At 40.9% G+C, this 115,343-nt stretch carries 114 protein-coding genes and 1 pseudogene (2 of these 115 cut by a window edge); 43 read left to right on the top strand and 72 right to left on the bottom strand.

Annotated elements, in window-relative coordinates; translation table 11 throughout:
* The 5 genes from putA to PTT44_RS06005 all read left to right on the top strand — a co-directional run.
* Positions 1-1,529, top strand: partial view of a trifunctional transcriptional regulator/proline dehydrogenase/L-glutamate gamma-semialdehyde dehydrogenase gene (gene putA, locus PTT44_RS06025; protein ID WP_168159208.1) — the end only. The gene continues 2,227 nt to the left of window position 1, outside the view; only the last 1,529 of its 3,756 coding nucleotides appear in the window; its start codon lies off the left edge, out of view; its stop codon occupies positions 1,527-1,529.
* A gap of 267 nt (positions 1,530-1,796) precedes the next feature.
* Entirely contained in the window at positions 1,797-2,879 is a 1,083-nt protein-coding gene (trmA, locus tag PTT44_RS06020; protein WP_168159209.1) for a tRNA (uridine(54)-C5)-methyltransferase TrmA, read from the top strand.
* A 242-nt stretch (positions 2,880-3,121) separates the two neighbouring features.
* Positions 3,122-3,346 (top strand): hypothetical protein, encoded by a 225-nt coding sequence (locus PTT44_RS06015; protein WP_004984703.1) that lies wholly within the window; start codon positions 3,122-3,124, stop codon positions 3,344-3,346.
* Positions 3,347-3,554: 208 nt separating this feature from the next.
* Positions 3,555-3,803: a hypothetical protein gene (locus tag PTT44_RS06010; RefSeq protein ID WP_168159210.1), complete on the top strand. Its 249-nt coding sequence runs from the start codon at positions 3,555-3,557 to the stop codon at positions 3,801-3,803.
* Positions 3,804-4,005: 202 nt separating this feature from the next.
* The gene (locus tag PTT44_RS06005; RefSeq protein WP_159127504.1) at positions 4,006-4,545 is read left to right on the top strand and encodes a lecithin retinol acyltransferase family protein; all 540 of its coding nucleotides are present in this window, start codon (positions 4,006-4,008) and stop codon (positions 4,543-4,545) included.
* Here PTT44_RS06005 and PTT44_RS06000 read toward each other — a convergent pair.
* From PTT44_RS06000 to PTT44_RS05990, 3 genes are all read right to left on the bottom strand, one after another.
* Positions 4,539-5,000: an SRPBCC domain-containing protein gene (locus PTT44_RS06000; protein ID WP_004696977.1), complete on the bottom strand. Its 462-nt coding sequence runs from the start codon at positions 4,998-5,000 to the stop codon at positions 4,539-4,541. The two genes, PTT44_RS06005 and PTT44_RS06000, sit on opposite strands and share 7 nt — an antisense overlap.
* Positions 5,001-5,119: 119 nt before the next feature.
* Positions 5,120-6,031: a bestrophin family protein gene (locus PTT44_RS05995; RefSeq protein WP_168159211.1), complete on the bottom strand. Its 912-nt coding sequence runs from the start codon at positions 6,029-6,031 to the stop codon at positions 5,120-5,122.
* Between the two features lie 82 nt (positions 6,032-6,113).
* Entirely contained in the window at positions 6,114-7,832 is a 1,719-nt protein-coding gene (locus PTT44_RS05990; RefSeq protein ID WP_168159212.1) for a glutamine--tRNA ligase/YqeY domain fusion protein, read from the bottom strand.
* A gap of 235 nt (positions 7,833-8,067) precedes the next feature.
* Between PTT44_RS05990 and PTT44_RS05985 the strand changes: the two genes are divergently transcribed.
* The gene (locus PTT44_RS05985; protein ID WP_004696971.1) at positions 8,068-8,577 is read left to right on the top strand and encodes a peptidylprolyl isomerase; all 510 of its coding nucleotides are present in this window, start codon (positions 8,068-8,070) and stop codon (positions 8,575-8,577) included.
* Between the two features lie 89 nt (positions 8,578-8,666).
* Complete coding sequence (locus tag PTT44_RS05980) at positions 8,667-9,386, top strand: UDP-2,3-diacylglucosamine diphosphatase (protein ID WP_168159334.1); 720 nt, start codon at positions 8,667-8,669, stop codon at positions 9,384-9,386.
* A gap of 61 nt (positions 9,387-9,447) precedes the next feature.
* Here PTT44_RS05980 and PTT44_RS05975 read toward each other — a convergent pair whose 3' ends face one another.
* Positions 9,448-9,675: a hypothetical protein gene (locus PTT44_RS05975; protein ID WP_004696967.1), complete on the bottom strand. Its 228-nt coding sequence runs from the start codon at positions 9,673-9,675 to the stop codon at positions 9,448-9,450.
* 416 nt (positions 9,676-10,091) lie between these two features.
* Here PTT44_RS05975 and nfsB point away from each other — a divergent pair, with 416 nt between their 5' ends.
* Together nfsB and PTT44_RS05965 are read left to right on the top strand one after the other, a co-directional pair.
* A complete protein-coding gene (gene nfsB, locus PTT44_RS05970; RefSeq protein ID WP_125274350.1) occupies positions 10,092-10,745 on the top strand; it encodes an oxygen-insensitive NAD(P)H nitroreductase in 654 nt (217 codons plus the stop codon).
* Between the two features lie 100 nt (positions 10,746-10,845).
* Positions 10,846-11,079 (top strand): hypothetical protein, encoded by a 234-nt coding sequence (locus tag PTT44_RS05965; RefSeq protein ID WP_168159213.1) that lies wholly within the window; start codon positions 10,846-10,848, stop codon positions 11,077-11,079.
* Here PTT44_RS05965 and PTT44_RS05960 read toward each other — a convergent pair.
* The 4 genes from PTT44_RS05960 to PTT44_RS05945 form a co-directional block, all read right to left on the bottom strand.
* On the bottom strand, positions 11,039-11,896 hold the full coding sequence (locus PTT44_RS05960; RefSeq protein WP_168159214.1) for a DMT family transporter: 858 nt from the start codon (positions 11,894-11,896) through the stop codon (positions 11,039-11,041). The genes PTT44_RS05965 and PTT44_RS05960 overlap by 41 nt on opposite strands.
* Before the next feature lie 93 nt (positions 11,897-11,989).
* Positions 11,990-13,027, bottom strand: a complete 1,038-nt coding sequence (gene fba / locus PTT44_RS05955; RefSeq protein WP_004984718.1) for a class II fructose-bisphosphate aldolase — start codon at positions 13,025-13,027, stop codon at positions 11,990-11,992.
* Positions 13,028-13,148: 121 nt separating this feature from the next.
* A complete protein-coding gene (locus PTT44_RS05950) occupies positions 13,149-13,424 on the bottom strand; it encodes a hypothetical protein (protein WP_004696954.1) in 276 nt (91 codons plus the stop codon).
* Between the two features lie 149 nt (positions 13,425-13,573).
* Complete coding sequence (locus PTT44_RS05945) at positions 13,574-14,764, bottom strand: phosphoglycerate kinase (protein WP_058869696.1); 1,191 nt, start codon at positions 14,762-14,764, stop codon at positions 13,574-13,576.
* 137 nt (positions 14,765-14,901) lie between these two features.
* Here PTT44_RS05945 and PTT44_RS05940 point away from each other — a divergent pair, with 137 nt between their 5' ends.
* The 4 genes from PTT44_RS05940 to PTT44_RS05925 all read left to right on the top strand — a co-directional run bounded on the left by PTT44_RS05940 (position 14,902) and on the right by PTT44_RS05925 (position 18,636).
* Positions 14,902-15,288 (top strand): DUF2237 family protein, encoded by a 387-nt coding sequence (locus PTT44_RS05940; RefSeq protein WP_004984725.1) that lies wholly within the window; start codon positions 14,902-14,904, stop codon positions 15,286-15,288.
* Positions 15,285-15,878, top strand: coding sequence for a Maf family protein (locus PTT44_RS05935; RefSeq protein ID WP_058869697.1), 594 nt, complete (start codon positions 15,285-15,287; stop codon positions 15,876-15,878). Before PTT44_RS05940 ends, PTT44_RS05935 begins: the two co-directional genes overlap by 4 nt.
* Positions 15,879-16,144: 266 nt before the next feature.
* Positions 16,145-17,291, top strand: a protein-coding gene (locus PTT44_RS05930; protein ID WP_435781935.1) for an IS3 family transposase whose coding sequence is annotated in 2 segments (ribosomal slippage) — positions 16,145-16,393 and positions 16,395-17,291 — 1,146 coding nt in all. Because the reading frame shifts where the segments join, the coding sequence is not laid out codon by codon here.
* Between the two features lie 178 nt (positions 17,292-17,469).
* Positions 17,470-18,636 carry a ribosomal protein uL16 3-hydroxylase gene (locus PTT44_RS05925; protein WP_273795560.1) on the top strand — a complete coding sequence of 389 codons (1,167 nt, stop codon included), beginning with the start codon at positions 17,470-17,472 and terminating at the stop codon, positions 18,634-18,636.
* Between the two features lie 26 nt (positions 18,637-18,662).
* Here the strand turns inward: PTT44_RS05925 and PTT44_RS05920 are convergent, their stop codons facing one another.
* Positions 18,663-20,561, bottom strand: coding sequence for a sensor histidine kinase (locus tag PTT44_RS05920; protein ID WP_168159217.1), 1,899 nt, complete (start codon positions 20,559-20,561; stop codon positions 18,663-18,665).
* Positions 20,558-21,244 (bottom strand): LuxR C-terminal-related transcriptional regulator, encoded by a 687-nt coding sequence (locus tag PTT44_RS05915; RefSeq protein ID WP_148825979.1) that lies wholly within the window; start codon positions 21,242-21,244, stop codon positions 20,558-20,560. The genes PTT44_RS05920 and PTT44_RS05915 overlap by 4 nt, the downstream gene beginning before the upstream one ends.
* Positions 21,245-21,542: 298 nt before the next feature.
* On the opposite strand from PTT44_RS05915, the gene PTT44_RS05910 reads away from it, so the two are divergent.
* The gene (locus PTT44_RS05910; protein WP_168159218.1) at positions 21,543-23,213 is read left to right on the top strand and encodes an FMN-binding glutamate synthase family protein; all 1,671 of its coding nucleotides are present in this window, start codon (positions 21,543-21,545) and stop codon (positions 23,211-23,213) included.
* 58 nt (positions 23,214-23,271) lie between these two features.
* Here PTT44_RS05910 and PTT44_RS05905 read toward each other — a convergent pair whose 3' ends face one another.
* The 4 genes from PTT44_RS05905 to PTT44_RS05890 are packed head-to-tail and all read right to left on the bottom strand — an operon-like array spanning position 23,272 to position 26,980.
* Positions 23,272-24,303 carry an alpha/beta hydrolase gene (locus tag PTT44_RS05905; protein ID WP_004696940.1) on the bottom strand — a complete coding sequence of 344 codons (1,032 nt, stop codon included), beginning with the start codon at positions 24,301-24,303 and terminating at the stop codon, positions 23,272-23,274.
* Positions 24,303-25,415 (bottom strand): YdcF family protein, encoded by a 1,113-nt coding sequence (locus PTT44_RS05900; RefSeq protein ID WP_168159219.1) that lies wholly within the window; start codon positions 25,413-25,415, stop codon positions 24,303-24,305. The genes PTT44_RS05905 and PTT44_RS05900 overlap by 1 nt, the downstream gene beginning before the upstream one ends.
* Before the next feature lie 4 nt (positions 25,416-25,419).
* Complete coding sequence (gene murB, locus PTT44_RS05895; protein ID WP_168159220.1) at positions 25,420-26,457, bottom strand: UDP-N-acetylmuramate dehydrogenase; 1,038 nt, start codon at positions 26,455-26,457, stop codon at positions 25,420-25,422.
* Positions 26,458-26,470: 13 nt separating this feature from the next.
* Complete coding sequence (locus tag PTT44_RS05890) at positions 26,471-26,980, bottom strand: low molecular weight protein-tyrosine-phosphatase (protein ID WP_151835629.1); 510 nt, start codon at positions 26,978-26,980, stop codon at positions 26,471-26,473.
* 114 nt (positions 26,981-27,094) lie between these two features.
* Between PTT44_RS05890 and PTT44_RS05885 the strand changes: the two genes are divergently transcribed.
* The gene (locus PTT44_RS05885; protein WP_168159221.1) at positions 27,095-28,255 is read left to right on the top strand and encodes an iron-containing alcohol dehydrogenase; all 1,161 of its coding nucleotides are present in this window, start codon (positions 27,095-27,097) and stop codon (positions 28,253-28,255) included.
* A 52-nt stretch (positions 28,256-28,307) separates the two neighbouring features.
* Entirely contained in the window at positions 28,308-28,751 is a 444-nt protein-coding gene (locus PTT44_RS05880; RefSeq protein ID WP_168159222.1) for an acyl-CoA thioesterase, read from the top strand.
* Here PTT44_RS05880 and dnaX read toward each other — a convergent pair.
* The 6 genes from dnaX to PTT44_RS05850 all read right to left on the bottom strand — a co-directional run bounded on the left by dnaX (position 28,744) and on the right by PTT44_RS05850 (position 35,954).
* Positions 28,744-30,837, bottom strand: a complete 2,094-nt coding sequence (gene dnaX, locus PTT44_RS05875) for a DNA polymerase III subunit gamma/tau (RefSeq protein ID WP_168159223.1) — start codon at positions 30,835-30,837, stop codon at positions 28,744-28,746. The genes PTT44_RS05880 and dnaX overlap by 8 nt on opposite strands.
* A 61-nt stretch (positions 30,838-30,898) precedes the next feature.
* On the bottom strand, positions 30,899-31,627 hold the full coding sequence (locus tag PTT44_RS05870; protein WP_062032696.1) for a hypothetical protein: 729 nt from the start codon (positions 31,625-31,627) through the stop codon (positions 30,899-30,901).
* Between the two features lie 86 nt (positions 31,628-31,713).
* Positions 31,714-32,169 (bottom strand): copper resistance protein NlpE N-terminal domain-containing protein, encoded by a 456-nt coding sequence (locus tag PTT44_RS05865; RefSeq protein WP_168159224.1) that lies wholly within the window; start codon positions 32,167-32,169, stop codon positions 31,714-31,716.
* 71 nt (positions 32,170-32,240) lie between these two features.
* The gene (locus PTT44_RS05860; protein WP_273795562.1) at positions 32,241-33,485 is read right to left on the bottom strand and encodes a serine hydrolase domain-containing protein; all 1,245 of its coding nucleotides are present in this window, start codon (positions 33,483-33,485) and stop codon (positions 32,241-32,243) included.
* A 74-nt stretch (positions 33,486-33,559) separates the two neighbouring features.
* A complete protein-coding gene (locus tag PTT44_RS05855) occupies positions 33,560-34,414 on the bottom strand; it encodes a MaoC family dehydratase (RefSeq protein WP_168159226.1) in 855 nt (284 codons plus the stop codon).
* 148 nt (positions 34,415-34,562) lie between these two features.
* Entirely contained in the window at positions 34,563-35,954 is a 1,392-nt protein-coding gene (locus PTT44_RS05850) for a 3-oxoacyl-ACP reductase (RefSeq protein WP_168159227.1), read from the bottom strand.
* A 240-nt stretch (positions 35,955-36,194) separates the two neighbouring features.
* Between PTT44_RS05850 and PTT44_RS05845 the strand changes: the two genes are divergently transcribed.
* The gene (locus PTT44_RS05845) at positions 36,195-37,712 is read left to right on the top strand and encodes an acetyl-CoA C-acetyltransferase (protein WP_168159228.1); all 1,518 of its coding nucleotides are present in this window, start codon (positions 36,195-36,197) and stop codon (positions 37,710-37,712) included.
* A 129-nt stretch (positions 37,713-37,841) separates the two neighbouring features.
* On the opposite strand, the gene PTT44_RS05840 is transcribed toward PTT44_RS05845, so the two are convergent.
* Positions 37,842-38,957 (bottom strand): OmpW/AlkL family protein, encoded by a 1,116-nt coding sequence (locus tag PTT44_RS05840; protein WP_168159229.1) that lies wholly within the window; start codon positions 38,955-38,957, stop codon positions 37,842-37,844.
* A gap of 217 nt (positions 38,958-39,174) precedes the next feature.
* Entirely contained in the window at positions 39,175-39,600 is a 426-nt protein-coding gene (gene aceI / locus PTT44_RS05835; protein ID WP_168159230.1) for a chlorhexidine efflux PACE transporter AceI, read from the bottom strand.
* A gap of 99 nt (positions 39,601-39,699) precedes the next feature.
* Between aceI and PTT44_RS05830 the strand changes: the two genes are divergently transcribed.
* The 4 genes from PTT44_RS05830 (at position 39,700) to PTT44_RS05815 (ending at position 43,688) form a co-directional block, all read left to right on the top strand.
* Complete coding sequence (locus PTT44_RS05830) at positions 39,700-40,587, top strand: LysR family transcriptional regulator (protein ID WP_168159231.1); 888 nt, start codon at positions 39,700-39,702, stop codon at positions 40,585-40,587.
* A gap of 92 nt (positions 40,588-40,679) precedes the next feature.
* Positions 40,680-41,666, top strand: a complete 987-nt coding sequence (gene tal / locus PTT44_RS05825) for a transaldolase (protein ID WP_004984782.1) — start codon at positions 40,680-40,682, stop codon at positions 41,664-41,666.
* Positions 41,667-41,736: 70 nt separating this feature from the next.
* Positions 41,737-42,387 (top strand): leucine efflux protein LeuE, encoded by a 651-nt coding sequence (leuE, locus tag PTT44_RS05820; protein ID WP_168159232.1) that lies wholly within the window; start codon positions 41,737-41,739, stop codon positions 42,385-42,387.
* Between the two features lie 125 nt (positions 42,388-42,512).
* Positions 42,513-43,688 carry a benzoate/H(+) symporter BenE family transporter gene (locus PTT44_RS05815; protein WP_168159233.1) on the top strand — a complete coding sequence of 392 codons (1,176 nt, stop codon included), beginning with the start codon at positions 42,513-42,515 and terminating at the stop codon, positions 43,686-43,688.
* Between the two features lie 66 nt (positions 43,689-43,754).
* On the opposite strand, the gene PTT44_RS05810 is transcribed toward PTT44_RS05815, so the two are convergent.
* The 3 genes and pseudogenes from PTT44_RS05810 to PTT44_RS05800 all read right to left on the bottom strand — a co-directional run bounded on the left by PTT44_RS05810 (position 43,755) and on the right by PTT44_RS05800 (position 45,758).
* Complete coding sequence (locus PTT44_RS05810) at positions 43,755-44,312, bottom strand: TetR/AcrR family transcriptional regulator (RefSeq protein WP_168159234.1); 558 nt, start codon at positions 44,310-44,312, stop codon at positions 43,755-43,757.
* Positions 44,313-44,317: 5 nt separating this feature from the next.
* Entirely contained in the window at positions 44,318-44,662 is a 345-nt protein-coding gene (locus PTT44_RS05805) for a DMT family transporter (protein WP_168159235.1), read from the bottom strand.
* Positions 44,663-44,744: 82 nt separating this feature from the next.
* Positions 44,745-45,758, bottom strand: a pseudogene (locus PTT44_RS05800) (alpha/beta hydrolase).
* Between the two features lie 301 nt (positions 45,759-46,059).
* Here PTT44_RS05800 and PTT44_RS05795 point away from each other — a divergent pair.
* Positions 46,060-46,503 (top strand): universal stress protein, encoded by a 444-nt coding sequence (locus tag PTT44_RS05795; RefSeq protein ID WP_058869721.1) that lies wholly within the window; start codon positions 46,060-46,062, stop codon positions 46,501-46,503.
* Between the two features lie 85 nt (positions 46,504-46,588).
* Positions 46,589-47,032, top strand: coding sequence for a universal stress protein (locus tag PTT44_RS05790; RefSeq protein WP_004696899.1), 444 nt, complete (start codon positions 46,589-46,591; stop codon positions 47,030-47,032).
* Positions 47,033-47,102: 70 nt separating this feature from the next.
* Here PTT44_RS05790 and PTT44_RS05785 read toward each other — a convergent pair whose 3' ends face one another.
* Entirely contained in the window at positions 47,103-47,609 is a 507-nt protein-coding gene (locus PTT44_RS05785; protein WP_148825963.1) for a hypothetical protein, read from the bottom strand.
* Positions 47,610-47,891: 282 nt separating this feature from the next.
* Entirely contained in the window at positions 47,892-50,501 is a 2,610-nt protein-coding gene (pepN, locus tag PTT44_RS05780) for an aminopeptidase N (protein ID WP_168159237.1), read from the bottom strand.
* A gap of 423 nt (positions 50,502-50,924) precedes the next feature.
* Here pepN and PTT44_RS05775 point away from each other — a divergent pair, with 423 nt between their 5' ends.
* From PTT44_RS05775 to thiM, 3 genes are all read left to right on the top strand, one after another.
* Positions 50,925-51,182 (top strand): hypothetical protein, encoded by a 258-nt coding sequence (locus PTT44_RS05775; RefSeq protein ID WP_004696895.1) that lies wholly within the window; start codon positions 50,925-50,927, stop codon positions 51,180-51,182.
* A gap of 186 nt (positions 51,183-51,368) precedes the next feature.
* A complete protein-coding gene (locus PTT44_RS05770; RefSeq protein WP_168159238.1) occupies positions 51,369-52,526 on the top strand; it encodes a hypothetical protein in 1,158 nt (385 codons plus the stop codon).
* A gap of 11 nt (positions 52,527-52,537) precedes the next feature.
* Positions 52,538-53,413, top strand: a complete 876-nt coding sequence (gene thiM / locus PTT44_RS05765; RefSeq protein ID WP_168159239.1) for a hydroxyethylthiazole kinase — start codon at positions 52,538-52,540, stop codon at positions 53,411-53,413.
* 24 nt (positions 53,414-53,437) lie between these two features.
* On the opposite strand, the gene PTT44_RS05760 is transcribed toward thiM, so the two are convergent.
* The 3 genes from PTT44_RS05760 to PTT44_RS05750 form a co-directional block, all read right to left on the bottom strand.
* Positions 53,438-54,169, bottom strand: a complete 732-nt coding sequence (locus PTT44_RS05760; RefSeq protein WP_168159240.1) for a hypothetical protein — start codon at positions 54,167-54,169, stop codon at positions 53,438-53,440.
* A gap of 20 nt (positions 54,170-54,189) precedes the next feature.
* Positions 54,190-54,312 carry a hypothetical protein gene (locus PTT44_RS05755; RefSeq protein ID WP_260395213.1) on the bottom strand — a complete coding sequence of 41 codons (123 nt, stop codon included), beginning with the start codon at positions 54,310-54,312 and terminating at the stop codon, positions 54,190-54,192.
* A gap of 102 nt (positions 54,313-54,414) precedes the next feature.
* Complete coding sequence (locus PTT44_RS05750) at positions 54,415-55,941, bottom strand: TerC family protein (RefSeq protein WP_168159241.1); 1,527 nt, start codon at positions 55,939-55,941, stop codon at positions 54,415-54,417.
* 539 nt (positions 55,942-56,480) lie between these two features.
* Here PTT44_RS05750 and PTT44_RS05745 point away from each other — a divergent pair.
* Positions 56,481-56,798: a hypothetical protein gene (locus tag PTT44_RS05745; protein ID WP_058869726.1), complete on the top strand. Its 318-nt coding sequence runs from the start codon at positions 56,481-56,483 to the stop codon at positions 56,796-56,798.
* Between the two features lie 153 nt (positions 56,799-56,951).
* Positions 56,952-57,416 carry a MarR family winged helix-turn-helix transcriptional regulator gene (locus PTT44_RS05740; protein ID WP_004696885.1) on the top strand — a complete coding sequence of 155 codons (465 nt, stop codon included), beginning with the start codon at positions 56,952-56,954 and terminating at the stop codon, positions 57,414-57,416.
* A gap of 5 nt (positions 57,417-57,421) precedes the next feature.
* Here PTT44_RS05740 and PTT44_RS05735 read toward each other — a convergent pair whose 3' ends face one another.
* The 4 genes from PTT44_RS05735 to PTT44_RS05720 all read right to left on the bottom strand — a co-directional run bounded on the left by PTT44_RS05735 (position 57,422) and on the right by PTT44_RS05720 (position 63,113).
* Positions 57,422-58,084, bottom strand: a complete 663-nt coding sequence (locus tag PTT44_RS05735; protein ID WP_168159242.1) for an SOS response-associated peptidase family protein — start codon at positions 58,082-58,084, stop codon at positions 57,422-57,424.
* A 259-nt stretch (positions 58,085-58,343) separates the two neighbouring features.
* A complete protein-coding gene (locus tag PTT44_RS05730; protein WP_168159243.1) occupies positions 58,344-60,506 on the bottom strand; it encodes a malate synthase G in 2,163 nt (720 codons plus the stop codon).
* Between the two features lie 362 nt (positions 60,507-60,868).
* A complete protein-coding gene (gene zapE / locus PTT44_RS05725; RefSeq protein WP_004696878.1) occupies positions 60,869-62,020 on the bottom strand; it encodes a cell division protein ZapE in 1,152 nt (383 codons plus the stop codon).
* 85 nt (positions 62,021-62,105) lie between these two features.
* The gene (locus PTT44_RS05720; RefSeq protein WP_168159244.1) at positions 62,106-63,113 is read right to left on the bottom strand and encodes an AraC family transcriptional regulator; all 1,008 of its coding nucleotides are present in this window, start codon (positions 63,111-63,113) and stop codon (positions 62,106-62,108) included.
* A 148-nt stretch (positions 63,114-63,261) separates the two neighbouring features.
* Here PTT44_RS05720 and PTT44_RS05715 point away from each other — a divergent pair, with 148 nt between their 5' ends.
* Both PTT44_RS05715 and PTT44_RS05710 read left to right on the top strand, forming a co-directional pair.
* A complete protein-coding gene (locus PTT44_RS05715; RefSeq protein WP_168159245.1) occupies positions 63,262-64,767 on the top strand; it encodes a flavin-containing monooxygenase in 1,506 nt (501 codons plus the stop codon).
* 45 nt (positions 64,768-64,812) lie between these two features.
* Positions 64,813-65,721, top strand: a complete 909-nt coding sequence (locus PTT44_RS05710; RefSeq protein ID WP_168159246.1) for a lysine exporter LysO family protein — start codon at positions 64,813-64,815, stop codon at positions 65,719-65,721.
* A 129-nt stretch (positions 65,722-65,850) separates the two neighbouring features.
* On the opposite strand, the gene pyrF is transcribed toward PTT44_RS05710, so the two are convergent.
* The 28 genes from pyrF to PTT44_RS05570 form a co-directional block, all read right to left on the bottom strand.
* On the bottom strand, positions 65,851-66,531 hold the full coding sequence (pyrF, locus tag PTT44_RS05705; protein ID WP_004984814.1) for an orotidine-5'-phosphate decarboxylase: 681 nt from the start codon (positions 66,529-66,531) through the stop codon (positions 65,851-65,853).
* Positions 66,532-66,770: 239 nt separating this feature from the next.
* Positions 66,771-67,136, bottom strand: coding sequence for a lipopolysaccharide assembly protein LapA domain-containing protein (locus PTT44_RS05700; RefSeq protein WP_004696867.1), 366 nt, complete (start codon positions 67,134-67,136; stop codon positions 66,771-66,773).
* Between the two features lie 17 nt (positions 67,137-67,153).
* Entirely contained in the window at positions 67,154-67,459 is a 306-nt protein-coding gene (locus PTT44_RS05695) for an integration host factor subunit beta (protein WP_004696865.1), read from the bottom strand.
* Between the two features lie 161 nt (positions 67,460-67,620).
* A complete protein-coding gene (gene rpsA, locus PTT44_RS05690) occupies positions 67,621-69,297 on the bottom strand; it encodes a 30S ribosomal protein S1 (protein WP_004696863.1) in 1,677 nt (558 codons plus the stop codon).
* A gap of 113 nt (positions 69,298-69,410) precedes the next feature.
* Positions 69,411-70,094, bottom strand: coding sequence for a (d)CMP kinase (gene cmk / locus PTT44_RS05685; protein WP_168159247.1), 684 nt, complete (start codon positions 70,092-70,094; stop codon positions 69,411-69,413).
* 17 nt (positions 70,095-70,111) lie between these two features.
* Positions 70,112-70,543 (bottom strand): SRPBCC family protein, encoded by a 432-nt coding sequence (locus tag PTT44_RS05680; protein ID WP_004696860.1) that lies wholly within the window; start codon positions 70,541-70,543, stop codon positions 70,112-70,114.
* Positions 70,544-70,618: 75 nt separating this feature from the next.
* Positions 70,619-71,119, bottom strand: a complete 501-nt coding sequence (tadA, locus tag PTT44_RS05675) for a tRNA adenosine(34) deaminase TadA (protein ID WP_005401161.1) — start codon at positions 71,117-71,119, stop codon at positions 70,619-70,621.
* Between the two features lie 5 nt (positions 71,120-71,124).
* Positions 71,125-72,246 carry an enoyl-CoA hydratase/isomerase family protein gene (locus tag PTT44_RS05670; RefSeq protein WP_058951874.1) on the bottom strand — a complete coding sequence of 374 codons (1,122 nt, stop codon included), beginning with the start codon at positions 72,244-72,246 and terminating at the stop codon, positions 71,125-71,127.
* Positions 72,243-72,956 carry a uracil-DNA glycosylase gene (ung, locus tag PTT44_RS05665; RefSeq protein WP_004696856.1) on the bottom strand — a complete coding sequence of 238 codons (714 nt, stop codon included), beginning with the start codon at positions 72,954-72,956 and terminating at the stop codon, positions 72,243-72,245. The genes PTT44_RS05670 and ung overlap by 4 nt, the downstream gene beginning before the upstream one ends.
* 41 nt (positions 72,957-72,997) lie before the next feature.
* Positions 72,998-73,594, bottom strand: a complete 597-nt coding sequence (locus tag PTT44_RS05660) for a 6-pyruvoyl trahydropterin synthase family protein (protein ID WP_168159248.1) — start codon at positions 73,592-73,594, stop codon at positions 72,998-73,000.
* A gap of 122 nt (positions 73,595-73,716) precedes the next feature.
* Positions 73,717-74,667 carry a type II secretion system minor pseudopilin GspK gene (gspK, locus tag PTT44_RS05655; RefSeq protein ID WP_168159249.1) on the bottom strand — a complete coding sequence of 317 codons (951 nt, stop codon included), beginning with the start codon at positions 74,665-74,667 and terminating at the stop codon, positions 73,717-73,719.
* Between the two features lie 78 nt (positions 74,668-74,745).
* A complete protein-coding gene (gene gspJ, locus PTT44_RS05650; RefSeq protein ID WP_004984837.1) occupies positions 74,746-75,366 on the bottom strand; it encodes a type II secretion system minor pseudopilin GspJ in 621 nt (206 codons plus the stop codon).
* Positions 75,363-75,764, bottom strand: a complete 402-nt coding sequence (gene gspI / locus PTT44_RS05645) for a type II secretion system minor pseudopilin GspI (protein WP_168159250.1) — start codon at positions 75,762-75,764, stop codon at positions 75,363-75,365. Before gspI ends, gspJ begins: the two co-directional genes overlap by 4 nt.
* Before the next feature lie 34 nt (positions 75,765-75,798).
* Positions 75,799-76,368, bottom strand: coding sequence for a type II secretion system protein (locus PTT44_RS05640; RefSeq protein WP_168159251.1), 570 nt, complete (start codon positions 76,366-76,368; stop codon positions 75,799-75,801).
* Positions 76,369-76,380: 12 nt separating this feature from the next.
* Positions 76,381-76,995 carry a TetR/AcrR family transcriptional regulator gene (locus PTT44_RS05635; RefSeq protein ID WP_004696845.1) on the bottom strand — a complete coding sequence of 205 codons (615 nt, stop codon included), beginning with the start codon at positions 76,993-76,995 and terminating at the stop codon, positions 76,381-76,383.
* A gap of 45 nt (positions 76,996-77,040) precedes the next feature.
* Positions 77,041-77,814, bottom strand: a complete 774-nt coding sequence (locus tag PTT44_RS05630) for a TatD family hydrolase (protein ID WP_168159252.1) — start codon at positions 77,812-77,814, stop codon at positions 77,041-77,043.
* Positions 77,815-77,840: 26 nt separating this feature from the next.
* The gene (locus PTT44_RS05625; protein WP_058869739.1) at positions 77,841-78,182 is read right to left on the bottom strand and encodes a PilZ domain-containing protein; all 342 of its coding nucleotides are present in this window, start codon (positions 78,180-78,182) and stop codon (positions 77,841-77,843) included.
* A 14-nt stretch (positions 78,183-78,196) separates the two neighbouring features.
* Entirely contained in the window at positions 78,197-79,180 is a 984-nt protein-coding gene (locus tag PTT44_RS05620; protein WP_168159253.1) for a DNA polymerase III subunit delta', read from the bottom strand.
* Between the two features lie 19 nt (positions 79,181-79,199).
* Positions 79,200-79,961 carry a 3-deoxy-manno-octulosonate cytidylyltransferase gene (gene kdsB / locus PTT44_RS05615; RefSeq protein ID WP_168159254.1) on the bottom strand — a complete coding sequence of 254 codons (762 nt, stop codon included), beginning with the start codon at positions 79,959-79,961 and terminating at the stop codon, positions 79,200-79,202.
* An 8-nt stretch (positions 79,962-79,969) separates the two neighbouring features.
* Complete coding sequence (gene lpxK, locus PTT44_RS05610) at positions 79,970-80,974, bottom strand: tetraacyldisaccharide 4'-kinase (RefSeq protein WP_168159255.1); 1,005 nt, start codon at positions 80,972-80,974, stop codon at positions 79,970-79,972.
* Positions 80,975-80,977: 3 nt separating this feature from the next.
* Positions 80,978-82,705, bottom strand: a complete 1,728-nt coding sequence (gene msbA, locus PTT44_RS05605; protein WP_168159256.1) for a lipid A export permease/ATP-binding protein MsbA — start codon at positions 82,703-82,705, stop codon at positions 80,978-80,980.
* Positions 82,705-83,127, bottom strand: a complete 423-nt coding sequence (locus PTT44_RS05600; protein ID WP_004696832.1) for an ExbD/TolR family protein — start codon at positions 83,125-83,127, stop codon at positions 82,705-82,707. The genes msbA and PTT44_RS05600 overlap by 1 nt, the downstream gene beginning before the upstream one ends.
* Before the next feature lie 8 nt (positions 83,128-83,135).
* Positions 83,136-83,789: a MotA/TolQ/ExbB proton channel family protein gene (locus PTT44_RS05595; RefSeq protein WP_005401149.1), complete on the bottom strand. Its 654-nt coding sequence runs from the start codon at positions 83,787-83,789 to the stop codon at positions 83,136-83,138.
* Between the two features lie 35 nt (positions 83,790-83,824).
* The gene (locus PTT44_RS05590; protein WP_004696828.1) at positions 83,825-84,712 is read right to left on the bottom strand and encodes a ParB/RepB/Spo0J family partition protein; all 888 of its coding nucleotides are present in this window, start codon (positions 84,710-84,712) and stop codon (positions 83,825-83,827) included.
* Positions 84,709-85,491 carry a ParA family protein gene (locus tag PTT44_RS05585; protein WP_004696827.1) on the bottom strand — a complete coding sequence of 261 codons (783 nt, stop codon included), beginning with the start codon at positions 85,489-85,491 and terminating at the stop codon, positions 84,709-84,711. Before PTT44_RS05585 ends, PTT44_RS05590 begins: the two co-directional genes overlap by 4 nt.
* Before the next feature lie 25 nt (positions 85,492-85,516).
* Complete coding sequence (gene rsmG, locus PTT44_RS05580; RefSeq protein WP_004984861.1) at positions 85,517-86,149, bottom strand: 16S rRNA (guanine(527)-N(7))-methyltransferase RsmG; 633 nt, start codon at positions 86,147-86,149, stop codon at positions 85,517-85,519.
* Between the two features lie 84 nt (positions 86,150-86,233).
* On the bottom strand, positions 86,234-86,923 hold the full coding sequence (murU, locus tag PTT44_RS05575) for an N-acetylmuramate alpha-1-phosphate uridylyltransferase MurU (protein ID WP_168159257.1): 690 nt from the start codon (positions 86,921-86,923) through the stop codon (positions 86,234-86,236).
* On the bottom strand, positions 86,920-87,936 hold the full coding sequence (locus PTT44_RS05570) for an aminoglycoside phosphotransferase family protein (protein WP_168159258.1): 1,017 nt from the start codon (positions 87,934-87,936) through the stop codon (positions 86,920-86,922). Before PTT44_RS05570 ends, murU begins: the two co-directional genes overlap by 4 nt.
* Positions 87,937-88,057: 121 nt before the next feature.
* Here PTT44_RS05570 and PTT44_RS05565 point away from each other — a divergent pair, with 121 nt between their 5' ends.
* Together PTT44_RS05565 and PTT44_RS05560 are read left to right on the top strand one after the other, a co-directional pair.
* Positions 88,058-90,517, top strand: a complete 2,460-nt coding sequence (locus PTT44_RS05565; RefSeq protein ID WP_168159259.1) for an LPS-assembly protein LptD — start codon at positions 88,058-88,060, stop codon at positions 90,515-90,517.
* Positions 90,517-91,821: a peptidylprolyl isomerase gene (locus PTT44_RS05560; protein ID WP_168159260.1), complete on the top strand. Its 1,305-nt coding sequence runs from the start codon at positions 90,517-90,519 to the stop codon at positions 91,819-91,821. Before PTT44_RS05565 ends, PTT44_RS05560 begins: the two co-directional genes overlap by 1 nt.
* A gap of 117 nt (positions 91,822-91,938) precedes the next feature.
* On the opposite strand, the gene hfq is transcribed toward PTT44_RS05560, so the two are convergent.
* The 4 genes from hfq to tsaE form a co-directional block, all read right to left on the bottom strand.
* The gene (gene hfq, locus PTT44_RS05555) at positions 91,939-92,454 is read right to left on the bottom strand and encodes an RNA chaperone Hfq (RefSeq protein ID WP_058951861.1); all 516 of its coding nucleotides are present in this window, start codon (positions 92,452-92,454) and stop codon (positions 91,939-91,941) included.
* A gap of 93 nt (positions 92,455-92,547) precedes the next feature.
* Positions 92,548-93,492 (bottom strand): tRNA (adenosine(37)-N6)-dimethylallyltransferase MiaA, encoded by a 945-nt coding sequence (miaA, locus tag PTT44_RS05550; protein ID WP_168159261.1) that lies wholly within the window; start codon positions 93,490-93,492, stop codon positions 92,548-92,550.
* Between the two features lie 6 nt (positions 93,493-93,498).
* Positions 93,499-95,439, bottom strand: coding sequence for a DNA mismatch repair endonuclease MutL (gene mutL, locus PTT44_RS05545; protein ID WP_168159262.1), 1,941 nt, complete (start codon positions 95,437-95,439; stop codon positions 93,499-93,501).
* Positions 95,432-95,908: a tRNA (adenosine(37)-N6)-threonylcarbamoyltransferase complex ATPase subunit type 1 TsaE gene (gene tsaE / locus PTT44_RS05540; RefSeq protein WP_026056383.1), complete on the bottom strand. Its 477-nt coding sequence runs from the start codon at positions 95,906-95,908 to the stop codon at positions 95,432-95,434. The genes mutL and tsaE overlap by 8 nt, the downstream gene beginning before the upstream one ends.
* Before the next feature lie 121 nt (positions 95,909-96,029).
* Between tsaE and PTT44_RS05535 the strand changes: the two genes are divergently transcribed.
* From PTT44_RS05535 to PTT44_RS05525, 3 genes are all read left to right on the top strand, one after another.
* Positions 96,030-96,944 carry a pseudouridine synthase gene (locus tag PTT44_RS05535; RefSeq protein WP_168159263.1) on the top strand — a complete coding sequence of 305 codons (915 nt, stop codon included), beginning with the start codon at positions 96,030-96,032 and terminating at the stop codon, positions 96,942-96,944.
* Positions 96,945-97,056: 112 nt separating this feature from the next.
* The gene (locus PTT44_RS05530) at positions 97,057-97,392 is read left to right on the top strand and encodes a type II toxin-antitoxin system RelB/DinJ family antitoxin (RefSeq protein ID WP_004696803.1); all 336 of its coding nucleotides are present in this window, start codon (positions 97,057-97,059) and stop codon (positions 97,390-97,392) included.
* Between the two features lie 93 nt (positions 97,393-97,485).
* Positions 97,486-97,926: a GNAT family N-acetyltransferase gene (locus PTT44_RS05525; protein WP_004696801.1), complete on the top strand. Its 441-nt coding sequence runs from the start codon at positions 97,486-97,488 to the stop codon at positions 97,924-97,926.
* 10 nt (positions 97,927-97,936) lie between these two features.
* On the opposite strand, the gene PTT44_RS05520 is transcribed toward PTT44_RS05525, so the two are convergent.
* A complete protein-coding gene (locus PTT44_RS05520; protein ID WP_168159264.1) occupies positions 97,937-98,671 on the bottom strand; it encodes a pseudouridine synthase in 735 nt (244 codons plus the stop codon).
* Positions 98,672-98,806: 135 nt separating this feature from the next.
* On the opposite strand from PTT44_RS05520, the gene PTT44_RS05515 reads away from it, so the two are divergent.
* Together PTT44_RS05515 and PTT44_RS05510 are read left to right on the top strand one after the other, a co-directional pair.
* The gene (locus tag PTT44_RS05515; protein WP_168159265.1) at positions 98,807-99,265 is read left to right on the top strand and encodes a DUF441 domain-containing protein; all 459 of its coding nucleotides are present in this window, start codon (positions 98,807-98,809) and stop codon (positions 99,263-99,265) included.
* Positions 99,266-99,500: 235 nt separating this feature from the next.
* Positions 99,501-100,721 (top strand): MFS transporter, encoded by a 1,221-nt coding sequence (locus tag PTT44_RS05510; RefSeq protein WP_168159266.1) that lies wholly within the window; start codon positions 99,501-99,503, stop codon positions 100,719-100,721.
* Positions 100,722-100,932: 211 nt separating this feature from the next.
* On the opposite strand, the gene PTT44_RS05505 is transcribed toward PTT44_RS05510, so the two are convergent.
* The 3 genes from PTT44_RS05505 to PTT44_RS05495 all read right to left on the bottom strand — a co-directional run bounded on the left by PTT44_RS05505 (position 100,933) and on the right by PTT44_RS05495 (position 105,826).
* A complete protein-coding gene (locus PTT44_RS05505; protein WP_168159267.1) occupies positions 100,933-101,916 on the bottom strand; it encodes an ion transporter in 984 nt (327 codons plus the stop codon).
* Positions 101,917-102,017: 101 nt separating this feature from the next.
* Positions 102,018-103,733, bottom strand: a complete 1,716-nt coding sequence (locus tag PTT44_RS05500) for an AAA family ATPase (RefSeq protein WP_126036834.1) — start codon at positions 103,731-103,733, stop codon at positions 102,018-102,020.
* Between the two features lie 128 nt (positions 103,734-103,861).
* Positions 103,862-105,826 (bottom strand): hypothetical protein, encoded by a 1,965-nt coding sequence (locus tag PTT44_RS05495; protein WP_168159268.1) that lies wholly within the window; start codon positions 105,824-105,826, stop codon positions 103,862-103,864.
* Between the two features lie 239 nt (positions 105,827-106,065).
* Here PTT44_RS05495 and mdh point away from each other — a divergent pair, with 239 nt between their 5' ends.
* Together mdh and PTT44_RS05485 are read left to right on the top strand one after the other, a co-directional pair.
* Entirely contained in the window at positions 106,066-107,277 is a 1,212-nt protein-coding gene (gene mdh, locus PTT44_RS05490) for an iron-dependent methanol dehydrogenase (protein WP_148825925.1), read from the top strand.
* A 192-nt stretch (positions 107,278-107,469) separates the two neighbouring features.
* The gene (locus tag PTT44_RS05485) at positions 107,470-108,441 is read left to right on the top strand and encodes an alpha/beta hydrolase (protein WP_168159269.1); all 972 of its coding nucleotides are present in this window, start codon (positions 107,470-107,472) and stop codon (positions 108,439-108,441) included.
* A gap of 28 nt (positions 108,442-108,469) precedes the next feature.
* Here the strand turns inward: PTT44_RS05485 and PTT44_RS05480 are convergent, their stop codons facing one another.
* Entirely contained in the window at positions 108,470-109,645 is a 1,176-nt protein-coding gene (locus PTT44_RS05480) for a helix-turn-helix domain-containing protein (RefSeq protein WP_010326873.1), read from the bottom strand.
* Between the two features lie 198 nt (positions 109,646-109,843).
* Here PTT44_RS05480 and exaC point away from each other — a divergent pair, with 198 nt between their 5' ends.
* From exaC to eutC, 4 genes are all read left to right on the top strand, one after another.
* Positions 109,844-111,355, top strand: a complete 1,512-nt coding sequence (gene exaC / locus PTT44_RS05475; protein WP_005401131.1) for an acetaldehyde dehydrogenase ExaC — start codon at positions 109,844-109,846, stop codon at positions 111,353-111,355.
* A 245-nt stretch (positions 111,356-111,600) separates the two neighbouring features.
* Positions 111,601-113,046 carry an ethanolamine permease gene (gene eat, locus PTT44_RS05470; protein WP_168159270.1) on the top strand — a complete coding sequence of 482 codons (1,446 nt, stop codon included), beginning with the start codon at positions 111,601-111,603 and terminating at the stop codon, positions 113,044-113,046.
* A gap of 12 nt (positions 113,047-113,058) precedes the next feature.
* The gene (locus PTT44_RS05465; RefSeq protein ID WP_168159271.1) at positions 113,059-114,444 is read left to right on the top strand and encodes an ethanolamine ammonia-lyase subunit EutB; all 1,386 of its coding nucleotides are present in this window, start codon (positions 113,059-113,061) and stop codon (positions 114,442-114,444) included.
* Between the two features lie 10 nt (positions 114,445-114,454).
* Positions 114,455-115,270 carry an ethanolamine ammonia-lyase subunit EutC gene (gene eutC / locus PTT44_RS05460; protein ID WP_168159272.1) on the top strand — a complete coding sequence of 272 codons (816 nt, stop codon included), beginning with the start codon at positions 114,455-114,457 and terminating at the stop codon, positions 115,268-115,270.
* Between the two features lie 65 nt (positions 115,271-115,335).
* Here eutC and PTT44_RS05455 read toward each other — a convergent pair whose 3' ends face one another.
* Positions 115,336-115,343, bottom strand: partial view of a 2-hydroxychromene-2-carboxylate isomerase gene (locus PTT44_RS05455; protein WP_168159273.1) — the 3' portion only. Its footprint extends 589 nt past the window's final position; only the last 8 of its 597 coding nucleotides appear in the window; its start codon lies beyond the right edge, outside the window — the gene reads right to left on this strand; it ends in the stop codon at positions 115,336-115,338.

Raw genomic sequence — 115,343 nt, 5'->3', positions numbered from 1 at the left:
AACCAGCTGAACAAACACCATTGATCGCAGCGCAAGCGATTCAAATCTTATGGCAAGCAGGTGTGCCTCAAGCTGCTGTACAGCTGATGCCAGGTCGCGGTGAAACTGTGGGTGCACAACTTAGTGCAGCCGAGCAAGTTCAAGGCATCATGTTCACAGGTTCTACTGAAGTTGCTAAGATTTTGCAAAAAACTGTGGCGAAGCGTCTAAGCAAAAATGGTGAAAGCATTCCCCTGATTGCTGAAACAGGCGGTCAAAATGCCATGATCGTTGACTCATCAGCACTGACTGAGCAAGTTGTACTTGATGTCGTGAGTTCAGCTTATGACAGCGCAGGTCAACGTTGTTCTGCCCTTCGCGTACTATGTGTACAAGAAGATAATGCCGATGCAGTAATTCAAATGCTTAAAGGCGCAATGCAGCAACTTCAAGTGGGCAACCCATATCTACTTAAAACAGATATTGGCCCTGTAATTGATGCTGAAGCGCAAGAAAACATTCAAAAGCACATCGACAAAATGCGCCAAAAAGGTCATCGCGTACACCAATTGATGCGTAATGATGCTCAAGACTCTGAACTAGATGCAGGCACGTTCATTACACCAACATTAATTGAACTGCCAAATCTCAATGATTTAGAGCGCGAAGTGTTTGGTCCTGTGCTGCATGTGATTCGCTTTAACCAAGGTTCACTCAAACAATTACTTGAGCACATCAACAGCAAAGGCTATGGCCTGACGATGGGTCTACATACCCGTATTGATGAAACCATTCAAACTGTAATGACCCATGCTGAAGTAGGTAACCTCTACATCAACCGTAACATCGTTGGTGCAGTTGTCGGTGTACAACCTTTTGGTGGCGAAGGTTTATCAGGTACAGGCCCTAAAGCGGGTGGTCCAATTTATCTATATCGCCTAATGCAAAACTGTTCTGCGAAAAAGTTAAACAAACCTTTTGCAACAGGTGCTGATTTGAACCCTCAAGTCGAGTTCAGCAACCCTGCATTGTTCCTTGAGTGGGCAGCTAAAACCTTCCCAGCAGTGAAATTGGCAAAAATTGAGAACTTCTGTTCAGGTCATCATTACGAGCTGCAAGGTCCAACAGGTGAAAGCAACCAATACATGGTGATCCCACGTCATGCAGTGTTGTCATTAGCTGAACAAGAAGCGGATCAGTTGCAACAGTTGAATGCGATTTTTGCAGTTGGTAGCCGTCCAGCGGTGCTTGCAGATAACAGTTTTGTGTTAAAACACATGCCAAGTATGCCTAAAGCATTGGCTCAAGCGTTCCATGTCATCAAAGACATCAAAACTGATGCTTTTGATGCAGTATTGCACCATGGTACAACGGCGCAGCTTTTAGCGTTGCAACAGCAGATTGCTGAGCGTCAAGGTGCGATTGTAGGCATTACTCACCTTAGCCCATCACAAACAGCCATTCCTTTGGAACGTTTTGTGATTGAGCGCGCTATCAGTGTAAACACTGCAGCTGCTGGTGGTAATGCAAGTCTCATGACTTTGAACTAAGCCCAATTTAAACCTGCAGTCCTGATGAGGACTGCAGGTTTATTACTGTGTTTCCTCTATTGCCAAGTCAACATCTCCTGGTCTGTTTACTTGGCATTTTTTATGCGACTCGGTTTGACCTAATCTGCTCAAAAATTTCCGATGTAGCACAGCATCAAACCACTTGTAGCATGAATAAACCCCACGCTTTTGCTGAATATCTTTAGGCTAATTCGGCAAACTTTGTTACCATCTCTTTTTTCAATATGTTTGCGATTTTTACTGCATATGACTTCTTCTTATCAACAACAACTTGACGCCAAAATTGAACGAATTACAGCTCAATTTGCTGAATTCACTCCACCTGCACTTGAAGTTTTTCAATCTCCTGAAAAACACTTTCGCATGCGTGCAGAATTCCGTATTTGGCATACCGAAGATGATATGTTTTATGCCATGTTTGAACGCGATGAAGACAATCAAAAAAAAGTCATTCGTATTGATGACTTCCCAATCGCTGATGCCAGTATTAATCAGCTCATGCCTATTTTATTGGCAGAATTAAAAAGCAATGATCTCCTCTCAAAACGCTTATTTGAAGTGCATTTCTTAGCGACCTTAAAAGGTGAAATGCTGGTTTCGCTGATTTATCGCTGCCCACTCGATGAACAATGGCAGGTTTTAGCCAAACAACTTTCAGAAAAATTAAATATTAAATTGATTGGCCGTAGCCGTGGTCAAAAAGTGGTGCTCACCGATGAATTTGTGGTGGAAGAACTACAAGTTTTTGAGCGTAAATATCAGTACAAACAAATTGAAAGCAGCTTTACCCAGCCCAATGCGCAAGTCTGCCAAAAAATGCTCGAATGGGCCTGCAATGCTGCACAGCAGTCCAACAAAGATTTGTTAGAACTTTACTGTGGCAATGGTAACTTTACCCTACCGCTTTCAACCCGTTTCAACCGTGTTTTAGCCACTGAGCTGGCTAAGTCCTCGGTGTATGCAGCACAGTGGAACATCGAACAAAACCACATCGATAATATTCAAGTCGCGCGTTTATCAGCAGAAGACTTCACACAAGCCTATAACGGCGAGCGCGAATTCCGTCGCTTACAAGAAGCAAATATCGATATGAGCAGCTATGAGTTCGATACGGTGTTTGTTGACCCACCGCGTGCAGGTATTGATGATGAAACCTTGAAATTGATTCAGCGTTTTGAACGGATCATCTATATTTCGTGTAATCCTGACACCTTGCATGACAACTTAAAAACACTCAGCCAAACCCATAAAATTTCACAGTTTGCGCTGTTTGACCAATTCCCCTATACCCACCATGTCGAGTCTGGGATTTTACTAGAAAAAATTTAAACAATTTGTTGCAACTTAAACCGTAGAAAAAAGAAGCTCAAATGAGCTTCTTTTTTAATTTTCATGAAAAAAGATAAGCTTATATAAAATGCAAGTATTTCAACTGTCATAATAACGTTAATACCTTGCGCTATAATCGGAATTTTTCGACATCGATCGCTGCTTTTATCTCTCACGCTGACTTGCATTATTTTACAGATTGGTTATATTTCACCCTATGTTAGGTTGTAAATGAAGTCTATATGAGTTTTTGGCAAAAGCTGTTTTCGAATGAACAGCAAAACGAGCATAAAAATCAAATTGCTTGTGTTGAAAATGACTGCTCTTGTAAAACCAATGAACAGCTCATCGAAAAGCTTAAAACAGCGACCGATGAAGACGTGATTGTTGGGATTAAAAAGGTATTAGCTTCTCGTGGCTATGGCCGTAAGGAGTTAAATGAACTTCAGCATCGACCTCTACAGTAGTAGAGTCACTGAATATTCATCAAAAAGGCATTTAGATTGATCTAAGTGCCTTTTTTAGTGTCTGTACATCAAACTGCCTATAAAAAACAAAAGCATGTGAAACACAGTACACTTTGCACGTTTAAATATTATACAAAGCCTTATTTTTTTGTTACCTTACAGGCTCAATATAAAAATCAATAATGTTTGAAAATTAAAGGTTTAAGCAATGAAAAAATTACTTATGGTCAGCACATGTATTACCCTTGTATCTTTAACAGCATGTAGCAAAATGCCAAAAGCCTGTGTGGAGTCTTGGGAAAAAATGGAAAAACTTGCCGAGCAGATGGGTTTGCCTGAAGAACAACTCAAAGAACAAAAAAAGAAATTTGAAGAAGATGTGAAAGCGATGAATACTGAAGAAGCAACACACATGTGCAGTACCCAAAACTCACTTTTAGGTCTAGTCGACCAATAAACATCGCCTTATCTTTAAAAGGGATGCTTGCATCCTTTTTTAATGCAATCACAAAAGCTAGATACTCCTTTCCAATCGGTCTCTTTTTATTTCTATCATCGTAAACTCAAATAACCGAAACCCACTAAACGGTCGCTAATTCCTAACAGAAGCTTTAAAATACAGATAAAAGACAACTGTAATGAATTAGCACGTATTAGGCATGCAACAACAAAAAGTCCACTACCCCTTGGGGGCTCATCTCATAGTCAAACATTTTGGCTATACGCATCACGGCATATATGCTGGGCGTGGACGTGTAATCCATTATTCAGGTTTTGCGCATCTTTTTAAAAAGCACCCGATTGAAATCACTTCTATCGAAAACTTTAGCCACGGACGTAAAATTATAGTCAATCAGTACCAAGACCCCAAATATAAAGGCCGTAAAGTGGTTCGCCGTATGCGCTCACGCATGCATGAAAACAACTACCATCTTATTATCAATAACTGTGAACACTTATGCACGTGGGCCATTACAGGCGTTGAAAGTAGCCCCCAAGTCATCAAAATGATGAACCGACTCACTACCATTGGCTATGTCAGCTCTATGATGAGTTTCATGAACAGCCTAATGTTAACGCTCACCACCACCTGTTTTGCCTTGGTGCTTTATATCAAAAAGAAATTACGTGATAAGGCCAAACAGCAGCTCGGCAACTATTTTGAGTTTAAAGAGGAACGCTCTAAAAAAGATCACTGATGTGAACGTAACTGAAAAGGCGGGAATTTATCTTCCACCAAGTTGAGCTGGATATCGTATTCAAGCCATGCCTTGGCACCATCTAGCACTGTAGTAAAGCCACCTGTTGCATCCATCACATAATGAATCAGCTCATTACCTTGTAACTCAATATCATAATTTCGAATGATCACATAGGTATTCATGCTGTCGATTTTTTCAAATACAAAATCCACTTTAGTTTTAGGCGTCCCCCATTCGATGCAGATCAGCTCATTTTCAACGACTTGTAGGACATGAGTCGAGTGTGTAATTTGGTATTTATCCCATGTCCAATCGACCATTGCGCCTTTTTCTAGATAGCCAGAAGACTGACTAAACCAAAACTTGGTGGTTATGAGTGGATCAACAAAAGCGTTAAACACAATATTGACAGAACGCCGAATCAACATCTGAGTTTCGATCACGGTAGTCATTGTTATATCCCTATCACTTTTAAACTTAGTGATAGCACATCTCAACAAACCAATCATATCGAAAATTTGTTATGGCTCAGGCAATCCGCTCATTTTCTGTTATGGATTTGTTTAATGCTTTAACTTAAATTGGCTCTATGCGCACTTACTGGTTCTGGCAAGGATTCATTTAAAGAACTGAGCATTTCACGCTCTATGCCACGTACAATAGCATCTAAAGGCAAGTCATTTTCCTGAAGCCCGAAAGGTTCTTCTAACTCTGCACTTAGCGCATCTAAACCCAATAAGAGATAGGCAATTAAGGCCACGATCACAGGTGACCAAAAACCAAGACTGGAACTTAAACTAAAAGGTAAAATGAGACAGAAAGAGTACACGGCACGGTGTAACAAAACCGAATAAGAAAATGGCAGAGGTGTAGATGAAATACGGTCACAACCAGCGTGAATATCCCCCATTGCCACCGTATGCTTGGTCAGCATACTGTAAATAATATCGCTAATCTCACCACGCTTATACAACGCCGCCAGATCTTTCTGCGTAAGCTCTAATAGATATTGCGGTGGATTAATATGCGTAGCCAATATTTGCCACTGCTCTGCTGTCAGTTGTACTTTGGCTTGATAGTGGTCATAAGTATGACTTTGCTGCCGTAAACGATCTCGAAGCAAGTGGCTAAATAATATCACCCGATACATCAAAACTCTACGCTCTGCATCATTTAAGACATAACTATCACGAATCATATGCCGTGCATTCGCAATCATTGCGCCCCATAGCTTACGCCCTTCCCACCAGCGGTCATAACACGCTGTATTTCGAAAGCTTAAGAAAATCGAAAGAATCACACCAAATACAGTAAAACCAATGACAGGCACTGCAGGAGCTGTCACGTAATGTTGAGTCGCTAGATAAACCAACAGTGTTGAAATTAAAACACCTACCATCAGTGCCGGAAACACTTTCGGTAAAATGGTGCCGCGCCAAGCAAAGAGTAATGCAAAGCTATTGGTTTTATCTCGAACGATCACAGTGTATTCCTATTGGTTTCGCTACGAAAAGGCTCAACCGAGGTTGAGCCTTATATCTATATCCACATCAAGCAAACAGCGCTTATTTAGGCTTAAAACTGTCTTTTAAGTCTAAAATACGGTTAAACACAGGCTTCTCTGCTGTATGGTCGTATTGATCTGCAACAAAATAACCTTCACGCTCAAATTGGAAACGGTCTTCAGGCTGTGCTTGTGCCAATGCAGGCTCAATCACCGCGTGTACAATTTTCAACGAATCAGGGTTCAAGTTCGCTAAGAAATCATCACCCACTTCAGGATCCGACTCTGTAAACAGGCGATCATAAATACGCACTTCAGCAGGAATGCCCTTGCTTGCAGATACCCAGTGAATTACCCCTTTAACTTTACGACCTTCTGGATTTTTACCCAAAGTTTCAGGGTCAATTGAGCATTTCAACTCAACCACTTCACCGCTTTCATCTTTAATCACTTCATCACACTTAATGACATAAGCATGACGCAAACGCACTTCACCACCCGGAATTAAACGCTTGAAGCCTTTTGGTGGTTCTTCTTCAAAGTCTTTACGGTCAATATAAATTTCAGAGGTTAACGGAATTACACGTTCCCCCATGTCTACATTTGGATGACGTGAATGGGTTAAATCCATATCATTAGGCAAGTTGGTGAGCGTAACTTTAAGTGGGTTCAACACCGCCATACCACGCGCCGAAACATTTTCTAAAGACTGACGAATGCAGTATTCAAGCATTGCAACATCAACAATACCATCTGACTTCGACACACCAACGCGCTTACAGAAGTCACGTAGACCTTCTGGGGTAAAACCACGACGGCGCATACCTACAACCGTTGGCATACGTGGGTCATCCCATCCATTGACATAACCACCTTCAACCAATTTACGCAATTTACGTTTAGAGGTAATGGTGTAGTCAATATTTAAACGGCTAGACTCATACTGACGTGGCACTACTTCCGAGTGAACTTTCTCAACCACCCAGTCATAAAACGGACGGTGGTCTTGGAATTCCAAAGTACACAGTGAGTGAGTAATGCCTTCAATTGCATCAGATAATGGATGCGCATAGTCGTACATTGGGTACATTTTCCATTTATCACCTGTTTGGTGATGCTCTGAATGAAGTACACGGTACAAAATAGGATCACGCATATGCACATTTGGAGATGCCATATCAATTTTGGCACGCAGAACAGCTTCACCTTCTGCAAACTCGCCATTGTTCATTTTTTCAAAACGCGCAAGGTTTTCTTCAACTGAAGTATCACGGTAAGGCGAGTTTTTACCCGGCTCAATAAAGTTACCGCGGTTCAAACGAATTTCTTCAGGTGACTGCAAATCAACATAAGCATCACCCTGTTTAATCAGTTGAATCGCCCATGCATGGAGTTGATCGAAATAACTTGATGCATAGCGTGGTTCACCATTCCATTCAAAACCCAACCATTTAACGTCGTTGGCGATCCCATCTACATACTCTTGTTCTTCTGCATCTGGGTTGGTGTCATCAAAACGTAGGTTACAAAAACCATCAAACTCGTTGGCAATACCAAAGTTTAAGCAAATTGCTTTAACGTGACCAATGTGTAAATAACCATTCGGCTCTGGCGGGAAACGCGTTACAACTTTTTGCGTACGACCTTCAGCCAAATCATCGGTAATCACTTGGCGAACAAAGTCTAAGCCTGGCTGTTGTTCTTGCTGCGCTGCGACAGAGGCATTGTTACTTGGTGTCGGATTATTTGGCAGTGTTGAAACAACATCATTCGGCTTCATAGTTTAAAAATCACTTTGATGAAAAAAATTAAGGAAAAATAGGGTCCTGCTATACGAGCATAATTCTAACTGATCTATCAGTCGATTTATGAATATTTTACAGCCCCTTAAACGATATTTGATGTATTTTACAAAGAAAATAACGTTTTTACTTGCCTTGTAGTTTACAGTTTGCTTATGCTTCTCACAACCAAAAAACCCATGGCTTTGATGTCCATGATTAGGAGATTACACAATGAGTTTTCCTCAAGTCGAATTAAACACCAATAAAGGTCGTATTGTTCTTGAACTTAACAACGAAAAAGCACCAATTACTGTTGCTAACTTCTTAGAATACGTACGTGACGGTTTCTATGACGGCGTAATTTTCCACCGCGTGATCGATGGTTTCATGATCCAAGGTGGTGGTATGGATGAAAACTTCAAAGAAAAAGCAACACGTGATGCAATTGAAAACGAAGCTGATAACGGCTTAACCAATGACCTTGGTACAATTGCAATGGCGCGTACACAAGCACCTCACTCTGCATCTGCGCAGTTCTTTATTAACGTGGGTAACAACTCTTTCCTTAATCACTCTGGCAAAAATGCACAAGGTTGGGGTTATGCAGTTTTCGGTAAAGTAACTGAAGGTCTAGACGTAGTAAACGAAATTAAAGGCGTTCGTACTGGCAACCGTGGCTACCACGCTGACGTTCCACTAGAAAACGTTGTTATTGAATCTGCTAAGATCATTTCTGAATAAAAATCCCTCCTAACCTCCCTTTAAAAAAGGGAGGAAGTCCCTCTTTTAAAAGAGGGATTTAGGGAGATTAAATTAAAATGGAAACTTCCGTGACCTATTTGTTTATCGCTGATTTACACTTGTCACCAGATCACCCTCGACTCGTTCGGGGGTTTTTAGATTTATTAGAGGCTTATAAAAACAAGAATACTCAGCTATATATTTTAGGTGATTGGTTCAATGCATGGATTGGCGACGACTACACTGCTCCTTGGCTAGATGAAATCATTCGCGTTTTAAAGCAATTTTCAAATGCAGGCAATCACATCTATTTCTTAACTGGTAACCGTGATTTTGCCCTAGGACAGCAGTTCCTCGACCAATTTAATGGCCAACTGTTAGCTGAAGTTTGCACACTCAAACTTTCAGATTACACCATTCGTATTGAACACGGTGATCTACTGTGCACGGACGACGTATCCTATCAGCGCTTTCGTAAAATTATCCGTAATCCACTTCTGTTGAAGTTTTTAAAAAGTACACCGCTTGGCTTTAGACAAAAGCTGGCCAATGGATTCCGTAAAAAAAGCCGTCAAGCGCAACAGTTTAAAAGCTATGAAGTCATGGATGTGAATCAAGATGCTGTTCAAGCAGCATTAAGCAATGCGGATTTACTGATTCACGGACACACCCACCGCGCCAATATTCATGATGTCGATGGGAAAAAGAGAATTGTACTCGGTGACTGGAAAGAAGATTCCGCTCAGATTTTAGAAATTAATGCGAATGATCATCTACAAAATTTGGCATTAAAAAAATGGCAGTATTAATGCCATTTTTTTGCGATACCAATCAATATTATACATAATGCTAACTCAAGTACTTACCGCCTTAATTCAACTCATTTAGACGATACAATTGATTAACACCGGTATAAAAGCTCAAACCATCTAAGTTCATTGGAAGAGTTTCGCCAGATTCAAGTTGAATCATATGCCCCACTTCCACCCAGATTAAACCATGATTTGTATTCTGTTGACGTTTAAGTGGCACCAATTTTACATTGATTTCACTACCATTTACGGCTGTAGCAACACGCCATGTATTTAAAGTTGTCAAAATTTTAACTCACTAAGTGAGCTTTTTGTGATGGAACAAAGAGATTAATAAAACGGGTTTTGAATAATAATTCTGTAGTTACAATGATGATATTCAAGTCATATGCCTGAACTCAGATAGATCACAATCAGCTATATCATAGAAAAGTAGGAACAATACCTACTCGTAGTCTGCATTATACTAGGTTGTCAAGATTTAAGCAAAAGTAGTCCATTTTTTAATAGAATGACTTTTTTATTATTTTATCTGTTTGAAATAAAAAACTTTTCATGTAAATACTTTATTCACAGGTGCTTAAATGCGTGTTCAGCCACACACATATTCAACTAAAATCTAAGTCTGTTCGAGTTGTAGCGTGATCACAAGTCTCCTTTCATCGGTTAGAATGAGACATCAACAATAAATCGAGTGCGATTATGGATCTGCTAAATATTTCAAAAAGTCGTTATACCACCAAAGCTTATGACCCAAATAGAAAGATCCCTCATGAACAGTTTACTCGACTATTAGAAATTCTCCGCTTAACGCCATCGTCTATCAACATCCAGCCTTGGCACTTTTTCATTGCAGAAAACACAAACGCCAAAGAGCGGATTGCAAAAGCGCTAGTAGGTAAATACGCATACAATGCCCCCAAAGTGCTAGATTCATCACATACAATTTTATTTTGCACCAAAGCCGATATTTCTGAGCAACATTTGGAAAATTTATTGCATCAAGATGACTTACATGGTCGTTTTAAAGATGATGCCGCTAAGCAAGGCCAAAAAGACAGTCGTTCAGGTTATGTCAACTATTACCGCAATGAAAAAGGTGATGTGCAGCGTTGGGCCGAAAACCAAACCTTTATTGCTTTAGGTCAAATTCTATTGGCTGCAGGTATTGAAAAAATTGATGCGACGCCAATTGGTGGTTTTGATGAATCCATTATTAGTGAAGAGCTAGGTTTAGCCGAACAAGGTCTAATCCCTTCTGTATTGCTCACACTAGGCTATCGTAGTGATGCTGACTTCAATGCAAAATTGCCAAAGTCTCGTTTAAGCAAAGAAGATATTTTCACGCAGCTGTAATGCTGTTTGTATATAAAAGGGACTTCAGTCCCTTTTATATTTTGGGCCTGAGAATTGCTTCATCATGTTCAATGTCAAAACAAAAATAGTGAGGTTGCTGATGTCTGTTAAGCCTAATATGCCGATGAAGTTTGAATGTGCACACTGTAATAAAATCTATTTAGGTCAGTATCAACATATCATGCGCCCTCACTATCCCGATTGCCCCAATTGTGAGCAACCAGGACTGTTATTAGGAATTGCAGTGATTGAGGATCTACTCAAACACCCTTTTTCCTTTGTGCAGATCTATTTTAAACAGACATTGCATAAGCTAAACAAGCCACGCTTGTAATACCCAACACCAATCCGATTGCTGTTGCGAGTTTGAGCTTCTCTTTAAAGAACAGTAGTCCGCTGAATACGCCTAACAGCACCACCATAATATTCATGCCCGCAAAGACCACTGCTGGGCTGTCCTTCAGTAGCAGATGAGCTTTGACATAAAGTGCAATATTGGCAAAGTTCAACACGCCAAGACATAGACCTGCCACGACGTTCTTGGTTAAGCCGATATTTTTCGTAGTCACGGCAACATAACTGACTGACAGCAAAAATGCACAAATAAACATCAGGTTTAACGCAACGGAAAACTGCACACCCAGCCCTGTTGTATATTTGAGTAAGACATCAATCAGCGCATAACCAAACCAGACTAGTGCTAGATACCACACGGCCTGTTTTTGACCTTCTCCACCACCAGAGGCATTGGTAAATAAAATGCACATCACGGCGGCAAGCCCCAAGACCACCCCGATAATTTTGAGCTGATTAAACTGTTCTTGAAAAATAAAATAAGCCGCCAATAAAGATAAAATCACCGACAAACGCTGTGCGATTTCTGTTTTGACAATGCCTGCATATTGTAAAGATTTAGCTAAAAATAAAAATACACTCGGCAACAAGACACCAAGCACGACAATCAGCCACCACGGAGTATTTGAAATAGAAACGTGGCTTAGATCAGGTTTAAACCAGAAGTAACACAGCAAACTGGCTGAAGCATAGTTCCAGCTAATCATCTGGATCGGATCAAATCCTTTGTTTTTGCCCCATTTTAAAAGAATGGAGACCACCACACTACAACAGGCCGCAGCAAATATCAGTTCCATAGCACACTCTTATTATTGTCGCCTCGAATATAAACACACATAGAAAAGCCCACATCAGGGTGGGCTTTTCCAATATAAATGATTCAAAAAGAATTATTTATAACGATCAACCATTTTCTCTAAAGAAATTGGGCGAATCTTGTCGGCATTACCCGCAGTACCAAATGCTTCATAACGGTCAACACAAATTTGTTTCATTGCGTCTACAGTTTTCGCGAAGAATTTACGAGGGTCAAATTCGCTTGGTTGTTCAGCCATCATACGACGCATTGCACCAGTCGATGCTAAACGCAAGTCTGTGTCGATGTTAATTTTACGAACACCGTGCTTAATTGCTTCAACCAATTGCTCAACAGGAACACCATAAGTTTCTTTGATGTCGCCGCCGTACTGGTTAATGATCGCTAACCATTCTTGAGGAACAGAGCTTGAACCGTGCATCACAAGGTGGGTATTTGGAAGCGCCGCATGAATTTCTTTAATGCGGTCAATTGCCAAAATATCGCCTGTAGGTGGACGCGTAAATTTGTACGCACCGTGAGAAGTACCCACTGCAATTGCAAGTGCATCCACATTGGTATCTGCAACAAACTGACGTGCTTCTTCAACTGAAGTGAGAAGTTGAGAATGATCAAGAACACCTTCAGCGCCTACACCATCTTCTTCACCCGCCATACCAGTTTCAAGGCTACCTAAACAACCGATTTCACCTTCAACTGAAACACCGCATGCATGCGCCATTTGTACTGTACGACGTGTTACATCAACATTATATTCATAAGTTGTTGGTGTTTTACCGTCTGCACCCAATGAACCATCCATCATCACAGATGAGAAGCCCAATTGAATTGAACGTTGGCAAACGTCTGGATCTGTACCATGGTCTTGATGCATTACCACTGGAATATGTGGCCATTCTTCAATTGCAGCCAAAATAAGATGACGTAAGAATGGAGCACCTGCATATTTACGCGCACCCGCTGATGCTTGTACGATAACAGGTGAATTTGTCGCATCTGCTGCAAGCATGATTGCGCGCATTTGTTCTAAGTTGTTTACGTTGAATGCTGGTACGCCGTAAGCATGTTCGCCGGCGTGATCCAAGAGCTGGCGCAATGAAATAAGAGCCATAATGTCCTCCCAGTTGATGCGACATATTCTACATGCTCAAAGGTTTCAATTCAGCAACAAATAACACTATTTAAAAAAAATCCCCGCAATTGCAGGGACTTTTTACGAAATTCGCGTGTATTTAGTGTGCTGTAGCTGCCGAAGCCTCTACCGCAGGATCTGCTGTTGCAGCATCGGCTGGTGCATTTGCAACTTCAGCAGGAATGTCTTTGTTCTTTTCATCCAACTCTGGCTGATCAATCGCATCAATTGCCGCTTGTTGTTCAGCCGTTACAGCTTCTTCAACTGCTGCTGTTTCAGATGCCGCAGCGGTTTGCTCTGGTGCTTCATTTTTCTTACAAGCAGTCAGTGCCAATGGTGCTAACAAAAGTGCAGCAAGGGTCATTTTTAAATTCATAATGTTTTCCTAGAACAGATGATTTAATGCCCTGTAGTTTATTTCAGCAATATTTCATTTTCATGACTGAATGATGAATAGATTTGTTAAGCCCATAAAAAAAGGTTGACCGAAGTCAACCTTTTTACAACAGCATTAGCACACAATAATTATTGTGCACGCTCTATTAGCGCTGCAACTGCTGGAAGTGTTTTACCTTCGACAAATTCAAGGAATGCACCACCACCGGTTGAGATATAACCAATTTTGTCTGCAACTTCGTATTTATCAATAGCAGCCAAAGTGTCACCACCACCTGCAATAGAGAAGCCAGCAGATTCAGCAATCGCTAAAGATAAAGTTTTTGTGCCTTCGCCGAATTGATCAACTTCAAATACGCCCACTGGACCATTCCAAAGAATCGTTTTTGACGTTTTTAAAATGTCTGCAAATGCTTTTGCTGTTTCTGGACCTACATCCAAAATCATGTCATTGTCAGTCACATCTTCAACTTTTTTCACGACAGCTTTAGCAGCAGCCAATGAACCTAAGAAGTCTGCAAAATCGATTTCAGAAGCATCTGCTACTACAACATCCGTTGGAAGCGGTACAGAAACTTTTGCCGCAATTGCTTTTGCGGTGTCAATCAAATCATTTTCACACAATGATTTACCTACATTGAAGCCTGCTGCTGCCAAGAACGTATTGGCAATACCACCACCCACGATCAATTGATCACAAATATCAGAAAGTGATGTCAACACATCTAACTTAGTCGATACTTTAGAACCCGCAACAATAGCAACCATTGGTTTTTCAGGTGTTTGTAATGCACGACCAAGTGCATCTAGCTCAGCCGCCAATAAAGGACCAGCCGCCGCAACTTTCGCTAAACGTGCCACGCCTTCAGTTGATGCTTCTGCGCGGTGCGCTGTACCGAATGCATCCATCACAAATACATCACAAAGTGCTGCATATTTTGCTGCAAGTTCTGGGTTGTTTTTCTTTTCACCCGCGTTAAAACGGCAGTTTTCAAGGAGTACCACTTGACCTGCTGCAACTTCAACACCATCAAGGTAATCTGTCACTAATTGAACGTCTTGACCCAATGCTTCAGTCAAATACGCAGCAACAGGCGCTAATGATTGTTCTGGTTTTGGCTCACCTTCAACTGGACGACCAAGGTGAGAATAAACCATTAGTGCTGCGCCTTGTGCTAACGCTGCTTTAATTGTTGGTAAAGCGGCACGTAAACGTGCATCGCTTGTAATCACACCATTTTTAACAGGAACGTTTAAATCTTCGCGAATAAGAACACGTTTACCCGTTAAATCGAGGTCAGTCATACGCTGAAAATTCATGTAGAGCTCTCTTTCTATATAAAAATCGCGTCGATTTTAAATGATTATGCAGAAAAAGGTTAGCTTCTTTTGCAGAAAAGCAAACGAAAGGCAAAGTTTTGCTATCATAGTGAAAAGTCTCACTAGATTTAGCATTTATGTCTATTCATCCTGATCCAAATCTAAACCGTTTAAACGTTTTGGGTGAACCTTTAGCCAGCTGTTGTTATTCCCCGATCACGGGATATTTCCGTAATGGTTTTTGTCATACTGCACCTTCCGATTTGGGACAACACACAATCTGTGTCGAAATGACCTCTGAGTTTTTAAATTTTTCTCAGCGAGTGGGTAATGATCTCATTACCCCTGTACCTGAAGTTGACTTTCCAGGTCTACAACCTGGTGATTTTTGGTGTATCTGTGTGACACGTTGGGTAGAAGCATATCAGGCCGGTTTTGCACCTCCTGTTAAAGTTCAAGCTTGCCATCAAGCTGTACTCTCCTATGTCCCGCTGAATGTGCTTATGGAATATGCAGTCGAATGAATACTTCAGAAATTATCTTGGCATCAAGCAGTCAAACTCGTAAAGACCTCATGAATCGTTTACGTCTAGACTACCGCTGCGTTGTGCCTGATATAGACGAATCGCCTCGTGGTGAAAGCCATGCCGATGATTTAGCCAAACGATTGGCTTATGAAAAAGCGCATGTCATTGCGTCACAAAACCCTGAAGCAATCGTGATTGGTTCAGATCAAGTGGCGTGGCGTGAAGGTGCACCCGATATTTTTATTGGGAAGCCATTGAGTACTGAAAAAGCCATTAAACAGCTACAGGCCAATTCGGACAAAATTGTCTACTTCAGTACCGCACTCAGCGTGCAGCAACATTCAACAGGTTTTGAACGTAGTCTGGTTGAGCACTATAAAGTTAAGTTCCGTAAACTGGGACTGCCTGAAATTCAGCGTTATGTTGAAGTTGAACAACCACTGATGTGTGCTGGAAGCTTCAAGTGTGAAAGCCTTGGTATTAGCTTATTTGAACAAATGATGGGACAAGATCAAACTACATTGATGGGTATGCCTATGATTCAGTTGTGTCATATTCTGCGTGAATTAAAAGTACTTGTGCCTTAATTCTGTAGCAGTATTTTTAGTTACTTCCCCAATAAATTGAACAGCAGCAAATGTCGCTGTTCAATTCTTAGCATTAAATGTAACAACAACATGAATAAAATATATAGCCAATCGCTCAAAGATTTTTAGATGAATTTGCTGAGAGATAAGCTTGAATGACTCGTTTAAAGTAGATTCGAATGAATAGACTACGGTATAGCGTAATTGGACTGCCACCACTCTCCTAGACAAATATGGTCTATTCTTTTTGCATAGGAGAAAACATTATGAGTGGACAACGTTATACCCCAGAATTTAAAGATGAAGCTGTAAAATTGATTACTGAACGAGGATATTCTGTCAGTGATGTGGCAGATCGTTTAGGTGTATCACAGCACAGTATTTATAAATGGCTTAAAGCTGTACATCCATTACACAACAATCATGATGAACATGAACTGCTTGAAGCAAAGAAAGAAATCCTCCGCCTTAAAAGTCAGCTTAAACAGATAGAAGAGGAACGAGATATCTTAAAGTGAAAGCACTGCTTTCACGCCGCTTTGCAAGCCAGCCCGAGTGAAGTATCAATTCATCCTTGAATACAGCCATCAATTTAAGATTAAAACGATGTGTCGGGTATTAAAGATCGCTCGCGCTGGTTATTACGCTTGGCTACATGAACCTGAATCAAGTAGAACCATTGAAGACAATCGTTTATTACAGCTCATTCGTTCTTCTTATGATGCCAGCTATGGTATCTATGGTTACAGACGCATTACTTTAGACCTTAAAGAATTAGGTGAGGGTTGTGGACCTAATCGTGTACTAAAGATCATGAAAAACAATAGTATTACAACTATACGAGGGTATAAGAAACATAAAAGCTATGGTCGAGGCCGTCCTCAGATTGTGCCACTCAACCATTTAAATCGAGAGTTTGTTGTAAATACACCTGATACTTCGTGGGTGACTGATATTACTTATATTCGCACATGGCAAGGCTGGTTATATCTGGCTGTGGTTCTTGATTTATATTCAAGGAAAGTGATCGGTTGGTCAATGAAATCTACGCTTGACAAAGATATCGTACTTGATGCTCTACTCATGGCAGTATGGCGACGCAGACCTAATGAACCTGTGATCATACACTCAGACCAAGGCTCACAATACAGTAGCGGAGACTGGCAAAAATTCTGTCAGAAGCATAACTTAATACCTAGCATGAGCCGCAGAGGAAACTGCTGGGATAATGCCGTTGCAGAATCCTTTTTTAGTAGCTTAAAGAAGGAAAGAATTAAAAAGAGAATCTATAAAACACGCGAAATGGCGCGTGCGGATGTGTTTGATTACATCGAGATGCTTTACAATCGAATCAGGCGCCATTCGCATCTTGATGGGATGAGTCCAGAAGCATTCGAGGCAGCTGCAAAATGAGGCTACTTCAATGTCTAGGATACTGGGAGCAGTCCAGCTGTAAAAATTTTGATTCCTGAAATCATAACGACTGAGACAAACTCAATTTATTTAAATAAATCTAACGATACTTGCACATAGACCTTCGATCATAAGACAATAGTCACAATATTGTTTTAAATTTGCTTAGGCTATTTCCATGTCCCAATCTCTTGATGTTCTTGGCGGTATTACAGCTGAACAATTCCTTGCTGAATATTGGCAAAAAAAGCCATTATTGGTCCGCAACGCGCTGCCTGAAATTATCAATATTTTAGAACCTAGTGATATTATGGAACTGGCTTTAGATGAAAATGTCACAGCTCGTCTCATCAAACAAAAAGACCGTGACCCAAATCAGTGGTCGGTAAAGTCTTCACCGCTGTTAAAAGCTGACTTCCAAAAGATGCCAAAACTCTGGACTTTATTGGTTCAAGCCGTAGATCACTACTCTTTTGACTTAGCAGCACTGTGGAAAAAATTTCCTTTTATTCCGCAGTGGCGCCGTGATGACATCATGGTGTCTTATGCGCCTAAAGGTGGCTCTGTCGGAAAGCATTTTGACTTTTACGATGTCTTTTTAGTTCAAGGTTATGGTCATCGTCGTTGGCAGTTGGGTCAAATGTGCGATGCTGAATCTGAGATTGTTGCAGGCCAACCTTTAAAATTACTGCCTGAAATTGACGTACATTTTGACGAAGTATTAGCACCAGGTGATCTACTTTATGTACCCCCGGGTTTATCACATTATGGTGTAGCCGAAGATGACTGTCTGACCTTCTCTTTTGGCTTCCGTATGCCAAACGTCACCGACATGGTAGACCGTGTAGGCGATAAACTGTCTGATAACGCTCTGCTGCGTAATCCATTGCTCGATATTGTCCGTGACCAACAAAGCCCGATCGGTCAACTAACACAAAACGAATTGGATTATTTAAAGGCAGAAATTTTGGCTCAGCTACAAAATTCAACTTTGCTTGAAGATGCTATTATGACCTTGATGTCAGAGCCAAAGTACCCTGAAAACATTCCTGATGCTGAAGAAATTGGCACAGGAGATTTAGAAGGTATTTTAGACCAAGGTTATCAATTGATCTTAGAACCCGCTTCTCGCCTACTGTATACTCACGATGAAGGTGCATTCTTATTTTGGGCCAATGGTGAAGGGCTATGCATTTCAGAGCAATTTACACCATTACTTAAGAATTTAGCAGATGGTGAAGCACTGTTACTTGATGAAAGCTTATATGATGCCGATATTCTAGAAGACATTGCAATGCTGATGAACGAATCCGTCTTAATGCTACTCCCACCTGACGAAGCTTAAGCAAACCAAGTGCTGAGGAATCTAATCTACTCAGCACTTTCTCCCTCACCAAACCTTAAACTGGCAATAATTTTGGTACAGCCTTTTTCAGATTCGATATTGAGCTCAGCACCAATTTTTTCTAAACGCATTTTCATACTGCGCATACCAATGCCCATCCCGTGGTTAAGCACACACTCCACATTAAAACCTACGCCATCATCCTGAATAATCATGACCAAGTGAGTTGTACTTGGATAATACATTTTTACATCAATATGCCGTGCTTGGCTGTGCTTCATAATATTGGTCAGACTTTCTTCAAGCACACGAATTAAAGTCAAACATTGTAGTGCCGTCGGTTGTATTTCCCATGCCTCCGGAATGCTCCAAGTCGCCTCCATATCTAGCTCATCCATGATCTGACTAAACCGATGCCGAACAGGAGCAATCCATAACACAGGATTATCTGGCGTTTTGTTATTGGTTAAAGAACCGCTGTCAATAATTTGTCTTAAATCATCTCGAAGTAATTTGAGGATGGATAAAAATTGTTGATTCGACATGGTACTAGCGCTCTGATCCACCAAAATCATGGAACGAACCAAAGATGCCCCCAAACCATCGTGCAAATCATGCGCTAAATGAATACGCTCCTGTAGACGAACATTTTCAATCTCTAATTGGTGTCGTGCATATAAACTAGAGGACAAATTACTGGTCACAAAGCTTACCCTCTGCTCAAGCTCAGTATTAAATCTTTGTATTTTTTTGATATTTCTATCTAAACGCGTTGCGAGAATAATCACGATAAAAAATGTGATCACCGGTGAGGTATACGGTGACAAGGGCTGATGGTCATTAATATGACCATCAAAAAGTAGTGAAATATCATAAAGCATAACTATAAGAATCACGCTTAAACAAACAGCCAATAAAATATAATCAGGGCGCTTCGTTTTATAAGCACGATAAATCACAAAAAAGAATGATGCGATAAAGAGCACAATGCACAATAAGAAAATCACCGCAGTTACGATATTAACCATCAAGCTCGGGATAAATAAGATGGTAACAATACACACCGCAGCAACTAAAAATAAGGTTTTTTCTAACTCAGCAAACTTTGTTCTTACAAAACGCAGCAGGTAAATGCAAAAGCAAACATTGTATAAAACAAAAAAAGTCAGATTAGTTTTCATGACCCACAGGGAGTTTGGATATGGAAACACTTCTCGATTGATGACATTCCAAATAAACAATACCCAAAACAAACAGCTAACAGAAAACCACAAAAATGTCGTTTCATTGCGTCTAAAAAACCAAATGACAAAACACACCAACCCTAAGGTAGTAGAAATAACTAAGTTAACTTGAAACAGTGCTCTCTTGTTCCAAATTCGTTTTTGTTGTTTATCATATGCTGTTGTGATATCAGAAAATTCTAGATTACCTAAACCCGGACTTTCATAACTATTACCAACCACATACACCCAAATGTCATTGTTTTTTTGTTTTAAGCTTTCGACAGGAAGGATCCAAAAACGCGGGGTATTCCAACTTTTGGATAGAGGCTCAACTAAATGCTTATCTTTCCAAAGTAAATTTCGATTAAAAAAAACAGCGCCTGCGCTACTCATGCCTTCCACAGAAAATGCTAAAGGCTGCTTCAGTTCATTACTATCCTTACAACTCCAATGCCAATTAAAATGGTACCAAACGCCACCATCATAGTATGGCCAACGCTCTGTCCACACATCAGGGTTTTTGACCTCGACCCACCCAATCTTTGGAACAACATCAATAGAACTTGTTTTCACTGCAGAAATTTTATCGATATTTACTTTACAGGTTGGACTAACAATAAAGTTCGTTTGCGCGGAACTGGCAAAGCTAATCACACACAAGCATAGTGTGATAAAAATACTCAGCCAACCATTTCTCATAAAATACCTAAAGAACGTGCAGTACTGACTGCTTTAGTTCTTTTTGTGACGGAAAGCTTCCGGTAAATATGCTTAATATGACTTTCAACGGTATAACGTGATACAAATAATTGCTCAGCAATTTCACGATTACTCAGACCCTGCGCCACTAAATTAAGAATTTCAGTTTCTCGATTGGTGAGTTGGTCATAGTCCTGACCATCTAACTGCTCTACCCGCTCAGTTTGTGGGGTATTTGAGGTCGAGATTTGATTTAATATTTCACGAGCAATAAATGGGTCAATCGGTGCACCACCGCGCAAAATACTCCGTATCGACATCAGTACTTCAGCATCATCACGTTCTTTTAGTACATAACCATTCGCTCCAGCCTTAATCGAGGCAAATAAGCTTTGCTGTGTACTCCATGCCGAAATCACTAGAATTAATGCGCTTTCATCTATGTCTCTGAGTTTTTCAATTAAAGTGATGCCATTTCCATCAGGCAACCCTAAATCGACTAAGGCTAAAGAAATTGGTTGTGAGGCAATGATTTGCATGGCTTCAGCTAAATTTTTAGCAAAAATCAGCATATCTTGACTATAGCCCAGTTCCGACAGGATCAGATCTAGACGCGAGCGAATCATGGCTTCATCTTCCACGATTAAAACAGGTGCAGGCAAAACAGTTTCCTTATTTTTCACTGAAGCTTCCCCTTTTTCTTATCATTCTTCAACCACACTATACCGATGCAAACTTGGCCTAACCTATCCCTAGAAGTAAGTAATTTATAATTTTTTCTTTTGAACAATAAGCGCTTATTCATATTCATTTTATATACTTTAAATTCTGAAAGATATCAATCTGTATGAAATTTATCCATAATTTTAATATTGAATTCCCACAGCAAATAATAACGGGCGTAACAACAATTTATTACTTGTAGATGAAACAGAGACTTGGCACATTAGGTCTAAACAATCTGGAAGGATGCCCAGCCATATGTCTAGCCCTGCTCAATCCATACGTCATAAATTACTGAATACTTTCTTTTCACGGCACTCCATTTGGCTACTGTGTATTTTTATTTTTTTGAGCATTTCTTTTTTTCATTATAGCCGCACCCCTATCTATATTAATTATTTTATTTCAGACACTTTACTGAACAGTATTTGGCTGATCACAGGTTTACTGAGTCTTGTTGGCTTGCATGATGTTTTACAAAATAAACATTCAATCTTAAAGAATTACCCGATTATGGGGCACTTTCGTTTTATTTTTGAAGATTTCCGCCCTGAAATTCGCCAATATTTTATTGAGGCCGATCAAGACGCACTGCCTTTTTCTCGTATGCAACGCAGTTTGGTCTATCAACGTGCAAAAAACCAAAATGCAGATAAACCATTCGGCTCCATTATCGATGTCTATGCAGACAACTACCGCTTCATGACTCATTCACTGAGCCCATGCACACCTGCCGACCCTAAAACCTTCCGTATTTTAGTGGGCAATTCGCAATGCTCACAACCTTATAGTGCTTCTATTTTCAATATTTCAGCCATGAGTTTTGGCAGCCTGAGCGCCAATGCCATTCGCGCTTTAAACAAAGGAGCACAAATGGGTGGTTTTTACCATGATACTGGCGAAGGCAGTTTAAGTCCGTACCATCTTGAGTATGGAGGCGATATTGTTTGGGAGTTAGGCAGTGGTTATTTTGGTTGCCGTACTCTAGATGGTCAATTTGACCCTGAAAAATTTGCCGTTCAAGCCAAACGACCTCAAGTCAAAATGATCGAAATCAAGCTATCTCAAGGAGCAAAACCCGGTCATGGAGGGATTCTACCGAAAGATAAAATTTCTGAAGAGATTGCTGAAATACGAGGCGTCAGTCGTGATCATGACTGTGTTTCTCCCTCAAGTCACTCTGCCTTCAAAACGCCAATTCAGATGATGCATTTTATTCAAAAACTGCGTGAGTTATCTGAAGGCAAACCTGTCGGTTTCAAGCTGTGTATTGGTCAGCCTTGGCAGTTTATGAGCATTGTCAAAGCCATGCTACATACCCAAATTATTCCTGATTTTATTGTGGTAGATGGCTCCGAGGGCGGGACTGGTGCAGCGCCTATCGAGCTGATAGATAATATGGGCGTACCACTACGTGAAGGCTTACTTTTTGTACACAATACACTGGTCGGTGCTGGTTTACGTGATCAGATCAAAATTGGTGCCAGTGGTAAATTGGTCAGTGCCTTTGATATTGCCAGTACCATGGCAATTGGTGCAGATTGGGTGAACTCTGCACGAGGGTTTATGTTTGCGGTGGGCTGCATTCAAGCACAAAGTTGTCATACCAACCAATGCCCTGTTGGTGTTGCAACGCAAGACAAAGAGCGTCAAAAAGCACTACATGTGCCCACCAAAGCCGAACGTGTACTACATTTTCATGACAACACATTAAAAGCACTTTCGGAAATGATTGCTTCAGCGGGCTTAAAACATCCAGCAGAAATTAAAGCACGCCATTTAGCACAGCGCATTAATGACCGAGAAATTCGAAACTATGCGCAGCTACATTTTTGGTTAAAAGATGGTGAACTGCTGTCTTGTGAAAATAAAGATGAAGAGAACTTCTATTTCCGTATGTGGAATATGTCCAAATTAGAACATTTCTAAATAAAAAGGAGGCTGATAAAGCCTCCTTTTTATTTTCGATAAGAGAAATCACAGAATGTTAGTAATATCCACTCGATGAACCCTGCGCATGTAAAAAGGCTGGGATTAGACCTGTTAATGCCGCACGAATATCCGAACGCTCATTGATCAATTGATGTGAACCCTCCTCCAACATCAATAAGGTCTGTAGGCGGAACTTTTCACGAATAAACTCAATGTTATAACGCCAGTCTACCGTCTGATCCAAGGCACCTTGAGCTAACCAAACTGGAATACGACAAGCTGGGCGCTGCTCCATTTCCAACATCCATTTGGACATAGCCAAAATCCAGTCCATACCCATCATGCGAGGTTGTAGTGGATCTTTTAAACGAACAAAACGTAAGAACTCAGGGTTATGGTTATTCCGCCTAAAATGACGCGGCACTTGACGTTTAATTCGACGAATGATGCCTAATCCAACTGAATTATGCCACCAAGCGGATTTTGCAGGTCGAATGAGTGGCGACAACAACAAGACACGTTGTACATAAGGATTTTCACGGCGTTCGGCAAACTCAAGCAAATGATGCATCAAAATTGCACCACCCGTGCTCTGCCCTATGCCTAGCCACGGTTGCGGTAGCTGTTCTGCATGTTTGACATAACGTACCACAGCATGTAACACATCTTGATAATGATCAAAATTTTGAATATTCGCAGGTGATCCATCACTGAGTCCATGCCCCGGAAGATCATAGGTCAATACACTAAAGCCTTGTTCAAGCAACTCTTTAATAATAGGTTGATAAATTCCGCTATGCTCTAAATAACCATGCAACAGACAGACTGAACCTTTGATTTTTTCAATTTTTGGTGCAAAAACTTGGACATGCAGCTTAAACAAAGGCATTTGAACATAACCTTGCCAGTGATCACAGTCCAATGCATCTAAACCGTATAAACGACGATAAGATACCATCTCCACCGATGCCTCATACGGCTGGTTTAGATTCAAAGGCATTAAAAGCTGCGGTGTTGTCTCACGACTTGGCACAGGAAGTTCAAGTTGTTTGAGTACCGAAGGATTTAAAAAAGGAAGTTCAGGCATTATGGAATCTCCCGACAGTCACTCGAACCCAACAGTACATCGCGTATCGTTGCGAGCATTTCATAATTGGCACGGCGACTATGATCATAATTTTGTTCACTTGGACGCCATTGGGTTAATTGGGTCGGCATTGGCGCCTCTATCGGCTGTGTTTCGATACCATTTAAAGCAAATAAACGGCGTGTACGTGGCATATGATATTGATCTGTAATTAAAATCACTCTAGGTGCGCCACCTTTTTTCTGCAACAGCAAAGAGCTAAAGCGCGAGTTTTCGCAGGTGTTCATACTACGATCTTCCAATAGTTTCGCATCGACGCCACGTGCCTTTAACCATTTTTGCATATACGGGGCTTCGACACCGCTAAGCACAATGGGCAACTTAAACTGTTGTTCTACTTGTAAAGTGGTTTCAAGACGTAGTCGCGTATATTCATTCACCACAATATCTTTACGGTTTTTGTCTAAAGTTAATCCACCACCCAAAACGACTATGGCATTCGGCATGTTTAATGCCGCTTTTCTCTCTTCATTTTGTGCATGTATTTGTGCGATGTCCTGATAGATTTGTTCATCTATCGGCTCTTCCTCTACAGTCTCAACTTTATGTGTTTTTAAAAAGTCGAGATAATGTTCCATCAGGGCTTTATTTTCTTTGCTATTCAGCTCTAACAGTTCTTTGACATTTTCAGTCGGGTCAACCTCAGAACTTGCCTCCTCAACCACCAAAGGAATTTGAGGCTTTTGCTCTTTTTCTTGTTCTTCACGCTGTTCAGAAATAATCAACTCTTGCAGTGCTTTATAACGTGCCTGAATCGTGGTTAGGTTTTGCGAATTATGTTCTTTGATTTGCTCTTCCATCAACTGTAAGTACGCTTGGCGGGCAATCCACAAATCAGAACCCGGTTCTAAGCTTTCTTGCTCACTGAGTGCTGCCATTTTTTGACTCTGTGCTGCAACTTCATTGACATCTACAGGGACAAAGGCATTCAATGTCGCCACGATCAGCTTAGAATAAAAAGGCGTATAAATAAAAATCATTAAACAGCCGAAAAATGCAAACAGCACCGAAGTGATTTGCATTAAACGTACCATTTTATGGGTTTTACTCATACTCTTAATGATCCTGATGAGATTGGATGAGACCCGCCGAATTAAAAAGCACAGGCTCAGGTTCCAACAAAACTTTAAATTTATTATACACATCCTGCTGTACTGCACGGTATGTGCTCTGTACATCATTCAAATCTGCATTGGCATAATTGACTAAAACCAAGGCTTGTTTAGCAAACATCCCGACAACACCGAGCTGCTTACCTTTCCAGCCCGATTGATCAATCAACCAACCAGCTGCAATTTTAACATCACCATTCAGCTGCGGATAATGTGGCAATTTTTCAAAATGTTGGGCTAAAAGGTCATAAGCTTGCTGACTAATAATTGGGTTCTTAAAAAAACTGCCTACGTTAGGAAATTCTTTAGGATCAGGCAATTTACTTTGACGAATCTGAATCACTTGTTGTTGTAAATTAAAAGCTGTTAGCTCATCACCCACGGCTTGTTTTAAGTCACCATAGCTAATTTTCAAATCTTCTTTTTTCAATAACTTAAAAGTCACATGTGTAATCACATAGCGATTTGGATCATCTTTAAAAATACTATGACGATAACTAAATGCACAGTCTTTAGCTTGAATATCGCTAAATGTTTTCAACTGTCGGTCATAGACTTGCACGCTTTCGATGAACTCACCGGCCTCTACACCATAAGCGCCAATATTTTGTACAGGAGATGCGCCCACGAGGCCCGGAATCAATGCCAAATTCTGTAAGCCAAATAAATGGTGTTCTGTCGTCCAAAGCACAAAGTCATGCCAAACTTGACCCGCACCGACCCGTATAGTTTTGGTATTCGCATCTTCAGACAGGTTTTCTACGCCTAAAATGTTCATATGCACAACCAGAGCATTAATTTGTGCAGGAAGCAGCATATTACTTCCACCAGATAGAATCATGACATTCAAAGCGTGTTGCTGTGCATAATCCAATGCTTCTACAAGCTCATCTGGACTGTGAATTTGAACATAATGAGAGGCTATCGCATTTAAGCTTAACGTATTAAAAGGTTTAAGCTGTTTTTGTGTTTCGATTTGCATGCACGAACCTTAATTACTGTTCAAATTGTTGTTTAAAAATACTGATCCACGCTTGGCTGCTCGACTCACATTGGTCAAGAACACGTTCAAAACCATCAAAGCCACCATAGTAAGGATCAGGTAATGCTTGCTGCGGATACTGCGCGTCATGTTCAGACATGAGTGCAACTTTAGCGCGGAGAGGTTGAGCACCAAATTCAGTTTGCGCTGTTTGATACAACGCTTGAATATCATCAAAATTACGATGATCCATCGCCAAAATTAAATCGAAATGGACAAAATCACGGGTCTGTAACTGTCGTGCACGTAAGCTGGATAAATCATAGCCCCGTTTTAAAGCATGTTCTTGACTACGCAAGTCAGGTGCTTTGTTGGGATGGTAATTACTGGTTCCCGCCGAATCGATTTCGATGTTGAGCTGATGTGCATCACAAAAATGTCTGAGAACCACTTCTGCCGTAGGAGAACGACAAATATTTCCTAAACAGACACATAACACCTTATAGGGCGCTGTGAATGACATAACCACCTCGAAACAGCTTTATTTTCAAGTGTCTTATGTTAAGTTATTTAGAGGATGAATCCTATAGAAGTACAAAACAATATTGTTGGATAAGATATAAAAAAGGATGCTGATATGAACCAATTTCAATTTCAAACTGTGCCGAATATTATTTCTGGCTTAGGCAGCATTCAACAGCTCAGAGGCATTTTAACAGCACGTCCTTATCAGCATCTGTTATTGGTTACAGATGCAGGCATGTTAAAGCATCAGCTTCATCTTCCCATCTTAGAAATATTAGAAGATCTCTCGCTCACTTATAGTATTTACAGTGAGGTTGAAGCAGATCCAAGTGAACAAATTGTTTTAAATGCGGCTAATTATGCCAAAGAGCAAAAGGTAGATATCGTTTTAGGTTTTGGTGGCGGCAGCTCTATGGATGTTGCAAAAATTATTGCCATCCTGAGCCATCCTGCACAGCAGCAAAAGTTATCAGATCTTTATGGGATGAATAATGCCCAAGCACCTCGTCTACCCTTAATTTTAGTCCCTACCACTGCAGGGACAGGCTCTGAGGTCACACCGATCTCAATTGTCACCACAGGTGAAACGACAAAGACTGGAATCGTAGCACCCGTTCTTTTTGCCGATGTGGCGATTTTGGATGCAACTTTCACTGAAAACCTGCCGCGTCATATTAGTGCTGCTACAGGCATTGATGCGATGGTACATGCGATTGAGGCCTATACCTCTAAAATCAAGAAAAACCCCTATGCAGACATGTTAGCAAAACAGGCTTTAAAACTGCTGAATCAGAACCTCAGTTTGGTGCTAGAAGATGGTCGAAATTTAGAAGCTCGACAAAATATGTTAGTCGGTTCGATGTTGGCAGGACAAGCCTTTTCCAATGCTCCAGTAGGTGCTGTTCATGCGCTGGCTTATCCACTGGGAGGTCATTTTCACATTTCTCATGGACACAGTAATGCCTTAGTGCTGACAGAGGTTTTAAAGTTTAACCTCCCCCAAGCTAAGCAACATTATGCGGAACTGATCTGCTGGCTCGACCCAAAAAGTACAGGCTGTACCGATGGTCTTTCTGATCTTTTCGTCGATCATATGCAAAACCATTTAGACCGCAGTGGTTTAACCTTAAAACTCAAAGAATTAAATGTTTCTGAACACAGTCTAGATCAGCTTGCAACCGATGCCATGTTGCAAACACGCCTACTACAAAACAACCCAAGAGAACTAGAGTGGCAACAGGCACGCGAAATTTATCAAGCCATTTACAGCTAAGCCATATAATTAACTTAGGTTATTTATAAGATGATTTTTAAGGATAATAACGATGAGACAAGCTGCAAAGACACGTGACCAATTTCATTATTTTTTACCGATTCAGACACGTTGGTCGGACAACGATCTCTATGGCCATGTCAACAACGTCACCTACTATAGCTATTTTGATACTGCCGCAAATGCCTTACTGATAGAAAAAGCAAATTTTGATATTCACCAATCCCCTATTATTGGTTTAGTGGTCGACTCAGCATGCAGTTTCTTACATGAGTTGTCTTATCCTGAGATTATTGATGTTGGTGTGACTATTTCCAAAATAGGGAACTCTTCACTCACATACGAACTTGCCATTTTCAAATTTGGTCAAGAAACTGCTTCAGCTCAAGGACATTTTGTTCATGTCTTTGTAGACCGTGAAACACGAAAAAGCACCCCGATCCCCTCTGAAATGCGGAGTGCTTTGCGCCTCTACTTAAACCATGGCATTACTTAAGTTGGATATTCTGCAATTCACCATCAAAAGTTTGTACAAGGCCTTTGACCGTGTCTTCATTTTGTAGTAATTCATGCGCACGTTGAAATGCTTTTTGCTTGCGCTGCGCCTGCATGGTGTACGGCGTAATCGTTTCAACTTCTGCATATTTCACATCAAAACGCGTCTGCGGCCATTCAGCCTTGAGTGCATCTTCTAAAATATGACGTAATTGGGTGAGGAGTTGCTCATAACGCTGTGGAATCATAAACACAGACTCTGCATTAATTTGTCCAGCCATTAAACCTTGCTGAGCCAACTCTTGTACCGCGGGTGATAAGCCACTGCTTCTGAACCAGTACTCCCACTTCTCTACTGTCCACTCACCGACTAACTGCTGCGGTTGAAGTTGTAAAATATCTTGCGGCATTAAATCGACTGATGCAGATGAAACCTGTTCAAGTTGAGCAGACTCTACAATAGTAGCAACTGTTTGCTGGCTTTCATTTTCTACAACTTGGGTGTCCTCAACATTAGCAACTGAAAGCACTTCATTTGCTAAATCAGAAGACTCTGCTCGCACAGCGTCAGCTATTACTGCGGCAGGTTCAACGGATGCTTCATTTTGACTTTCTAGGTCTAGCGGTACAATTTCATCAAATAAGAAATCATCACTATTTGGCTCATCGTCATTGCTTTGTGCATTAAATTCGTCTGCTTCATCTAAATCGAACAACACTTCATCACTGGAAGGATCGAAAACGATTTGATCAGATTGCTGAGATGAGTCCACTGATGGTTTATTATCTTCGACGCTTTCTGAAAGATCGACATCATCAAGTCCAGGCTTAAACTCAGGTTCTGCATTCTGAGTTATTGCAGCATCTTCAAATTCTACTTCAACATCTGCAATTTGAGCATCTTGCTGCAAAGTCGTTTCTGGATCAGCACTCGGTATTACCGCTTGATGTACAGATTCAACTACAGCGCTATTCGTCTGAACTACCAGTACTTCATTCGGTTGTAATGGACGGAACGCCAACATGCGCAGCACTGACATTTCAAAGCCTTGCTCTTGGGTGACTGCTAGCTGTAATTCAGCACGCCCTTTACATGCAATTTGGTAATAAAGTTGTAAGTCTTGTGCAGCAATTTGCTGAGACAATTGCATGATTTTTTTATTAATTTCAGCACTATATTTGAGACTAAGTTCTGGCAAATATTGTAATAGAGCCAACTCATGTAAAGTCGAAATCAGCTGATCCAAAACTAAAGATACATCCAGTGCTTGCTGGCGGAATTGCATCAGCAACTCACTCACCCGTTGTTTTTGGTTTTGATGTATCGCAAGGATCAGATCATAAATAATGGTACGGTCGATTAAACCCAACATTTCTTTGACATCTTGGTGCTGGATAGCACCCTGACCGTAAGCAATTGCCTGATCTGTCAAAGAAAGTGCATCACGTAATGAGCCTTGGGCAGACTCTGCAATTTGCCAAATCGCATCTTGTTCGGCTTGGATGTTTTCTTTATTTAAAATATTCCCCAGATGCTCAGTAATTTCATCTACAGCCAAAGGGCGTAATGTAAATTGCAAACAGCGCGAGATCACAGTAATTGGGAGCTTTTGCGGATCTGTCGTTGCAAAAAGGAATTTTACATGTTCAGGTGGTTCTTCCAATGTTTTGAGTAAAGCATTAAAAGAATGCGTAGACAGCATATGTACTTCATCGATCAAATAGACCTTAAAACGACCTTGCGTCGGTGCATAAGGAACATTATCTAAAAGCTCTCGCGTATCTTCAACTTTAGTCCGTGATGCCGCATCGATTTCAATTAAATCAATAAAACGGCCTTCATTCACGGCGGTACAGGTTGGGCAAACTTCACACGGTGTTGAAGTCACACCTGTTTCACAGTTCAAGCACTTCGCCAAAATACGGGCAATGGTGGTTTTTCCAACCCCACGCGTTCCTGTAAATAAATAAGCATGGTGCAAACGTCCTCGCTCCAAAGCACTGGTTAGCGCTCGAGAGACGTGGTTTTGACCCACTAGCTCATTAAAATTGCGAGGACGATATTTCCGTGCAAGTACTTGATACATGTATGCTCCTTTTTATAGGCCTAAGCATACTGTTTTTTTGCCAAAGAGTGAATGGAGTGAGTTAATTTACAATCGAAGATCCAACAATCTTTTCTATTTGATCACTTTGTAAAACATTAAATTCATATTTAGAATCATTTTGATAAAATACTATTACTTTATCCTGATACATATCCAAAAGCTTTACTTCATTCCTCTCCCCCTTTTCACTTTTCATAAAGACAATAGGAGCAGTATTTATATAAGCGATTTTGATTTCTGCATTTAAAGCAGTTGTACAGATAAGAATAAAAACAAGGCTAACTCTTCTAGTTATATTATTTAATTCTTTACTAGAAACAGTTTTTAAAAGTGATCCCCAAGTAAATGCTGTCCAAAACATTACTTCTGTTGTAATAAGAAAACCAAACTTTTGAAAAGCAACCAATACAAAATAAAGTAAGACTATAGAAAAAACTGCGTAACCACGAACAAAAGACTTTCTCTTCTTATCTAATAAATTCTTTATTGCATCCGCATTATCCTTATAAAGAATTTTTCTTTTTTTCATGCAAAGTTTAATAATAAGCTTATAAATAGCTTCAGATGCAAATGCTCCTAGAATTAAAATTACTACAAGCGCTAAAACTCTCAGAACTTCAATAAAAAACACCGATGGTGGTAAAATAGATAGCAACCAAAGTGCATCTAACCTATAGTAAAAATAGGTTTGTGAAGCCATTGTAACAACAAGCGCTACTGCCGAAATAGCAGCAATAATATCTGTTAGGCTAGATTCCTTAAATTTCATATTTTTACAAGCTAATTGATTATTTCCAAATTATCCAAAAATTCTCAATATTTCAACAATTAAACTAAGAGCTAGCCATTTGAAAATTAAGCCTGTTTCACTAAAATAAAATCACTCTGCATTTGATATTTTTTTCCAGTCACATCTTCACGTATTTCTAGAACACGGTCTTCTAAATCGACATAAAGTAAGTTTCGCGTGGTTACGTTCACCAACTCAACCTTGTGCTGATCTTGAGCATTAAAACGAAGTGCTCCAGTCAAAGTTTCGATTTCATTATGACCACTCAAACTTTCTCGTTTTAGGGTGTAAGTCATGTTTTCATGCAGCTCAAGTGCAACTGCCATACCTGGACAGTCTTCACAACGGGACAAACATCCCATACACGGCGTTGTCCCCTGATAACTCCCAACCCACGCAGGAATAATCTGCTTTTGTTCTGCCACTTGGAGTTTAGACTGATCATGTTGCGTTTGATTCGCCTCGGAACAACCTAAGAGTAATCCTGTAGCAACCAGCGGGATAAGAATGGGAGCCTTCATGTCACAAATATTCAAAACCTAAACCGCGACGAACATAACATATTTTAGACGATGACTAAATCTCCGGCCTGTCAAAACCAACCTTTTTTACCTTTTAAGATCGCATCTACGCAGCGTAAACTTTCTTGGCTCAAAGCCCAAAGACGATAATCCCCAGTTAAAGAACCTGTAGCAAAGTTATGTGTATAAGCAAAACTTAAGCCTCGCTCACTATCGCCCCAAGCCCCTGAACCATTAAAGCCCATATGACCAAAACCCTGCTCTGCGGTTTTTCCTAAGGTTAATATACGGTGATACCCCAAGCGCCAATGCATAGGTATCGGCATCACGCGATCTCGATAGCTATATTGCACTCGACTCAATTCAGAAAATACATCTGGACGAATCAACTGCTGACCTTTCCAAATCCCTTTTTGAGATAGCATCGCATACACTTTGGCTAAACTATTGGCTGTAAATACACCATTTGCTGCGGGAATGATCGCCTGAATCGCATCATCATGGTAAAAGCTGACCTTTTTCATGCCTTTGGGAATCATGCCATCCTGAAAATCTTGTGGATCTTGCCCTGACCACTGCATCGCTTTATCTAGCAATGAGACTTTACGCACCTTCGTTGGACTTTTTTGATTTGGTTGGATAGATACAGGACGAGTAATGGGCCTCGCAATACGTTTTAATTCAGCACTGGGTGCACCAAAGTAAGCCCCATCTAGCTCAAATGGCTTAACTAAATAGGTTTGGAAGAGTTCAGTTAAAGGTTTCCCCGTTGCTTTTTCCAAAGCACCACCGACTAGCCAACCAAATGACAAAGGTTGATAGGCAGCATCTTCACCAATTGCAAAACGTGGTTGCGCCCTTTCAAATACATCTAACATATGTGCCCAGTCCAACATCTCTGTTGCATCGGCAATGTTATTACGAATATCAAATAATCCACTTTGATGACTCAGCACATGTCTTAGCGTCATCTTTCCTTTGCCATTTTGGGCAAACTCAGGCCAATAATCCGCAATCGGTTGGTCGTAATTCAGCACACCTCGACTGACTAAAATATGCGCCAAGGTTGCGAGCACGCCTTTGCCTGTCGAATAACACACCGACATGGTATTGGCCTGCCAAGGAGAATCTACCGCTGCTAAACCCGTATAGATATCGACAATTTTTTCACCTTGAAAATATAAAACACAGGCTGCACCACCATATGCTGAACGAGCATCCTGTAAGCGGCTAAAGAGATGGGCAACACTTTGAAAACGTGGGTCAACATAGCCTTGGTAATGGTTCGGATTCGCTTGTAAATATTGTTTTAAAATTTTCATTTACACATCCTTGTATTTTTAAGCTGACATAAAAAAGCCCAGTGTAATCTAAACTGGGCTTTTTAAAATTATAGTGCTTTGACCTGTCCCGTCACATGCGGTTTTTGGTTCTTACTATTTCGAATGAAGAAAGCCGTATTTACACCTTCTGTCGCGGTCATAAAATCGACTGTTGACGGCAAATACATCGGCAGTTTAAACCAAACATCCGCCTCATAAGCATCAGGCAATGTGATCGAAGCTAACGCTCGCGCCTTACTCCACATGCCATGCGCAATGGCCTGTTTGAAACCAAAAGCTTTTGCTGTTACCGCATGAATGTGGATGAGGTTGAAGTCGCCCGAGGTCATTGCATAACGACGGCCTGTGTTTTCAGAGACTTCCCAGACTGCATTCGGCTGATAATCTGGAGTCGTTGCTTCAACTAATTTTGGTGCTGTTTTACCATCGGTCTTTTGACGTGCTAAATACGTGGTCAATGCTTCAACCACCACTTCATTGCCAACTTTCACTGTGGTAATAAAATCAAATTGAACACCTTTATCATGTGGCTCAAGCGCGCCATATTTACATGATAAAGTGAGGGTTTCATTGACACCAACTTTACGCATTTGTTTGACTTGATTGCGAATATGTACCAAACCTAGCACAGGAAATGGAAACGGCTCTTGCCCCATCATGTGCATTTGTAGGCTTTGCGATAATACGGCCAAATAAATCGCAGGAATATAACCATTATTTTTAAAGCCACACACTTGGTTATAAGCTTTCAAATGCTTTTGATCGACGTTAAAAGAATCCACCACATACTCAACCTGCGGTAAGACTTTTTCACCTTTTGGTTTTTTAAAGATCAAACCTTGAATGACTTTCGGATAAGCCATATATGGTTTTGGAAGTTGACTAAAATGGCGAGTCTTCATACTGAACCTTTGAGAAGTTTTTATTTCAATATTTTTTGAAAGCACCTTCTCCCTCAGGGAGAAGGTTGGGATGAGGGAAAATGCCATCCCATTTATAATATAAAGAATTTACCCCCCTCTAAACGAGAGATAAATTCAAGCTTTTAAATTAAGCACCCAACAAGCTTTGACCACAAACGCGTACCACGTTGCCGTTTAAACCAGTCGATGCTGTCGCTGCAAATAAAGCAATGGTTTCAGCAACATCTACAGGTAAACCACCTTGGCTCATCGAGTTCATACGACGCCCTGCTTCGCGGATTGCAAATGGAATCGCAGCAGTCATTTGCGTTTCAATGAAACCTGGCGCAACCGCATTGATCGTAATGCCATTCGTCAACGTTGGAGCAGTAAATTTAACCACACCAATGACACCTGCTTTCGACACAGCATAGTTGGTTTGACCTAGGTTACCCGCAATACCTGAAATTGATGATACACAAACAATACGACCATTGGCATTTAAACCCTCGTTCGCAAGTAAATAATCATTCACGCGTTCAATCGCAGACAAGTTAATGTTAATCACCAAGTCCCAAAGCTCAGGCTTCATATTTGCCAAAGTTTTGTCACGAGTAATACCTGCGTTATGCACGATAATATCTAATCCGCCTTGAGCAGCTGCCACAGCTTTGATTTTTTCACCTGCATCGTTTGCTGTGATATCAATTGCCAGTGTTGAACCACCAATCTCACCTGCAACACGGTCAAGATCTGCTTGTTGCTGTGGTACATCTAAACAAATCACATGCGCACCATCACGTGCCAAGACATGTGCAATCGCTTCACCAATACCACGGCTCGCACCTGTTACTACAGCCGTTTTACCTGCCAGTGGTTTAGCCCAATCTACATCTACAACAGCAGCTTTAGATACGCGAATCACTTGACCAGAAACATAAGCAGAACGTGGAGATGCTGCAAAACGTAAAGTTGACTCAAGATTTGCTTCTGCACCTGCATCCACATAAATCAAATGTGCTGCAATCCCCTTTTTAAATTCTTTACCGACAGACTTCACGAAGCCTTCAAGCGCGCGTTGTGCAATCGCTTTTTTCACGCTACCCGCAGTTTCAGGTGTCGTACCTACCACAATCACACGACCAGAAGCAGCCACTTGACGTGCGATAGGATTAAAGAAGTTATATAACTCATTGAGTTGCTCTGATGACTCAATGCCAGATGCATCAAAAATAACAACTTTGAATTTAGACTCTTTGTCGCCTGCATTAAATGCACTTAAATTTAAGCCCACTTTAGCCGCAGCTTGCTGTAACTGTGCATTGTTACCTGCATAGCTATTGGCATGAACATTTGCCAACACTTGCGCAATTGCACCAGATAATGAACTGTTTGCTGCTGCACCCAGTAAAACAGCACCTTTAATAACAGGTGTTGCTGACTCAAAACGGTCTAAAAAAGTTGGTGCAGGTAAACCCAAATTTTTAATGACAAATTTACCAATCGGAGATTTTGCGAATGTTTGGTATTGATCAGTCATGTTTTTATCTCTCATACAAATTAATTGTTGATGGATTCAAAGATATCCTTTTAACTTCAAAGTGATGTCTAGAGTCTTATATTTCAATAGTTCCATCGGTTTCTATAGAATCATACTTGAGTTATAGATGATATGTCTTGACCTGAAAGCCTGTTGCAATGTCATTCTAGTCAATTCAGCCCTTTTTATAATATGCTAATGTACACCCTAAGAATAGATTAACATGCTTGGAAAAGCCTTATGAGCAAAACAACTCAAGAAAATCCAGCAGTGGAAAATTCTGCTACGGAAGCTGTGTCAAATACATCAAAAAGTACATCTCGTAGAACTAAAAGTACTGGCACAACAACCCAATCAGTAAATAACACGACTAAGCCGACTCGCACCCGTGCTGCGTCAACTCGTAGTAAAAGCCCCGCTTCTTCTACAAATGCTTCAAAACCAAAAACTCAAACTGCTGTTCAACAGGATCAAACCATGAGTCAAAACACTGTTCGCCGCGTGGCTATTATCGGTGGTAACCGTATTCCTTTCGCTCGCTCAAATGGCGCATATTTCACCGCTTCGAATACAGATATGTTCACAGCAGCGCTAAACGGTCTTGTTGAACGTTTTAACCTTCAAGGTCAACGCCTTGGTGAAGTGGTTGCTGGTGCGGTACTTAAACACAGCCGTGACTTTAACATGACCCGTGAATGTGTACTAAACACTGCACTTGCACCAGAAACACCTGCTTACGATATTCAGCAAGCATGTGGTACTGGCTTACAAGCAGCTTTCTTAGTTGCCAACAAAATCGCACTGGGCCAAATTGAAGTGGGTGTTGCTGGTGGTGTAGATACGACTTCTGATGCACCAATTGCGTTTGGTGATGGTTTACGTAAAGCATTGCTTGAACTCAACATTGCAAAAACGGGTAAAGACCGTTTAAAAGCTTTAACCAAAATCAACTTAAAAGACTTGATGGATGCGCCGAAAAATGGTGAGCCACGCACTGGTCTTTCTATGGGTGATCACCAAGCTATTACTGCGCTTGAATGGGGTATTGCACGTGAAGCACAAGACGAACTTGCTGCATCTTCACACCAAAAAATGGCTGCGGCTTACGAAGAAGGTTTCTTCGATGACCTAATCACACCATTCTTAGGTTTAGAGCGTGACAACAACTTACGTGCTGACTCTACTGTTGAAAAACTTGCTAAGCTCAAACCAGCTTTTGGTAAAGGCGATGCGCGTACCATGACCGCGGGTAACTCAACACCACTTACGGATGGTGCGTCTTGTGTGCTTTTAGCATCTGAGGAATGGGCAAAAGCAAACGGTCACGAAGTGCTTGCTTACTTAACCTTCCAAGAGACAGCTGCGGTTGATTTCGTTGAGAAAAAAGAAGGCCTATTGATGGCACCTGCTTATGCAGTTCCACGTATGCTTGAGCGTGCTGGCATTAAACTTCAAGACTTCGACTACTACGAAATTCATGAAGCATTTGCATCGCAAGTTCTTTCAACGTTGAAAGCTTGGGAAGATCCAAAATTCTGTAAAGACCGTTTAGGTTTAGATGCTCCACTCGGTTCAATTGACCGCACTAAACTCAACGTAAAAGGTTCTTCACTTGCAGCAGGTCACCCATTTGCTGCAACTGGTGGCCGTATCATTGCTACTGCTGCGAAGCTGATCAACCAAAAAGGTTCAGGTCGCGTACTGGTTTCAATTTGTGCTGCTGGTGGCCAAGGTGTAACGGCAATTATTGAAAAATAATTAACTGTTTTCACTTTTGAAAAAAAGACCTTTGGAAATTGTACTTCCAAGGGTCTTTTTATTTTTTATAGCTGAAATGAAACATTATGGTTAGAAAAAGCATTCCTAAATGCTTTTTCACTGATTAGATTAAAAACGATAACCTACGCCAAGGTAAGTAATTAAGGGATCGATATCAATTTTAGTAGAAGAATGAATTAAACGATTCCCTATATTCCTATCTATAACATCAATCGTCGTTTTATTATTTAATTTTGAATATGAAACAGACGCCACGCCGTACCAATTAGAAGTTATGTCATATGTTGCACCAAGACTTACGATTGGAGCAAAGGCATCTTCAGATTTTACTTTTACATAAGGAGATGCACTTGATTGCCCCCGATCTAGAGCGGCTCCAGCTTTCCCATCTAGAATATTTTGAATCATATGGCCTGCTGCCACTAAGTCAGCCTTGGTTTCTCCATTCACTTTAATGCTACCAAAATGTGCATACATAATGCCTAAGCCAACATATGGGCGGAATTTATTTATCCCAGACTGACCAAACTGATATTGTGCTTCAAATGCAGGAGTCCAAGCACGGACTGTCGCAACTTTAGACTTACTTCCTAAATTTGTAATTGGAATATCTTGTGCTAAAGGCAAATCAAGACCTATACCTGTATGGCCTATACCTGACATAGGCGCTAATATTTCTCCTTTTCCTTTAATATCGACTTTTGGCGGTATTCCTCCAATCAGCTGTAATGAAACATTATCATTTACATAATAATTCATCATTAAACCGAGCGTATCTGCATCTTGAACTTCAAGGCCGCTCCCCCCAGCTGTCCATTGCTCTAAACCGTATAAGTCTGCACTACCTGACAAAGCATCTTTTAAATAGACCTCATCTGTACCATTCATATTTTTTAGCTCAAAGAACTGGCTCAATTCAGGTTCGTTCGGATTTTCTTTATACATATCTCCAAGCATATTAAGAATACTTTTCATAGCATCTGCATTTACATCCGAAGGATCAATTGAATTAACAACAGCATTCAATGAGACCGATCCAATATTTGCATTCTTACCATTTGCAATTGGAGTCGAAATATTAAATGGATTGGCCTTTCCTTGAGGCATAGCATGTAACCACCCCGCAGAAACAGAAAACCGTTTAAAACTTCCACCTGTAGCTGAAAAGCCTGACTGTGTAACACTTAGTAAAGCTATAGATACAATTAAAGCGCCTATTTTCATCGTCTAACTCCTTGTACGATATATTTTTTATTAAGTTTTATAAAAACACTTCTTTGTTTTTATATTTAGAAGTTATGTAATAAATGGAGTTATTTACATGGTCAAATTGTGATCATTTTTTATCTTTTGTTAAAATATAAAGTATTTAATATCAATAAAGGCCTTACTTTATCAGATAAGGCCTTTATGACTAATTAATGGATTTTTTAATTAATTATTAATGATATTTTGGTTTGTAGCCTAACTGTTCTTCTAGGCAGTCATAACACCACTGGAAAATAAAGGTATAAACCAAAATACACATGGTTAAACTAAAGTCGAGCACGATAGCTTGCCAAATACTCATTTGCATTGCATATGCCACCATTGGGATGGTTGCCAGCATCAAACCACCCTCAAAACCAATCGCGTGAAGAACACGCACACCGATGGTTCTTTTTAGCTTTCTTTTCGCTTCAAACTTTTCAAAAAAATGGTTAAACACCATATTCCATATGACCGAAGTGACAGCCATGGCAATACCGAGTACACCTGTGACTTCTAAAGGCATATGGAATATGAAACTTAAGGCAACAGCAATGATCACCAATAGGATGATTTCATAGCTGAACGCATGAATAATCCTTCTTTTGGAAATCAACATTTTTAATTACTCTTTCATGATTGGATATTGGCTATTTTATTTTTATAATATTGATTAATCGAGTTAGGTTCTTTCAATAAAACTGAAAGATAGAAAATTATGAATATCAATCAAGAGCAACTGATTATTTTTAAAACCGTGATTGAGTCAGGCTCATTTTCAGCTGCTGCACGCAAGCTGGGCAAAGTACCATCGGCCGTAAGTATGTCAATTGCTAACTTGGAAATAGACTTAAACCTACAGCTCTTCTTACGCGAAGGACGTGAGCCTACAGCAACAGCACAAGCCATGACTTTGTACGAAAAGACCGAGCAACTGTTGACCGAAATGAATCAATGGAAACAGCATGCCTATGCCCTAAGCCACGGTTTGGAGTCCTCGCTCAACATTGTAGTGGTATCGGAACTACTACATATGCAATGGATCGACTACATCGCAATATTAGAAGCCGAATTTCCCAGTCTACAAATCAATATTTTTTCTGCACCTCAAGAAGACGCACAGAAAATGTTACTCAATGGCACAGCACAACTGGCACTGATGTTTGAACGTGAACAACTTGAAAGTAGCGAACAGTTTGTAGAATTAAAACTCGAGACTTTAGTTCCCGTTGCCAATAAGGACTTTACTCTGGCGAAATTTTCACAAGTCAGCTTTGAACAAATCCAACACAGTCGTCAAATCGTAGTTGCCAGTCGCGATAAAAGCATTAAGCCAGAATTGCTGTATTCCAAACAGTATTGGCGGACAGACAACCATCACTCAGCTTGCGCCTTAATCATGCAAAACTTTGGTTGGGGTGTTTTGCCCTTAGAAATGTTGAATGAAAACCCTCAGCTCAAAAAACAACTCAAAATATTAGATCTGATAGATTTCACCCCCAAGTTTGAATATTTTGTAGACTTGGTCTGGAGTCGCGAAAGTGAATTGGGCGCGGCTGCGCGTTTTTTAATCCAACACATCCGAAATCAGCGTAAAAAAGTATAATAACTGCTGTTAAAACGTCCGAATCCACTTGGGTTAAAAGCAGTTTGTGTTATAAATATTTTACGGGTAATAACTTTAAGAACGAACGATCAATGACACAAACCGCATTAAACCAATTAAAAAGCTTAACCACCATTGTTGCCGACAGTAGCGATTTAGCGGCGATTAACCAATTTCGCCCGCTCGATGCAACCACCAATCCTTCTCTAATTACAGCAGCTGCAAGTCAACCTGAAAATAAAGAGTTGATTGAAGACGCTTTCGCTCAAGCCAAAGCGGAAGGCTTCGAAGATGACTTACTTATTGAACGTACGATTGACATTCTTACCGTCAAATTTGGTGTTGAAATTCTCAAGTTGATCGAAGGTCGTGTTTCCACAGAAGTGGATGCCGCGCTGTCTTATGATACTAATGCCACCATCGAAAAAGCCAAAGAGCTGCTGGCGCTATATAAAAACTACGGCGTAGATCAAGATCGTATTTTAATTAAAATTGCTTCGACATGGGCAGGCATTCAAGCAGCGAAAGTGCTGGAAGCTGAAGGTATCCATACCAACTTAACGCTTTTGTTTGGTGTGCATCAAGCACATGCTTGTGCGGAGGCGAATGTCACTTTAATCTCACCTTTTGTTGGACGTATTTTAGATTGGTACAAAAAGGCCGAAGGCGTGGACAGCTATCCCGTTGAAAAAGACCCTGGCGTACTGTCTGTGAAGCAAATTTACCAGTTCTATAAAGCACATGGGGTTAAAACAGAAATTATGGGCGCAAGCTTCCGGAGTATTGACCAAGTGTTGGGACTAGCCGGCTGTGACCTGCTGACTGTTGCACCTAATTTATTGGCTGCACTTGAACAAGACACGCGTGAAGTCAAAGCACAACTGTCAGCAAGTGATATTGCACCAGCGACAACTGCACTTAACGCACTCGGTGAAACTGAGTTTAGAGATCAAATTGAACATGACCTCATGGCAACGCAACTGCTACAAGGGGGGATTGATGGATTTATTAAAGCTCGTCAACAACTGAACACACTGTTACGTCAGTCTTTTGGTTTAGATGAAGAAATTTCAGCTTAACTTGATTTTTCTTCTTTTAAAAGCCGATTTTGTTATCATGCAACATCGGCTTTTTTATTGAGAATACGTTGTGTTTGGTATTATCGACATCGGTACTTATATCATCGGTACAATTCTAATTGTGATTTTGCCAGGCCCAAATTCTCTTTATGTGATGTCCATTGCCTCACGATTTGGTATTAAGACAGGTTACTGGGGTGCATTAGGTGTTTTCACTGGCGATTTGATCCTCATTCTATGTACCGTGCTGGGTGCAGCATCTCTTTTACATGCTTTTCCTTGGCTGTTTATTTTATTAAAAATTGTAGGTGCACTGTATCTATCATATTTAGGTATAAAACTCTTGATTGCAGGAGTCAAAACCTGGAAGTCCAGCCCACAACTGCTTGCAGCAAGTACAGGCCAGAGCACATTACAAACCTTACATCCTTTTCGTTCAGCGCTGACCATTAGCCTTTTAAACCCAAAAGCCATTTTGTTTTATCTGTCTTTTTTTGTGCAGTTTGTCGACCCAAATTATGCCTACCCAGCACTGAGCTTTGCCTTACTTTCTATTATTCTACAAATCATCAGTATGGCCTATCTTAGTATCCTGATTTTTTCAGGTATTAAGCTGGCGAGCTATTTCAACCGACAGTTTAAAGTTGCCGCCGTTGCGGTGGCGACCGTCGGTCTGCTGTTTTGTGGCTTCGGCTTAAAACTGGCACTTTCCACACTGTAATTTTCGTGAATAATCTCATTATTTTCGATAAAAAATCCATCATGTGCTGTTTTCTTTTTCAAGAACCAGCGTATGATCCTTGAACAATAGTAATTTTCACTCATTCAAATTATGTTTTGATCTTCATGCAAAAATTATTTCAAGATTTCTCAGTTCCAGCAGTATTCGCAGGTTTTATTACCTTCCTCATTGGCATTAGTGTGTCTTCAGTCTTGGTCATTCAATCCGCCCAAGTCTTAGGTGCAAATACCGCGCAAATCAACTCATGGTTCTGGGCTTTAGGTCTGGGTATTGGTTTGAGTGGCCTGCTTTTATCTTGGAAACTTAAATATCCTGTATCGACCTCATGGTCTACGGCAGCACTGGCCTTAATTATTGCGACAGGCAGTGGTTATAATTTACATGAAGCAATTGGCGCATTTTTGGTCTGTGGTTTAGTTACTGCCATTTTGGGATTTTTCGGTATCTTTGAAAAAGTACTGACGTATATCCCGCAAAGCCTAACCAGTGCCATGCTGGCAGGTGTGTTATTGAAGTTTGGTATTTCATTGTTCGCCAGTATGCAAGACCATTGGGGTTTTATTTTATCCATGCTGGCGGCTTATATTGTTTCTAAGCGACTTACCCCACGTTATTGCATTGTCATTACAGTGATTGCAGGCTTGTTACTCTGCCCGTTGTTCTTAGACTTTCATACGCCTCAAATCACATGGAGCCTAGCGCAACCTGTTTGGATGACGCCTGAATTTAGTATGTCTGCTATTTTAGGTTTAGCGCTGCCTTTATTTGTGATCAATATGGCATCGCAATACTTACCGGGTATTGCCATGATTAAAAGCTATGGCTATAACCCCCACGTCAATCAACTGATTGGTTGGACGGGTACCGCTCAAGCCTTACTCGCACCCTTTGGCTGTTATAGTGTCAATACCGCAGCAATTAGTGCTGCCGTCAGTTTAGATGAACAAGTTCACCCTGATCCATCGAAACGTTATATTGCGGGCATGAGCTGCGGTTTCTTCTACATCTTAATGGGACTATTCGCAGCCACCCTGACCAGTCTTTTGCTGTCTTTCCCTGCGATTTTTATTACAGCCTTGGCTGGTATTGCTTTGTTTGGCACGATTAGTCATAACATCGCGATTGCATTTGAAGCGGTATCAGACCGTGAAGCTGCGCTCATGACGTTCTTATTCAGCGCATCTGGGGTACAGTTCTTTGGTATTGGCTCTGCCTTTTGGGGACTACTCTTTGGTTTTGCAGTTATGCTTATATTTAAATTTAAAGCCAAAAAAGTTTAAGCCCTCATACAAAAAGCACCCTCGATGGGTGCTTTTTTTATTGTTAAATATTGCTAACTTGAAAAATTAATGCTGATAACTTCGTCGAATCAATTCTTGCTTAAGTTGCATCGTCTCAGACAGATTTTCCACCTCGGTAAATGCTGTGAGCCAAATGCCATCTGCAGCATAGCGCAAAATTTTAAGTTCCAAGTCATTGTCTGTATCCTGATGTCGAGCCAAACGTTTTTCTAGCCACTCAATCCAATACTCATTAAAGGTACGATCCGTCAGCATAATCATCGAAATAGCTGACCAAGAATGCTCCAAGCCTAGCACCTGCTTTTCTAGAGTAATTTCAATATAGGCTCGGGTAAAGCAACCATAACGATCTCGGTCTTGGCTAATCAACTCATCAACAACACGATCTAATTGTTCAAGCTGTTCCACAATCATCGCTTCAAGTAGCTTTTGTTTGTTTGGAAAATGATGAAAAACCCCGCCCTTACTCACACCAACCAAATCAGCCACAGCTTGTATGGAAACCCCAGTCACGCCTTTTTCAGCAGCCAAACAGATCGCATGTTGTAGAATACTTTGGCGAACCTGTTCCGGTGCCTTTTTACGTGGACTTGCTTGTTGCATCGAAGTTAATGCCCTGTTGAGTTTGAAAATAAGTTAATTGCGACCACACCAGAAACAATCAGTGCAATACCGATCATTGCTGCGAGATCTAGACTTTGTCGGAAAACAAAGTAACCAATCAGAGCGGTTAAAACAATACCAACACCCGCCCAAATCGCATAAGCGATACCCAATGGAATCACTTTAATCACTTGAGACAATAAATAAAATGCCAACGAAAATAGAACCACTACGGCCAGAGAAGGCAATAGCTTGGTAAAACCTTCCGACTTTACCAAAAAAGTCGAACCAATCACTTCAGAAATAATTGCCATCGCCAGCAATGCATAAGCCATTAATATAGGATTCATCAGGAACTCAATAATCAACATACCAATCGGTCGGTATGTTATTTAAATACTAAAAATTAAACAAGTCTTTCTGTATACTTTTTTATTTTGTTTCAGTCGGCATTGAGGTCTGTTTTATAAAATCAATAGTTCGATCAAAGGTGAGCTGGCTGGCTTGTTTACTCATCATAAACTGATATTCATGCACCAAAAACTCCTTAGAGTCTGGATAAAAAGCCTCCGTGACTGCAACCTGATGCTGCTTCAACACCTCGACGAAAGGTAAAGACTGGCTCTTGGTTAAAAAGTCTTTATTTCCTCCACTGATAAAGACAGATGGATACTGTGGCGTAATATGTTCACTGGTTGAAATTGACTTTAAAAACTCTGCATCCTCTTTACGCTCCCCTGTATAAGCTTGAACCAAGCTATAAACACCCCATTCAATGAGCCTGAGTTCCTCAGGAGCGGTGTTTACAAAGCGATATAAGTCATAAATACCACAATGCAAAATTAGCCCTTTAAGCTGTTTCGGCTGAATGCTCGGCTTAAAATTGGATGCTTGAGCAAATGCGGGATTCGTCAAAAGTGCAGCATAATGACTGGCAATATTGGCTCCAGCAGAGTCTCCTGCTTAATACAGTTGGTTCGGGTTAATATGATACTGAGCAGCATTCAATTGTAAGAAATTCAGTGCATGATCGACTTGCTGTAACTGAGTGGGATAAATAGCCTCAGGTGCAAACTGATACTCTACCGAGACCACGTTAAAGCCTTGATTAGCTAAAAGCTTAAAATAACCTCGCGCATGCTCTTTTGACCCCGAAACCCATCCGCCGCCATGAATCCAAACCACCGTGGGCACTGTGTTTAATTGTTCAATATTTTTGGGTTGATAGATATCAACATTCAGCTCAGGACTAGCTTGATATGGAATATTATTGTGTACGATGACATCGGGAGGCGCAAAGCGATCTAGCATTTTCATTTGAATATTGGTTGCTGTATTGAACGTTCCCGCAATCAGTTTGGTGTTCTTTTCTACACTTTGACACGCACTCAAAAGCACAATCATGAAAACAGTACTAAGTACTTTTATTATTGATTGAAAAATCATACTGTTCGGCCCCACCCTTTTTTCAAATGATTCTAATACAATCTCTATCACATCGCATGATTAAACAGGTCACATTTCAGCCTCATTTAAACACTAGAAGCATCTTTTAGAGAATATTGCTTTAAATCTGAAACTTGAGTTTTTCACTCAAGATTTTGGAGACGTAAATCGGCTTTTTTTTGAATTATTTTCTTTAAATTTCATGAATTTTCAATTTTTAGCCCGATCAAAATTGAACATTTAATGGCAGTGTGTTATCAATAAATCAAGAACTAAATCTTATACAAAAGGAGTCCCTCTGATGGCTTACCAACATATTTTAGTCCCTGTTGACGGTTCACAAATTTCTTTTTCTGCGGTTAAACAAGCGGCTGAAATTGCCAAAGTTTTTGGCAGTCAACTCACATTGATTAGCTTAGTTGCTGAAGACCCTCTCAAAGATGCTGATTTTTACTATACTTCTCCAATCATGAAAGACTATTTCATACAAGCCTACAACAATGCTGAGAAAGCCCTTCAGGATGCTGTTCAAATTGCACAAGAACAAGGTATAACAGCACAGTCTAAAATCATCAAAGGTGAAGTCTCTGAAGATGCTGTGGTCGAAGCAGCCGCTTCACTAAAAAATGACTTGATTGTGATGGGTTCACATGGCCGTAAAGGCTTTCAAAAATTCCTATTAGGCAGCTTTGCTCAAGATGTTCTCAAGTCTACTGAGCTCCCAGTTCTCATTGTTAAAGCTTAATCAACTATAACGCGTCTTTATATGAATTGATTTCGCATGTACTGCAAAATAATCCGAATAAAGATGCACCATTAAGGAGAAGATAATGAGCTACAAACACATTTTGGTTGCCGTCGATGAATCCCCGATGTCTTATGCTGCTGTTGAACAAGCACTTGAGTTGGCCAAAGATTTAAATAGTCGTGTAACACTCATGAGCGTGATTGCAGTTGATCCATTTGTCGGAGTCGACTTTTATAAAGTAGCACCAGCCATCACCGACTATTTCCTACATGCTGAAAAAGTCGCTCAAGACCGTTTAGCCGAAGTAAAGCTCTCATTTGACCGTGATGAAATTGAGGTGGATACCAAAGTGATCCGCGGCATCTCTCCTTCTGAAGGTATTATTCATGTGGCCGATGAAGTCGGTGCAGACCTGATTTTGATGGGCTCACATGGCCGTACAGGCTTTAAAAAGATGATGTTAGGTAGTGTGGCGCAAAATGTTCTCACACAGTCTCCGATACCTGTACTGATCGTAAAAGTTTAATGTCTATAAAAATCCCTCGAAACCGAGGGATTTTTATGTATCTATTCGGCAAAATGCAGAACTTACGTCATTAGTTTTTAATTTGAATCGCGCGTGCCATTACATCTTCAGGCACTTGATCTGTAAATACCACCGCTAAGGCTTTGTCATTTTTAGGCATTTTCTCTGTATTATTAGCTTCTAATACAGCGTTAATATCCTCTGGTGTAAAGCTGTACATTGCACCTGTCACTGGATCTACCGCCAGTAAGCCAATCAGTCCGCCAAAAATAATATTACCAAAATACCAACCACTGATTGTGCCTTTGACAGCCACCGTTTTCGGCGTAAACCCATCTTTACTAAAAGTAATTTGGTATTCTTCTGGTTTGAAATAACCAGCACCTTTTTTCAAGCTTACTGTTGTAGGTGTTTGCCCAACATGTACACTTTGTCCTGCACGGTTTTTAATTTCAATTTTGGCTGAATCTGGAACACTGGTAAACGTTAGCGTTTGAGTCGACCCCTTAATAATACTCGCACAACCTGTCATCAGCACTGTTGCAGAAATCATAGAGGCAGCTAATAATTTATTCATTTTTATTACTCTTTTAAAGAAATCTGGCGAAATGTAACAGAAAGTTAATAAATTATGAAGAAAATATGTAGAAGAAACATTTAATTGATCATTTTTTGTGACTAAGTTATCCAAATTCCTCCTTAAATTGTTTTCCGTCAGAAAAAATTCAAGTAAATAAATACTTTATCTCGCTACATTTATTCAGTGACTGTATTTTTAATTTTAATGAAATCAATAAAAAGGCTATTTCCCATTACTGAAAAATAGCCTGAAAATGCTTAAAATTTAGAAAACTTTTTATCAAATACTTAACATACTACTTAAAGTCTCACTGACATTTTTAGATTTCACTTGTGGTTTTAAAGCCTCAAGCTTTGCTTTCACTTCGCTACGCTGTGGCTCTGCCAATGTGTACCAACGAGACAAAACTTGAAGTAAACGAGAACCAACAATTGGGTTTTTCTCATCTAAATATTTTGCTAGCCCAATGAAATGATCCACACCAAAACTCCATGTGTTCACTGGATTTGCATTTAAACCACCACTCACTGAACGAATACGGTTCGGTACGCCCAAATCATAATCGGCATGTGAAGTGAGGTATTGAATGGTTTCCGTCGTAGCACGAGGATGTGCCGCTTGAAGTGTAAACCACTGATCTAGTGACAAAGCCTCATCTTTAAAACGTTGATAAAAATCATGTAAAGCCGCTTCTGCTTGCGGTGCATCATTCCAAACCAAGACACGTAGGGCACCTAAACGTTCAGACATATTGGCTGTAGCTTCATATTGCTGATATGCCAGTTCAAAAGCGGTTTCATCACCTTGACGTGCCATCATACTGAGCATGATGTTTTTCAGCGCACGGACTCCCATGGCTTGTGAGAACTCTTTTTGCAAATCTGGGTCTAAAGCCAAATACGTGTCTTTACAGAACTCACCTAACTCACGTGCTAGTTTTTCAATCAAAGCATTACGCTGTTCTTGGATCTTCACAGGTTCGTAGTCGGTGTCGATACGACTACCTAAATAACCTTCGCTTGGTACATCAAATAAACGTGATGCCAAGAGCGGATCTTGTTCAACGAGATCTGGTAGTGTGTTTTTAATGGCTTGAATATAAATATGCGCATCATGACCATTGAGTAAAATACGCTCAAGCAGTGTTTGCGTTGCTTGCCATTGGTTAAAACCATTGGTTTCGTATTGAATCAAGAACGCCAACTCTTCATCGGTATAGTTAAATTCTAAGTTGACGGGCGCAGAGAAATTACGCAGTAATGACACGACAGGTTTCGTGCTTAAACCGCTAAACACAATGCTGGCTTGGTCTTGGTCAAAAAGATACACACCGTCTTTGACGGCATTTTCAAATAAACTGTCTGAGTTTAAAACCAATTGCTCACCTGTTGCAGCATCGAACAGCGCTAAAGCGACAGGGATTGGAACAGCTTTTAGATTCGGATACTTAGGATGTGCTTTTAAACTTTGCTTAAAGTTTAAGGTATAAGTTTGTGCAGCAACATCATAATGACCTTCTGCTTCTAACTTTGGTGTACCCGGTTGGTTATACCATGTTAAGAAGTTGGACAAATCTACGCCTGAACCTGCGGTTAAAGCGGCTACCCAGTCTTCAACTGTCACAGCTTGACCATCATGGCGTTCAAAGTATTCATCGGTTCCTTTACGGAATTTTTCTTTGCCTAATAAGGTTGCCATCATGCGGTTAATTTCTGCACCTTTTTCGTAGACCGTTGCAGTATAAAAGTTATTGATTTCCACAAAATGGTCTGGACGCGGTGGATGAGACAATGGGCCTGAATCTTCTGGGAACTGATGCGCTTTGAGTACAGCAACATCGTCAATACGTTGAACCGCAGCAGACTGCAAATCTTCTGAGAAAGATTGATCACGGAAAACCGTTAAGCCTTCTTTTAAACACAATTGGAACCAATCACGGCAAGTAATGCGGTTACCTGTCCAGTTATGGAAGTATTCATGGGCAATTACCGACTGTACACGCATAATCGCGGCATCTGTCGTGTATTCTTCATCCGCCAAAACACATGACGTATTAAAGATGTTTAGACCTTTATTTTCCATCGCCCCCATGTTGAAAGCACTGGTAGCCACAATCATATAGTTGTCTAAATCATAGGGACGACCATAGTGTTCTTCATCCCAACGCATAGAATGCTTTAAGGCTTCCATCGCAATATGACATTTCGGAATATCTTTTTCTTCAGCATAAATTTCCAAAGCCACATCACGGCCTTCAGAGGTCACATAACGGTCTTTTAAAACCGCCAAATCCCCAATCACACAAGCAAACAAATATGCTGGTTTTTTGGTTGGATCTTGCCAAATGGTATAATGACGACCTTCGCCCGCCTCGCCCGCTTCAATCAAGTTACCATTGGCAAGGAGCACTGGATATTTTTTGTCAGCTTCTACACGGGTGGTGAAAACTGAAAGGACATCAGGACGGTCTGGGTAAAAGGTAATTTTACGGAAACCTTCAGGCTCATTTTGAGTAACAAACAAATCTGATGCCGCTTGATATAGGCCTTCAAGTTGTGTATTTGACTCAGGATGAATGATCACCGATGTCTCAAGCTTGATCTGATTTGGTGCATTACGAATCACCAACTGCTCTGCATCAAGCGTATATTGCTCTTGGCTGAGTTGCTGGCCATTCAGGACTACACTTTTCAACTCTAAATCACGACCAAGTAAAACCAAATCACCGTCGGTTTGGCGCGTCAGCTCCAGTACAGCATCAACTTGGCTATGATCATCATAGACTTGAATATCGAGGTGAATGCTATCTACTAAAAAAGATGGTTTTTGATAGTCTTTTAAATAGACGGTTTGATCTGCTTCAATAATTGGATTTGCCGCAATATTCATGTCATGTCCTAATGCTATTGGTCTACAGCTTTATATTGTGTATGTTTTGATCATACGACAAGTTTGCCATACTGTCTGTGTATGTTGAATGATATTTATATGGGCACGTTGAACAAGCTTTTCAATTCTATTGTTCTTATCCCGCTCATATGACTGCACCAAGTGAATAAGAAACAGACAACTCCTCACATCGTGCCGTGCTTGTCTAGCAATATTTGCACCAGCCTTTAGACTTGCACCGTACCATTAGCTCTCTACCATTCAAACGCTGAGAAACTTAAAGATATCGATAATATATAAAGCCAGCTCTTTTCAAATATCTAACTTAATTTTCAAATCGGCTACATTTTGTGCACAGTTTTTGCTTGTATCTAAATATGCATAGCGCATGATAAAACTTAAGCAAAATAAAAGAGGTGTGAGATGTACTTAAAAGACCATATCGTCCGCGTCGAAAATATAAAAATGCTGCAAGCAATGCATGCTGCAAAAATTGATCATAAAGTCATTGCCCTGTTCATGAGCTGTGAAGGAATGCCTTTACAAGCACATGATGTCAGCAGCATTCTAAATCACTACGACACACTAGGGAGTAAAAAGTTGCCGAGCAAAAAAGTTCAAGCCATGATTGAAGCTAAAAAACTAGGTATGGAAGATGACTCTCTACCTTGCCCCGTTTAAATTCTACTAGTCCAAAAAATACGGTGCATGCCGTATTTTTTTTGCCCTATATTCGTCACTGCGTTGCTTCACCCATCTAGCGCTTACAAAGCACCTCTGCTTGTTCAATTACACTGCAATTTACAACGCCTTTCTGAAATTTTAGCGTGTATAATTTGAGAAAATCCTGAGTCTCAAATTCATCTTATGTCGCTTCAAATTTTGCACAAACAACTTGATGAAAGCACGCCTTGTCCACTTTGTCAGGCGGCCATGTTTTGGGTGGATGCTGAACAATACGACAAAGAAATTAACTTTCATGAATGTAGCCACTGCCAACATCGTGTTTTTAGCAATTCAAATCTAAATTGCCACTGCGACAGTTGTTTAGCCCAGCGCAAAAAAATATTGAAAGAAACTCGTCATCAAGAACAGCGTAAAACCAAAACCAAGGACATTTATGAGTTTGAACTGGGTCAACTCAGTTTTATGCATAAATTATTTTTATTGGCCCTGTTAGATGACTACGCACAAGAACATACACAGCATCAAGAGTTTATTGATTGGGAACAGATCAAATATTTTAGTATCACCCCCAATTATCTGTTTCAAAATAGTCTCGTCAAACAACTGGTAAAAGAACAAATCCTCGTTGCCAAAGATTTTGCCAGTGAAGCCCATCAGTATTATATTAATGTACGTTTGGACGGCTATTCTGAACCTAGCCTATTTAGTGTTACGCAGCAATTACGTTATTGGTTTTATGAAAATCTTAGCCTTGGTGTGCCTTTTAAGACCGCGGATGAAGTCAAAAATGCCTTGTACCAATTGCTCTATCAGGAAATTATCCAATTTATGCAGTTTTACTGCCGTACGTGGGGCATTCAAATTGCGGGAAATAACAGTTTCCAAGTGTTTTGTTATCGTTTACTCGATGTACTCGCAGTCGGACAAATTTATTATTTAATCCAAACTGCATTGGAGTATTTATATGAACGTAAAGCCTTACAACCCAGAAATGAAAACTTCATCAACACCAACTTGTTGAAAAAAACTTTACAACAATACCGTGAACGCAGTGTGGTTGAAAAATGGGAAACATCAACTCTGCCTCGACCGCATAACCTACCATTCAGCAAAATGAGCGAAGTCTTATTTTTCCGCTTTTTAGGTTATGACGAAGCCATTTTCTTCCAACCTGTCTCTCGTTCATGGCAAAAAATTGAGCCACGCTTAAGCTTCTATTCGCAAAAACGCTGTATGTACTGCGGTTCAAATGAACTCACTGTAGATTATGATGCCGATCAATATGTGACTTTATTTTGTCGTAAATGTAAGCACCAAGACCACTATTTCACCAAATAAGGGCACCCACTATGACCCAGCTTTTAGACCTGTCCTTGCTTAACACAAAACAATCGATTCAAGACCAAACCGATGTCTTGGTGGCATATGTTGCTGAAGCTTGGACTGCCCTGAAAACGCAACAACCTTTGGTGCAATGTATCACCAACAGTGTGGCTGCCAATTATGCAGCCAACGTTTTATTGGCTGCGGGCGCCTCACCTGCCATGATTGATAATCCCTTTGAGGCGGAAAGTTTCACCCGTATTAGTGCAGCGCTCAGTATTAACCTAGGTACACCAACCTCTGAACAAATGCAAGCCATGCAAATCTCGGTACAAACCGCACAGCAGCAAAACATACCTTGGGTATTAGACCCCGTAGGATATGGGCCATTTTTAAAATGGCGCTCTGAAATGATCGATCAGCTATTAGCTTTTCAACCTACCGTTATTCGTGGTAATGCATCGGAAATCAGTACACTTGCGGGTAATCAGATCGAAACCAAAGGCGTTGACAGTACAGCAAGCAGTGCCGATGTCTACCATCAAGCAAAAACACTTTTGGCGCAGGCTGAAGTCATTGCCATTTCTGGTGAGTCTGACTACATCCTTTCCAAACAGCTTGATGCTGTAATCCAAGTCAATGGTGGTTCGCATTTACAACCTAAAGTTACTGCTACGGGTTGTGCCCTAGGTGCATTAATTGCAGCCTATAGCGCAGTCACCAATCCTGTCATTGCAGCGCTGTCTGCGCATGTCCACTTTGCCATTGCGGGGCAGCTTGCTTATGCTCGAAGCCAAAGTACAGGAAGTTTTAATGTAGCGTTTATGGATCACATTCATCAAATGAAAGCTGAAACCATTTATGAATATGCAGATATACAGCTTATCCGTACTTCAGCCTAAATAAAGTATGGCGAGAGTTTCTGCTTAGGCAACTTCTCGCCCTAAAAACACGTTTATCGCTGCTTCCAGCAGAGTCAACAGATCTAATTTACAGATACACATCAAGCCCATACCAACAAAATAATCAGGCGTATGTTGCATATAAAAGTTGATATGACGACTGGCTCGATTTCGAAGCCGAATCAATTGTTCAGGCGTGGTCTGTGGCAGTATACAAGGATGCACAAACACATCATCACTGCGCTGTTGCACATTCACATGACGGTTTTGCATGAGATCAAGAACCTGTAAATAATCATCAGGCATTGACACTTCTGCACGCGGATAAAAACGTTTTGAACGTGAAGCAAACAGCCGATACACTTTTGGCTGCATTAAACTCGAAACAAACCATAACTGACGCGTAGGATATTTTAAACGATAACCCAAGGTCACTCGAATTGCGGATAAAAGTGTTCTGTTTTGATTTCGGTAGTCAGGTAAAAAAGCTGCTCGCGAGCTAAGAATATATAAGGGTTGATGCGCTGTCTTAAGCTTCAAGATGGCAATAATATTTTGCCCAACTATTTTTCCGCGATGATAAAAACGAATAATTGGCAATGCCACTACATCAGGGTTATACAACAATTGATGCAGTTCTGCTGGGATTGCATTTGGGAAAATTTTTCGATCAAAAGTTTCAAGCTCTTCAAATAGAACTTGTTTTTTCTCTACTGAAAGCTTATTAAAATCAACGACATTTTCCATAAGTTGCATGAAGTGTTTCCATTCTTATTTTAATCATTTGTTTTACTGTCATGGTCTAAATGCAATGCTTTGACCACCATAGGCATAGAAAAAAATGTCTTCACCAAACCGATAACGTCAAGAACCAAATACAACAGCCCAATTGCGGGCATAGAATAACTGCTTTTTATTTAAGTGCATAGCGCTTATTTTATAAGCAGAAATAAATGCCAGCACGAGGCTGACATTTTTCTCACAATCTATTTTTGCAATGATTAAGCAGTACGATAGGTGATATTGACTGTCTTAATTCGATTTGAATCCAACTCAAGCACTTCAAAGTGAACACCACGGTAGTCCAGTTGAGTTCCAACGTGTACATCACCATGAGTTTTATCTAGGATTAAACCGGCAACACTGATATAGCCTGCATCTTCTTCAACCAAATCGATCATGCCAAGTTCCAGTTCCAGCTGATATAAATCCAGCATGCCTGTTGCCTTCCACGTCTGATCATCAACCTTCACCAAATCAAGTTGCTCATCTGCATCGGGAAATTCACCAGCAATCGCCTCAAATACGTCAAGCGGTGAAACGAGTCCTTGCACATTACCAAACTCATCGCTCACCAAAACCAATGAACCTTTAGACGTTCTTAACGTATTAATCGCATCAATGACTTTCATTTTTTCAAAAATGTAAATTGGACGATGACGTTTGATCAAGTCTTTCAATTGCTCTTCATCATCTAAAACATCGAGCAATTCTTTGGCGCGCGCAATACTGATCACTTTATCCAAGCTACCACGGCACACAGGAAATAAACTGTGCGGCACAGACAATACCTGCTCACGAATTTTCTCAGGTGAATCATCAAGATTGACCCATGAAATTTGACTACGTGGTGTCATGATCGACGCGACTGAACGTTCGGCCAATGTCAATACACCGCCAATCATATAACGTTCCTCATCCGCAAAAGTTTCTTGCGCTTGAAGCTGATCAGGGTCTTCTGCTTGGATCTTGCCACCCATGAGTTTTAAAATAGAATCTGCAGTACGATGACGTAGTGGAATTTTCGCTTCGTGTTTTGCCGCATTGCGCTCACCAAATTGGTTAAAGGCTTCAATCGCAATAGCAACACCAATACCCGAATAGATATAACCTTTAGGAATGTGGAAGCCGAAACCTTCCGCAATTAGGCTGATACCAATCAACAGTAAGAAGCTTAAACACAAGATGACCACAGTCGGATGACGGTTTACAAAAGTCATTAATGGTTTCGACGCCAACAGCATGACCACCATGGCAACGACCATAGCCACCATCATAACATTGATGTTATCGACCATACCAATCGCTGTAATCACCGAATCCAGTGAGAATACCGCGTCAAGGATCACAATCTGTGCCACAACTGCTGTGAAACCTGCGTAGACTACATTGGTGGTCAGCTTAACTTCTGGCTTACCTTCAATTTTTTCATGCAATTCGGTAACGGCTTTATAGACTAGGAATAAGCCACCAAATAAAAGAATCAAATCTCGCCCAGAGAATGTCCAATCTAAGACAGTAATCAGCGGTCGAGTCAACGTGACTAACCAAGTGATGATAAACAGCAAGCCCAAACGCATTAAAAGTGCAAGCGACAGGCCAATGACACGCGCTTTATCGCGTTGCTCAGGGGGAAGTTTTTCAGCCAAAATGGCAATAAAGACTAGGTTATCAATACCTAAAACAATTTCTAATATAATAAGCGTAAGTAAACTTACCCATATTCCTGGATCTAATAAAAATTCCATTATTTTATTACCCCAGAATTATGTTTCTGTTTTAAAAGCATAGACCTGCACGGCGACGGATCCATATTTGTGACCTGTTCAACTAAAGATGAAATAATTATGCCTGAGATGTTTGGCTTGTAATAATTTTTTTATAGTTTTTAACAAAATTTTAATATTCGACCACTTATTATGCAAAAAATACATAAAAATATCGAAATGTCTGTTCAAAATTTTGTCACTTAATGCCAATTATCGCATTCTATAAAGATTAGACGCGGCGGTCATTTTTTAGTTTTTCTAATAAAACACATATTAAATAAAACATAAGTTATTGTTTTTATTAAATTATTTACTTTAATAATAGTTAAAAAATATCAATTCACTACAATTATGGTTTTAATAAATGACACTTTTTGTTAAAAACACTAGTTCACAAATCCATTTTTTTCACTAAAATGAAACACGACCAGCATTGTTGTAAAAGTGGTCAATTACCCAAACCAAGGATGCGCGGATTGACAATCCGATCAAAGTAATCGAAGACAGGATTCATCGCTATGAACAATGAAAAAGCATTGACCTTCAATAAGACGTCAAAAATGCTTGCTAATACTAGCTATGAAGGCGCATATCTGCATTTAGACTCCTCATTTGATCAGCATCAAGTTAAAGTTGTGGTTTCGCATAATAACCAAAAGTTTGAAATGCACTTGCCTATCGTTCTACAGGACGGTGTTCCCATGGCTAAACTCTCTTTAGATTCTCACCAGAATGCTGAAGTCGAAGATGAAGTTGTACAATTTGCACAAAGTATTGTGAGCTTCCATCAAGATAAAGACGGCTATACCCTGTCTCTTCTAAACAGCCACGCTTAACTTTTCTTGATTACTGGCAAAGGTTATCCATTAACAGATTTCTTTTATGATGACAAATCCAGTAATTTTGTATTGATAAGTGTATGAGTGTTCACATAAAATGTGTTCAAATGATCTATAAAATAAAAATACGATTCACGGGGAATCCGTCACATGACCAAAAAGTACAGTAAGTTCCTACCAGGTTCTGAAGATTTTTCTTTAGAAAGTTTTCCATTTTACTGGGTAACACAAGTACATGCACAGTATGTACTCAATGTCGATCACGCTTTAAAAAAGTATGGTTTAGATAACTCACGTCGTCGTATTTTACTGGCTCTAGATTCAAAGCCACATGCCAGTGTTTCTGATTTGTCTGACATGGTGGTCTCTAAAATGTCGACAACCACCAAAATTGTTTATCGGTTAAAGGATGAAGGATTGGTTGAAACTTATTCTTGTGAAGACGATGCTCGTATCACCCGCGTCCTTCTCACCGAAAAAGGTGTTGAAATGACCAATAAGATTAATGATCTCACAAGTGTTGTACTTGAGCAATCATTTGAAGGCTTAACACCTTTGCAAATTGAAAAAATGATGGAAAGCTTAAAACACGTGTTTAAAAATTTAGCTCGCTAAACCGTTTAAAAGTCGAAAAAGTTGAGTTGGGGACTCACTTTTTCGACTTTTATTTTCGGCACATGTGAACATTCAAACTCTTCAACAGGAAAGCCTTGTACAAAGGATTGAATATTCGGTGATTTCCAGCTGAGCCACTCCTCTAAGCGTTCATGTGGAATCACGATCACTGAGCGTTTCACATTCCCCGGCTCATGAAACTCCCGCATCATTGGGTGGTCTATGGCATCCATCGTAAGCATCGTTGCTGAACGGACTACCTCGCCTGCTATACGACAGATTTCATAAATTGCAGCAACAAAAATAACCTGCCCATCCTGTCGTCTGACACCCCATCTCTGCGGCTTTTGTTCTATATATTTGGACTCATAAAATTCAAAAACTGGGATCACCCCAAACTGATATTTGGAAGTGGCCTCAATAAAACTGGCCTTTTGCAGAAGTGTCTCACTTCGAGCATTATAGGTTTTCGTTGCGATACTCTTATCTTCGGCCCATTTCGGTATTAAACCAAAATGTACCTTTCGCCACTCAAAACCTATATTTGATTTGAACAATAAAGGCAGCTCATAACCAGGATAGACTTCTTCGACATAATCAAACGGAATTTCAGGTAGACCAAACTGTTGTACTTGAGCAAAGGTTAGAGGCTTAAAATTAGCGCACATGGATTTTCATCCAACTTGGTGGTTAACAATAGTATGACGAGATTTATATAGTGAATTGTATAAGGCTTTTATCCGCAGCGTCTAGTTGAAATACTTATTTAGCCCTACTCTTAAGCCCATTCATAACCTTGAATAAGCCCAATCTATAGATCACTATTACCCCAAATTAAATCAGTCTTATTGTTTTCCTCCATAGACATAGTGCGACTTATTCCAGCCAATAAAAAAGCCTCCGAAGAGGCTTTTTTAGATTTACAGATTAATCACCTGTATAACCTTTTAACTTCAAGCGTGCAGCATGCAGAAGTGGCTCTGTATAACCTGATGGCTGCTCACCACCTTTAAACACAAGGTCATAAGCTGCTTTGTATGCATAACCATCGAAGCTTGGCGCCATAGGTGTGTAAAGCGGATCGTTTGCGTTTTGTTCATCAACGATTTTCGCCATACGCTGCATCACTTCTTCAACTTGCGCCGCAGATACGATGCCATGACGTAACCAGTTTGCAACGTGTTGAGATGAAATACGTAAAGTTGCACGGTCTTCCATTAAACCCACGTTATTGATGTCTGGAACTTTCGAACAACCTACACCCAAGTCAACCCAACGCACAACATAACCCAAGATCCCTTGAAGGTTATTTTCAAGCTCTTTGGTTTTCTCTTCTTCAGTCCAGTTGGTATCTGTCGCTAAAGGTGGTGTTAACAAATCATCTAATGATAAAGGCTCTGTATTCAATAATTCTTTTTGACGCTCAGACACGTTGCATTGGTGATAGTGAATCGCATGAATGACAGCACCAGATGGAGAAGGAACCCATGCACAGCTTGCGCCCGCTTCTGGATGTTCAATCTTGGTTTTGTACATGTCTAAAAGCATATCTGGTTTTGGCCACATGCCTTTACCAATTTGTGCTTTACCACGTAAGCCCGCTTGAAGACCGATCATCACGTTACGGTTTTCATATGCTGGGAACCAAATTTGTGATTTCACTTCGCCCTTGCGAACGAATGGACCTGCTTCCATAAAGGTATGGATTTCATCACCTGTACGGTCCATGAAACCAGTGTTAATGAAGATCGTACGGTCTTTTGCTTGAGCAATACAGTTTTTCAAGTTTACAGAAGTACGACGTTCTTCATCCATGATACCGATTTTTAACGTTTTTGCAGGCAGGCCAAGCGCTTGTTCTGAACGCTCAAACAACTCAACAGCAAAAGCAACTTCTTCAGGACCATGCATTTTTGGCTTAACGATGTACATTGAACCTTTACGAGAGTTCTTGTTTTCGTTTTCGCCTTTGATATCTGCGAAAGACAATAGCGGAGTGATTAATGCATCCATGATACCTTCGTAGATTTCAGCACCATCTACAAGAATCGCAGGGTTGGTCATGAGATGACCCACGTTACGAAGAAGCATCAATGAACGACCATGAAGTTTTGTTTCACCGCCAATCAAGTTTTTGTGCGTACGGTCTTTATTCAAAGTACGCGTAACGGTTTTACCATTTTTCTCGATAGACTCTGAAAGTGTACCTTTCATCAAACCTAACCAGTTACGGTAGCCTTCAACTTTCTCTTCTGCATCTACAGCAGCGATCGAATCTTCTAAGTCTTGAATAGTCGTTACAGCAGCTTCAAGAACTAAATCTTTTACGCCAGCGGCATCTGTTTTACCAATTGGGCTGTTCGCATCAATTTCAATTACAACGTGTAGGCCGTTGTTTAAAAGTACAATTTCTGTTGGAGCAGATTCTTCGCCATTAAAACCAACAAATTGTGCTTCTTTAGCCAAAGTCGATGTCGAACCGTCTTTTAACGTCACAACTAACTTTTTGCCTTCAACTGCATATTTTATTGCATCAGCATGCGAACCATTCGCTAATGGGAAGGTTTCATTTAAGAAGTTTTTAGCAAATGCAATAACTTTGTCGCCACGCACAGGGTTATAGCCTTTACCTTTTTCCGCGCCACCGTCTTCTGGGATCACGTCAAAACCGTAAAGTGCGTCGTATAAAGAGCCCCAACGCGCGTTTGCAGCATTTAAGCAGTAACGTGCATTACGCACAGGCACTACCAATTGCGCACCAGCCAATAATGCGATTTCTTCATCTACATTTTCTGTGCTGATTTGGAAATCTTCTACTTCTGGTACTAAGTAGCCAATTTCAGTAAGGAAAGCTTTGTAAGCTCCAAGTTCAAATTTGTTGTTGCGGTGCCATTCATCGATCTTCGCTTGAATGTCGTCACGCTTAGCCAATAGTGCTTTGTTCTTTGGGCTAAGATCGACAACGACTTGTTCAAAGTTTTTCCAGTAAGTTTCACTATCCAAACCTGAACCTGGAAGTGCTTCATTTTCGATGAAATCGTAAAGTTCTTTAGCAATCGCTAACTTGCCTTTTTGAATACGTGCAGTCATTGTCTTTCCTGATATTGCTACTTTTTATACAAGAGATTCTAGTATACCGATTTAAACTTGGCTGAATAGTAATATCACCGTGCGAAATAGTGATCATTTTTTATTTAATAAAGTATACAAACTACCAAATAAAATACTGCTCAAGGCACAAGCATTATCAATTTACAAAATGCTCTTTAGTAGTTTATTAAGTTTTTGAAATGCCGAAATTAGACTTAAGTGCAGTTTTGTATGTTTATTACACTTAAAACCAATATTCTCCCTATTTTCAATCCTGATTAAGCCATGATTATTCAAAAAAGTCGATAAATTAATCAATGAAAATGCACATAAAAAAAGCACCCTTTTGGGTGCTTATATTTTTAAATTTCTTCTTGTTGTTTACTTGCTTCAGCTTGTATTTGTCGATGCGCTTCATTCAAGTAATCATCTGATTGCATTTCCAATAAACGTGAACGCGTGCGTTCAATTTCAAAGGCTAATTTATCACCAGAGTACAAATCGATAATTGTATCTTCTGAGGTTAAAATCAGTTTTACCCCACGGTCATAAAACTCATCGACCAGATAAATAAAACGACGTGTGCCTTCAGAAAGATAATCGGTCAAATGCGGAACATTACTCACCAACACCGTATTATAAATATTTGCAATTTCGATAAAGTCAGCAGGACTACGTGGTTTCAAACACAGCTCTGAATACTCACACCATAAAACATCTTCTGTATGACCTACTGTTTCTACAATACGATTATTAATAATAATCGGCTCATCTGAAATGGTTTGAGTCTGTGTCAATGCGCTAAAACGCTGTGCGATCCAGCGTTGGTGCTCATGTGTTAAAGGTGATTTAAAGAGTTGCGCTTGTTTTAAAACACGTAAACGGTAGTCCACGCCTGCATCTACATTTAAAATCACACATTGCTGTTTCACCATTTCAATGGTTGGAATGAAACGATCGCGGTGAATGCCGTTTTTATATAAACCATCTGGCGCAATGTTTGAGGTTGCCACCAAGGTAATGCCACGTGCAAAAAGCTTTTGGAACAAATCACTGAGAATCATAGCATCTGTGACGTTTGAGACAAAAAACTCATCAAAACAAATGACCACCGCTTCTTTATAAATTTGATCCGCAACCGCATCTAAAGGGTTACGCTGACCTGAAAGCTTGTTGAGCTCACGATGTACATGTTGCATAAAATGGTGAAAGTGCATCCGTGTTTTACGACGAAATGGAATTGAGTCATAAAACTGATCCATCAACCATGTTTTACCACGGCCTACACCACCCCACATATATACACCACGTGGAGAAGTTTGACGGCGGAAACGACGGAATGCTTTTTTAGATGCCTTAAAACGTTGAATTAATTCATGCCAAACGCGATCCAACTCATGAACGGCCTGAGCTTGTGCCTCATCAGACATGAACTGCCCGGATGCTAAGGCTTGAGCATAACGCTCTGCAGGAGATAAAGGACTGAATGCGGTAGGTGAATTAAAATCTGACATATCATTTAATACTGTTTTTAGGCTATATCAATTATAGCGGAGTGGAAAAGTTAATATATAACACTTTGGCATAATTATGCTTAGGCTATTTCCCATATTGTCGTGGACTGTAACCAAACCACCGTTTAAATGCATGATTAAAGGCTGCAGGCTCCGAGTAACCCAATAACTCTGCAATCATTTCAATGGAATATTCCTGATATTCCATCAAATGTAGTGCACGGTCTTTCATTAATTGCTCACGAATTTGTTTATAACTGCTATTTAACTGTTGCAACTGGTGTCTTAAGGTTCGCTCTGGCAAATTCAACGCTTGTGCGGTTTCAGCCATGGTCGGCAGTAAACCACGTTGTAACTCCAAATAATCCTGTACACGTTGAATCAGACTTGGTTGCTCTGCCGTTTCTTCCAAACGTTGTAATTCCGCCTGACATTTGCCTGCATAAACGTTAAATGTCATCAAATCTGCAGAAGGAATTGGTACATTTAAAACCCATTCATCAAACCAAAATTCAGCTTGCTGCGTACCAAAACTCACTTGTTGACCATAAACCTGCTGATAGAGCGTCAGTTTTTTCGCATCTTCAGGTCGTGCAACAGGTAAAGTAATTCGAATCTCAGGCATTTCCAGCCCAATCATCTTATAAATATCTTGTAAAAACTTATAGGTTCCCGCTATTTCAGAGTGTGCACGCAACTGACCCACAGACGTTTGTAGGTCTCGCGGTAGATAACACAGTGCGACTTGATCATTTTGTTTTTTCAAACCCAATAAGCCACTCAAATGCGTCAAACTCTGATAGCGAATACCCTGTTCTAACGCGGTATGTGTCGTTGGACTGGTCATCAACAACATCAGTAAGGGGCCATATCCTGCCAAAACATAATGCTGACCAATAAACAAGCCTTGCTCAGGCTCAACATCCTCTGCAATGATTTTCAAAATATCCCACTCTAGAGCAGGATGAATGATCGCATTCGGATCAAGCGACTCCACACGTAAGCCAATGCTTTGTAACTTTTGATCGACTGCGACTCCTGCTTTACGCATTCCTTGAATCAAATACATCAAGCCAAGTACAGAACGTTTCATAATCAATTAAAAGCAAAATATTGGCCTATGTTTTACTACAGCCACCTAGCGCTCAACAATTGCCGAATCTATCAATTTTCTTGTCAGGGCTATCATAGATCTTCTGGATAGTTGCTCTACAATAAAGTAAAACAAAAAGGAAAAACAAATGCAGGCAGCAAATTCAACAATCCCTCAGGTAAAAATCGCCATTATTGGTGCAGGCTTTGGTGGTTTAGCTATGGCTATTCGCCTTTTGCAAAATAATATTCGTGATTTTGTAATTTTGGAAAAGGCCAGTGAAATAGGTGGCACATGGCGTGAAAACCAATATCCGGGCGCTGCTTGTGATGTACAGTCACATCTCTATTCTTTGTCTTTTTCACCCAAGGCCGACTGGTCTAAACGTTATGCTGAAGCACCTGAAATTTATCAATACATCCAAACACTTACCGCTGAACATCAATTGCAGTCTTATATCTGCTTTAACACCGAAGTCAGTGCTGCACATTACTTAGAAAATCAGTGTTTATGGCAACTCACCCTTAATCAAAATGAAACTCTGACCGCTCAATTTGTCATTTTCGCATCTGGCCCCCTGCATGTACCGCAAATTCCACATATTGCGGGTATCGAGAAATTTAAAGGCAAAGTTTTCCATTCATCACAGTGGGATCATGACTATGACCTCAGCAGTAAAAATGTTGCCTCCATTGGCACTGGGGGGAGTGCGATTCAATATATTCCTGAAATTGCAGAAAAAGTGAAGCAACTTTATGTACTACAAAGGACAGCTGCATGGGTTATTCCTCGGGATGAACGTCGTTATTTACCCATTGAAAAAACACTGTTTAATCGATTTGATTGGTTTCGAAAACTTCATCGAGCTCGTCTGTATTGGACAAATGAATCTCGTGTAGTTCCCATTATGAAACCACAGGTCATGAAATATGCACAAAAACTAGCAGAAGCCTATATTCGCCATCAAGTTAAAGACCCTGTAACCGCAGATAAGTTAATTCCCAACTATATTATGGGTTGTAAACGGATCCTGGTCTCCAACAAATATTATCCAAGCTTTAACCGTAAAAATGTTGAATTGGTTACCGATGATATTTTGGAATTGACTGAGGACAGTATCATCACCAAAGATGGAAGAAAACGTGCAATTGACTGCCTCATCTATGGCACAGGTTTTGTGACTGACCCACGTATTTATCTTAGATCCTTTAGCTGTACAGGGCTGAATCATATTGAGCTTACAGACGCATGGCAAGATGGGGCCGAAAGTTACTATGGAATTAGCACCAAAGGTTTCCCAAACTTATTTCAGCTTTTAGGGCCTAATACAGTCTTAGGTCATAACTCAGTTATTTTTATGATTGAGTCACAAGTAAATTACATTCTACAGCTCATCGAGATGGCAGAAAAAACCCAATCTCAAGCGATAGTTGTGAAAGCAGATATTCAAGACCAATTTAATCACCATTTACAAAGTCAATTTACAGATACCATTTGGCAATCTGGCTGCGTCAGCTGGTATCAACAAGCGGACGGGAAAAATTTCTCTTTATGGCCCAGCTATACATGGAAGTATTGGCTAAAAACACGAAAAGCCAATCCTGCGGACTATCGTTTTTTAAATTCTAAGCAAGATAGTCAAGCAATAAATTAAGATCGCGGTCATAATAAGTTAGTATTTTTTCACACTTTATTTGACATGCAATCGTTTTGGTTGATTTTTCAGCTTCTTATTTGTTTAGCACTTGGTTTTGTTTTGGCGCGTCGTTTACCCAAATGGCTTGAACGACTTGCCTTTCAAATCCTGCCCTATTTTACGTATATTCTCTTAATTGCAATTGCAATTGAGTTTTCAACGACGTTGCATAGCATTGCCGAACCTTGGCAGATACTCAATCATGCAGCGCTTTTAGCAGTTATGACCAGTATCGGTGCTTTTGTCTGTTGTTACATATTATTTAAACTGTTGGGCTACCAACCCAGTCATGGCAAAGTGTCCATGAGCCTTGTGAGCAAATCATTAATCAATATCAGTTATGCATTTATCGCACTGGCCTTGGGTTATGGCTTGGCAGAGCTATCTTCAAGTTTTGACTATACCCTTCATATCAGCACATGGAACTTGTTACTGGTTTTCATGTTCCTGATCGGGCTTGATTTAGCCTATTCGCCACTAGATCGTTCATGGTTGAACTGGCAAATCCTACTCGTTCCACTTGGTTGTATTCTGGGTTCAATTATCGGGGCGTTTGTAACGGCCTATTTTGTTCCGAGCATTCAACTAAAAGACCTGATTATGTTATCTCAAGGTTATGGTTTCTACTCTATGACTGGCATTGTGGTCACGGAGTTAAAGAATGCACATTTAGGTAGCATTGCACTGATGAATGATTTGTTCAGAGAAATCTTTGCGATTGTGTTTATGTACATCATTGGCTGGCGTTACCCCCGCTCTGCGATTTCATCTGCAGGAGCTACAGCAATGGATGTTACACTACCGATGGTCAAACAAGCCTGTGGGAATAACTTTATTCCACATGCCATGGTGAGCGGTTTCATTCTGTCAGTTTTGGCGCCGATTGTTGTCAGTGTATTGGCGGCTCTGTAAAGCATAGTGCTCGATTCAATGCTGTCTTTTTATTTTGCTCTTGCCACTTCGCTCACCAACAATTCTTTTTAAAATTTAATCCATAAAAAAAGCCTTTCGAATGAAAGGCTTTTTTAAATTTCTAGTCGATTAAAGCGTCGCTAAAATATCTTTTAGCATCTGACACGGGTTTGCAGACTGCGTAATTGGTCGACCAATCACTAGATGTGTTGCACCGTCTAACATTGCTTGTTTTGGCGTTACGATACGCTTTTGGTCATCCGCACTTGAACCCTCAGGGCGAATGCCCGGTGTCACCAATGCAAACTCTGAACCCAAAGCCTCACGCAGCATTTTTGCTTCTTGCGCTGAACATACCACACCATCTAAACCACTATCTTTAGTCAATTTCGCTAAACGTTTGACTTGTTCAAATGGTTCAATATCCAGACCAATATCGGCTAAATCTTCACGGCCCATTGAAGTTAACACCGTTACTGCAATCAGTTGAGTGTTATAGTTCCCAGCCTTTAAGCGCTCAACGCAGGTTTCCATCATTTTACGACCACCTGAAGCATGGACGTTTACCATCCAAACACCCATATCTGCAGCAGCACATACCGCTTGCGCAGTCGTATTTGGAATATCGTGAAATTTTAGATCTAGAAAGACTTCAAAGCCTTCACCATGTAAAGCTTTAACAATAGATGAGCCTTCATGGGTAAATAATTCTTTACCGACTTTTACACGGCATAATTGAGGGTCTAATTGCCCAGCAATCGTCATTGCGTCATAATGACTTTTTGCATCTAAGGCAACAATAATACTCATGGGGAGACCCTTCAAACTCACAAAATTATGGCATTATACGGATTAAGCCTAAAACGACCAAGACTATTTTTCTAAAAACCATTTAAAATTCAAACTAAGTTCTTTATTCATATACTTTTTATATAGTTATCAATATTTTAAAGCACAATAAAAAACGCCTTTGGTTATATATCCAAAGGCGTTTAAATCAAACTTGCTTCAATACTTGGTAAGATAAAAATCTTAACAAGTATTGTGGCTTAAAGCGGTGTAGATGGACGATCATTAGGATTGATATCTAACACCGTTTTTTCATGTCTTGTATGTGCTGCAGCTTCAGCAGCAGCCAGCTGAGCGGATTGAATCTGCTCTTTACGAAGGTGATCAATGTCTTTACGTAGTCGCTTAATTTCCCAACCTTTCTGGAATACACGAAATACCTGAACACCAATTAATAAACCCAACACAATCCCTAAAGCCATTGTCAATAATAACAATAGACCTAAACGCATTGCTGGAACCTGTATAAACAACAGATCAACGGTTAGCTCAGTTCCGTTTTGTAGTACCAAAGCTAGGCAGTAGCCAAACAGTACAATTAATAATGCGAATAATACGTAACGCATAAGCACCCCAATAAATTTTATTCGCCTGCAGTCTCGTTTACTGCATCGCGTAATGCTTTACCTGGTTTGAAATGTGGAACAGCTTTAGCAGCCACTTCTACCGACTTACCCGTTTTAGGATTACGCCCAACACGAGGCTCACGATGATGGAGTGCAAAACTACCAAAACCACGAATTTCAATACGATTATCTGAAGACAAAGATGCAATCATTTGATCAATCATAATCTTAACAGCTTCTTCCACTAATGGCTCTGCTAAGTGCGGGTTTTTAAGAGAAATACGCTCTATTAAGTCAGACTTATTAAGTGCTTCAGTAGTCATCTGCGACCTCTTTAATTATCAAGCTACCTTGTAGATAGATTGATAATAACCTGTTTAAATACAAAACGGTAGCGTAATAAGTGAATACTACGCTACCGTTTATTGTATTTGTGTAAAAAGTATTAGTTAACTTACATTAACAATACAATTCAAACATCTACTTAGTTGCCCATTTGAGCTTTGATCAAATCACCAATAGTCTTAGGACCATTGTCTTGACCAGTAGTTGCTGTCTTCAAGTTAGCAACTGCTTCTTTCTCTTCAGCTTCGTCTTTCGCTTTGATAGACAAGTTGATAGAGCGAGATTTACGATCTACGTTGATGATTTTCGCTTCAACTTCTTGACCAACTTCAAGGAACTTAGTTGCATCTTCAACGCGGTCGCGGTTGATTTCAGATGCTTTAAGAGTCGCTTCAACTTCGTCAGCTAACTTAAGTGTTGCGCCACGAGCGTCAACAGCAGTTACAGTACCTTTTACAAGTGCACCGCGTTCGTTAGCAGCTAAGAAATCGTTGAACGGATCACTGTTCATTTGCTTGATGCCAAGGCTGATACGGTTGCCTTCAGCGTCTACAGACAAGATAACCGCTTCAACTGTGTCACCTTTCTTGTAACGACGGATAGCTTCTTCGCCTTGTTCGTTCCAAGAAATGTCAGACAAGTGAACTAGACCATCGATACCGCCTGGTAAACCGATGAAGATACCGAAGTCAGTGATTGACTTGATCGTACCTGAAACTTTTTCACCTTTGTCGTGGTTCTTAGCAAACTCTTCCCATGGGTTAGCACGAGTTTGTTTGATACCAAGAGAAATACGACGACGCTCTTCGTCAACTTCAAGAACCATAACATCAACTTCATCACCAATCTGAACAACTTTAGATGGGTGGATGTTTTTGTTAGTGTGGTCCATTTCAGAAACGTGTACTAAACCTTCAACACCTTCAGCGATTTCTGCGAAACAGCCGTAGTCAGTTAAGTTAGTTACGCGAGCTTTAACGATTGAACCTTTAGGGTAACGGTTCATGATCGCTAACCATGGATCTTCGCCTAATTGCTTAAGACCTAAAGATACGCGGTTACGTTCTTTGTCAAACTTAAGTACTTTAACAGTAACTTCTTGACCAACTTCAACAACTTCTGATGGGTGCTTGATACGCTTCCAAGCCATGTCAGTGATGTGAAGAAGACCATCAATACCGCCAAGGTCAACGAATGCGCCGTAGTCAGTAAGATTTTTGATAGTACCAGTAACTGTTTGACCTTCTTCAAGCTGAGCAAGAAGAGCTTCACGGTCAGCTGAAGATTCAGCTTCCATAACAGCACGACGAGATACAACAACGTTGTTACGTTTAGCATCAAGTTTGATTACTTTAAATTCTAACTCTTTGCCTTCTAAGTGAGTAGTATCACGAATAGGACGAGTATCAACTAAAGAACCTGGAAGGAACGCACGAACTGGACCGATGTCAACAGTGAAACCGCCTTTAACTTTACCAGAGATAACACCAGTAACGATTTCGCCGTCTTCAAAGATTTTTTCAAGTTTAGTCCAAGTTTCAGCACGTTTCGCTTTTTCACGTGATAAAACTGTTTGACCCATGCCGTTGTCAAGCGCTTCAACAACAACATCAACAGTGTCGCCAACTTGAACTTCAAGTTCGCGTTGTTCATTTAAGAATTCAGCGCGGTCAACAATACCTTCTGATTTAAGGCCAGTGTCAACTGTTACCCAATCAGAATCGATGTTTACTACAACGCCTTGGATGACAGCACCCTTTTCAACGTTGAGGTTTAATTCGCTTTCTTCAAAGAGGGCTGCAAAAGATTCGGTCATGATATACCTGATAAAGTCAGCGGTCTTGGATCAGACAAGGCCGGTTTAGTTAAGCGTCTACATAGTCCATTTTGAACTGATCAAGCTATGCTTCTGCTGAATATAAAAATTCGTTAGTTTGCTAATTGCTTATCGATATAAGCCGTCATAAGCTGAAATACCTCATCAATGTTCAATTCAGAACTATCAATGATGTAGGCATCAGCTGCTGGTCTGAGTGGAGCAACTTCGCGCTCCATGTCACGTTTATCACGCGCCTCAATATTAGCTAAAATATCGTTTATTTTAGCATCCAGCCCCATACCCTGCAACTGCTTTACTCTGCGTTCAGCACGAGATTGGGCTGAAGCGGTTAAATAAATCTTGGCTTGAGCCTCTGGAAAAATGGATGTGGCCATGTCTCGGCCATCTGCAACCAAGCCTGGCGCTTGTGCAAAAGCATGCTGGCGATCGACTAGCGCAGTTCTAAGCTCAGGAATTGTTGCAACTTTTGATGCAAACTCACCAACCCGCTCAGTTCGAATGGTTTGACTAACATCCTCACCATTAAGCAAGACTTGTGTGCCTTGTGCGGAACTTAAAAATTGTATGTCTAAATGTTTAGCAATTTCGACACACTGACTCAGTTCGCTTGACAAAGCATCCAACAAATCTTGTTGATGCAATGACAGGCCCAACAAGCGATATAACGCTCCCGAATCAAGTAAATGAAATTGATAATGGGCTGCTATTTTTGCAGCCAGTGTGCCCTTACCCGAACCACTTGGACCATCAATTGTGATTATTTGAACTGTCATTGCTTACCCAAAGTTTGTTATACAGATTTAGCGAGTTTTGAAAAACCTAGTTTAATCGCAGATTTAAGCTGTGCAAGGATTAATTTACTTACAAAAGGTGCACGTGCCTGTAATTCAATCGTATAGGTCACTAAAGTTTTATTCGAGTCAATCGGCTCAAACTCAATAATACCCAAATGATGTTTGATGAGTGGATTTTTAATAATCTTGTATTCAATACGCTCATTCACATTCATTAATGTAATTTGCTCTTGCAACGGTTTAATTGGACCAAAACCCATACGACGTACAGAACCAAGTCCATCCGGACGTTCTGGATCTGCTGAATCTTTCACTCGCACCACTTGAACTGGTGCAAAAGCGACGTTATAGGTTGAGTGTTTAGAAAGTAAATCAAATACCTGCTCTACGGGTGCATTAAATTCTTTTTTAATCTGAATATTATTCATGGTGGTTCCAACGCCTTATTTGACAATAATTATTGTCATTTCATTTTACATGAAATTATTATTTTACGAATTCATTCATCCCTTTTCTTGTAGACGGGATAGTCGCTTTTGTTCGCGGCGCATTTTAAAAAAGTGACTGAGCTGCTGTGAGCATTGCTCATGTAAACAACCCGACTCAACCAAGAACTGATGATTATAATAGCCCGTTTCAAATAATTTACGTGCACTTATAAGAGAGCCCGCTTTCGGCTCTGTCGCACCAAATACGACTTTTGAAACGCGTGCATGCACCAAAGCACCTACACACATGGTACAAGGCTCAAGCGTCACATACATGACCGCATCATCAGGTAAACGATAATTTTGTGTATTTTGGCAAGCATCGCGAAGTGCTTGAACCTCAGCATGCGCGGTAGGGTCATTTAGCGTAATAGGCGCATTAAAGCCCGAACCAATAATTTTATTTTGACTCACAATGACTGCCCCGACCGGGACTTCACCTTTTGACGCTGCAATAGCAGCCTGCTCTAAAGCAAGCTGCATCCATTCACTATCTATTTTTAAAACATCAGTCATAAAGATTAGATTACATCGTAATGTTTAAGGAGTTCATTCCAGCTTTCAATGCTCGTTGTGGGTGGATTACCAGCGAAAATACCCTTTAAGCTATTACTAGCCCCTTGTTTCCATGCTGGTGACAAGTCTTTATCCACTAAACGCGCACGCACACCCTCAACAAAGTCTGCATGACGAATTTTCCAGTCCGAAATTTGCGTTTCAAGCTCAAACACTTCATTCCAAGAATGAACCTGCTTGCCCCACTGCCATAGCAACCATGTTAATGCAGCCGTTGTTGGTGAGCCTTTTTGTAAGTTCTCACTGGCTTGACGAAGCCAATCGCTACGCGCATCACTTAAACCAACAATAGCATCATAATCATGCTCGAAGTTCACACCACGACATACACTATGAATGACATCCAAAGAGTTCTGTAATGGGCCTGGACCTACCGGACGATGCATACTGTTTAATGTGTCATCAATGGCTCTAAAATCACCTGCTGGATAATGACTCCAGTCGATATTAATAACTTTCTCAAGCACCGTATTACGCTGCGCATCACAGATGTGTGTTGCCCAACCAATACCATATGCGCCCGCAGCCGTCATGATTGAACCCGTTAAGCCCGTGAACAAACCAATTGCTCCACGATCCGCCAAGAAACGCGTTGCACCCACATCTGGGTACAAACCAATATTAATTTCAGGCATCGCTAAACGTGAATGCGGTGTCACCAAACGAAATGGCGCGGCCATAAACAGACCTAAACCACCACCCATGACATAACCTTCACCCCAGACCAAGACAGGCTTAGCATAGTTGTGTAGTAATAAATCTAAAGCATATTCTTGCTCAAAGAACTGATTGGCTGTTTCAACTTCATCGTTAATCACCAGTTGACGAAGTTTACGTACATCACCACCCGCACAGAATGCTTTTGGTGTGGTTGAATCCAACCAAATGGCTTTTACTGCGTCATCGCTATGAAAATCTTGAAACACTTCAAATAAAGCTGAAACAATCGTTTCATCTAAAGCGTGAAGTGATTTTGGTCTATTCAGACGAACAATGCGCCAACCATTTTTTGCTTCTTCTACAATCAAATCTGGATGGTAGTTTTTAGAAACGGGAGAATATGTCATGCGTCCAGCTGCCAATCTATAGGCTCAATGCCATGTTGTTTAAGATAATTATTGGATTTTGAAAAAACTTTACAACCGAAGAATCCACCACGGTTTGCTGCCAAAGGTGACGGATGTGCCGCCTTTAACACCAAATGCTTTTCTTGATCAATCCGTTGTCCTTTCCGCTGCGCATATGCTCCCCAAAGAATAAAAACAATATGCTCGCGCTGTTCATTTAAAACATCAATCACATGATCGGTAAAATCTTCCCAACCTTGTTTTTGATGTGATGTGGGTTGACCAGCTTCAACGGTTAATACACTGTTCAACAGCAAAACACCTTGCTGCGCCCAACGAGTTAAATCCCCATGTTTAGGAATATCAATTCCTAAATCTTTATTTAACTCATGAAAAATATTACGTAAAGATGGTGGTAAAGCAAGCCCCTTTTGCACAGAAAAACTGAGCCCATGTGCCTGATTCGGCCCATGATATGGGTCTTGTCCGAGTATTACCACTTTTACATTCGCCAAAGGCGTCGTATTAAATGCATTAAAAATCAGCGCATTTGGCGGATAAATCACTTTATTCGCTTTTATTTCTGTAACAAGAAACTGCTTTAACGCATCCATCTTAGTACTAAGCAAAAAGTCACTTAATCCATGCTTCCAACTGGCATCCAGCTGAATTTTATCAAGCTTGGTTTGCTGTTGTTCTGTTAAAGACATACTTGCGCCTTATTCCCTTACTGTATATTCTGTGACAAATTTCACAGTTTGACTTGTAATTCTACATTCGGATTGTGAAATTGGATACCTTCTTTTAATTTGGTATACATTTCAGTGTCCGCCCATTCCGCTTGGATTTGTTCTGAAAACTCGATCTGGCTTAAATCTAAAAGCCCCATCTGTGTATTTTCAATATCTTCAATAAAACTCTGCGCATAGCCCGTATCAGTCTCATGCACAATCACCGAGTACACTTCTACATCGCCTTCACCGTTTTGAGTCACGGTCGACGCGAGTACCTTCTGTGCAAGATAAAAGAAAATACGTGAAAATTGTTCAGCCGATGGCGAAACAGGCAGCGACACCCAACGTGCACTAAATGTTTTACATGCCTGAATATATTCAAGATCATCATTTTGCCAAAAACAAATTGCATGATCAAAAGAGTCATAAAGGTCTTTAATCACCCCTTTCAGCAAGCCAAAGTCATAAACCATTTGACCATGATCTAATTTCGATGCTTTGAGGAGTAATTCAACTTTATAACTATGACCATGAATGGAGCGTTTACAACGATCCGATGTACAGTTGCGTACAATATGGGCATTTTCAAACTTAAATAACTTACGAATTAACATATGCCGTAATGCAATCAAACTTTCTGAGAATTGACTTTAATTATAAAGCAAAAGTTAACCTATGCTCATTTATTTTATTGTTCAATCCAATTGGTAAATCATATCAGTCTTATATTTACCCTTTAAAACGGTGACATGCTCCGATAAGCCACATATACCGCTTGATCTTTTCGCACCAAATCACTACTAAACTGACGCTTACGCTCACTCAGCAACACTTCAATTCTGGCTTTAAAATAGTTCGATTGAACTCCGAGAAAATCATTAACAGCAGCCCGCTGAGCCTCGTCCACTTGCTTAAATGGATCAACTTCCCACAGTTCATTCATATTGGAAAAATGCTCCAAATTGGCCCGTCTTTGCTTTTGTAAATTTTGAATAGCAGATACATCCAACTTAGGATCAATGCTGGCTAACACCAATGCAGGTGCAGTGTTGATATTCACCTTTAAGTCATTGCTCGGCAAAGCACTCACATAAGGTGCAATCAGTTGATAGTTACGCCCCTCAAACCCACGCACCAACTTCAACTGTTCAACATTATAAAAAGCACGATTTGGCGCCAAGTAACCCTGAGCTAAACTTTGATAATAAGCAGATTCAGCACCCATCGGGCCACTGACTTCATCATCTTCATCTTGCCAATCAATCACTGCTTCTGAAAGTTGCGCAGGCAACCCAACACGTACCAATAGCTTTTCAAACCAAAGTTTTGCAGCCTCATTCGGCTTTTTATCCGACTTAACTAAAGCATTTAAATTAAATTTTCCTGACTCATCTTCTAAACGCCCAGAAACAAAACCATCTTCCACTGGAAAAGCAGGCATGGGCTTCGCCCACGTTTCTTGTAGATGATCGACCTCTGCTGCATTTTGAGCATCATCCACCAACAGCTCAGAAAAAAAAGCTTCAGCACTTTTTGCGTATAACAGAGCTTGGTTTTGTCGCATTAAATAAGCCGTACTCTCTGCGGTATTGCGCTGATGTTTCGCAATCGTAGCCGCAAGGATGGTTGCTAAAGCCACCATCACCAAAATGGTGATCAATGCAATGCCATGCTGAGAGCGCTTCAAAACATCCACCTATTTACAACGAATACATTTAAGGAAAAATGGTTTTGCATAGAGTCCGTGAGTTTCATATCCTGCAACTTAATTTTTTTGTTTTAAAAAGTCTGTATTTAATAAACTAAACACCCATTCATAACTCACTTCATTGACAGTGAGGTTTATTTTTAACCCGCGCGGTAGTATTTTTGCCTGAGTCACATCATTTTCACTCAATGCCACCTCAGGCCATTGTGCCATTTCATTGGGGTTAAGTAACATAATTTGAAATTGATCAACTGAATCAAGTAGAACACTGGTTTCAGGTTGATCATTACCTGTTTGATTTAAATTTTTATATTTATAACGGTACAGTTTTTTTTCATCTGCTTTATAAATATATTCAACTCGCTCTTCAGGCGGTATGCCTTGCATCAAAGGATCAGTCACGCCAGTTTTACTAAAGGTCAACTGACCATTTTGCAACATGACTGCGGGTTGAACCTGCCCCGCAACATTGGCAGTAATTGGTACAATTTGCACCGTGTCACGTAACACTTGTTGATATGCTTCTTGTAGCTGACCTAAGCGCTGTTCATGTTGGGTATTACGCTCTTTAATCTTGATCAGATAATCAAAAACCTTCCAACCCAAAGCTGAAAGCACAGCAAAAATCGCGATTGCCACCAATAACTCAACCAAAGTAAAGCCTGAGCGTTTTGTCATGGTTGGCTTCCCTCACGATGGTTAAAAAAAACTAAACTCGTAACACCCGAATCTACTTTTCCAGTTTCAGTATTCACCAAGCTCACCTGTACATTGACGCGTTGCACATTAGCACTAATCGTTGCTTGCGCTGATTTATCAATTTGCCAAGTTTCACCTTGTTGGGTGATTTGTTTAGAGGCCGTGCCTTGTAGCCAATCACGATTGATTTCCATCATCGAAATTTCATTCAAGGCAACAAATTGTGCCTTGGTACGCAAGATGGCATGTGCAGTAGATTGAGTATATTGCATACCTACTTTAGTTAAAGCGACCGCTGCCGTGGCAAAAATAGCCAATGCCACCATCACTTCCAGCAACGTAAATCCTGAGCGAGGATTAATGAAATAGCATTTCATTCGAGCACAAGACGGCAGACTATTCTTTAAATCTTTAGCTCGCATTTATTTTACCCAAATGATCAATTTCAATTTCGGCACCCACGGGCTCATTGGCATAATAAAATTGAATACGAACAGGTTTTGCTTCGCCATTCCCCAACCAAATCAGTTTAGGCGCATTCTCTTGGATTAAATCCTCGTTTCGGGCTTGGGAAACATCATAGTCTAAGGATTGCACAGCAAAAGAAACATTTTTAGCTAACACTTGCTGTGGGAACTCATTATATTTTTTCCATTTTTGTTGATTCAGCATTGCATTATTTTGTTGTTCTGTGGGTATGGTAAATTGAGGATTTTTATATTCAACAACAGCATAAGAAAAATCAGCCACATCGGTCGCAGGCTGAACCTCTAGTGCCAAAACACGTGCTTGGTCATTTGCCTCACGTGCAATTTTCTGTACATCCATGATAAAAAAATCACGGGCTTGCGCTGCTTTACGTTGGTCGACACCATTGATATTCAACATCACCAATGATGCCATAATGGCCATAATAAGAATAACCACCATCAATTCAACCAGTGTAAATCCTTGAATCCTTGAAGGTGGTTTCTGTTTCATACATCCTATCCGCTAAGCAAGATATCCTGCTGCGCCCGTTTGTTTAGGCATCGCCAGAGCTTGGTCAATGTAGGCCACACGCAAAGTATCACGCGAACCCAAATATCGTTGATAAAAACTAGAGTTTAAAATCGCAGCTGCACCATGCGTCAAAGACCAAATAGATGCCAAATAATCACGTACTGTCATTTGACTCTCTATCGACTCCAAATACCGCTCGGTCATACGAATAATTAAACGTAGACGTTGCTTTCGAATTTGATAAAGCTCAGTAAATAAATGATAGATCCCAACACCCGTGGTGGATAGCCTCTCTTCTATTTGATGAAACAACACCGTGCGTTCAGGATGATGCAAATGATGTAACATAAAAAAAGCTAGATGTTCAGGGAACTGTTTATCTGTATCTTTAATCATTTCAAGCAACATTTGCTCATTACGAATAATGAGCAACATATAGAGTTCATCTTTACTTTGAAAATGTTTATAAAGCGTACCTTTTGCTAGATCTAATTCCGCAGCCAATGCATCAAGGGTCATTCCTGCTTCGCCATTTTCTAAAAGCAACTGTTCAGCCACTTGGAAAATTAACGCTTCTCTTGCTCGAAACTGAGCCTGACGATCCATTTTCACCCTAGTACTCTCTTATACGCTTTTATCGTTTCAATTTATTTACTTCATGTTGAGAAGGTTTTCAAAGTTCTGTGTTGTAATGAAAGCCATCTCTTCTAAGGACTTATCATATACATCTGCCAAGGCTTTGGCTACATAAGGAACGTACTTTGGCTCATTCGACTTACCTCTATATGGCATCGGTGCTAAATAAGGACTATCCGTCTCAATTAATAAGCGATCTAAAGGAACTTGCTTCGCCACGTCACGCAGGTCTTGCGCATTTTTAAAAGATACAATCCCTGAAAATGACACATAGTAACCGCAGTCTAAGACAGCTTTGGCCGTTTCCCAGTCTTCTGTAAAACAATGCAAAATTCCATGGGTCGATTTTTCGGCACGAATAATATCGACAGTATCGTGTTTGGCAGAACGGGTATGTACAACAACTGGTTTTTTTACAGCTTGTGAAGCATGAATATGTCGTGCAAAACAGTCTTTTTGCTCAGCGATGAAATCTGTACTATGAAAATAATCGAGCCCAGTCTCACCAATTGCCCAAACTTTTTCAGGCTGTGCCAACTCAATTAAATAGTCTGTGGTCGCGCGGGCCATGGTTTCAGGATCTTCACAAGGATGCACCCCGACGCTATAGCCCACATCGTCATGCCTTGCCGCAATTTTTGCTAGCTCAATATAATCATCAAGATCAACTGAGATACTCATAAAGCGGTGAACGCCCGCTGCACGTGCTTGCGCTAATGCTAAATCCAAATCCCCATCATAAGGCGTTAAATCTAGCATGGTTAAATGGCAGTGCGTATCTACAAACACAGGCGTTTCCTACTTGATATACTTAATTACATAGTGTAACTAGTTCGCCCTTCAGACTTAAGACCTGCTAGCAACTTTTCCGCTTCTGATTTGTAATAAACCCCTTTCTCCCCAGAAAGTTGAATACCAAATCCTTGGAGTTTGATCCCATTTTGCTTTTGCGAAATCCAAATCACTTTGCCTGTTAGAGGAATTTTCTGTGCTTGCTCTGGCAATGTTGCCAAAACAAAGACCTCCTCTCCCATCTTTACAGGTTGTTTGGATGGAATAAATAAACCACCACCAACTACAAAAGGCATGTAGCTTGCATATAACGTTGCTTTATCTGGAATATTGGCTTGAATGATTCCGCCCATACGTGGTTGCATAAAATTCCCCTGTTTTAAACATCCATCAACCGAATACACAATTGGTCGAGCACTAAATTAGTTTGTACGTTTTGTTCAATATATTGTTTTGACTGTTGCAAATCAGCATAAATTGAAAACAAAGTTTCAAGTGAATACCGTTCTGCCAGCACACTGAAATCCAAGTCAGTGTTTTTTAATTGCTGATTTAGCTTGACACAAATCAAATCTGACAACAAGTACTCAAACATTTGACTAAAATCACTAAATGTCAGCGCTTTATTCCACTTGGTAGCAATTACCATCGGCATATTTTTATCCATCACCAACTTTTGCCAATCTTTTAAAAATTCAGCACGTTGAGGAATCCATTCACTCTCGGACAATGTAATTGCCTGCAACGGCATATGATTGGACAAATTCATCAACAAATGTTGCTGTGCCAAATCGCTATGGGACAAATGCTGATTTAAAAATTGCTCTGCTTGCTGTTCATTTATGCGATCCAAAGCAAAATGTTGCAAACGACTGCGAATGGTTGCAGGCAGTTTTAAATAATGATCTGCCAATAAAATGATAACAACACGATCACCTGGTTCTTCAAGCGTTTTCAATAAAGCATTGGCTGAAGCTGTATTTAAAGCTTCGGCTGGTTCAATCATGATGACGCGCCAACCATCTACCGTTTGCTGTACAAAAGGCAGCAGATCACGAATTTTCTCAATTTTGATCTTGGCATTTTGTTTCTTATTGTCTTCATCGGTAGTGATGTGCACATAATTGGGGTGTGTATCCGCCTTTAACCACTGACAACTTCCACACTCCCCACAGGCCAAATGATTTGGCTGCCGCTTAGCACATAAGACCCAAGCAAGAAACTGCTCAGCAAAAGTCTCTTTACCACAACCTTTTTTGCCATAAAACAATAAGCCATGACCAATATTGGGAAAGCGTGTGGTTAAAGTTTCCCAAACATTTTGATGCCACGGATAAATCTGCTCAGGCAGCGTTTGCTTCATGTATACGACCTAAGTTCTATTATGCAAAATGAGCCACATCCATGGCATTTAAACGATCTAAATCCTCTTGTGTATCCACACCTGGTGGTAAGTTTGCTTCTGCGATATCAATGGCAATACGATGTCCATTCTCCAAAACACGCAGTTGCTCTAAGCTTTCGAGCTTTTCAAGTGTACCCATATCCCATGTCACATACTCTTGGAGCAATTTCACGCGGTAAGCATACAAGCCCAAATGACGGAAGGCTTGTTTATGTAACGTTTGTTCCACTTGTTTTGCAGCATCTCGGTCATATGGAATAGTGGCACGACTAAAGTAAAGTGCTTGTTTGTATTTCGACATCACCACTTTAACAATGCTGTCACGTTTAAATTCATCTAAATGCTGAATTGGTTCACACAAGGTCGACATTGAACAATCTGCTTGTGACTCTAAAAGTTGCGCGACTTGCTTAACCAAAGCCGCCGGCAATAAAGGCTCATCACCTTGAACATTGACAATGATATCTTCACTGGCCCAGCCCTTAATTTTCGCCACTTCACTAAGGCGGTCTGTTCCCGAAGGATGATCAGCTGAGGTCAACACTACATCCACGCCTTCAGCCATGCAAAGGTCATAAATTCGCTGATCATCCGTTGCAACGCAGAGATCATCAAATCCTTCCACTTTCTTCGCCTGATCAACGACCCGTAAAATCATTTCACGGCCATGAATTTTAAGGAGTGGTTTTCCAGATAAACGCGTGCTTGCGAAACGTGCAGGAATAACAATATGCTTCATAAAAGACCTTAAGAAATTTCAATACCTACAGCGATGAGCTGTTGATGTAAGGTGTCATAACACGCCGTCGATAACACTGCATCGACAGGAACAACCCAAATATCACGGGCAAAACTAGGATTTTGTTTGAGCAACGCTAAAATTTTCACAGCATCTTTTTCAGTGGTAATAATGGGATTGGCATCGTCAAAAACCAAATCCTCTAACTCATATTCATAATGATCGGCAAACTCATGACACTGGAACTGCTGCACTCCCATACGCTCTAAAGTACGATAAAAACGCTGCGGAAACCCGATCCCCACGACCGCATAAAAATCATCTTGTGGATTGAATGCTTTTGCCTCAGTACTATTCAACAAGTAAGGCTCTGCAACTTCTAAGTGCATGTGCATAGCACGTGTAGGACGATCTGCATGTTCGATCACTATGCCTTGATCTAGTCTAGACTTTGGCTCTCGTAAATAACCTTCGGGCAATAACTTTTCATTACCTAGTCCACGATTATTATCTAGGACAATCCATTCAATTTGACGATTCAACGCCCAATGCTGAAGCCCATCATCGCTAATGATCAGATCAATGGGATAGTGAGATAAAAGCAGTTCAATACTTTCTTGGCGATTTGGACCCACTGCCATCGGTACATCAGTAGATTGCACGATGAGAGTTGGCTCATCACCTACATTTTCAGGCAATGAGTTGAGATCTACCATAGTCGGAAATGGGCCCTTGGCACCATAACCACGACTGATCACACCCACTCGGATATTTTTACTTTGCAGATAACTCACCAAGTGAATGAGCAGAGGGGTTTTACCACTCCCACCCACGGTAATATTACCAATCACCATGACAGGCACAGGAGCCGTATACGCTTTTTTAATATTGCACCGATACAACTTACGGTTTAAAAGAAAACCGCCTCGATATAACCAAGACAGCGGACGAAGCACAATTAACCACTTTGCCTGCGAGTTCCAAGCATCCTGAATAAACTGTGCACCTGACATGACTTAGTTTTCCTCAAAATTACGCTGATGTAGCTGATAGTAAGCACCCTGCTTAGCAATAAGTTCAGCGTGTGTACCTTGCTCTACTATACGCCCTTTATCCATCACCACAATGCGGTCTGCATTCTCAATGGTGGATAGACGATGTGCAATTACGATCGTGGTACGATCTCGCATTGCAGCATCGAAAGCACGCTGGATAAAGTACTCTGATTCATTATCAAGCGCGCTGGTAGCTTCATCTAATATCAGTACAGGCGCATTTTTCAAAATCGCACGAGCAATGGCTATACGTTGGCGTTGACCGCCTGATAAATTGAGACCTTGTGCACCTAACTTGGTATTGTAGCCTTGTGGTAAAGCCATAATGAAGTCATGTGCATAAGCTGCTTTTGCCGCTGCAATCACCTCTTCATCCGAGGCATTTTCAAGCTGACCATACGCAATATTGTCACGTACAGTGCGATTAAATAAAACCACTTGCTGATTAACCATTGCCACTTGAGTACGCAAGCTATTGATTTCAATATCATGAATATCAATACCATCAAAGAGTATTTGACCCGAGGTCGTATCTTGAAAACGCACCAGTAAATTTACTAGAGACGTTTTACCAGCACCAGAACGCCCGACTAAAGCAATCGTCTCACCTTCTTTGACACTTAGATTAAAATCATGCAGCGCTTGATAACCATCCACATAAACCAAGTTCACATGTTTAAAGTCAATATTACCTTTCAGTATAGGAGTTAAAGCCCCAGTATTTTTTTCTTCAGGTAAATCTAAAATTTCAAAAACTGAATGTGCTGCAGCCATACCCCGTTGAATCTTTTCATTCACGTCAGTCAACGCTTTAATTGGCTTACTCAACATACCTGCTGCAGTAATGTAAGCGACAAATTGACCTGCGCTAGTGTCTTGTAAAATCTCTGGGCGTAGTGCGATCCACATGACGATGCTCAAAGCAATGGACATGATCAACTGTACAATTGGGCTGTTTAGCTGTTGTACAACCACCATTTTCAGGCCGCGACGTAAATTTTCTAAAGAGGTATCTCTAAAGCGTTGTTGTTCATAAGTCTGTCCACCAAAACCTTTTACCACCAAGTGACCATTGACCGTCTCTTGTACCACGTGATTGACATCACCCATGGTATCTTGGACTTGAATAGAAAGCTTACGCATGCGCTTTGCCGCTTTACGGATAAGTAAACCAATCAACGGTGCAAAAATCAAAATACACAAGGTCAGACGCCAATTGCTATAAATCAGGTACCCCAACAGTGCAATGGTGATTAGACCTTGTTGAACAATAGTTTTTAATGATTCTGAAGATGCAGCGGTAAGCTGCTCCACATTAAACATAATCTTCGCAGTGATATGACCACTGTTATTGTCCAGATAATACTGTGCAGGAAGACGCAATAATTTTGCAAAAACTTCTTGGCGAATATTAAAGACCAAGTTTCTAGAAATGACAGCCGTAAAATACCCCCCCATGAACAAACCTAACCCACGGAAAAACATCACAACAACAACTAAAATTGGGAACAAGGTTGTAAAACCTTGATCACGGTGTTGAATCGCTTCAATAATTTTTTCAAGTAATTTAGCGACAGAAACTTCTGTCGCCGCATTTATAGCAAAACCAACCACCACAAGAATCGCTACGCCCCAATAAGGTTTTAAATAGCTCAGTAGACGTAGATAAACTTTAAAATCGTGTTTCACTAATAACCTCGAGAAGGCACTTTGGTACTAATATTGATATTTACAAATCCCAACTGACCGGCCACATCCATCACACGGATCACATCCTGATGGGTTGCTTTGGCATCCGCAGCAATCACAAACATTAGATCACGACGGTCATTGGAAATCTGTTTAATTGCGGTATTTAATTCTGAAACATCTTTCGATGCGATAGACTGACCATTAATTGAATAATGCCCTGTGGAATCTACCACCACTTCGATTTTATGATCAAATGTTTTCGGCGGAACCCCTTGCGCATCAGGCAAGGTTAAATTCATACGACTAAATTGATTGAATGTAGTGGTCAGCAATAAAAACACCAAAATAAATAATAAGCAATCAATCATTGGTGTAAGGTTAATATGAACATCTTCAACTTGCGAGCGTTTGAATTTCATACTTCACCTTAGCTCGCTTGTTTCACAACAACATCATCATGGTTTTCAAGCACAGTTTCTGTTTTCTTATAAAATAAAGCCGCATGAAACAAAGTCGATTGCTGCTCTAATTCAGCAACGTACTCTTGAACCAAACGCTGAAAATAACGATAAGCAAATAATGCAGGAATCGCAATGAACATTCCTGCTGCAGTTGTAATCAGTGCTTTAGAAATCCCTGGAATCATCAGTGTTGGATTACTACTATTCCCAATATCAATCATTAAAAATGACTCGATAATACCTAATACAGTCCCCAACAATCCTAAAAGAGGCGCGACAGCGCTCAATGTTCCTAAAAAATTGATATTTTTTTCAAGATAACCAATTTCTTGAGAAGCTGTTGCTTCCATCTGCGCACGTGCAAACTGTTCACCTTGTGCCTTACTTTGGTAACCAGCTTCCAAAATACGACCCAATGTCGTTGCCTGTAAATCCTGATTTTGTTTAAGTTTAGGCAAAACCATTTGTACGCTTTGCGCTGGGTTTAATAGCAAATCTTTCGGTAAAATAGCGGATTTCTTTAAGCGAATAAAACGCTCTAAGCTAATCGCAACAGTAAAGATCGAACAGAGTACAAGGGGCAGCATAAGCCACCCACCTGCTTTTACCAATTCCCACATAACACTTCCCCAAGTATTTAGAATAGAAAATAAAATTATTCAGCTAAGCAAATATTCAAAATACCATCCAACTCATCTAGTGAATGATAATGAATCGTGAGCTTGCCTTTCCCTTGTTTATTATGATCAATTTTGACATTTGCACTAAAACGATCTGTTAAGCGCTGTGTCAATTGTTGAAGATCTGGTGCAATTTCCGTTTTCGATTTTTCTTGTTTCGGCGCATTGAGATCACGAACATATTGTTCAGTTTGGCGAACGGATAAACTTTTCTCTATCACCAATTCTGCGACTTTCAGTTGATCTTTCCCTTTCAAAGTCAAAATGGCACGAGCATGTCCCATATCCAATAACCCCTGCTGCATAAAGTCTTTAACTTGCTCAGCTAGACTTAATAAACGCAGCAAATTACTTACTGTGGTACGCGCTTTACCTACCGTATCCGCAATTTCTTGATGACTTAAACCAAACTCTTCATGAAAACGTTGTAATGCCATCGCTTGATCAATCGGATTAAGGTCTTGACGTTGGATGTTCTCAATCAACGCCAGTGCAATTGCAACTTGGTCTGTTAAATCACGAACAATGGCTGGGACTTGCGTTAAGCCAGCAAGTTGAGCCGCACGCCAGCGACGCTCACCCGCAATAATTTCATAGGGATGCTTTTCATTATCAATTGGACGAATCACAATCGGCTGCATCACACCATGTTTTTCAATCGATGCTGCTAACTCTTGTAAGTCTTGCTCATTAATAAAACGACGTGGCTGATATTCACCACGCTGCAATAAATGCACATCAATTTGTTTTAGCTGACCGTGATCAAGAGCTTGTGCTTCAAGTTGTAATTTCTCTTTTTGAATGGAACCGAGTAAGGCATCTAAACCACGACCTTTTGCTAGTCCACGTTTCTTAACGGTCATGCGTTACTTCCTTTTTTCACTTTGCTTTTCTTAATCATTTCAGCTGCTAAATGTAAATAAGCAACTGCGCCCTTCGAGCTTTTTTCAAAATAAATCACAGGCAAACCATGCGCAGGTGCTTCAGCTAGACGCACATTACGTGGAATGACCGTGTCATAGAGTTTTTTGCCAAAGTATTGTTCTAATTCTTCAGACACATCACGTGTCAGTGCATTACGTGCATCATACATGGTGCGTAGAACACCAATAATCTTTAACTCAGGATTCAATGCTTGTTGAATGCGATCAATGGTCTGTGTTAAATCTGCCAAGCCTTCCAAAGCATAGTATTCACACTGCATTGGAATCATCACACCATCCACCGCTGCCAGCGCATTAACCGTGATCAAGCTTAAGCTTGGCGCACAGTCCACAATGATGTAGTCATATGCTTGTTCAATTTCTTGCAACGCATCACGCAGAATAAACTCACGCCCTTCTTGCTCAGCAATCGCAAGTTCAACGCCTGCCAAATCACGGTTTGCACCCAAGACCTTATAACCCACTTCCGCCTTGGTAATCGCAGTCTCTATAGGCACTTCACCCAGTAAAACATCGGTCACTGAATACAGTAGGTCATTTTTTTGAATGCCTGAACCCATGGTCGCATTGCCTTGCGAGTCCATATCGACCAATAAAACACGCTTTTTAAGTACTGCTAAAGATGCAGCCAAATTTACTGCGGTTGTGGTTTTACCTACACCACCTTTTTGGTTCGCAATCGCAATAATTTGTGCCATGACCCGCCCAATCCTTTGAATTTTTTTAGATACGTTTTAATAAAAGTAAGTGTCGTTGTTCGTCCAAACGTGGAACTTTTAACGCAATAATGTCACAACTAAATTCGTTTTTGAACGCTTCAACTTCGTCATGCGGAACCAAGCCTTTCATCGACGCAATAATGCTGTCTTGGTGCATATAAGGCTTCGATGCATTGATAAAATCGGTTAAAGAAGCAAATGCCCGACTGGTAATCACATCAAACTGACCCAAATCATGGATGCTATCTTCATTTTCAACACGCGTTTGAACTGCAATTACATTGGTTAATTTTAGATCTGCAATAAACTGCTTTAAAAAACGAATTTTTTTGCCATTGGAATCGAGCAAAACACATTGGCGCTCAGGTTGGCATAGAGCAATAATCATGCCCGGCATACCACCGCCTGTACCAATATCCAGCAAACGACCTTTCGGCAAATCTTTTAAAATACTTAAACTATCTAATAAATGCTTCACCAGCATTTCTTTAGGATCGCGAATCGCTGTTAAATTGTAAGCTTTGTTCCACAGCACAAGTGCGTCTTGATACTTCAGCAATAAATTTAATGCTTCTTCACTCAAATCTAAGCCAAGCTTTTGACTACCTTGCTTTAAGTCTTGAAAAAATGGATGCATAAAGAAGACATCTCAATAAAATTAAACTGAAGTATACCGATTTCTCAGCCGTGGAACAGTAGCTAACGCTTAGTGATTATGCACTTAAACGTACTTACCTTGACGAATCTGTAGATCTAGATCACTTAATCGCTCAGGTGTGCCAACATCCACCCATGCGGCTTGCATTTTCTCGGCAGAAATTTTTCCAGCAGACATCGCTTCTTTTAGCAATGGAGCCAACGGACGCTTACCTGCTTCCAATCCCTTAAACATCTGTGGATGTATAACTGCAACACCACTATAAGTCAGTGCTTCGCCTGACTGCTCTTGTTCAAAGGTATAAGCACGCCCTTGATTTAAGATAAAGTCGCCTTTGGGATGTTGTGCCGGGTTGGGTACAAATACAAGATGCGCAAAATCGGTGTCCAACTGCACATCAAGTAAAGCTTCGAAATCAAAAGTGGTCCAAACGTCACCATTCACTAAAATAAACGGTTCTGTCCCCAGCAGTGGCAGAGCATTAATAATACCACCCGCTGTTTCAAGCCCCTCTTCTTCACGCGTCCAGCGAATAGTCACACCAAACTGTGAACCATCCCCAAGCGCACCAATCAACACATCGGCCAACCAGGCAGAATTAATCACAATTTCTGTGACCCCAATTTGCTTGAGTTTTTCAATATGCCAAACGATCAGTGGTTTACCACCAACTTCAAGCAGAGGTTTCGGTTTATAGAGTGTTAAAGGACGCATGCGGTTGCCAAGTCCCGCTGCCAAAATCATTGCTTTCATGCTGCAACAACCTCATATTTGCCATATTTTGCTTCAAATTTCGGCATCACTTTATCGCAAATAAATTGCATGAAAGGTTGTAGTTCTGCATATGGTTTGCTTTCTTCAAGTAAATACCACATCACACGTGGCAAATCTTTGAGATAGCCTGATTTACCGTCACGTTCAAATAAACGCACAAAAATACCTAAAATTTTAATATGACGTTGTATCGCCATCAGATCAGCATCTTGCTTAAACTGTTCAAAGTCACGCCCTTCTTTGGCAGAAGTTGGCAATAGGTCATAAAACACTTTAAACCATTGATAAACGCGCTCAGGATTCCATTGTACATACGCATCACGTGTAATTGAGATCAGATCATAAGTATCTGCACCAATAACAGCATCCTGAAAGTCAATTACGCCTTGCTCTTGCTCATCTACCAAAAGCATGAGATTACGACTATGGAAATCACGATGTACAATCACTTGAGGCTGAGCCAAAGCAGCATTGGCTAAAATTGCAAATGTACGTTTAATCAGCGCAGACTCATCATCAGAAGGTTGAATCTGTAAACTTGGCAATAACCAATCTGTCAATAGCGACATTTCGGTCATTAACTTTTCATAAGAATAAGCTGGGAAATGACCTTCACCATCAATAGATTGTAATTGAATCAACTGCTTAAAACTTTGCTCATAATGTGCATCGACAGTCTTGTCATCGAGCTGTGTAGACAGTAGCACATCACCAAAATCTTCAAGCAATAAGAAGCCTTGCTCCAAATCTTTCGCCACAATATGTGGTACACGAACACCGTTCGTATCAAAAAATTCATCAATCGTCACAAAAGGCACACAATCTTCTTTTTCTGGTGGTGCATCCATCAGCATAAATGTTTTATTATTCAACTTGATTCGTGCATAACGACGGAAACTTGCATCGCCTGCTAAAAAGTTAATTTCAAATTGATCTGAACCAAGTACAGATGAAATCCATGTTTGTATCAATTGTTCACGTTGTGTATTCATTTGCGATAAATTCTAATACAGGCTGAGTTTTTAAAGTGCTAAGTGTAGCCACTTATCAACTTTTTCTCTATGATGCGACAATAATTAATTGCGTTTTAAGCATACTTGGTAAATGAGACACATGAAGCATCAGTTTAAATTTAATCCTTTAGCGACTGCGATATTTACCCTTCTTTGTGGTAGCTCAATCACAAGCTATGCTGCAATACCAACCACGTCTATTTCAGACGAACAACAATCGCTAAAACAAGCACTACAAGAAAGCTATCCTGGGCAAAAGTTTTTCGAACAATACTACGTTGATAAATCATCTCCTGAAGCTCAACAGCGCCAAGGTCGTTACTTAAGCTCCGCGTATTGCCAAGGCACATGGTTAACCCCTGTAAGCCCTGAAACCAAAGCTGCTGACGCAGCCAATGCGACATCTACCATTACAGCGGACTATGGTCACTACAACCCACAAGGTGACTCTGTTCTTGAAGGTAATGTCCTGATTGATCAAGAAGGCCGTCAAATCCGTGCCGATAAAATCACCATTGATCAAACCCAGACCTTTGCCAATGCTGAAGGACGCGTGCAAATGGCGCAAAGTGGTTTATTAGCGCAAAGTGACCAAATCAATTACAACCTAAAAACTCAACAAGGCGATCTGAAAAACAGTTTTTACATTTCAGAAGAACAACATGCACATGGGCGGGCCGACCAAATCTTACGTGAGTCACAAACGACCACCACGCTAAAAAATGCAACTTATAGCACCTGCCCACCAGAGCAATCGCCAACATGGAAAATCCAAGCAGATGAAATTAAGTTAAATCAAGAAACTGGACGTGGTGAAACACGTGGTACAAAACTTTATGTTAAAGATGTACCCGTTCTCGCTGTTCCTTATTTCAACTTCCCAATTGATGACCGTCGTACTACCGGTATTTTGACACCAAGTTTTGGCTTCACCAATGATGGTGGTGTCGAGCTTGCAGTACCTGTTTATCTCAACTTAGCACCTAACTACGACGCGACCGTTACGCCACGCTATATCAGCGACCGCGGCCCAATGTTTGAGGGTGAGTTTCGCTATTTGACCGAAAACTTTGGTTCAGGTCAAATTTGGGGGGGGTACTTAGCTGGTGACCGAAAATATGACGATGAAGACCGTAAAGATTTGCACTTTTTACATAACTGGCAAATCAATGAACAGTTCTCAACCAACCTTGAATATAACTATGCTTCAGACAAAGACTACTTTACTGACTTAAGCAATAACCCAAACACCAAGACAGACTTAAACCTGCGTCGTGCGTGGGAGTTAAACTATAAAAATGGAATTCCTGGTCTAAAAGCCCAACTGAAAGTTGAAGACTTCCAAACACTAGACGAAACTACACCCTACGTTGACCGTCCGTATGCACGTTTACCACAGTTCTTACTCAACTATAAAGCGGGTAATGCACTGGGCTTAGAATACGAGTTCAACAACGATACGGCTTACTTTAAAAAGGACTTTGGGACTATCGACGGCGATACCAACGATAGCTTTGAACCAAGCGGCACCCGTGTCTATAATGACTTTTCTGTACGCTATAACTACCGCACACCATGGGCTTTCGCCATTCCTGAAGTCTCTATTCGTAATGTAAACACATTCTACGATCAAGACACTATCAATGAGTTTGACAACACCAACCGCTCATCGAACGACAAATCTTATGTCGTGCCACAGGTGACTTTTGATGCAGGTTTAACCTTTGAAAAAGAAGGCACTTTCTTACAGACCTTAAGTCCACGCATGTTCTATGCCTACGCACCCTATAAAAATCAAGATGGCGCACCAAACTTTGACTCTGCAACAGCATCGATCAACTATGATCAGTTATTTAGTGCAAATCGCTTCTATGGCCATGACCGTCTAGAAGACAATAACTTCTTGTCACTGGGCTTAAGTTATAGCTTATTTGATACTGTGGGTTTAGAACGCTTAAAAGCCAGTGTGGGCCAAAGCTATTATTTCGAAGACCGCCGCGTAACGCTTGACCAAACAGCAGATGTCTTTGATAGAGAAAATCACTCTGGTCCGATTGTCAGCGTATCTAGCCAGCTCTCACAAAACTTTACCCTCGGTGCAAACTCAGCATGGATGGCAAATGGCGATAATGCGCAACGCGACTTACAACTTTACTTTACGGGTGATAAAGGCAACCTCTATAACGTTGGCTATTTCTACCGTAAAGAAATTGCAGACCGTCAAGAACATTACGACCAAGTAGTTGCATCTTTTGTACAACCTATCCATAACAACTGGCGTATTATGGGCCACGCTCAATATGACTTAGACAACAATGTCGCTCGTGAATACCTCCTTGGTGTCAATTACGAGTCTTGCTGTTGGGGGATCTCCGTTTATGGTCGTGAGTACTATAACGACTTGGATGACGTCAATGCTGCAGGTATAGAACCTAAACGTGCAATTATGGCCGAAATTACACTTAAAGGCTTAGGCGGACTCAACAGTAAACTTTCATCATTACTAGAAAATCGTATTCTAGGCTTTAACAATATTAATCAGACTTGGACAGACCGTTAATGAAGACAAAACAGTTCAAACAATTTTTTAAAGCGAGTGCTTTGGCTTTAGCTCTCGCAACCGCTATTCCAACTTTTGTACATGCGTCGGATGAAGTTGTTGCTGTAGTCGATAACAGTGTCATTTTGAAGAGTGACTTAGAAGCAAGCATGGCTGAGCTCAAACATCAACTTGAGAGCCAAAAGAAACAAGTCCCACCAGAGCAATATTTGGCACAACAAGCATTAGAGCAACTGATTATTCGTCAGACTCAGCTTGAACAAGTGAAGCGTTACAACATTCAACCTGATGAAAAAAGCTTGAATGAAGCGGTTTTAAATGTTGCAAAACAATCTGGTAGCACTAGCCTAGAAGCATTCCAACAAAAGCTCGATAAAATGGCACCAGGAACCTATGCTTCTTTGCGTAGTCGCGTTGCTGAAGATTTAGCCATCAATCGTTTGCGTCAGCAAATCGTTACCTCTCGTATCCAGATTTCAGATCAAGACGTTAAAAACTTTTTAAATACCCCACAAGGTCAAGCAGCACTTGGAAACCAAGTGCATGTGCTACATGTGCGTGTTTCAGGTGACAATGCTGACGCTGTGGCGAAGCAAGTTAAAGCGGTACTAGCAAACGACAACGATGTCGCTGCAATTGCTAAAAAGTTCAGTACTGCTGGCACTAAAGTTGAAGGTGCAGATATGGGCTTTAGAGCACTTTCTGACATCCCTAGCGAGCTTGCAGCACGTGTGAGTCCACTCCAAGTGGGACAAATCACAGATTTAATTACAGTACGAGATGGTGTGCATCTTTTAAAGTTAGTTGAACGCAAAGGTGCTGAGCAAAAAGCGATTGTGCCCCAATACAAAGCACGCCATATTTTGATCCAACCGTCTGAAGTGGTTAGCCCTGAAAATGCTAAACAAATGATCGAAAGCCTGTATAACCGCGTTCAAAAAGGTGAAGACTTCGCAGTCTTAGCTTCCACCTACTCTAATGACACAGGTTCAGCACGTGATGGCGGAAGCTTGGGTTGGGTCAGCCCAGGTGTGATGGTTCCTCAGTTTGAAGAAACCATGAAAAATACACCGGTAGGTCAAACCAGTAAACCTTTCCAAACCCAATTTGGCTGGCATATTCTTCAAGTGACTGAAACACGTCAACAAGACATGACTGCTGAATACCAAGAGCGTATGGCACGTCAAATTTTAGGTGAGCGTCAATTTGATGCAGAACTTGATAGCTGGTTACGTGAAACCCGTAACAGAGCTTATGTTGAAATTAAAGATCCTAACTTAGACCGTAAGAACAACAAGTCATAAGTTTGGATAAATAAAAAGACCAGCATAAATGCTGGTCTTTTATTTTCCACTTGGATGAAAACTAAAAATTAGGTATAAAAAAAGCCTCTCATGTGAGAGGCTTTTTTAAACAATCAATTAACGATTATTTTCGTCATCTTGAGTGTCTTCAAATTTTGATTCGCCATCAAAACCAGTCGATTGACCGCCGAAGCCACCTTGACCGCCGAAGCCACCTTGACTGCCAAAGCCACCTTGACCACCGAAACCACCTTGACCACCAAAGCCACCTTGACCACCAAAGCCACCTTGTTGACCACCAAAACCGCCTTGTTGACCACCAAAACCGCCTTGTTGACCGCCAAAGCCGCCTTGTTGACCGCCAAAGCCGCCTTGTTGACCGCCAAAGCCGCCTTGTTGACCAGCACCGGCAGGTGCACCAGCAGGACGTGGGTTACGTGCAGGAACAACTGTAGAAATTGCATGCTTGTAAACCATTTGGCTTACTGTATTTTTTAATAAAACAACATATTGGTCGAAAGATTCAATATGACCTTGTAACTTAATACCGTTTACAAGGAAGATAGAGACAGGAATACGTTCTTTACGGAGAGAATTTAAGAACGGATCTTGCAAAGTTTGACCTTTAGACATGTTATAACTCCAAAAAAATTTAAAAATCAGCGCAAAAAACTATCTTTATTTTTCAATTAAAAATTATAAAAAAGATAGTAGCTAAATTTTGCTTTATCCGTAGCAGTTTCGCAAGTCTTCTTGTGCCTGCGTGATAGTAGAATACGTTGTAAATTTATGTGCCTCTTGCAAAGATCTTAACCAAGTGTATTGACGTTTGGCAAGTTGTCGTGTCGCAAAAAGTGCTTTATCCTCCATTTCACGTTGTTTTTCGACAGTTTTATCTCCTTTTTGTAAAAATTCGAGTGCTTGTCGATACCCAACTGAGCGCATAGAGGGTAAATTTTCGTCTAAATCGTATTTTTTCATAAGTGCTTCCACTTCATTCAAAAATCCGATGTCCCACATAATTTTCAAGCGTTGTGCAATTCTTTGGTGCAATTCGGCACGGTCTGGCATCAAAGCATAATTATGAAAATTATAGCGATAAGGCACGTTTTTAGGTTGTTCAGCTTGAAGTTTAGTAATAGGCTGCCCTGTCAATTTGTAAACTTCTAAAGCGCGAATAATCCGTTGTTTATCACTCACTTTAAATTTTTCGCCCGCTAGTGGATCCACGCTACATAATTCAGCATAGACCGCAGACCACCCCTCACTTTCACCTTTGGCTTCTATGTCAGCACGAACAGTATAATCTGCGCTCGGTAAATTGCTTGAAAGACCTTCTAAAAGTGCCTTGAAATAGAGCATGGTTCCACCCACCAAAATCGGGGTTTTACCTCGTGCATGCATATCATCAATTAGACCACATGCATCTTCAACAAAGTTTGCAGCCGAGTAGACTTCTAATGGGCTAATAATATCGATAAGGTGATGTGGATATTGCAGTAACTCTTCTTTGGTCGGCTTTGCTGTACCAATATCCATATCCTTAAAGACCAATGCTGAATCTACAGATATCAGTTCAAAATTTCCTTGCTCATAGAGCTGACATGCCAAAGCAGTTTTACCACTTGCAGTTGGCCCCATTAAATTGATGACCGGCAATTGAGTTGACATGTACAACTACTCTCCTCGAGCAAAAAGCTTATCTAGTTGAGCCAATGGAAACGCACGCCAAGTTGGGCGACCATGGTTACATTGGCTGGCAAATTCAGTTTGTTCCATTTGACGAAGCAAAGCATTCATTTCAGAAAGACCTAAAATGCGATGCGCGCGAACAGCACCATGACAGGCCATACCCGCTAAAATTTGATCACGCTTTTGCAGTAAGCCCTGCGCTTCATCATTTGGATCCAAATCGTTCAGTAATTCAGGTACCAGCGCCTCAAAATTGGCTTTATGTAAAATCGCAGGCACACCACGAACAATGACCTGCTCATCGCCATATTGATCAATTTCAAGACCTAAACGCGCCAATTGATCTTTGAGCTCTTCCACGCGTGTAGCTTGCATCCGCGTGATATTAATCACTTTGGGAATAAGTAACTGCTGAGAAGTCCAAAACTCTGGTTTATCCCATGCGGACTTCATTTGCTGTAGCAGAATACGCTCATGCGCTGCATGCATATCAACAATAATTAGCCCTTCTGTATTTTGAGCCAGCACATAAATACCATGCAATTGTGCAATTGCAATTCCCAACGGATGTTCATCGACTTTTGGGCTTTGCACTGTAAAATCAGCCAAAGGCTGAGCTTGATCAACAGCAGATGAGGTATCACGTAGAGGTGCTAAATAGCTTTGTAAGGCATTATTGAGCTGTTGTGAGCCCTGATAGCGTGAAGGTTGCGCCGAATAATGGACACCTTGCGGTTGATTTGAACTAAAGTCAGTGAGCACATCCGATGGGGCTTGCTCACCAGTTTGTGTAGACTCAACACGACGATGCAACTGCAAAGGCTCTTGATAACGAGGCTGCACAGACATCGAAGCTTGATTCTCTGCAATCTTCATTGCATCAGATAAATCTGCGGTTGCCGTTTGAAACTGCGATAAAGTCTCTTTGGCATAATGACGTACAAATTCATGTACTTCACGTTGATTTAAAAAGCGAATTTCATGTTTAGTCGGATGTACATTGACATCAATATTTTCAGGGTCTACTTCCAGAAAAAGTAAATAACCCGCATGCTGATGTCCATGCAAAATACCATCATAAGCCATACGCAGCGCATGAGAGATGGTTTTATCTTTAACAATTCGACCATTCACATAAACATACTGTAAGTCAGCCTGAGCCCGCGCATCGGAGGGATGTCCCAACCAACCTGTTAAACGCATATTGATGCTATCTGCATCCATCCAATAAGCATTTTCAGTAAATGTGCGCCCTAGCAACTGTTGTACGCGCTGAAAACGTAGCTCACCACTATCTGCAATCGGCAAGTTCAGTTTGATGCTTTGATTATGTTCAAGCACAAAACGAATATCGAAATGCGTCAGCGCTAAACGCCGAACAATTTCCTCAATATGACCAAACTCTGTGCCAGGTTTTTTGAGAAATTTTCGACGCGCAGGCACATTGAAAAATAAATCTTGTACCCGAATATGCGTACCTTTCGGTGCAGCTACAGCCTGAATCTCTTGACGGTCAAATGCAGTTCCATTGACTTCAACTTGGTAGCCAATTCCATCATCCGCTTGACTACTGGTCAAGGTTAAACGCGACACCGCTGCAATAGAAGCCAATGCCTCTCCGCGAAAGCCTAAACTGACAATTGCATGTAAATCTTCAGCGGTTTGGATTTTACTGGTCGCATGGCGCATCACCGCCAAAGGGAGATCTTCAGCGTGAATCCCTCGACCATTGTCCATGATTTCAATTAAAGTACTGCCGCCTTGCTCTACCCGAATAATCAGCTCTGTCGCACCTGCGTCAATCGAGTTTTCAAGTAACTCTTTGACCACAGACGCTGGACGCTCAATGACTTCACCTGCTGCAATTTGGTTGGCTAAAGCAGGATTCAAAGTATGAATACGGCGTATCTTTAAATCATCACGCATTGTTTAATTGGCTCTCTAATGCTTGTAATAATGCTACTGAATGGAAACTTAAGGTAGCAGACCGTGTCAGTTCATCTTCCGATTTTTGGATATCAATAATTAAGTCCGCCTCAGGGATCTCATCGCCCCCTTTAGACGGCCATTCAAACAAAAACAATGCATTGGGCGTTTCCAAATAGTCACGGATACCCATTAACTCCAGTTCATACGGATCGTTTAAACGATACAAGTCAAAATGGAAAATATCACGCCCTTGAACTTGATACGGCTCAACTAAGGTATAAGTTGGGCTTTTCACGGAACCTTGATGGCCTAAATGCTGTAAATAATGGCGTGTTAGCGTAGTTTTACCTGCCCCCAAATCGCCAATTAAATACACTACACCCGTCGTAAAATGCTGTGCCAAAATTTGCGCTAAATTTTGGGTATCTTGTTCATTATTGAGCGTTAAATTAAATGAATACTGCATAATACTCACGACAAGTGACAAAAGAACAATTATGATAGCACTGGACTCACAAAATGCCCAAGCCACAAGCTTGAAATCTCGTATTTAACTGCGCCAACCGATTAGATATTGCCTGCACATCATGCTCAACATAAAACCTGCTGAATTTTGCCCTCCCATGCTCAATGGCGTGAGCGCAAGTAAAGTGTTTCTGCCTAAATTAAAGCCAGCACCACACACCGTATTGGCTTATTTATCTGACCAATTTCCGCATATTGAAGCTACTGAGTGGCAGCAACGCTTTCATGATGGCTTGGTCTATGACGCTGTAGGTAATGTACTCCATACAGATTCGGCATATCGTGAAAATCAGCATGTGTTTTATTACCGCTTTTTAGCGGACGAAATTGAAGTGCCATTTCAGCATGATATTTTATTTGAAAACGATCATTTCTTAGTGGTGGATAAGCCGCACTTTCTGACCATCAGTCCAACGGGGCAATACGTTCAACAAACCCTATTGGTGCGCCTGAAAAAACAAACAGGCATTGAGCATTTAACGCCCATCCACCGCCTTGACCGTGAAACCGCTGGCTTAGTGATGTTTTCCAAATGCATTCACAGTCGAGGGATGTATCAGCAGATGTTTGCAGATCGACAGGTTCAAAAAACCTACCATGCAATTGCTCCTTTTCATCGCGAACTCAACTTTCCACATACTGTAAAGTTGCATATGCAAAAAGGTGAGCCGTTCTACACCATGCAGGTTTTGGACAAAGCACCGAACAGTGAAACTGAAATCATGCTTTTAGAGCATGATGCAACATGGGCAAAATATGAGCTTAAACCCGAGACAGGGAAGCAACATCAACTCCGTGTACACCTTAACTTCTTAGGCCTGCCGATTAAAAATGATCCGTTCTATCCTAAAGTTGTACATAAAGCCGACGATGATTTTAGTCAGCCTTTACAGCTCTTAGCCAAGCATCTTTCATTTAAAGACCCAATAACTCAACAGCTTATGCAGTTTATCTCCAATTTTGAATTGACACTGTAATCTGCTTGTCATTACAAAATAATTTAAAATTCCATTGTATGAATATTGAAATTACAATGGAATTGATTAAAATAACTTCTACCCTTAAGTCGTTCAAATTATTTAAAAAATCATGAGAAAAACAGAAGTCTATCAAATTCGACTCGATTCCCAAGAAAAGAAACAAGCTTTTGCAGTGTTTAAACAACTGGGAATTACACCTGCACAAGCCGTTCGTTTGTTCTTCAAACAAGTGGTTTTAACCAAATCCATCCCTTTCTCAATCGAAAACCAGAACATCAATCTTGAACAGCTGATTAAACTACGTAAGCTTAAGCAAGAACAAAAAGCGGTTGAACACATCACCAGCGCAGACTCAACTGCAACCAATGATTTATTTGCAGACGATGAACATATTGATCTATTTGAGGAATTAGCTGCAATCTTGGGAGAAAGTGACAAAACTTAACAGTGTTGCATTTCTAAACAAATTTTAGAAATATCCCTTTCAAAACTTAGGTATGCTTCATGTAAACATTATAAATACAGCATGGAGTAATACATGATCGTTAGACGTGCCACTTTAGAAGACTTAGAAAAACTTGCTGTATTATTTGATGAATATCGCCAATTTTATGGTGCATCTTCCAACTTAGCCCTTTCTCAAAAGTTCCTTAAACTTCGCCTTGAAAACGAACAAAGCGTCATCTTCATTCATGTCAAAGACGATGTGATTACAGGTTTTGTGCTGCTGTATTTAGGCTTTTCTTCTGTGGCCTGTGCAACTTACTATATTTTAGATGATGTTTACGTTTCTCCACCGCACCGTCGCCATGGTTCAGCAAAACAATTGATCGATACCGCGATTTTGTTTGCGCGACACGAAAAAGCCATTCGTATTACGCTTGAAACGCAAAAAAATAATTATCAATCCCACAGCTTATATGAAGCCATGGGCTTTGTAGCGGATAATGAATTTAAGACCTATCATTGCTTTCTATAGCATTCAGCGTCTAAAGACCTTCACTCTCAAGATCATTGCGTGTCTTGGCTAAAGCCACTTGTTCAGCATTTAAATAGGTCCAACGTCCCTCGACTAAATCTGGTATCCCCGTTAAGTCGAGCGCTCCAATTTGCTGACGATGCAAGCTCTCAACTTTATTTCCCACTGCCGCAAGCATACGTTTCACTTGATGATATACCCCTTGATGCACGGTCATTTGCAGTTCACATTCAGCTAAGCGTTTTACATCTGTTGCAGCAAAACTCCCTTTTTCATTTCGCAGTTCAACCCCTTGCTCCAGCTGTTGAACTTGTTCATCTGTAACAGGGTCGACCGTTTGCATGCGATACACCTTTGCCACATGCTTTTTAGGGTGTGTCAGCGCTTGTAAAAACTGACCATCATCGGTGAGTAACAATAAACCTGTGGTGTCTTGATCTAGACGACCCACACACTGAATACCACGATTCAAGAGCACATCGTCAAACAAATCAAAAACACTAAAATGATGCGTCGCCTGATGTGAACATTCATAGCCTTGAGGTTTGTTCAAGGCAATATAAACTTTTTCACGGTATTCAAAGCTCTTGCCGTGTACCTTGTAGTGCAGCGCATCCAATTTGAGTTTATGTTTAGGGTCAGTAATGATCTGCCCATCAATTTCAATGGCTGCATTTTTAATCAACTGTTGGCAATGCTTTCGCGAACCAAATCCTTGCGACTGCAACATTTTTTCCAACAGCATCAGCACACCACATTTTTAAATAAAGGCTCATTTTATACTGAAATACAGGGACATCAATCAAAGAACTCGGATCATTCGGCAAAGTGGCTAAAAAAACGTTACAATGCACATGTTTTTTTGACCAGTCTCTCCCCTATGCCGAACTTAGATTTGAATCTGATCGTCCTCCTGATCCTACTGGCTTGCGGTATTTTTAGTCACAATTCTGCGGTAACCATTGCTGCTGCAGTCCTCATTATTTTGCGGATGACACCACTGAATGAATACTTTCCACTAATTCAACAACATGGATTGAATATCGGGATTATCATTTTAACCATTGCAGTTTTAGTGCCGATTGCAAGTGGTAGAATTAGCGGTGAAAGTATTTTTAAATCTTTTTTAAGTGTTAAATCGTTACTTGCTATCGCCATTGGTGTTTTGGTTGCATGGCTAGGCGGGCGCGGCGTAAAACTGATGTCAAACCAACCCGATGTTGTTGCAGGCTTACTAGTCGGAACCGTTGCAGGAGTGGCTTTACTACGTGGCGTTCCAGTCGGCCCACTCATTGCGGCTGGGTTACTTACCCTAATCATTGGTACAGGACAGCCCTAGCCTAACAAATCCAAACTCTCAAACTAGGTCAGATTAATCTGTATTTGCTGCCTTTAAATTTGACTTCTTTTTATAGAAAGTCCACTCAATATAGCGCTATGAATAAATATTCATCGTGTAGAGCCTTCAGAGTTCATATGAATATACGCTTGCTTAGTTCACTTATAACTTTTTTGAACAACCAAATTTTAATGTGATAAAGAACGTATAATACTTTTCATTTTCTCGTCTATTTATGTCCTCTCAAGAAAATAGCATCCCGCCAACCCACCACTTATCTGTCATTATTTTGGCATTGGCACTCGGTGGTTTTTGTATTGGAACTACTGAGTTCGTTGCGATGGGACTCATCCAAGAGATCTCACAAAGTTTCAATCTCAGCATTCCTGTCACAGGGCATTTTATTAGTGCCTATGCTTTAGGTGTGACTATTGGCGCGCCTGTAATTGCCATTCTGGCCGCAAAGGTTCCGCGTAAAACGCTCTTAATTGGTCTCATGCTATTTTATGGTATCGCCAATGCCAGTACAGCTCTCGCAAACAGCTATGAGTCTATGCTGATATCGCGTTTTATTGCAGGTTTCCCTCACGGCGCTTACTTTGGTATTGCCGCTTTGGTGGTTGCCGATTTTGCTGGAAAACAAAAGCGTGCTTCGGCAGTCGCCATGCTCATGATGGGGCTGAATGTCGCGACCGTGATTGGTGTACCTTTTGCGACATGGCTGGGTCAGCTGTATGGTTGGCGTGCAGGTTTTGAGTTTTCTGCATCTATCGCATTTTTGACCGTGGTCGCGATTTGTTTTGGCCTACCTAAAATGCAGCTGGATCACACAGCCAGCATTCAAAATGAACTGCGTGGCCTTAAAAACACACAAATGTGGATCACGCTTGCTGTCGGTGCAATTGGATTTGGTGGGCTGTTTTCTGTCTATAGTTATGTATCGCCTATTTTGACTGAATATACCCATGCCAGCATTCAAGTCATTCCGTTTGCACTGGCATGTATTGGGCTTGGGTTGGTCATTGGTGGTGTTGTCGCAGGACACTTTGCCGATAAAAATTTAAACAAGGCAATTATTTGGGTCTTAGTTTCCAATGCCTGCTCTTATGTACTTTGTGCCCTGTCTATGGATCACCTTGCCACTGCTTTTATTGCACTCTTCTTAGTCAGCTTCAGTATTGCAGGTTTGGGGCCTTTACTCCAAACCCGCTTAATGGATGTCGCTGGTAATGCACAAGGCTTAGCAGCTTCGCTGAATCATTCTGCATTTAATATTGCCAATGCTTTTGGTGCTTTCCTGGGCGGCTGGTTAATTAGCCAAGGTTTAGGTTGGCTAGCTCCAATCTGGGTCGGAGTTTTACTAAGTTTAGGTGGGCTGATTATTTTATTGTTGGCTTTTCAGCATGAGAAAAAGTCGATATCAGCATGTAAAAATGATGCAAATCAGGCTTGTTAACCCCCTATAAATGACTTTTATCTAAAAACAATCAGCGTGCATAAAAATTCAATCGTATTGTTATGCACGCTTTTACAATCCATCATTCAGATTAATATCAGGCCGTTAAGAATCTTACTGGCATTTTTTAAACTCTAGGTTTTATTCGATACGCGATAACGTCATCCGCATTAAGAAGTTAAATACGAAACTCCTTAACTGACTGGCATAATCATTCAGGTAGTTTCTTCCCGCAGTGTGGACAATAGGCATATTGCTCACGCTCTTGCCTTAAAGATTCTTCTTTTTGTTCACGAATGAGCTGTAAAATAATATCGTGTGTTTGCTCTTTGGTCAGCCCAACTTCTTTACGAACTTCTTCAATTTTTTCTGTCTCTAAGACAAAATCAATATCGCTATTTTGGATTAATTCTCGAAATCTAAGCTCAAGTTTTTCTTTACGCTGCTCAAGTTCATTGGCCAAACCATTGGCTAAAATACCCGCAGGCAATGCGGCCAAACCTACCCCTAAAATGGTAATAATCGCACCAAGAAAGCGTCCTAGCGGTGTAATTGGTGTCACATCACCATAACCCACGGTCGTCAGTGTGACTACGGCCCACCACATTGAAGCTGGAATAGAGCTGAAAACTTCAGGTTGTGCCTGACTTTCAATCAAATACACCCCTGCAGCCGCCATAATGATCATAATCATTAAGATGAAAATAACCGCTTGAAATGAGCCTTTTTCGCGCTCAATGACACGTAATAAAATTTGTAGAGAGACAAAGTAGCGGGTGAGCTTGAGAAGTCGGAGCAAACGAACAATTCTTAAGAATCGTAAGTCGAACTGAACAAAGAAGTTTAAATACGCAGGTAGAATAGCCAAAAGGTCGATAATCGCCCCACCACTTTTGACCCAATTTAGACGGTTTTTCCAATCCGACTCAAAACTATTAGCTTCAGCAATTGACCAAAAACGTAAGAGATATTCGACGCTAAAAACGATAATAGAAAAGATTTCAAAATAATAGAAAAAGTCATGGTACGACACATAGTACTTTTGCACCGACTCCAGCAAAACCGCAGCTGCATTACTCATAATCAGTGCAATAAGAAAATAGTTCAACCCTCGACTTAAGGGCGTCTCATAATCTTCATTATGCAAATTGTTATAAACAAATTTGCGTAGCGTGTACCAAGCTGTCAATTTCATTACGATTCTAAGTTATTCTTATCCCTTAAAATTCAGTTTAACTGAAGTTCCGGGCAAAGTAAGTAAGAAATTTCTGCGCGAAATGCCCTAGTTTTAAGATGTTATTCAATATATAACAGCGCTAAACGAACTTGGTCATAGCCCATACGTGGATTAGTCAGCTCCACAATAGGACGAAGCTTAATCGCACCATCCTCACTAAAATGTTCTGTTTGCTGACGCTTCATTAAACGTTTATAAATTTTCCGCACTTGCTCAACTACTTCTTCTCCAGGATGTGCCACGGAAATATCTAAGCCTTGCTCTTTATGCAACTTTGCTAAATGGTTGATAATGGTTGCAGCCGTCAAACCGCGCTCTTGTGCGATATCGGCAATTTCATAACCACCTTCAAACAATTCACGTGTTTCATCGAGTGTTGCAGAAGCATAGTTGGCTTTACCTGCATTACGGGCAATTTTCTTTTCATTACGCTCAATCTCAATTTCATTGAGCGTTCCACCACAGTGACGAATAAAGGCCTTGTGCTGTGGCTCAAGATCAATGGCCTCAAAATGTGTTTCGGCTTCATCGGAGAGTTCTTGGAAGCGGCGGTCTGCCTTAATGGCAAGACTATCTAACTCCAAAGCTTGTTCATTAAAACCCAGTAGCCTTAAACCATCCAAAGTCTTTAAGCGCGACAAAGCCACATAGCCCTGTCCTTTTTCAAAAGTATGGCTGAGGTTAATTTCCGCTGCCGCTAAAGTCATCCCTTGCGACTTATGAATGGTAATGGCCCATGCCAAACGCAATGGAATTTGCTGAAAACTGGCAATGGTTTTGCCTGCATCATTGTCCACTGACCATGTTTCAGGCTCAACCACCAGTACAGTGCCATCAGTCAGTTTGACCTTCGGCAAGATCCCAAAGTCATCATCTTCTTCAAAACCCACTACTTCGCCTAAACTACCGTTGATATAGCCCACATCGAAGTTGTTCTTTACAAACATTACTTTGGCATTTTTTTTGAGGGTTAGGTTTTCAGGTGCTCGCACAGAAGACTTTAAGGTTTCAATAAGCTTGTCATTACCATCACACACCGCCTCAAACTGGCGACCTTCATTTTCAATTTCATTCAAATGTTTGAAGTTGATGGTGTCCACATCCATATTATGCGTATATAAACGTGTAAAGATTTCCCCAATATCTTGCTGACGTGTAGCTTGTAAAGCCTGCAAGTGCTGAGAATTAATACTCTGACTGCGGATGGCATTTAAAATATCATTGAGATAATCATTGCCCTGACGGTGCTGCTCAGTCAAATAACACACACGAAACTTGGCTTCGACCCAAGCATCAGACATAAAACAGAATTTATCGCGATTGCGTTCTTCATTTTTACCAACTGGCGGTAACTGGAAGAAATCACCTGCAACAATCACTTGAATCCCGCCAAACGGCTCTTCACTTTCTTTAAAGAACTTAAGGACTTTATTGACCAAATTGAGTTGCTTAGCATGTAACATCGAAATTTCATCGATGATTAAGACTTGGGCATTTTCTAAATGCTCTTTTAAGTATTTACGTTCTTTCATGCGTTTGAGTTCATCTTCCCCCAACGCATCTTTAATTCCAATGCCAGCCCAAGTATGAATGGTCATCCCATTCATATGCGTTGCGGCAATACCTGTAGAAGCAGTAATCGCCACAGGCACTTTACGAGCTTTTAAATAGTTAATGTATTGGTTCAGCGTATAGGTTTTTCCTGCACCAGCGGAACCGGTTAAAAAGACATTTTCGCCCGCTTTTAAGAGTTTGAGTGCAGTTTCTTGCTTCATAAGACCTATACCATTGATGAACGGCTATAGCCTACCGAGTTTTTGCTAAAAAGTTAAGCAGATCTCGTCATACAGTAAATGATGTGCGACAAATTAGGTCCATTGTTGTTTAATTTTTAAGAGCTTGGTTATTGGGTTTGATTCAGCATGGCAATGAATTGTTCAGCGACGACAACATCATCAGGTAGCGCTTTTTGGTTATTTGGATATTCAAGCTGATCAAATAACAGTTGCCCTGCAATATAATGACAACCGAGCGTCAAGTGCCGCTGTGCGTCGGTATGACTCATATGAAATGCAGCATATTCACGAACGATAATTCGCTCAGCAAAACTGGCTGCTAAGCAATGTTGAAAGCGACGTGACTCAGCAATGATGCGATCAATATCTTTGAGCTCCTCAAGCACCCAACTCTCAATAAAATAATAAGCTTCATGGCTGATCGGTTGCCATGAGACATAACCAAGCTTTCGTTTCAGTTCCGCAAGTAGCTCTTGGCTATGCAACTGATCATGCCACTGCATAGCCTGATGAAATAGGCTCTTCCATGTGACATTTTTTAAAACCTCCTTTTGCGTCTCAAAATGTTCAGGCAAATAATCGCGCACATAAGCATCAAACACCGAAACTCGTAAAGGCGGCCGATTTAAATAAAACAACTGTCGAAAGCTTTCAATATGCAGTTTATGTTGCTTTAACTGAAGATAAAAATCACGGTGTTGTTGCTTATCTTCGCTAAAATAAATCACTAAGTCTTCAGGAAGTTCCTGCGCAATTTTATCTAGATGCTGAATATAGGCCTGCATTACGCGACTCAATTTTGTGTAGACCCGTTTCCCCCATTCAGGTTGTTGTTCGACCACACGGTGCAGCAGTTCAAGCCATTCATCTAAATACAAAATAGATGGGCTGATCGCTATCCGCTGATCATCCATATCTTGGCGTCTATTTTTTAAGACCACATGCTGGTTGGCCTCCAGCTCAAACCAGTGCTGTTGTAAGGCATGCTCATAGCAACTTTGTATAAATAAGCGAGCCGCCACATGTTGAAAGTACTTTAAAGTCGTGACAATAATTTCAGGATGATAAGACTGCGTATCGAGATAACTTAAAGCCGTTACGGCAACGCGTATACTACTGTGCTGAATATTTTGACTAACCCAGTCTGTCACCACCGCTTTTTGCTTGAATAACCAATTTATGGTACGGCTTTCATCAAAAATAGGGAGTTTGGCGACCTTTTTTTGCCATGTCTTAGTTTCAGCTTTTAAAAAATGGCGCTTTGCCAACAAATCACGCGATGTCCAAAGATCCCGATGCATAAGCCGCACAAAGCCAAGCATATGGGGCTGCTCTTTAGCATGCGGATATAACAAGTGAATGTCGTGTTTATGATCCATCAACTCTTGTAAAGAAAACCGTTCAGGAAATGCCGTTTGTACAATGCGATACACATACGGATCTAAGAGTTGACTAGCACTACAACACAGCTCGTCATAACTACTCATCAAAGACTGTAGCGGTAAAATATCTTCCGCCTGATCTGCATCTAAGTTACATAAGCGCTGCAACTCGGCCAGCAAACTTCGCTCAGAAGCTGGATCAGCTGTATTGAATTCAACTTGCTGGCATAACTGTTGAAAGAGTTCTGATTGTGTTTCCCGTATTTCAGTCAAAATTGTTTGCACGCGACTCGGTCCATCGAACAAAACAAACACTTGTTGAAGAATCAGCTGACGCAGCTGTTTAACTTTATTGCGCAAATACAAAGAATGTTGTGGGGACTGATCACCCACTAAAAACACAATGTCGTGTAAACAAAACTCTTCGAGCGTTTCTGCATAGTGCCCTTGATAGATAAACTGTGGAACACACAGCTCCATCTGTTCAGCTGGCGCATAAAACTGAATATGAAAACAATGATTTAAAATTTGAATCCGTTGTTGTTTTGCATCGACACTTAAAACGTTTTGCACATTGAGTGTAGAGAGAAATGCGGACTGATCGTGATAAAGCTGCTGAATACTTGGAACAACTTGTCTTAACTGTATAGCAAGACTTTGATATTGCTTAAGCTTATCATTTTGCTCCACGGCTTTTCCTCTTTGAATTTGGCTATTTTCACCACAACTTCAAAACCAATATAAACAAATCCCGAACCACAGGCTATGCCTTTTATCGATAGCCATTTTGTTCATTGAAGCCATTTTTCCTCATTCCCTTACTGATGGTAGGTATTTGGTAGGTACACAAGTTTTTTGAATCATTCGATACTCTAAAAACGGTAATGAGCACCGATAACAACATAAATAATGGTAGAAGGAATCGCACCATGGCTTTTAAAAATATTGCAGATCAAACTAACGGTTTTTATATCCCTTGTGTTTCACTTTTTGGCCCAGGCTGTGCCAAAGAAATTGGTGGTAAAGCACAAAACCTCGGTGCAAAGAAAGCACTGATTGTGACCGACGCAGGTTTATTTAAATTTGGCGTAGCCGACACCATTGCAGGATATCTCAAAGATGCAGGTGTTGATAGCCACATCTTCCCAGGTGCAGAACCGAACCCAACTGACATCAATGTCCACAACGGCGTGACTGCGTATAACGAACAAGGTTGTGACTTTATTGTGTCCTTAGGTGGTGGTTCTTCGCATGACTGCGCTAAAGGTATTGGACTCGTGACTGCGGGTGGTGGTCATATTCGTGACTACGAAGGAATTGATAAAAGTACGGTTCCAATGACTCCTCTTATTGCCATCAACACCACGGCAGGTACAGCATCAGAAATGACTCGCTTCTGTATTATTACCAATACAGATACCCATGTAAAAATGGCAATTGTAGACTGGCGCTGCACTCCACTAATTGCAATTGATGACCCTAAACTGATGATTGCAAAACCTGCAAGTTTAACGGCAGCAACAGGTATGGATGCATTAACCCATGCGGTAGAAGCCTATGTTTCAACAGCCGCAAACCCAATCACTGATGCCTGTGCTGAAAAAGCCATTTCGATGATTAGCGAATGGTTAAGTCCAGCCGTTGCGAACGGTGAAAACTTAGAAGCACGTGATGCCATGAGTTATGCACAATATTTAGCAGGTATGGCATTTAACAATGCATCTTTGGGTTATGTCCATGCTATGGCTCACCAACTCGGTGGCTTCTATAACCTACCTCACGGCGTATGTAATGCAGTCCTACTCCCACACGTCTGTGAGTTCAACTTAATTGCCTGCCCTGACCGTTATGCACGTATTGCTGAACTGATGGGAGTTAACATCACAGGTTTAACTGTGACAGAAGCTGGATATGCTGCCATTGACGCAATTCGCGAACTATCTGCATCGATTGGTATTCCATCGAGCTTGTCTGAACTGGGTGTGAAAGAGCAAGATTTGGGTGTTATGTCTGAAAATGCGCAAAAAGATGCCTGCATGCTGACGAATCCACGTAAAGCAAACCATGCTCAAGTGGTCGACATCTTCAAAGCTGCACTCAAGTCAAGTGCTTCAGTGGTCGATTTTAAAGCAGCGGTCTAAGTTCTTTCCTTAACTTTTTGTTTGCTTTGACAATTTAAGTGGAATGAAACAGACGTCCATACTGTTTCATTCAGGTAAGCCTAATCCTTGCTTACCTGTGCACTTAAATTGTCTTTTTTTATTTGTGGTTGACAAAGTTTTGCACTTCATCAAGGATAAGAAAACTCATGACAATAACAACCAGAGCAAATTATGTCAGCAACTCAAACTCATCCTGCGTATCAACCTGATGTCCTCGGCGAAGGCTATGAACAATTAAAACTCAGTTTTCCAGACGATTATGAAGGTGCTGTATGCGCAACCCTCGTACGCAAAAAAGCACCGCAAAATACTCAAAAAGCTGTGCTGTATATCCATGGCTTTATTGACTACTTTTTCCAAAACGAAATGGCTGAACAATTTAATCAGCATGGTTATGATTTTTATGCGCTCGATTTAAGAAAATATGGTCGTTCTCACCTGAGCCATCAAAAATACTACAACGTCCGTGATCTCAGCGAATACGATGCTGAAATTACCCAAGCCTTAGAGATCATTGGCAATGAAGGCCATACTACGGTGCTACTTGCAGGGCACTCTACGGGTGGTTTAATCACGACTTTATACGCTGCACACAATCCTAAGCATCCGCTGATCAAAGCACTTTGGGCCAATAGCCCTTTTTATGATTTTAATATGCATCCCATGAAGCGCAAACTTGGCGTGCCGCAGCTCAGTCGACTCGCAAAGCATTTTCCTGACCTCAAGTTTCCAAGTGAACTGAATAAATGGTATGTACCGAGCCTACATCAAAACGAGCATGGTGAATGGAACTTTGATTTGGAGTGGAAACAACCAAGCTATTCTATGGTTCGGATCAGCTTTGTACGTGCAATCCATGAAGCACAGAAAGAAATTCATCGCGGTGGTTTGAAGCTCTCTGTTCCTACACTCATCATGCATTCACATCAAACGCTCAACCCAAAGAAATGGGGCCTAGCCGCGCAAACCAGTGATGTGATTTTAGATGTTAAAGACATTGAAAAGCAGGCCAAAAATTTACAAGGTGACGTCAGTGTCGTGACCATTCACAATGGTTTACACGACTTAGTCCTCTCCGCACCTGAAGTTCGTGCCGAAGTCTATGCTAAGCTGTTCCAGTGGCTCGAGCAAAAATTAACGTAATACACCCGTCCAACACAATTCATAATTTTTAAATTTTATATTTCTCAAGTAGCTGATGCGCAGGATGTCCATCTGGTGTCAGCTCAATGAGTCGCTCAACAGCATCAATCGCCTCTGGGTAACGTGCAACATGTTTAAACAACATATCGGTTTCATTTGCTTTAAAAATCGCACTGCTTAAACGTGACTCCAAGCAGTCACGCCATGCACATAGAAACGGACTTTCTGTTTTAGGCAGTAAAACCCCTGAACACAGCTTCAATGCGGTCTCGATATACGCAGCATCTAAGGCTTGCTCAGCTTGTAAAAAATCAGCCTCGATATGCGCCAAAATTCGATAGGGACGAGAACCCAACATACCACCAAGCAAGTCACGCAATTGTGACATTTCGGCCTTAAGTGTTCCCACACTCACCTTGCGCTCACCATATAAGGCCTGATGCAAAGTATCTAAAGTCATACCCTGTGGGCACAACGCCAAGATGGTCAAAATTTCAATTTGTCGCGGTGTGAGGACCATCACTTTGCCATTGAAATGTACTTGTGGCACACCAAAAGCACGGATATATAATTGTTGACGCTGGTATTCTAACAGTGCCGTTTGAATGATAGATGCACAGCGCTCTGCTGCGAGTAGACCAAGGCTATTGTGGTTTTTCCATGTGGTGGATAAATCAATCACCCCAAGGACGTGTTTTGAGTAAGGGTCGATGATCGGCGCAGCATAACAGACCCAATCATGGATGGAGCTCATGTAGTGCTCATTTGAAAAGACACAACTTGACTGTTGCGTTTTTAAGGACAAGGCCAATGCATTGGTTCCCACCAATTCCTCACGCCACTGTCCACCTTCAACAAAATGTACACTTTCTGCCGCATTACGCATTTGTCTACTGGATGCACTCCAAATAATGGTACTACCAATATCGCCTACAGCGACAACCATAGACGACTGCTGTGCAATATGTCTTAGTTCATCTGCACAATAACTTAAAGCGTGCTGTAGCGCTGAACCTTGTGACATAGAACCTTCAGAAATGGGCGCAGCAAAGCGATCCTTTGGAATTTCTGCTGAGTTAGAGCGCTGCCATGAACTTGCAATACTTTTTCCCAATTGTTCAGCTTGTACCGTCGAAATACTGCTACTGGTTCTAAGCTTTTCTATTTCTTGTCTTTTCTGTATTAAATGTTGCATTGCCATCATTCCTTATTCTCAAAACAATTCCTGATATACGTCCACTGTATTACTTGGTTGTAAACATTTGTCAAAGGCTTGTAAACCTCCTTCCTTCCAACCTTTTTCCAACCTTATATTAGTTATGCTACTTAAATATTGTACAGATGTACCTTATACCAAAGCTGTAGATGCTTTTAAAAAATCAATAAGCAAAGGAACTTCAATATGCGCTATGTAGACCCTAACCAATCTGGTTCTAAAGTAGAATTTAAAGCACAGTATGACAACTTTATTGGTGGCGAGTGGGTTGCTCCAGTAAAAGGTGAATACTTTGAAAATATCTCCCCTGTCGACGGTAAAGTTTTTACAAAAGTCCCTCGCTCATCTGTAGAAGACATCGAACTTGCACTTGATGCTGCGCATAAAGCCAAAGAACAATGGAATAAATCTTCTCCTACTACACGTTCAAATTTACTCCTTAAAATTGCAGATCGTCTAGAACAAAATCTAGAAAAATTGGCTGTAGCTGAAACATGGGATAACGGTAAACCGATTCGTGAAACGCTCGCAGCGGACATTCCTTTAGCCATTGACCATTTCCGCTATTTCGCAGGTTGTATCCGTGCGCAAGAAGGCGGCATTTCTGAAATTGATGAAGATACCATTGCCTATCACTTCCACGAACCATTGGGCGTGGTAGGACAAATCATTCCATGGAACTTCCCAATTTTGATGGCGACATGGAAAATTGCTCCAGCACTTGCTGCGGGTAACTGTATTGTTTTAAAACCTGCTGAACAGACGCCTGCGAGTATTTTGGTTTTAATTGAACTCATTCAAGACTTACTCCCACCTGGTATTTTAAACATCGTCAACGGTTATGGTGTTGAAGTGGGTCGTCCTCTGGCAACCAATCCACGTATTGCTAAAATTGCATTCACTGGCTCTACTGCTGTGGGTCAAATGATCATGCAATATGCCACTGAAAACGTAATTCCTGTGACTTTGGAATTAGGTGGTAAGTCTCCAAACATCTTCTTTGAAGACATTATGGATCAAGACGATGAGTTCTTAGACAAAGCCCTTGAAGGTTTTGCCATGTTTGCGCTTAACCAAGGTGAAATCTGTACGTGCCCATCGCGCGCTTTAGTTCAAGAAAGTATTGCAGATAAATTCCTTGAAATGGCAGTTGAACGTGTGAAACGCATTAAAACGGGTCACCCGCTCGATACAGAAACGATGATTGGTGCGCAAGCTTCACTTGAACAACAAGAGAAAATCTTGGGTTGTATCGCAACAGGTCGCGGTGAAGGTGCACAAGTACTGACAGGTGGTAGTGAGCGTAATGAAGTGGGTTCTGGTTTCTATATTGAACCAACCATTTTCAAAGGCACCAATGACATGAAAATTTTCCAAGAAGAAATTTTTGGGCCTGTACTTTCAGTGGCAACATTCAAAGACTTTGACGATGCCATTAAAATTGCCAACGACACTATTTATGGTTTAGGCGCTGGTGTATGGTCACGTTCAGCACATACGTCTTACCGTGCAGGTCGCGCAATTCAAGCGGGTCGAGTTTGGACCAACTGTTACCATATCTACCCTGCGCATGCCGCTTTCGGTGGTTATAAAAAGTCAGGGATTGGTCGTGAAAACCACAAAATGATGCTCGATCATTACCAACAAACTAAAAACTTACTTGTGAGCTATGCAACCAAGCCTATGGGCTTCTTCTAAGCACTTAGCTTATTCGTATACAGTTCTCTATGTGTTTAGGGTGATTCGTTACCCTGAACACCATCAACCATCAACCATCAACCATCAACCATCAACCATCAACCATCAACCATCAACCATCAAAACAATAATTCAAAACTGTGTCATATAAACATTAGACAGGACGTCTAGTCGCTTGGTACTGAAATTGCATAAATATTGCATCCATCAAGCCATCTATAAAAACTCAAGATATGGAGCTTCACATGACCGATTCTCCCATTAACAGCTCAACGACTCCACTCTCTACTTCAACTGTAAGCACATCTGACGACTATTTTGAAAAAAGGCAACTGAAACAAGGTGCTGTAGGCTGGCTATTATTAGTCGGTTTAGGCGTGGCTTATGTCATTTCTGGCGACTTTGCTGGCTGGAACTTCGGTCTTGCTCAAGGTGGCTGGGGCGGTATGTTTATCGCAACGGTTGTCGTAGCCATCATGTACTTATGCATGTGCCTGTCTATGTCTGAAATGGCCACCATGCTGCCCACTGCGGGAGGTGGCTATAGCTTTGCGCGTGCCGCATTTGGCCCATTTGGTGGCTATCTCACTGGCACGGCGATTTTAATTGAATATGCCATCGCCCCTGCGGCTATCGCATGCTTTATTGGTGCCTACTGCGAGGCCTTATTTGGTGTCGGTGGATGGATCATTTATCTCATCTGCTATCTGGTTTTTATGGGTATTCATCTTAAAGGTGCAGGTGAAGCCCTCAAGATTATGTTTGTCATTACCGCCATTGCAGCCGTAGCTCTTTTTGTCTTTATCATCGCAATGGCGCCACATTTTAACAGCGCCAACTTATTTAACATTGCACCAACTGAAAATATCGGTGCAAGTAGCTTCCTACCGATGGGTTATATTGGTATTTGGGCGGCCGTACCCTATGCCATTTGGTTCTTTTTAGCGGTGGAAGGTGTACCACTGGCAGCAGAAGAAGCCAAAGATCCATCCAAATCATTACCACGTGGTTTGATCGGTTCGATGCTGATTTTGGCCGCTTTTGCCCTGCTTATTCTGTTCTTAGGTGCTGGTGCTGCTGGTGCAGAGCAACTTAAAGAATCAGGCGCACCCTTAGTTGATGCACTGGTAGCCGTCTATGGTCAAAACAGCTGGTTAGGCAGTTTTGTCAATTTTGTCGGTCTGGCAGGTTTAATTGCAAGTTTCTTCTCCATCATCTATGCCTATTCACGTCAAATTTTCGCCTTATCCCGTGCGGGTTATTTACCAACCTCGTTATCCCTGACCAATAAAAACAAAGCGCCCTATTTAGCGATTATTATTCCCGGCATCATTGGTTTTTTATTGTCCCTAACAGGTGAAGGTGATCTGCTCATCCTGATGGCGGTATTTGGTGCGACTATTTCTTATGTCTTGATGATGCTTTCTCACATTAAACTGCGCATCAGCCGTCCAGAGTTGCATCGTCCCTATAAAACCCCAGGTGGGATTGTCACCTCATCAATTGCTTTGGTTTTAGCCAGTATTGCGGTGATTGCTGGTTTTGTGGTGGATCCTAAAGTTTGGTTTATGGCTGCCGCTATTTATGCGGTCTTTATTGCCTACTTTATTTTCCATAGTCGCCATCGACTCGTTCAGGGTACACCTGAAGAAGAGTTTGAAAGTATTCGTAAGGCCGAACAAGACTTATAGAGGGCCTATGACATGACTTATAAAACGTTGATTGGACATCAGCACTATGTGTTTAATGATTTAAAAACTTTAATGGCGAAAGCAACCCCGCTGCGCTCAGGTGATCAACTTGCAGGTGTTGCGGCGGAAAATGCCACGGAACGTGTTGCTGCACAAATGGCATTGGCCGATGTTCCATTGAAGCAGTTTTTAACTGAAGTGTTGATCGACTATGAACAGGATGAAATAACCCGCCTGATTATCGATGAGCACCGTAGTGATTTATTTGCGCCGATTTCACATTTTACTGTAGGAGACTTTCGTAACTGGCTACTCAGTGAAGATGCAACTACGCAGAAATTACAACAACTTGCGCTCGGTTTAACCCCTGAAATGGTGGCTGCGGTGAGTAAAATTATGCGCAATCAAGACCTCATATTGGTTGCGAGTAAATGTGAAGTCGTCACCCAATTTCGCAACACCATCGGTTTAAAAGGTCATCTCTCGACCCGTTTACAACCGAATCATCCGACTGATGATCTCTTGGGGATATCGGCCAGTATTTTAGATGGCTTGATGTATGGCAATGGTGATGCCGTCATTGGGATTAATCCTGCAACCGATAACCTACAAAATTTATCGGAGCTGCTCAAACTACTCGATCATGTGATTCAAGAGCATCACATTCCGACCCAGTCTTGCGTGCTGACGCATATCAGTTCAGGGATTCAATTGGCTGAGAAAAACGTGCCGATTGATTTAATGTTTCAATCGATTGCAGGTACACAGCGCGCCAATGAAGGTTTCGGCATTAACCTTGAATTATTACGTGAAGGCTATGAAGCGACACTCGCACTCAAGCGTGGGACTGTGGGACAAAATGTGATGTATTTTGAAACAGGTCAAGGCAGTGCTTTATCTAGTAATGCACATCACGGCGTAGATCAACAAACCTTAGAAGTCCGTGCCTATGCGGTAGCACGTAAATTCAACCCGCTGCTAGTGAACACTGTGGTTGGGTTTATTGGCCCAGAGTATTTATACAATGGCAAACAAATTATCCGTGCAGGCTTGGAAGACCATTTTTGTGGAAAGCTCCTAGGCTTACCTATGGGCTGTGACATTTGCTATACCAACCATGCCGATGCCGACCAAAACGACATGGATGTGCTACTCACCCTTTTCGGTGCAGCAGGTTTGAACTTTATTATGGGCATTCCTGGTTCGGATGACGTCATGCTGAATTATCAAACCACGTCATTTCATGATGCGCTGTATTTAAGGCAACTTCTGGGCTTAAAAGCCGCACCTGAGTTTGATCTGTGGTTGGCTGAACAAGGCATCTTTAAACAACAGCAGCAGCATATTCTCTGGCCAGAACATATCCCGCCACAATTTGAAAGACTTTTGCATATATAAGGAGCAGCTTATGTCACTTGTTCCTCTAGAAAATTATCAATCTGAACAGCATCAGGATGTTTGGGAAAACTTAAAGAAATTTACCGATGCCCGCATCGCCATTGGTCGCGCTGGCTGTAGTATCCCGACCCATGAACTGCTGAAATTTCAACTGGCGCATGCGGAAGCGCAAGATGCGGTACATCAAGCTTTAGATGTCGAACACTTAGTTGCGAGTTTTAATACACTAGGTTTGGATAGTCTGACGGTACACAGTCAAGCTGAAAATAAGCAAGAATACTTAAAACGTCCTGACTTAGGTCGCCTGTTAAGTCCAGCTTCACAACATGGTTTAGAGGTTTTTAAATCCAGTAATCCTCAAAACTATGATGTCTGCATTGTGATTGGTGATGGACTATCCGCACGGGCGATTGAAGAAAATGCAGTGCCTTTTATTCAGCATTTGATCTCACATCTGCACGCTGAGCACTGGAGCATTGCACCGATGGTGATTGCTACTGGAAGCCGAGTCGCTTTGGGTGATCCAGTTGCAGAGTGCCTACACGCGACTATGCTCGTGATGCTGATTGGCGAAAGACCCGGTCTAAGCTCACCTGATAGTATGGGCATTTACTATACATGGAAAGCAGCCTCAGGTACTTTGGATGCTAAACGAAACTGTATTTCAAATGTTCGACCTGCAGGCTTAAGCATTCCTGTTGCAGTACAACGGCTAATGTCTCTGATGCGTGGCTCTAAAAAACTCGGCTACTCAGGTGTAGACTTAAAAGATGAACATGAAATGGTCAGCCTAGACACGGAACATACGCCTAAGCGTTTATTTTAAATTGGAGCAGATCAGCCGTGATTTTACGGCTGATCTTAAAATAGCGTGTTCTGTTATCTTGGTTTTTAGCTAG

The sequence above is a fragment of the Acinetobacter sp. Gutcm_16 genome (assembly GCF_028649355.1).
Lineage (GTDB): Bacteria > Pseudomonadota > Gammaproteobacteria > Pseudomonadales > Moraxellaceae > Acinetobacter > Acinetobacter johnsonii.
The sequence above is the reverse complement of the archived record's forward strand: the minus strand, read 5'-3'. Positions and strand labels throughout refer to the sequence as shown.

Coding starts and splice junctions, on each gene's coding strand:
- trmA (WP_168159209.1), top strand. CDS start 1,797: ATGACTTCTTCTTATCAACAACAACTTGACGCCAAAATTGAACGAATT.
- PTT44_RS06015 (WP_004984703.1), top strand. CDS start 3,122: ATGAGTTTTTGGCAAAAGCTGTTTTCGAATGAACAGCAAAACGAGCAT.
- PTT44_RS06010 (WP_168159210.1), top strand. CDS start 3,555: ATGAAAAAATTACTTATGGTCAGCACATGTATTACCCTTGTATCTTTA.
- PTT44_RS06005 (WP_159127504.1), top strand. CDS start 4,006: ATGCAACAACAAAAAGTCCACTACCCCTTGGGGGCTCATCTCATAGTC.
- PTT44_RS06000 (WP_004696977.1), bottom strand. CDS start 5,000: ATGACTACCGTGATCGAAACTCAGATGTTGATTCGGCGTTCTGTCAAT.
- PTT44_RS05990 (WP_168159212.1), bottom strand. CDS start 7,832: ATGAAGCCGAATGATGTTGTTTCAACACTGCCAAATAATCCGACACCA.
- PTT44_RS05985 (WP_004696971.1), top strand. CDS start 8,068: ATGAGTTTTCCTCAAGTCGAATTAAACACCAATAAAGGTCGTATTGTT.
- nfsB (WP_125274350.1), top strand. CDS start 10,092: ATGGATCTGCTAAATATTTCAAAAAGTCGTTATACCACCAAAGCTTAT.
- PTT44_RS05965 (WP_168159213.1), top strand. CDS start 10,846: ATGTCTGTTAAGCCTAATATGCCGATGAAGTTTGAATGTGCACACTGT.
- PTT44_RS05960 (WP_168159214.1), bottom strand. CDS start 11,896: ATGGAACTGATATTTGCTGCGGCCTGTTGTAGTGTGGTGGTCTCCATT.
- fba (WP_004984718.1), bottom strand. CDS start 13,027: ATGGCTCTTATTTCATTGCGCCAGCTCTTGGATCACGCCGGCGAACAT.
- PTT44_RS05950 (WP_004696954.1), bottom strand. CDS start 13,424: ATGAATTTAAAAATGACCCTTGCTGCACTTTTGTTAGCACCATTGGCA.
- PTT44_RS05945 (WP_058869696.1), bottom strand. CDS start 14,764: ATGAATTTTCAGCGTATGACTGACCTCGATTTAACGGGTAAACGTGTT.
- PTT44_RS05940 (WP_004984725.1), top strand. CDS start 14,902: ATGTCTATTCATCCTGATCCAAATCTAAACCGTTTAAACGTTTTGGGT.
- PTT44_RS05935 (WP_058869697.1), top strand. CDS start 15,285: ATGAATACTTCAGAAATTATCTTGGCATCAAGCAGTCAAACTCGTAAA.
- PTT44_RS05925 (WP_273795560.1), top strand. CDS start 17,470: ATGTCCCAATCTCTTGATGTTCTTGGCGGTATTACAGCTGAACAATTC.
- PTT44_RS05920 (WP_168159217.1), bottom strand. CDS start 20,561: ATGAGAAATGGTTGGCTGAGTATTTTTATCACACTATGCTTGTGTGTG.
- PTT44_RS05910 (WP_168159218.1), top strand. CDS start 21,543: ATGTCTAGCCCTGCTCAATCCATACGTCATAAATTACTGAATACTTTC.
- PTT44_RS05905 (WP_004696940.1), bottom strand. CDS start 24,303: ATGCCTGAACTTCCTTTTTTAAATCCTTCGGTACTCAAACAACTTGAA.
- PTT44_RS05900 (WP_168159219.1), bottom strand. CDS start 25,415: ATGAGTAAAACCCATAAAATGGTACGTTTAATGCAAATCACTTCGGTG.
- murB (WP_168159220.1), bottom strand. CDS start 26,457: ATGCAAATCGAAACACAAAAACAGCTTAAACCTTTTAATACGTTAAGC.
- PTT44_RS05890 (WP_151835629.1), bottom strand. CDS start 26,980: ATGTCATTCACAGCGCCCTATAAGGTGTTATGTGTCTGTTTAGGAAAT.
- PTT44_RS05885 (WP_168159221.1), top strand. CDS start 27,095: ATGAACCAATTTCAATTTCAAACTGTGCCGAATATTATTTCTGGCTTA.
- PTT44_RS05880 (WP_168159222.1), top strand. CDS start 28,308: ATGAGACAAGCTGCAAAGACACGTGACCAATTTCATTATTTTTTACCG.
- dnaX (WP_168159223.1), bottom strand. CDS start 30,837: ATGTATCAAGTACTTGCACGGAAATATCGTCCTCGCAATTTTAATGAG.
- PTT44_RS05870 (WP_062032696.1), bottom strand. CDS start 31,627: ATGAAATTTAAGGAATCTAGCCTAACAGATATTATTGCTGCTATTTCG.
- PTT44_RS05865 (WP_168159224.1), bottom strand. CDS start 32,169: ATGAAGGCTCCCATTCTTATCCCGCTGGTTGCTACAGGATTACTCTTA.
- PTT44_RS05855 (WP_168159226.1), bottom strand. CDS start 34,414: ATGAAGACTCGCCATTTTAGTCAACTTCCAAAACCATATATGGCTTAT.
- PTT44_RS05850 (WP_168159227.1), bottom strand. CDS start 35,954: ATGACTGATCAATACCAAACATTCGCAAAATCTCCGATTGGTAAATTT.
- PTT44_RS05845 (WP_168159228.1), top strand. CDS start 36,195: ATGAGCAAAACAACTCAAGAAAATCCAGCAGTGGAAAATTCTGCTACG.
- PTT44_RS05840 (WP_168159229.1), bottom strand. CDS start 38,957: ATGAAAATAGGCGCTTTAATTGTATCTATAGCTTTACTAAGTGTTACA.
- aceI (WP_168159230.1), bottom strand. CDS start 39,600: ATGTTGATTTCCAAAAGAAGGATTATTCATGCGTTCAGCTATGAAATC.
- PTT44_RS05830 (WP_168159231.1), top strand. CDS start 39,700: ATGAATATCAATCAAGAGCAACTGATTATTTTTAAAACCGTGATTGAG.
- tal (WP_004984782.1), top strand. CDS start 40,680: ATGACACAAACCGCATTAAACCAATTAAAAAGCTTAACCACCATTGTT.
- PTT44_RS05815 (WP_168159233.1), top strand. CDS start 42,513: ATGCAAAAATTATTTCAAGATTTCTCAGTTCCAGCAGTATTCGCAGGT.
- PTT44_RS05810 (WP_168159234.1), bottom strand. CDS start 44,312: ATGCAACAAGCAAGTCCACGTAAAAAGGCACCGGAACAGGTTCGCCAA.
- PTT44_RS05805 (WP_168159235.1), bottom strand. CDS start 44,662: ATGAATCCTATATTAATGGCTTATGCATTGCTGGCGATGGCAATTATT.
- PTT44_RS05795 (WP_058869721.1), top strand. CDS start 46,060: ATGGCTTACCAACATATTTTAGTCCCTGTTGACGGTTCACAAATTTCT.
- PTT44_RS05790 (WP_004696899.1), top strand. CDS start 46,589: ATGAGCTACAAACACATTTTGGTTGCCGTCGATGAATCCCCGATGTCT.
- PTT44_RS05785 (WP_148825963.1), bottom strand. CDS start 47,609: ATGAATAAATTATTAGCTGCCTCTATGATTTCTGCAACAGTGCTGATG.
- pepN (WP_168159237.1), bottom strand. CDS start 50,501: ATGAATATTGCGGCAAATCCAATTATTGAAGCAGATCAAACCGTCTAT.
- PTT44_RS05775 (WP_004696895.1), top strand. CDS start 50,925: ATGTACTTAAAAGACCATATCGTCCGCGTCGAAAATATAAAAATGCTG.
- PTT44_RS05770 (WP_168159238.1), top strand. CDS start 51,369: ATGTCGCTTCAAATTTTGCACAAACAACTTGATGAAAGCACGCCTTGT.
- thiM (WP_168159239.1), top strand. CDS start 52,538: ATGACCCAGCTTTTAGACCTGTCCTTGCTTAACACAAAACAATCGATT.
- PTT44_RS05760 (WP_168159240.1), bottom strand. CDS start 54,169: ATGCAACTTATGGAAAATGTCGTTGATTTTAATAAGCTTTCAGTAGAG.
- PTT44_RS05755 (WP_260395213.1), bottom strand. CDS start 54,312: ATGCCCGCAATTGGGCTGTTGTATTTGGTTCTTGACGTTATCGGTTTG.
- PTT44_RS05750 (WP_168159241.1), bottom strand. CDS start 55,941: ATGGAATTTTTATTAGATCCAGGAATATGGGTAAGTTTACTTACGCTT.
- PTT44_RS05745 (WP_058869726.1), top strand. CDS start 56,481: ATGAACAATGAAAAAGCATTGACCTTCAATAAGACGTCAAAAATGCTT.
- PTT44_RS05740 (WP_004696885.1), top strand. CDS start 56,952: ATGACCAAAAAGTACAGTAAGTTCCTACCAGGTTCTGAAGATTTTTCT.
- PTT44_RS05735 (WP_168159242.1), bottom strand. CDS start 58,084: ATGTGCGCTAATTTTAAGCCTCTAACCTTTGCTCAAGTACAACAGTTT.
- PTT44_RS05730 (WP_168159243.1), bottom strand. CDS start 60,506: ATGACTGCACGTATTCAAAAAGGCAAGTTAGCGATTGCTAAAGAACTT.
- zapE (WP_004696878.1), bottom strand. CDS start 62,020: ATGTCAGATTTTAATTCACCTACCGCATTCAGTCCTTTATCTCCTGCA.
- PTT44_RS05720 (WP_168159244.1), bottom strand. CDS start 63,113: ATGAAACGTTCTGTACTTGGCTTGATGTATTTGATTCAAGGAATGCGT.
- PTT44_RS05715 (WP_168159245.1), top strand. CDS start 63,262: ATGCAGGCAGCAAATTCAACAATCCCTCAGGTAAAAATCGCCATTATT.
- PTT44_RS05710 (WP_168159246.1), top strand. CDS start 64,813: ATGCAATCGTTTTGGTTGATTTTTCAGCTTCTTATTTGTTTAGCACTT.
- pyrF (WP_004984814.1), bottom strand. CDS start 66,531: ATGAGTATTATTGTTGCCTTAGATGCAAAAAGTCATTATGACGCAATG.
- PTT44_RS05700 (WP_004696867.1), bottom strand. CDS start 67,136: ATGCGTTACGTATTATTCGCATTATTAATTGTACTGTTTGGCTACTGC.
- PTT44_RS05695 (WP_004696865.1), bottom strand. CDS start 67,459: ATGACTACTGAAGCACTTAATAAGTCTGACTTAATAGAGCGTATTTCT.
- rpsA (WP_004696863.1), bottom strand. CDS start 69,297: ATGACCGAATCTTTTGCAGCCCTCTTTGAAGAAAGCGAATTAAACCTC.
- cmk (WP_168159247.1), bottom strand. CDS start 70,094: ATGACAGTTCAAATAATCACAATTGATGGTCCAAGTGGTTCGGGTAAG.
- PTT44_RS05680 (WP_004696860.1), bottom strand. CDS start 70,543: ATGAATAATATTCAGATTAAAAAAGAATTTAATGCACCCGTAGAGCAG.
- tadA (WP_005401161.1), bottom strand. CDS start 71,119: ATGACTGATGTTTTAAAAATAGATAGTGAATGGATGCAGCTTGCTTTA.
- PTT44_RS05670 (WP_058951874.1), bottom strand. CDS start 72,246: ATGACATATTCTCCCGTTTCTAAAAACTACCATCCAGATTTGATTGTA.
- ung (WP_004696856.1), bottom strand. CDS start 72,956: ATGTCTTTAACAGAACAACAGCAAACCAAGCTTGATAAAATTCAGCTG.
- PTT44_RS05660 (WP_168159248.1), bottom strand. CDS start 73,594: ATGTTAATTCGTAAGTTATTTAAGTTTGAAAATGCCCATATTGTACGC.
- gspJ (WP_004984837.1), bottom strand. CDS start 75,366: ATGACAAAACGCTCAGGCTTTACTTTGGTTGAGTTATTGGTGGCAATC.
- gspI (WP_168159250.1), bottom strand. CDS start 75,764: ATGAAATGCTATTTCATTAATCCTCGCTCAGGATTTACGTTGCTGGAA.
- PTT44_RS05640 (WP_168159251.1), bottom strand. CDS start 76,368: ATGAAACAGAAACCACCTTCAAGGATTCAAGGATTTACACTGGTTGAA.
- PTT44_RS05635 (WP_004696845.1), bottom strand. CDS start 76,995: ATGGATCGTCAGGCTCAGTTTCGAGCAAGAGAAGCGTTAATTTTCCAA.
- PTT44_RS05625 (WP_058869739.1), bottom strand. CDS start 78,182: ATGCAACCACGTATGGGCGGAATCATTCAAGCCAATATTCCAGATAAA.
- PTT44_RS05620 (WP_168159253.1), bottom strand. CDS start 79,180: ATGAAGCAAACGCTGCCTGAGCAGATTTATCCGTGGCATCAAAATGTT.
- kdsB (WP_168159254.1), bottom strand. CDS start 79,961: ATGAAGCATATTGTTATTCCTGCACGTTTCGCAAGCACGCGTTTATCT.
- lpxK (WP_168159255.1), bottom strand. CDS start 80,974: ATGTCAGGTGCACAGTTTATTCAGGATGCTTGGAACTCGCAGGCAAAG.
- PTT44_RS05600 (WP_004696832.1), bottom strand. CDS start 83,127: ATGAAATTCAAACGCTCGCAAGTTGAAGATGTTCATATTAACCTTACA.
- PTT44_RS05595 (WP_005401149.1), bottom strand. CDS start 83,789: ATGTGGGAATTGGTAAAAGCAGGTGGGTGGCTTATGCTGCCCCTTGTA.
- PTT44_RS05590 (WP_004696828.1), bottom strand. CDS start 84,712: ATGACCGTTAAGAAACGTGGACTAGCAAAAGGTCGTGGTTTAGATGCC.
- PTT44_RS05585 (WP_004696827.1), bottom strand. CDS start 85,491: ATGGCACAAATTATTGCGATTGCGAACCAAAAAGGTGGTGTAGGTAAA.
- rsmG (WP_004984861.1), bottom strand. CDS start 86,149: ATGCATCCATTTTTTCAAGACTTAAAGCAAGGTAGTCAAAAGCTTGGC.
- murU (WP_168159257.1), bottom strand. CDS start 86,923: ATGAAAGCAATGATTTTGGCAGCGGGACTTGGCAACCGCATGCGTCCT.
- PTT44_RS05570 (WP_168159258.1), bottom strand. CDS start 87,936: ATGAATACACAACGTGAACAATTGATACAAACATGGATTTCATCTGTA.
- PTT44_RS05565 (WP_168159259.1), top strand. CDS start 88,058: ATGAAGCATCAGTTTAAATTTAATCCTTTAGCGACTGCGATATTTACC.
- PTT44_RS05560 (WP_168159260.1), top strand. CDS start 90,517: ATGAAGACAAAACAGTTCAAACAATTTTTTAAAGCGAGTGCTTTGGCT.
- hfq (WP_058951861.1), bottom strand. CDS start 92,454: ATGTCTAAAGGTCAAACTTTGCAAGATCCGTTCTTAAATTCTCTCCGT.
- miaA (WP_168159261.1), bottom strand. CDS start 93,492: ATGTCAACTCAATTGCCGGTCATCAATTTAATGGGGCCAACTGCAAGT.
- mutL (WP_168159262.1), bottom strand. CDS start 95,439: ATGCGTGATGATTTAAAGATACGCCGTATTCATACTTTGAATCCTGCT.
- tsaE (WP_026056383.1), bottom strand. CDS start 95,908: ATGCAGTATTCATTTAATTTAACGCTCAATAATGAACAAGATACCCAA.
- PTT44_RS05535 (WP_168159263.1), top strand. CDS start 96,030: ATGCTCAACATAAAACCTGCTGAATTTTGCCCTCCCATGCTCAATGGC.
- PTT44_RS05530 (WP_004696803.1), top strand. CDS start 97,057: ATGAGAAAAACAGAAGTCTATCAAATTCGACTCGATTCCCAAGAAAAG.
- PTT44_RS05525 (WP_004696801.1), top strand. CDS start 97,486: ATGATCGTTAGACGTGCCACTTTAGAAGACTTAGAAAAACTTGCTGTA.
- PTT44_RS05520 (WP_168159264.1), bottom strand. CDS start 98,671: ATGCTGTTGGAAAAAATGTTGCAGTCGCAAGGATTTGGTTCGCGAAAG.
- PTT44_RS05515 (WP_168159265.1), top strand. CDS start 98,807: ATGCCGAACTTAGATTTGAATCTGATCGTCCTCCTGATCCTACTGGCT.
- PTT44_RS05510 (WP_168159266.1), top strand. CDS start 99,501: ATGTCCTCTCAAGAAAATAGCATCCCGCCAACCCACCACTTATCTGTC.
- PTT44_RS05505 (WP_168159267.1), bottom strand. CDS start 101,916: ATGAAATTGACAGCTTGGTACACGCTACGCAAATTTGTTTATAACAAT.
- PTT44_RS05500 (WP_126036834.1), bottom strand. CDS start 103,733: ATGAAGCAAGAAACTGCACTCAAACTCTTAAAAGCGGGCGAAAATGTC.
- mdh (WP_148825925.1), top strand. CDS start 106,066: ATGGCTTTTAAAAATATTGCAGATCAAACTAACGGTTTTTATATCCCT.
- PTT44_RS05485 (WP_168159269.1), top strand. CDS start 107,470: ATGTCAGCAACTCAAACTCATCCTGCGTATCAACCTGATGTCCTCGGC.
- PTT44_RS05480 (WP_010326873.1), bottom strand. CDS start 109,645: ATGATGGCAATGCAACATTTAATACAGAAAAGACAAGAAATAGAAAAG.
- exaC (WP_005401131.1), top strand. CDS start 109,844: ATGCGCTATGTAGACCCTAACCAATCTGGTTCTAAAGTAGAATTTAAA.
- eat (WP_168159270.1), top strand. CDS start 111,601: ATGACCGATTCTCCCATTAACAGCTCAACGACTCCACTCTCTACTTCA.
- PTT44_RS05465 (WP_168159271.1), top strand. CDS start 113,059: ATGACTTATAAAACGTTGATTGGACATCAGCACTATGTGTTTAATGAT.
- eutC (WP_168159272.1), top strand. CDS start 114,455: ATGTCACTTGTTCCTCTAGAAAATTATCAATCTGAACAGCATCAGGAT.